Source organism: Geodermatophilus normandii, assembly GCF_003182485.1.
Taxonomy (GTDB): domain Bacteria; phylum Actinomycetota; class Actinomycetes; order Mycobacteriales; family Geodermatophilaceae; genus Geodermatophilus; species Geodermatophilus normandii.
Genome location: NZ_QGTX01000001.1, coordinates 279,249 through 390,589 on the forward strand (window position 1 = coordinate 279,249; position 111,341 = coordinate 390,589).

Sequence of the window (111,341 nt, forward strand, 5' to 3'; positions counted from 1 at the left end):
AGATCGCCTGGCGGACCCGCGGGTCGGCGAAGCGCTCGTCGTAGGTCGGGAAGCCGAGGTAGGTGATCTGCGAGGACTCGGTGCGGATGAAGCCCTCGCCGAACTCGCTCTCCGCCGACTCGATGACGTCGGGCGGGATGACGTCGATGATGTCGACGTTGCCGGCCTGCGCGTCGTTGTAGGCGGTGTTGACGTCGGCGTAGACGCGGAACTCGACCGAGTCGGCCTGGGCCTTGTCGTCGCCGGCGTAGTCGTCGTAGCGGGTCAGCGTGATGCCCTCACCCGGGACGAAGTCCTCCTCGGCCTGGAAGGGGCCGTTGCCGATCGGCCGGGTGCCGAAGGCCGCCGGGTCGTCGTAGAAGGACTCGGGCAGCGGGTAGAAGCTGTTGTAGCCGACGACGGCCGGGAACAGCGCGAACGGCTGCGACAGCTGGACCGTGAAGGTCGTGTCGTCGACGACGGCCAGGCCCGAGAGCTCGGTGGCCGCGCCGTCCTGCAGCTCCTGGAAGCCGGCGATGCGCGAGAGGTAGGAGCCCGCGTCCTGGGCGTTCTGCGGGTTGGCGGTGTAGTTCCAGGCCCGCACGAAGGACTCGGCGTTGACGGGGGTGCCGTCGTGGAACGTCCAGCCGTCCTTGAGGGTGATCGTCCAGTTCTGGTTGTCGTCGGACTCGATCGACTCCGCGACGCCGCTGAAGTCGACCTCGCCCTCCTCGGTGTACTTCACGAGGCCGGTCCACAGGGCGTTGACGACCTGGTCACCCTCGGACTCGGTGGTGTCACCGGGGACGAGCGGGTTCTCGGGCTCGCCGATGTACATGCTGAAGGTGCCGCCACCCTCGCCGCTGCCGCCGCCGGAACCCCCGGACCCGCTGTCGTCGCCGCCGCCACAGGCGGACAGCAGCAGCGCACCGGACAGGCCGGCCGCCAGGAGCGCCGACCGGCGCTTGCTCAACTTCACGTGCGATGCCTCCCTCGTCCCGCGTCTGCGGGGGGAACGGACTGGTCTGCGTGCCGGGACACTGCGCACCCGGGCGTGGTGGCCGGGCGCCGGCGTCCTCCGGGTGAACTCCACGGAACGGACCCGGTACGCCGTGGCGACACTAGGCACCCCTGGCGGAGACCGTCCACGTCCGCAACCGATTTGTGACCGAGGCTCAGGATCGCCGCTCCCGTGCCACAACAGCGACGGTCGACCGAGCCGCGGACCGCACGTGTTGCGGTCCGCAGTTCTCCACCCCGGAGGACTTCCGCCACGTGGGGGACCCGGGTGTAGGCACCCTACGCCCGGGTAACCGGCTGGGAGCCACGAGGGAGAGGAGCTCACCATGAGCGGCATCGACAAGCTGCAGAACAAGGCCCAGGAGCTGGCGGGCGAGGGCAAGGAGCGCGTCGGCGAGGCCACCGGTGACCGCGAGCTGCAGGCCGAGGGCGCCAACGACAAGGCCGCCGGCAACCTCAAGCAGGCCGGCGAGAAGGTCAAGGACGTCTTCAAGTAGAGGTCCTGCCCCGTCCCGCCACGGGCGCCGTCCCCTCCGGGAACGGCGCCCGTGGCGCGTCTAGGGCGCGAGCAGCGCCCGGACCGCGGGGAGCAGCGGACGGTCGGCCGCGATCCAGTCCAGGCCCTCGAGGTCGCCGGCGCACACCCACCGCAGCTCCCGGTGCTCGCGGGCCACCGGCTCACCGGCGGCCAGCCGCGCCGACCACACGCGCAGGGTCGAGGTCCCCGGCACGCCGCCGGCCACGGAGCCGTCCAGCAGGACCTCGCCGAGGAAGTCCTTCGGCGCGACGACGACCCCGAGCTCCTCGGCGCACTCGCGCACCAGCGCGCCGAGGTGGTCCTCCCCCGGCTCGACCTTGCCGCCGGGGAACTCCCACAGGCCGGCCAGCGGCCCGGACCCGCGCTGGGCGACCAGCACACGGTCCCCCCGGACGACGGCGGCCCCCACCACCTGGACGACGTCGAGGGCACGCACCGCTGCCGCTGCGGCGTAGCCGTCGAGGTGCCGGCACATGGCGCGCCGGACCCTCCGACGCAGGACCGTCCGGTCGACCAGGCGGCCGAGGACGCCCGGCAGCCCGGTCTCCCAGGCCACCTGCTCCTCGACGACGGTGCCGGCGCCGCTCGCCGTGAACCGCCGCTCGTGGGTCAGCCGCCGCCAGCCGCGGTGGGGTCCGGCGGCGTACAGGTCGCGCACCGGACGGACCGAGTCGACCTCCTCCAGCGGGAACGGCCAGGGGCGGCCGAGGGCCCGCGCGACGTCGAACGCCACGGTCAGCGGCGCCGCCACGACGGTGGTGAAGCGCAGCCGGTACACGGCGTCACCCTCGCAGACCGGGCAGGATGGGCCCCTGCAGGCCTCGGCAGTGGAGCCGGAGCAGGCCTCGGCAGTGGAGCCGGAGCAGGCCTCGGCACCGGAGCCCGGGTAGGCCTCGGCAGGAGGGATCACCGTGCGCATCACCGCCCGGGTCGACTACGCCGTCCGCGCGGCCGTGGAGCTGGCCGCGGCGGCGCCGGGTGCCCTGACCTGCGACCGCATCGCCACCAACCAGGGCCTGCCCTCGCGCTTCCTGCAGGGGATCCTCGGTGACCTGCAACACGCCCGGCTGGTCACCAGCCAGCGGGGCCGGGAGGGTGGTTACCGCCTCGCGCTGCCGCCGTCGGAGATCTCGATCGCCCGGGTCATGCGGGTGGAGCAGGGTTTCCTCGCCGAGGTGCACGGCCAGCGCCCCGAGGACGTGAGCTACCCCGGCGCCGCGGAGGAGCTGGCCAGCGTCTGGGTCGCCGCCCGTGCGGCGTACCGGCGCGTGCTCGAGGAGGTGACCCTCGCCGACGTCGTCGCCGGGAAGCTGCCGGGTCACGTCGCCGAGCTCGCCGCCGTCGAGGGCGCGTGGCGGTCCTTCGGCGACGAGCCCTCCTGAGCGCACACCGGCTCCCGCCCCGCGTGTGAGACCATCGGAGGCGTGACGGATCGCGGCAGCCTGCTCGTCGCGCGTCTGCACATCGACCTGGCCCTCGTCAGCAGCGCCGTCTGTCGCGCCGCGCGCTGACCACCAGTCCTCCCCCGCGGCCCCGGGCCGCGACCCGACCTGGCAGCGCCCTCCCGCCGGGTGTGCGAGCCCGGCGGGGACGGCGCAGGAAGTAGTGCACCGTGTCCGCTCCTCCCCGTTCCAGCCGGCCCGTCCGCGGCCAGGGCCAGTGGGCGCTCGGCTATCGGGAGCCGCTCAACCCGAACGAGCGGATGAAGAAGGACTCCGACGGGCTCGAGGTCCGTCAGCGCATCCTCGACATCTACTCGAAGACCGGCTTCGACGGCATCGACCCGGGTGACCTGCGCGGCCGCATGCGCTGGATGGGCCTCTACACCCAGCGCGCCCAGGGCATCCCCGGCGGCAAGACCGCCGTGCTGGAACCGGAGGAGCTCGAGGACTCCTTCTTCATGATGCGGGCCCGCATCGACGGCGGGCAGCTGACCAGCGAGGCCCTGCGGGTCCTCGGCGGCATCAGCACCGAGTTCGGCCGGGACGTCGCCGACGTCACCGACCGGCAGAACGTCCAGTACCACTGGATCCGCATCGAGGACGTGCCCGAGATCTGGCGGCGCCTGGAGTCGGTCGGCCTGAGCACGATGGAGGCGTGCGGTGACGTGCCGCGCGTGATGCTCGGCTGCCCGCTCGCCGGGGTCCTCGAGGACGAGGTCCTCGACGCCACCGACGTCATCGCCGAGACGGTCGAGAAGTACGTCGGCAACCCCGAGTTCAGCAACCTGCCGCGCAAGTGGAAGACGTCGATGTCCGGCTGCGTCGACCACTGCACCGAGCCGGAGATCGACGACGTCTCCTTCGTCGGTGTCGTGAACGAGGCGGGCGAGGCCGGCTACGACCTGTGGGTGGGCGGCGGCCTGTCGACCAACCCGATGTTCGCCCAGCGCATCGGCGTCTTCGTCCGGCCCGACCAGGTCACCGACGTGTGGGCGGCCTGCACCGCGATCTTCCGCGACTACGGCTACCGCCGGCAGCGCAACCGCGCCCGGATCAAGTTCCTCATGGCCGACTGGGGCCCGGAGAGGTTCCGGCAGGTCCTGCAGGACGAGTACCTGCACGAGGCGCTGCCCGACGGCCCGGCGCCCGCCCCGGCGAAGCACGACCAGCGCGACCACGTCGGCGTCGCGCGGCAGAAGGACGGGCGCAACGCCGTCGGCTTCGCGCTGCGCACCGGCCGGATCAGCGGCTCGCTGCTGACCACGATCGCCGACCTCGCCGACGAGTACGGCGAGGGGCGGATCCGGACCACGACCCAGCAGAAGCTGGTGATCCTCGACGTGCCGGACGAGAAGGTCGAGGACCTCGTCGCGGCCCTGGCCGAGCACGACCTCCAGGTCCGCCCGAGCGCGTTCCGCCGCGGGACCATGGCCTGCACCGGCCTGGAGTTCTGCAAGCTCGCGATCGTCGAGACCAAGCAGCACGCCCAGGACCTGTACGCCGAGCTGGAGAAGCGGCTGCCGGACTTCGACACCCCCATCGGCATCAACGTCAACGGCTGCCCGAACAGCTGCGCCCGGTTCCAGACCGCCGACATCGGCTTCAAGGGCTCGATGGTCCGCGACGACAACGGCGAGATGGTCGAGGGCTTCCAGGTGCACCTGGGCGGGCACCTCGGCGTGGAGGCCACCTTCGGCCGCAAGTTCCGCGGCCACAAGGTGACCAAGGCCGAGACCGCCGACTACTGCGAGCGGCTGCTGCGCGGGTTCCTCGAGCGGCGCACGCCCGGCGAGTCCTTCGCCCACTACGTCTCCCGTGCCGAGGAGGCATGGCTGCTGTGAGCGAGGAGCCGACGCCGGGAAGGACCCGGCAGCTGCCGGTGTTCCACTGCCCGTACTGCGGCGACGAGGAGCTCACCCCGCACGAGGAGGGGTGGCGCTGCGGCGCCTGCCTGCGGGCCTTCTCGGTCCGCCTGATCGCGACGGGGGTGCAGGAGTGACGGCCGTGGAGGAGATCAGGCCCATCGCGCCGACGCCGGAGCTCGCGGCCGACGCCGACGCCCGCTTCGAGGGCATCGCCGACCCCGTCGAGCAGGCGCTCGCCGTGCTGCGCTGGGCCGGCGAGACCTTCGGCGACGACTTCGCCGTCACCTCCTCGATGGCCGACGGGCTGCTCGCGCACCTCGCCTCGCGCGCGGTCCCCGGCGTCCACGTGGTCTTCCTCGACACCGGCTACCACTTCGCCGAGACGATCGGCACGCGCGACTGGATCACCAGCGTCCTGCCCATCACCCTCGTGAACGTGACGCCGCCGCGGACGGTCGCCGAGCAGGACGCCGAGCACGGCCCGGCGCTGCACGACCGCGACCCGGACCTGTGCTGCTCGCTGCGCAAGGTGCAGCCCCTGGCCGCCGCGCTGGCCGGCTACGCCGCCTGGGGCTCGGGCGTGCGCCGAGACGAGGCGGCCACGCGTGCGGGCACGCGGGTCGTCGACTGGGACGCCAAGCGCGGGATGGTCAAGGTCAACCCGCTGGCGGCCTGGACGCAGGACGACGTCGACGCCTACATCGCCGAGCACCAGGTGCCGGTCAACCCGCTGCAGGAGATCGGCTACGCCTCGATCGGCTGCGCGCCGTGCACCCGCCCGGTCGCGCCCGGCGAGGACCCGCGCGCGGGACGCTGGGCCGGCCGCGGCAAGACCGAGTGCGGCCTGCACCTCTAGGAGCGCCCGACGTGCCCCGGCCGCCGCGCCTGTCCCCCGGCGAGGTCGCGGCGGGCCTGCGCGCGCTGCCGCTGTGGTCCGGCGACGTGACGGGCCTGCACCGGACGGTCCAGCTGACCTCGTTCCGGGCCGCGGTGGCAGGCATCGTCGCGATCGCCGACGTCGCCGAGGAGATGGACCACCACCCCGACGTCGACCTGCGCTGGCGGACCCTGCACCTGACGCTGGTCAGCCACTCCGAGGGCGGCGTGAGCGCCCTCGACCTCGAGCTCGGCCGCCGGATCGACGAGCTCCTCCCCTAGTCCTCGACCGGCAGGACCAGCAGGCGGAGCAGGCGGTCGGCCTCGGCGTCGGGGTCCTCGGTGAGGCCGGTGTGCACCGGGCCGGGCTGCACGACCGTGCTGCGCGGCGCGGTGAGCCAGCGGAACCGCGAGCCCAGCGCCTCCCGCCCGGCGGCGCCGGCCGCGGGGTCGGCGGCGCACACGTCGGCGGCGGCCTGCAGGGCGCGGGCGATGGCGTCGGGGTCGGCGGTCGGGTCCAGCGCCCGCAGCCGGGCGACGTCGAGGTGCACGCGGCTGCCGAGGTAGTCGCGCTGCCGGCAGTAGACGAGGACGCCGGCGTTGAGCGCCTCGCCCCGCTCCACCCGCGGCACCACCCGCAGGACGGCGTACTCGAACGTCTCCCGGCTCACCGCTGGCGCACCCCCTCGGGCGGGGGCGGGCCGAGCCAGGCCGGCCGGTTCTCCCCGCGCGGCGCCCGGCGGCGGCCACCCCGGCGGCGGCCGCGGCCACCACGCCGGGCAGCCAGGCGTCGCGGGCGGCCAGGCGGGCCAGCAGCTGGGCGACGTAGCGCTCGCGGACGGCGGACGGCGGCTCGTGGGGCTCGGGTCCCTCGAGCCACGCGTCGGGCACCTGCGCCAGCACCCGCTCCAGCAGCGGCCGGGTGACCCGCGGCGCGAGGTCGGCGTCGGCGGCCCCCAGGTCGGGCCCGCACTCGAGCAGGGCGTGCTGCGCGGCGTCGTAGGGACGCGCGACGGCGGCCGGCGCACCGGGCCAGTGGTGGTGGAACGTCAGCGCGGCGCCGTGGTCGATGAGCTGCAGCCGGCCGTGCCAGAACAGCATGTTGGGGTTGCGCCAGGACCGGTCGACGTTGCCCACGAGCGCGTCGAACCACAGCACCCGGCCGGCCAGCTCCGCCTCGACCCCGCCCACGCCGGCCTCGAAGTCCAGCGCGCCGGGCAGGTAGTCCAGCCCGAGGTTGCGCCCCGCCGAGCGCTGCAGCAGCTCCTGCACCTCCGGGTCGGGCTCGCCGACGGCCAGCTCCGGCACGACGTCGACGGTGACCAGCGCGGGCACCGGCAGTGCGAGCGCCCGGGCCAGCTCGCCGCACACGACCTCGGCCACCAGCACCCGCACGCCCTGCCCGGCCGCCCGCCACTTGACCACGTAGGTCCCGAGGTCGTCGGCCTCCATGAGCCCCGGCAGCGAGCCGCCCTCGCGCAGCGGGGTGACGTAGCGGGTGGCGGTGACGGCGGGCAGCACAGTGCCGGACAACCTACGCCGGTCCAGACTGGACCCATGGGCCTGTTCCGGGCCGTGTCCCCCGCCGACCTGCGGAACACGCCGCTCACCTACGCCGAGGTCGGTGCCACGCGCGCCGCCGAGCTCCCGGCCGGCTACCTGCCCGGCGAGTGGACCGAGGTCGTCGGCAGCGGGCGGGAGACGTTCGAGCGCGTCGCCGCTGCCCTCCTCGCCTGGGCACCGCAGCGCGGCGTCGGCCTGCGCGTGCGGGCCACCGGACCGGCGGGCGAGGTCGGCACGGTCGTCGTCCTCACCGCCGGGCTGCCGCGGCTGGGCTACGACGTCCCCTGCCGCGTCGTGTGGGCGTCCACGACCGGCGACGAGCGCGGCTTCGCCTACGGCACGCTGCCCGGGCACCCGGAGAGCGGCGAGGAGTGCTTCACGGTGCGGCTCACCGACAGCGGCGACGTCGTCGTCACCATCCGGGTGTTCTCCCGGCTTGCCACGCCGGCCGCGCGTGCCGTGCCCCCGGTGAGCCGGGCCGTGCAGGGCCTGGCGACCCGCCGGTACCTGTCCGCGCTGCGCCGGGCCGCCCGCCACCGATGAACGCGGGCTCCCGCGCCGGTCGACAGGACGTGGGACTGGCCGAGGAGATCGAGCGGGTGGTGGCCGGCGCGGTGGCGGCCGGGGCGGTGCCGGGCGCCGCGTGGCTGGTGCGGCGCGGGGACGAGGTGGCCCGGGGCGCGGCGGGCACGCACACCCCCGGCGGCGGGGACCCGGTGCGGCCCGACACCGTCTTCCGCATCGCCTCGGTCACCAAGCCCGTGGTGGCCACGGCCGCGCTCACCCTCGTCGACGACGGCACGCTGGCCCTCGACGAGCCCGTGGACCGGCTGCTCCCCGAGCTGGCCGGACGCGTGGTGCTGGCCGACCCCGCCGACGCGGGCGCCGGGACCGTCCCCGCCCGGCGGCCGATCACCGTCCGCGACGTCCTCACGTTCCGGCTCGGGCTCGGCATCGACTTCACGGCGCCCTGGCCCACGCCGACCGTGAGGGCACTGGGCGAGACCGGGCTGCCCACCGGGCCGCCGCAACCGCAGGCCGCTCCCCCGCCCGACGAGTGGCTGCGCCGGGTGGCCGGCGTGCCGCTGGCGTACCAGCCCGGCGAGCGCTGGCTCTACCACCTGGGTGCCAGCGTGCTCGGCGTCCTCGTGGCCCGCGCCGCCGGCCGGCCGCTGCCCGAGGTGCTCGCCGAGCGGGTGCTCGTCCCGCTCGGGATGGCCGACACCGGCTTCGGCGTGCCCGCGGCCGCGCGCGACCGCCTCGGACCGCACTGGACACCGCCGGGAGAGGACGGCGCCCGCGACCTCTACGACGCCGCCGACGGCCAGTGGGCGACCCCGCCGGCCTTCCCCGACGGCGGGGACGGGCTGGTGTCCACCGTCGACGACCTCGCCGTCCTCGCGCGGGTGCTGCTGGCCGGCGGGGAGCCGGTGCTCCGCGAGGACACCGTCCGGGCGATGCTCGCCGAGCAGGCCGGCCCGGTCGACGACGAGGGCGGCGGGTGGGGCCTCGGCCTCGGCGTGCGCCGCACCGACGAGCCCGGGGGGCGGCACGCCGGCTCCTTCGGCTGGGACGGCGGCCTCGGCAGCACCTGGTGGACCGACCCGGTCACCGGCACCACCGCGGTGCTGCTCACCAACCAGATGTGGTCCTCCCCCGCACCGCCGGAGGTGTTCGACGCGTTCCGCGCGGCCGCCTTCGGCCCGCGCTAGCCGCGCCGGGCCGCGACCGCCGCGGCCACTCGCTCGACGAGGTCCTCGGGCACCGGGCGGCGGTAGGGCAGGTGGACGGCGTCCTTGCCCGAGCGGTGCGGCGCGACCTCGGCCTCCAGGTCCCCGTCGAACACGGGCACCGGGTAGAGCGCCGCGTGCCGCTTCCAGGCGGCGTAGTGCAGGCCGTAGCGGCTGCCGAGCATCGCGGCCGGCATGCCGTAGCGGATAGTCTCGGTGGCGCCGGGCATGCCGCGCAGGACGGCCGCGCGCACCTGCTCGAGCGCCGTCCGCGCCTCCTCGGGCAGGGCGGCGAGGTACTCCTCGACGGTGGTCGGGACGGGCATCGCGGGCTCCTCGGGGTCGGCGCCGGGGATGCTGCCCGATCGTCGGCGGCGCGGGCTAGACGTCGCGGCGCTCGAGCAGGCCGGCGCCGAGCGTCCAGGCGACGGCCGCCCAGGCCAGGGCCACCCCCAGCCCGACCGGCCAGGTGGTCGGGACGGCGAGGAAGGCGTCCTCACCCACCCGCAGCGCCGGGAGCGCCTGCGACAGCCGGGAGGCGGTCCCCCCACCGGCCAGCGCGAGCGCCGGCGGGCCGACGAACACCAGCCCGAGCCCGAGCCCGACGGCTCCGGCGGTCGAGCGCAGCACGGCGCCGAGCCCGGCGGCGAGCACCGTGACCAGCGCGGCCCCGGCCACCTGCAGCCCCGCGGCGCGCAGCACGGCGGGGTCGCCGGCCGGCACCCCGCCGGGCACCGCCACCAGCGTCCGGGCGGCCAGCACGCACACCGCCGCCAGCAGCGCGGTCAGCAGCGCCGCCCAGACCGTGACGACGGCCGTCTTGGCGACGAGCAGCCGCGTGCGCCGGGGCACGGCCGCCAGCGACGCCAGCGCCATCGGGCCGCCGAGGTCACCGGTCACCGCGAGCACGCCCAGCACGACGAGCACCACCTGGCCGAAGGCGAAGCCGATCAGGGCCACCCCGACGGCGGCCTCCGGACCCGGTGCCGACGGCGTCGTGGCGGCGGCCAGCCAGCCGAACGCGCCCACGACGAGCAGGTAGAGGGCGCTGCACCACCACGTCGAGCGCAGTGTCCGCAGCTTGGTCCACTCGCTGCGCAGCACCCCGCTCACGCCACGCCCGCCCGGTACTCGACGTCGTCCCCGGTCAGCTCCAGGTAGGCGGCCTCCAGGGAGGCGAGCACCGGGGACAGCTCGTGCACCGGCACCCCGGCGGCGAAGGCGACGTCGCCCACGGCGGCCGGGTCCAGCCCCTCGACCCGCAGCGCGCCGTCGGCCTCGAGCGACACCCCGGCCCCCGCCCGCTGCAGCGCGGCGCCCAGCAGCGGCAGCCGCGGGCTGCGCACCCGCACCGAGGCGTGCCGGCCGAGCAGGTCGGCCATCGCGACGTCGGCGAGCAGCCGGCCCCGGCCGAGCACCACCAGGTGGTCGGCGGTGTCCTCCATCTCGCTCATCAGGTGGCTCGACACCAGCACCGTGCGGCCCTCGTCGGCCAGGCCGCGCAGCAGCCCGCGCACCCACCGGATGCCCTCGGGGTCCAGGCCGTTGACCGGCTCGTCGAGCAGCAGCACCTCGGGGTCGCCGAGCAGCGCCACGGCGATCCCCAGCCGCTGGGCCATGCCGAGGGAGAAGCCGCGCACCCGCTCGTGCGCCACCGCGCCGAGGCCGACCAGATCGACCACCTCGTCGACCCGGTACGCGGGCAGCCGGTTGCTCTGCGCCAGCGCGGTGAGGTGGGCGTGCGCGGTGCGCCCGGGATGGCGTGCCCGCGGGTCGACCAGGGCACCGACCCGCCGCATCGGGACGTCGAGGTCGCGGTAGGGCACGCCGAGGACCGTCGCCGTCCCGGCGGTGGGCCGGGTCAGCCCGAGCACGCAGCGCATCGTCGTCGTCTTGCCCGAGCCGTTGGGACCGAGGAAGCCGGTCACCCGGCCCGGGTGGACGGTGAAGGATACGTCGTCGACGGCGACCCGTGTGCGGTAGTGCTTGGTCAGCCCGTCGACCCCGATCACGCCGACAGTGTGGCGAGGACGGCGCCGGTCGCCCGGCAGGCGGGCCGGGACGGGTCAGATCCCGGGCTCGTCCGTCGGCCGGTCGCTGCGTGCCCCGGGGTCGTGCCGCCGGTCGTCACCCACCGGCACGCCGGCCGCGGGCTCCTCCCGCTCGCGCTGGACGGTGTGCGGCGACTGGAGGACCCGTAGCAGCGTGACGAGCAGGACCCCGCCCACGATGTTCCCGGCCGCCGCCAGTCCCGCGGTCTGGGCCCACTCCAGGTACCCGAACGGCGCGCGGCCGGTGTGCAGCGCGGCGAACATCAGCAGCGAGTTGACGACGGCGTGGTTGAGCTGGGCGCCGGCGAGGAGGAAGCCGCCGGTGACCGCGGGGACCAGCCGCAGCCCCGCCGACTCGGTCGTGTGCTGCATCCAGGTCATCAGGGTGATGACGGTCCCGCCGAGGACGGCCAGGGAGAACGCGGTCACGCCCAGCCCGAGCTGCACGTAGTGGTGCCCCGCCTTGACGGCCGTGTCGGCGAACTGCGGGAACCCCTTCATGACCAGGTAGGTGAACAGCCAGCCGCCGACCAGGTTGGCGGCCAGCGTGCCCGCCCACAGCCGCAGCAGCATCCGGAACCGCGCCTGCCGGGCGATGACCGTGGTGACGGGGACGAGGAAGTCCTCGGTGAACAGCTCGCTGCGCGCCAGGCTCAGCGCGATGAAGCCGATGCTGAAGGCCAGGCCGGCGAGCACGACGCTGCCCGTCTCATGCTCGACGAACAGCAGGGCGAGCACACCGGTGCCGACGTCGATGCCCCCGAGCACGCCCGTGGCGAGCAGCGGCCAGGTCTTCCGCGAGATGCGGCGCCGTCCCTCGTCGATAGCCCGGGTGAGCGTCTCCTCGACGGGCTTCTCGGCCACCTCCGGGTCCCGGGCCGGGTCCGAGCCCACCCCGGGGCGGGTCCAGCCGTCGCCGTCCCCGTCATCCACCGGTGGCATGCGCGCCGCTTACCCGCACCCCGGTCCGTCAACCGAGCCGAGGTCGTCGCACGCGGCGTGGAGGATGGGCCCGTGACCCCGCAGCCTCTGGTGACCCTGCACCTGTGGGGCGTCCCCCGTCGCGCGGTGCCGCGGGCGGCGCTGCGGATGGCCTCGGTCCGCCCGGCGCTGGGCCGGCTGCCCGGGCTGCGGTTCGCCAAGCTGCTGGGCACCGGCGACGGGCGGACCTTCACCGTCCGCGACGCCGACCCGCGCCGCTGGGGCCTGCTCGCCGTCTGGGACGACGACGCCGCCGCGGACGCGCTCGACGGCTCCCCCGTCGCCGCGAGCTGGCGGCGCATCGCCGACGAGGAGTGGTCGGCGCGGCTGCGCCCGCTCGCCGCCCGCGGCCGGTGGTCGGGGCGCGAGCCGTTCGGCGCCCCGCGGCCGCAGCGCTGGGACGGGCCGGTGGCCGCGGTGACCCGGGCGCGGCTGGTGCTGCGGCGGGCGGCCCGGTTCTGGTCGGCGGTGCCGCCGGTGTCGGCCGACCTGCACGAGGCGCCGGGCCTGCGGATGGCCCTCGGCATCGGCGAGGCACCGCTGGGCCTGCAGGGGACCTTCAGCGTCTGGGACTCCTCGGCGTCGCTCAACGCCTTCGCCTACGACCGGGCGCCGCACGCCGCCGTCGTCACGCGGACCGCCCGGGAGGGCTGGTACGCCGAGGAGCTGTTCGCCCGCCTCGCGGTGCTCTCCAGCCGCGGCACGCTCGACGGGACCGACCCCGCCGCCGGCTGACTCAGAGCCGCACGAACAGGTGGACCTCCTCGCGGTCGTCCCCCGGGGCCACCCGGATGGCGCCGGGCATCCGTCCGAACTCCCGGTAGCCCAGGCCCGCGTAGAACCCCTCGAGGCCGTAGCCGCCGCGCACCGTGAGGTGCAGCATCTCCAGCCCGAGGTCCCGCGCGGCGTCGTGCACGCCGGTCATCAGCGCCCGGCCCAGGCCCTGCCCCTGCCGCGCGGGGTGGACCTGCACCCGCAACACCGTGGCCCAGTGCCGGCGCAGCGGGCTGACCGACAGCGACAGCACCGCCCAGCCGGCCAGCTCGCCGTCGACCCGGAGCACCACCACCCGCTCGCGGCCCTGCGCCACCCGCGTGAGCAGGGCGTCGAGCGCGGGGGCGACGTCGTCCGCGGTCACCGGCGGCACGAAGCCGACGGCGCCCCCGGCGTTGCTGACGTCGGTCCAGCAGGCCAGCAGCGCCGCGCGCAGCTCCGGGTCGACGTCCTCGAGCGCGGTCGCGACGGCGGACGGGACGGCAGACGTCATGACGTCGATTCTCGTCCGCGGCCCCGGTCCCGGACCGGGCGGCCCCCGGACTCCGGCGTCCGGGCCGGGGCTCAGCCCGAGGCGCCGCTGGGGCCGAAGCGCTCGACCCGGATGTCCGGCGCCGGCACGCCCAGGCCGACCAGCAGCTGGCTGGCGGCCTCGGCGAACGCCGTCGACCCGCAGACGAAGGCGGTCTGGCCCGGCTCCCACAGCGGCACCAGGTCCGCGGCGGTCAGCCGGCCCGCCGGGCGGATCCCCGAGCGCTCCCGCGTGGTCACCACCAGCGCGCCGGCGGCGCGGAGCTCGTCGGCGTAGGGCAGCTCGGCCGCCGTGCGCGTGGAGACGGCGACCCGCAGCAGGTCCTCGCGCCCCAGCTCGCGCGCCGTGCGGAGCATCGCCACGAACGGCACCACGCCGGTGCCCCCGCCGACCAGCAGCGCGGGCTCCTCGCCCTCCCACACGAACCAGCCGCCGATCGGCCCGCGCACCTCGAGGGTGTCGCCGGGCTCCACGACGTCGGCCAGGTAGCCCGACACCTCGCCGTCGTCGAGCCGCTCGACGAGCAGCTCGACGAGCGGGTCGCCCGGGGAGGAGGCCAGCGAGTAGGACCGCTGGGCGCGGTAGCCGTCCTCGGCGGTGAGCCGGACGACGTAGTGCTGCCCGGCCAGGTGGTCGACCCGGTCGGGCACCTCCAGCCGCAGCCGGACGGTGCGCGGGGTGGGCCGGTCGACCTCGCGGACCGTCGCCGTGCGCCAGCCCCCGGCCGGTGCCCGCCGCAGGCGCGGGCCCATCCCGGCCCGCGCGCCCGCCGGCTCAGTCACCCTGGTAGCGCTGCTCGCGCCACGGGTCGCCGCGGTCGTGGTAGCCGTTCTGCTCCCAGAACCCCTGCTGGTCGCGCTGCAGGAGCGTCAGGCGGGTGACCCACTTGGCGCTCTTCCAGAAGTAGAGGTGCGGTACGAGCAGCCGCACCGGGCCGCCGTGCTCGACGGGCAGCGGCTTGCCGTCGAACTCCCAGACGATCCACGCCTTGCCGCCGGTGACGTCCTCGAGCGGCAGGTTGGTGGTGTAGCCGGTCTTGGCCGTCGCCATGACGAAGTGCGCGTCGGCGGTGGGCCGGGCGGCCTCGAGCAGCGTGTCGACGCTGACGCCCGCGAAGTGGGTGTCGAACTTCGACCACGTCGTGACGCAGTGGATGTCGCCGCGGTAGTCCGAGGGCGGGAGCCGGTGGGCGTCGTCCCAGGTCCAGGTCGTCGGGTTCTCGACCCGGCCGTCGACGGTGATGCTCCAGGTCTCCGGCGTGATGCGCGGGGTGGGCTCGGCGGTCAGCACGGGCCAGTCGGCGCCGACGTCGTACTGGCCCGGTGGGAGGCGGGGGTCGCGCTCGCGCCTGCTGCGGCCGAGGAAACCCCGGGTCGGTCCTGCCACGCGTCCTCCTGGGTGGTGGGTGGTCTGTCGGCAGACTCCCATGACGCGGCCGGACAGCAACGTCCTGACCTGCGCTGAGGGTTCCCTTACATGAGGGGAGTCACTGCGTGTTCACATGGCCGACACGGGGTCGTGGAGCCTAACTTTGACGCCGTGGTGACGGTGACGAACTCGGGCCAGCGCAGGACCCCGAAGGTCGCGAAGACCAGCTCGGTCGCGAAGAAGGCCGTGATGGCGGTCAGCGGGATCATCCTGGTCCTGTACCTGATCGCGCACATGGTGGGGAACCTGAAGCTCTTCGCCGGCGCGGAGACCTTCAACGGCTACTCCGAGTGGATCCGCCGGATCGGCGAGCCGGCCGTCCCCGGCCAGACGGTGCTGTGGATCATCCGCGTCGTCCTCCTCGTCGCCGTGGTGGCGCACGCGTGGGCCGCGATCTCGCTGTGGCGACAGGCCAAGCGCGCCCGTCCCACCCAGTACGTGGCCCGCAAGGCGGTGGCCCAGAGCTACGCCTCCCGCACCATGCGCTGGGGCGGCGTGATCCTCGCGCTGTTCATCGTCTACCACATCCTCGACCTCACGCTCGGTGTGGCGAACCCCGAGGGGCCCGACTCGACGCCCTACGACCGGGCGATCGCCGGCTTCTCCAACCCGATCGTCACGGCGGTCTACGTGATCGCGCTGCTGGCGCTCGGGTTCCACCTGCGGCACGGCATCTGGAGCGCGACCCAGACCCTGGGGCAGAGCAACCGGACCCGTGAGCGCACGGTCAACGCCTTCGCCACGGTGTTCGCCGTGGTGCTGACCGCGGGCTTCCTGATCCCGCCGCTCAGCGTCCTCGTCGGCATCATCGAGTAGGAGCACGCGTCATGGCCCTCGAACTGTTCACCGTCGGCGAGCCGATCGCCGACACCAAGGCCCCGACCGACGTCCCGATCGGTGAGCGCTGGAGCGAGCGCCGCTTCCGGGCCAAGCTCGTCAACCCGGCCAACCGCCGCAAGCTGACGGTCATCGTCGTCGGCACCGGCCTGGCCGGCGGCGCGGCCGCCGCCACGCTGGGCGAGGCCGGCTACAAGGTCAAGTCGTTCTGGTACCAGGACAGCCCGCGCCGCGCCCACAGCGTGGCCGCGCAGGGCGGCATCAACGCCGCCAAGAACTACCGCAACGACGGCGACTCGGTGCACCGGCTGTTCTACGACACGGTCAAGGGCGGCGACTTCCGCGCCCGCGAGAACAACGTGCACCGGCTGGCCGAGGTCAGCACCGCGATCATCGACCAGTGCGTCGCCCAGGGCGTGCCCTTCGCCCGCGAGTACGGCGGCCTGCTCGACAACCGCTCCTTCGGTGGCACCCAGGTGTCGCGGACGTTCTACGCCCGCGGCCAGACGGGCCAGCAGCTGCTCTACGGCGCCTATCAGGCCCTCGAGCGGCAGATGGCGGCCGGCACGGTCGAGCAGCACGCGCGCACCGAGATGCTCGACCTGATCGTCGTCGACGGGAAGGCCCGCGGCATCGTCGCGCGGAACCTGATCACCGGCGAGATCAGCACGCACTTCGCCGACGCCGTCGTGCTGGCCACGGGTGGCTACAGCAACGTCTTCTACCTGTCCACGAACGCCAAGGGCTCCAACGCCACGGCGATCTGGCGGGCGCACAAGCGCGGCGCGCTGTTCGCCAACCCCTGCTACACGCAGATCCACCCGACCTGCATCCCGGTGCACGGCGAGTACCAGTCCAAGCTCACGCTGATGAGCGAGTCGCTGCGCAACGACGGCCGCGTGTGGGTCCCCAAGGAGCGCGGTGACACCCGCGACCCGCGGCAGATCCCCGAGGCCGAGCGCGACTACTACCTCGAGCGGATCTACCCCTCGTTCGGCAACCTGGTCCCCCGCGACATCGCCTCGCGGCAGGCCAAGAACGTCTGCGACGAGGGCCGCGGCGTGGGCCCCAACGGGCTGGGCGTGTACCTGGACTTCGCCGAGGCCATCGAGCGGCTGGGCCGCCCGGCCATCGAGGCGAAGTACGGCAACCTCTTCGACATGTACGCCCAGATCACGGGTGAGGACCCCTACGAGGTCCCCATGCGGATCTACCCGGCCGTCCACTACACGATGGGCGGGCTGTGGGTCGACTACGACCTGCAGTCGACCATCCCGGGCCTGTTCGTGATCGGTGAGGCCAACTTCTCCGACCACGGCGCCAACCGGCTCGGCGCCAGCGCCCTCATGCAGGGCCTGGCCGACGGCTACTTCGTGCTGCCGAACACGATCAACGACTACCTGGCCTCCGGCCCGTTCGACAAGGTCGACGACAGCAACCCGGCCGCGATCGAGGCGCTCGAGGGCGTCCGCGCGCAGACCGAGCGGCTGCTGTCGATCAACGGCAACCGGACCACCGCGTCGTTCCACCGCGAGCTGGGCCGGCTGATGTTCGACCTCTGCGGCATGGAGCGCTCGGAGGAGAGCCTGCGCAAGGCGCTCGACCGGATCCCCGAGATCCGGCAGGAGTTCTGGACGAACGTGCGCGTCCCCGGCGAGGCCGGGCGGTTCAACCAGAGCCTCGAGCACGCCGGCCGCGTCGCCGACTTCATCGAGCTCGCCGAGCTCATGTGCGTCGACGCCCTGCACCGCAACGAGAGCTGCGGTGGGCACTTCCGGGCCGAGAGCCAGACCCCCGACGGGGAGGCCCTGCGCGACGACGAGAACTTCGCCTACGTCGCGGCCTGGGAGTGGACGCCGGAAGGCGTCCCGCCGGTCCTGCACAAGGAAGACCTCGAGTTCGAGTACGTCCACCTCGCACAGCGGAGCTACAAGTAGATGAACCTCAAGCTGCGTGTCTGGCGTCAGCGGAGCGCGGCAGAGAAGGGGCAGATGGTGACCTACGAGGTCACCGACGTCTCCCCGGACATGTCGTTCCTCGAGATGCTCGACGTGCTCAACGAACAGCTCATCCTGAACGGCGAGGACCCGGTCTCCTTCGACCACGACTGCCGTGAGGGCATCTGCGGGTCGTGCGGCGTCATGATCAACGGCCGCGCGCACGGCAACGGGCTGTTCGACAGCCACCCGCAGACGGCGACCTGCCAGCTGCACATGCGCTCGTTCAAGGACGGCGACACGATCGACGTCGAGCCGTGGCGCGCGACGGCGTTCCCCCTGATCAAGGACCTCGCCGTCGACCGGTCGGCCCTCGACCGGATCATCCAGGCGGGCGGCTACATCAGCGCCCCGACCGGGACCGCCCCCGAGGCGCACTCGATCCTGGTGGCCAAGAAGGACTCCGACGCCGCGTTCGACGCCGCGACCTGCATCGGCTGCGGCGCCTGCGTGGCGGCCTGCCCGAACGCGTCGTCGATGCTGTTCACGTCCGCGAAGGTGGTGCACCTGGGCCTCATGCCGCAGGGCCAGCCCGAGCGCAACGACCGCGTGGTCAACATGATCCACCAGCAGGACCTCGAGGGCTTCGGCGGCTGCACCAACATCGGGGAGTGCTCCGTCAGCTGCCCGAAGGGCATCTCGATGGAGAACATCTCGCGGCTCAACCACGACCTCCTCGGCGCCCTGCGCGCCGGTGCGCGGCCGAAGAGCTGAGCTCCCGCACCACACCGCCGTCGGGCGGGGACCCCACCCGGGGCCCCCGCCCGTCGGCGTCTCAGAGGCGCTCGAACACGGTGGCGTCGGCCAGGCCGCCGGCCTCGCACATCGTCTGCAGGGCGTAGCGGGCGCCGCGGTCGTGCATCGCGTCGACCAGCGTCGTGGCGATGCGGGCGCCGCTGGCCCCGAGCGGGTGGCCGATGGAGATGCCACCGCCGTACACGTTGAGCTTCTCCGTAGGCACGCCGGTCTCGGCCTGCCAGGCGAGGACGACGGAGGCGAAGGCCTCGTTGACCTCGAACAGGTCGACGTCGTCGAGGGTCAGGCCGGCCCGCTGCAGCACGCGGGCGGTCGCCGGGACGACGGCGGTGAGCTTGAGCAGCGGGTCGTCACCGACGACCGTGGTGGTGTGGATGCGCACCCGGGGGGTGAGCCCCAGCTCGCGGGCCCGCTCGCTCGTGGTGACCAGCAGCGCCGCGGCGCCGTCGTTGAGCGGGCTGCTGTTGCCGGGGGTGACGCGCCAGTCGATCCCGGGGAACCGGGCGGCCATCGCGTCGTCGGCGAAGGCGGGGCGCAGCCGGGACAGCACGTCGACGTCGGTACCGGGCCGCACCGACTCGTCGGAGGTCACGAGCGCCACCGAGCCGTCGGCCTGCCGTGCCTCGACCGGGACCACCTGCCGGTCGAAGCGCCCGTCGGCCCAGGCCCGCGCGGCCCGCTGGTGGCTGAGGGCGGCGTACTCGTCGAGACGGGCGCGGGAGAGGTCCCAGCGGGCGGCGATGAGCTCGGCGCTGATGCCCTGGCCGACCATGCCCTCGGGATAGCGCGCGGCGAACCGCTCCCCCGCCGGGTCGGCACCCCGGACGCTCGAGCCCATGGGGACCCGGCTCATCGACTCCACGCCGGCGGCGACCACGAGGTCCTGGGCGCCGGAGAGGACCGCCTGAGCGGCGAACGAGAGCGCCTGCTGGCTGCTGCCGCACTGCCGGTCCACGGTCGTGCCGGGGACCGACTCCGGGAACCCGGCCGCGAGCGCCGCGGTGCGGGCCACGTTGGCCGCCTGCTCGCCGTTCTGGCTCACGCAGCCGGCGACGACGTCGTCGACGAGCGCCGCGTCGAGCCCGGCCCGCTCGACGAGGGTCTCCAGCGTGTGCGCGAGCAGGTCGACCGGGTGCACCCCGGACAGCGAGCCGCCCGGCTTCCCCTTGCCGACCGGCGTCCGGACGGCCTCCACGATGACGGCGTCGCGCACGACCCTGTCTCCTCGGTTGGGATGTCAAACCATGACCGACGGTAGCGCGGCGTCGGTTGGACGTGCAAACTGACTGGTGTGACCGCGCTCTACGACCTCGCCGACCTGCCCGGCCGCCCGTGCACCATCGCCGCCGCCCTGGAACTGGTCGGCGAGCGGTGGTCGCTGCTGGTGGTCCGGGAGGTCTCGCTGGGCAACCACCGCTTCAGCGACATCGCCCGCGGCACGGGCGCGCCCCGTGACCGGCTGACCGCGCGGCTGAACGCACTGGTCGCCGCCGGGGTGCTGGAGCGCCGGCAGTACAGCGACTCCCCGCCCCGCTCGGGTTACCACCTCACCGCGTCCGGCCGCGACCTGCTGCCGGTGCTGCAGGCGCTGCTGCAGTGGGGTGACCGCTGGGCCGCCGAGGAGCCGCCGGTGCGGCTCACGCACGCGCCCGGGGAGCACGAGGAGCACACCGTCGACGCCGAGTGGGTGTGCCGGACCTGCGGCGAGCCGGTCAACTCCTCGCGGGTCGAGCGCGTGCTCACCCCCGCCGGCCGGGCGCTGTCCGGGCTGCCCGCGGAGGAGCGGCGTGAGCACTGAGACCGACCCCGTGACCGACCCCGTGACCGGCCCACCCGCCGCCTGGGGCGAGCCGCGCTCCCGCACCGTCACCTGGTACGACCCGATGGTCACCGCGGCCGGCGGCCGGGAGCGCTCCGGGCTGGAGACGCTGCAGGCCGTGCGCGACGGCGTGCTGCCGCCGGCCCCGATCGGCGCGCTCGTGCAGATGGACGTCGTCGCCGTGGAGGAGGGCCGGGTCGAGTTCGGCTGCACGGTCGACGAGTCGGTCTACAACCCGATCGGCGTCGTGCACGGCGGGCTGGTGTGCACGCTGCTCGACACCGTCGCCGGGTGCGCGGTGCACACCACGCTGCCGCAGGGGGTCGGCTACACCTCGATCGAGCTGAAGGTGACCTACCTGCGGGCGGTCACCCAGGCCAGCGGGCGGCTGACCGCGGTCGGCACGGTGGTCAAGCCCGGCCGCCGGGTGGCCTTCGCCGAGGGGCAGGTCCTCGACGCCGCGGGCAAGGTCGTGGCGACGGCGTCGAGCTCGCTCCTGGTCTTCCCGCTGCCGGTCTGAGCATCAGCGGCGCCGGATCCGCACGTCGTCGGTGCAGGTCGCCGTCGAGCGGAGCCGCCGCCAGCCGACGCCGGCGTCCTCGAGCCACCGCAGCGCCGACAGCTCCCCGGCGGTGCACGCCTCGGCCTCCTCCCCCGGCCCGGCGTCGACGTGCACGACGACGCGGTGGCTGAACGCCGAGAGCGCGCCGTCGTAGGTGGTGCTGCCCTCCTCGGTGAAGGCGGAGGCGAACAGGTCGTGCGCGGCGGCACGGTCGCGCAGCCAGGCGCGCCGGTCGTCGTCGAGGCCGTCGAAGACGCCGCGCACGATGACGCGGTAGGTGCGGCGGGACACGGCGGGCGAGGCTAGCCGCGCCCCCGCCCCGCGGTCACCCGGTTTCGCCCGCGGAAGGAGTCGACGACGAGCTCGGGGACGACGTAGGGCTCCCCCGGCACCGCCTTCTCCGGGAAGTCGAAGACGGCGACCATCGACTGCACCGGGTAGTCGGGTACGACGGCCACCTCGCGCACGACCTCGCCGTCCACGGAGAACGCGGCGCCGTCGGGCCGCCAGTCGACGGCGTAGGTGTGCCACTCGGCGACGTCGATCCCGGGGCGGGCGCGGCGAAGTCGTCGACCAGCCGCGGGTCGCGGAAGGGGTGCACGCCCATGCCCAATGCCGCGCCCGCGACGGGGTCGACGGCGTCGCCGAACACCTCCACGACGCACAGCTCGCCGCAGCGCTCCGGGGAGTCCTCGAGCCCGACCAGCCACCAGGCGACCATCGACCGCGGCGTCACGGTCGCGCGGGCGCGCATCTCCAGCCGCCCGTAGCGCGGCGTCCAGCCCCAGTGCGCGGGCTGCTCCTCGCGGACGAGCGCCCCTGGGCGCACCGGCTGCTGGCCGACCGTGCTGCCGACCGGCCCGGAGAAGACGCCGGACTGGATGCCCGAGACCCGCAGGGGCGGGTGGTCGTCGGGGCACCACAGCGGCATCTCGTCGGGGAGGTACAGCCGCAGGCAGGAGTCGCGGACCTCGTAGCAGGCCGCCGTCGCCGCACGGGAGCTCCACTGCGGCAGGTAGTGCGGGACCCAGACGTCGCGGTCGAGGTCGGTCCCGTCGAAGTCGTCCGCGAAGTCGTCCGCGAAGTCGTCCGGGGGGTCGGCCGACCCCGTCATCGCGACTGCAGGGCGTCCAGCGCCACGGCCATCGACGCGGCCACGCGGAAGTCCAGGCGCGGGTCGGGCACGGAGACGTCGTAGCGGTCGCGGACCGACTTGCGCCGCTCGACGACGAGCACCGGCTGCCCGGTGGCGGTGTCGGTGAAGTCGAAGTGGAAGACGAAGGGCACCCAGATGTCGCCCAGGAACGGGATGAAGTCCCAGATCCGCCGCAGGACGGCGATGACCGGCCGCCGCTCGCGGCCCACGGCGGTCAGCCCCGGCACCGACAGGTCCCAGGTGGAGCGCAGGAGGCTCGCGCCGAAGCGCTTGCTGAACGAGCCGAGGACCCGGCCGTACACGTCGTACACGTCGTGCTCGGCGTGCACGTCGAGCCGCTGCCGGGCCCGGAAGGAGAAGACCGGCCGGGTGCGGCCCTCGTCGGCGGTGAAGACCACCTCCTCCTTGAGCTTGAGGCGCTTCTGCTGGGCCATCGCCAGCAGCTCCCCCTGGCTCCCGTCGGGCGCGACCGCGCGCACCTCGTAGCGGTTGACCATGACGGTGATCCGCTGGTGGACGGTGAAGCGCGGCACGACCATCGCGGCCGGCTGGTCGGCGTACGGCACGGTCACGGCAACACCTCCGGGTCGGGTCCGGCCTCCATCCTGGCGTGGTCGCCCGGAAGACGCGCAGTGCGCGACCGGGTTGCGAATCAGAATCTTGGTCTCATCCAGCGGGTGCACAACCGCTGTGCCAGGCTCGATCCCGGGAGGGGGACGAGCCCCCGGGTCCGCGGAGGTCGTTGTGGTGCAGGAGTCCCGTCGCGTCGGTGTCGCTGTGGTCGGGCTCGGGGGTGCGGTCGCGACGACCGCGGTCGCGGGCCTGGAGCTCCTGCGGGTGGGGGCCGCCGGCACCGACGGCCTCCCGCTGGCCGGGCTGCAGGTGGCCGGCGGCCCTGTCGAGGAGACGACCGGCCTGGTCGGCTACGACTCCCTCGTCGTCCGCGGCTGGGACCTCGACGGCACCGACCTGCGCAAGGCCGCCGAGCAGCACGGGGTCCTCGACGCCCACCAGCTCGAGCAGGCCGGCCCGGCGCTGTCGGCGCTGACTCCCTGGCCGGCGGCCGGCGACGCCGACTTCTGCCGCAACGTCACCGGCGGCAACGTGGTGCTGGCCGAGACCCGCCGCGCGCAGGTCGACGCCGTCCGCGCCGACCTGCGCCGCTTCCGCGAGGAGGAGTCCCTCGACGGCCTGGTGCTGGTGAACCTCGCCTCCACCGAGCGCTGGCCCGACCCGGCCGCGCCGGCGCTGCAGACGATCGAGGCCTTCGAGGCGGCCCTCGACGCCGACGACCGGGCCATCACCCCGGCGATGGTGTACGCGTACGCGGCGATCGCCGAGGGCGTGGGCTACGTCAACTTCACGCCGTCGTTGGCCGCCGACGTCCCGGCGCTGGTGGCCCTCGCCGAGCAGCGCGGCGTCCCGGTCGCCGGCAAGGACGGCAAGACCGGCCAGACGATGATGAAGACGGTGCTGGCGCCGGCCTTCCGCGCCCGCGCGCTGACCGTCGAGGGCTGGTACTCGACCAACATCCTGGGCAACCGCGACGGCCTGGCCCTCGACGACCCCGACTCGCTCAACAGCAAGCTGCAGACCAAGGGCAGCGTCCTGGACTCGATCCTCGGCTACCCGGTCGAGGACCACGTGGTCCGGATCGACTACTACCGGCCGCGCGGGGACCAGAAGGAGGCCTGGGACGCCATCGACCTGGTCGGCTTCCTCGGGCAGCGCATGCAGATCAAGGTCGACTTCCAGTGCCGCGACTCGATCCTGGCCGCACCGCTGGCCGTCGAGCTCGCCCGCCTCACCGACCTCGCTCAGCAGCGCGGCGAGGGCGGCGTGCAGCGGCACCTCGGCTGGTTCTTCAAGGCCCCCATGACCGCCGACGGCGGCGTCCCCGAGCACGCGTTCCACCGCCAGGAGACGACGCTGCTCGACTGGCTGGCCGCGGGCGCCACCTCGCGGTGACCGGGCTCGCCCCCTCCCCCGCCGGGACGCTGCACCCCTTCGCCCAGCTCCGCCCGCTGCTCGCCGAGATCGGCGACGCCAAGCGGATCCGCGTGGCCGGCGCGCCGGGGTCGCTGGCCGAGCAGGCCTTCGCGCGCACGTGGGCGCGGCTGGTCTCCGGTGAGGACGTCGCCGACGTGGCGTACTCCGAGACCGCGGCCGCGGTGGCCCGCGCCCGGCTGGCCGGCATCGACACCGGCGTGCTCACCACGGCCGGGCTCTCCGAGGGCGAGGCGCTCGGCGTGCTGCGCCGCGGCTTCGACGAGGTCGCCGGGCCGCTGGACGCGGAGCTGCGCGAGCGGCTGCGGGCCGCGCTCGGTCCGCTGCCCTCCGCCGCCGCTCCGCCGGCGCTCGCGGGGACGCTCAACGCCCAGCCGCGGGCGGGCGCGACCGCGCCGGGCAAGCCGCGGATCCTGGTCGAGCCGCCGGAGAGCCACGGCGACCACTGCCTGACCGTCGCCGTCTACGGCGTGCTGGTGGCGCCGGTGGTGGGTGCCGACCCGGTCGCGCCGTTCCTGCTCGGCGTGGCCCACCACCTGCACAACGCCGTCCTGCCCGACGCCGGGTTCGCCGGCGAGGTGCTGCTCGGCGACGCGCTGGAGCGGGTGATGGCCACGCTGGAGGAGCGCGAGCTCGCCGCACTGCCGGAGCCGCTGGCCGGCCGGGTGCGGGAGGTGCTGGCGCTGCGGCCGGCCGCCGAGGTCCCCGAGGCGCGGGCGTTCCACGCCGCCGACGTCCTCGACCGCGTGCTGCAGGTGCACCACCACGCTCGGGCGGCGGCGTTCACCTCGGCGCAGGCGCTCGACGACCTCGAGCTCGTGCACGCCGGGCCGGTGCAGGCCTACCACCTGGACGTCCTGGCGGCGGCCGGGCTGTGACGACGGTGGTCGAGGTCCCGGTCGTGGACGGGATCCCGTTCGCGCGGGCCGGCCGCGACGACCTGCGCGCGGAGGTGGCCGGGCTGCTGGCCGCCGGCGAGACCGACCGCGCCCGGGTGCTGCTGCTGGCCGACGCCGACGACTGGTGGACCGAGCCGCCGCCCCCGCCCGAGCAGCTGGCCCGCGTCCCGGCCGCGCGCACGCTGCGCGAGGCGATGGACTCCCTCGGCATGGGGCGGGTGGCCGACTACTTCGCGCACCGCTGGTCGGACCCCACGCACCTGGCCGGCCTGGCGCTGCTGCAGGCGCACTGGCCCGGCGACCGCCCGGTGGTCGACGTCGCCTGCGGCACCGGCGCGCACCTGCGCGAGCTGTCCCGCCGGGGCGTGCGCGACCTGCTGGGCGTCGACGTCGTCTGGGCCAAGCTGTGGCTGGCGCGGCGCTTCGTCTGCCCCGAGGCCCGCTACGTGTGCGCCGACCTCACCGCGGCCCCGGACCTCGCCGTCGACCGGCCGGCCTACGTCATGTGCCACGACGCCTTCTACTTCCTGCGCGACAAGCCGGCCGCCGCGGCGGCGATGCGCGCGCTGGCCGGGGACGGCGGGACCGTCGTGGTCGGGCACGCGCACGTGGCCGACCCGCACGGCGAGCCGCTGACGCCGGAGGGCTACGCCGAGGTGCTCGGCACCGGCCTGCTCTACGACGACGAGGAGCTGACCCGCTCGCTGCTCGAGGGCCGCCCGCCGCGACCGGCCGCCCCCGCCGGCCTGCGCGCCAGCGAGGCCGTGGCCCTCGTGGCCGGGGACCCGCGGGGGCCGGCGCCGGACGACCTCGGCGAGCCGCTGCCGCCGCTGGCCCCCAACCCGCTCTACCGCGACGGCGTGCTGACCTGGCCGAACGAGCGCTACGCCGCCGAGTACGGCCCGCGCTCGACGTACCTGCCGGAGCGCTGGCCGGACCCGCTGCCCGCCGACGCCGCCCGCCGCCGGCTGCTCGTCGACCTGCCGGAGGCGTGGTGACCGGGGCTCGGGGGCGCCGAGATCGCCGGTCTCGCACGGGTGGAGCGCCCGGAGCGTGCGAGACCGGCGATCTCGGCGGGAGGGGAGCCCGGTGACCGTCGGCTGGGGCATCGCCGGCTGCGGCTGGGTGGCCCGCGACCACGCGCTGCCCGCGCTGCTCGCCGTCGACGGCGCCCGGGTGGTGGCGCTGCACGACCTCGACCCGGCGGCGATGGCGCGCATGCCGGTCGAGGGAGCCGCCCGGACGACGGACCTGGCGGAGTTCCTGGCCACCCCCGGGCTCGACGCCGTCTACGTGGCGGTGCCCAACGCCGGGCACCGGCCGCTCGTGGAGGCGGCCGCCGCGGCTGGCCGCGCGGTGCTGTGCGAGAAGCCCCTGGCCGCCGACGCCGGCGACGCGCAGGCCCTGGTCGACGCGTGCGCCGACGCCGGCGTGCTGCTCGGCACCGCCTACGACCAGCGCTGGCACCCGGCCCACGCCCGGCTGCGCGAGCTGGTGCCCGAGCTCGGCACGGTCACCGCGGTGCGCATCGTCTACTGCTGCTGGCTGCCCGGGGACTGGACGCCCGACGGCCGCCCGCACGACAACTGGCGGGTCGACCCCGCCCGCGCCGGCGGCGGCGCCGCCATCGACCTCGCGCCGCACGGCCTGGACCTCACCGGCACGCTGCTCGGCGAGGACGTCACCGCGCTGTCGGCGCTGCTGCAGACCCGGGTGCACGACTACGGCGTCGACGACGGCGCGCTGCTCACCGGCACCACCGGCAGCGGCGTGCTGGTGAGCCTGCACGTCGCGTTCAACACCCCCGACGCGCTCCCCCGCCGTCGCCTGGAGGTGGTCGGCACGCGCGGCATGGCGGTCGCCGTCGACACCATGGGCCAGACGGCGGGAGGCTCGCTGACGCTGTACCGCCCCGATCCGGTGGACGTGCCGTTCGCCGACACCCCGCCGTTCGAGGCGCAGTTCGCCGCCTTCACCGACGCGGTCGCGGGCCGCGCACGGTGGCCGTACGACCCCGCCCGCGACCTCGCCCTGCACCGCCTGCTCCTCACCGCTCTCGACGGAGGGAACCCATGACCTCCCCATCCGTGGCCTCCCGGTCCGTGCCCACGGCCATCGACCGGGCCACCGACCCCGCCGCCGACGACGGCGCGCGGCACGGCGCCAGCCAGGTCGACACCAACCCCTACCGCGGCCTGCTGCCCGACCTGCCCGCCTTCGCCTGCACCAACTGCGGGCACTGGCAGCGCTGGCCCGCGCCCGGGCCGCAGGTCTGCCCGGTCTGCGCCGACGTCCGCAACGCGCTGCCCGAGCACGGCTTCGAGTTCGTGACCGACAAGCAGGCCGACGAGCTGGTCACCGGCTTCTGGCGGCCGGCCCCGGTCGACGGCGTCACCGAGTTCGGCACCGAGCCGCGCTTCGGCCTCGACAGCCGCGGCTGGGTGATCGAGTCCGACATCGGCCTGGTCGGCTTCGAGTGCGCGCCCTGGTACACCGCCGAGATGCTCGCCGAGCTGCGCCGCATGGCCGCCGAGTCGGGCGGCTTCCCGGTGCTGGCGTCGAGCCACGTGCACGGCTACGGCGCGCTGTGGCAGCTGCAGCAGGAGCTCGAGCCGCGGGTGGTGTGCGTCAACGTGCACGACCTCGTGTGGACCAAGGCCTTCCGCGTCACCTGGCCGGCCGACGACGTCCTCGAGCTCGCGCCGGGCCTGACGCTGCACCGCACCGGAGGCCACTTCGCCGGGCACTCGGTGCTGCACGACTCCCGCCGCGGGGTCCTCTTCTGCGGCGACTCGCTCAAGGTCGACCTCTCCCCCGACGGCGAGCCGGTGGCGCTGAGCGCGCACAAGGCGTTCCACGCGCAGATCCCGCTGTCGCACGGGGAGCTGCGCGAGATGCTCGCCGTCGTCGCGGAGCTGGACTTCGGCGCCGTCGCCACGCCGTTCGAGATGGTCCCCGGCGTCACCACCGACCACGTCGTCCACCTGGTGCAGCGGCTGCTGTCCGGGCCGCCGGACGCCGCTCCCGTCGCCCTGGCCGAGCTGTGACCGCCGTCGGGACGACGCCGTCGCAGCGGTACCGCGACTCCTTCCCCGTCCCGGTCGAGGACTTCGCGATCGAGGGCATCGACGTCCTCGAGGTGCCGCTGCACTCCGCCGTCCTGCCGCCCTCGGAGCTGCACCCGGGCGGCAGCGGGCTCGGCTACGGCGCCACCCGCGAGGAGGCCCGCACCGGCGCGATGGGCGAGATGGCCGAGATGGCGCTGTCGCTGCGCGCGCACCAGGGCGTCTCCCGCGAGGAGGGGTCCTACGCCGAGATGACCCGGCGGCACGGCCGCGACCGGGTGGCCGACCCGCGCGAGCTGTGCCTGGAGGCGGGCAGCGCGTACGACGACGACCGGCCGCTGCAGTGGCTGCCGATGACCCGGCTGCGCGACGGCGAGCGGGTGCTGGTGCCCGCCGAGCTCGTGGCGAGCGCGCCCGACGACCTGCCCGGCGCCCCGCCGCCCGGCGGCTGGCTGACCACGGTCATCACCAACGGCCAGGGCGCGGCCTTCGACGCCGACCGCGCGGTCACCCACGCGCTGCTGGAGGTGCTGCAGCGCGACGGCAACGCGACGGCGTTCCGCGCGATGGACCGCGGCGTGGTCGTCGACCTCGACGGGCTCACCGACCCCGACGCGCTGGCGCTGCTCGGCCGGCTCGACGCCGCGGGGATCGACGTCGTGGTGAAGCTGGCCTCGACGGAGTTCGGCGTCGTCGACGTGTACGCCGTCGGCTGCTCCCGGGACGGCTCGGAGCCGGTGCCGGTGATGGCCACCGCCTGTGGCGAGGCGGCGCACCCCGACCGCGAGACCGCGATCCGCAAGGCGCTGCACGAGTTCGCCTCGGCCCGCGCGCGGAAGGCGTTCATGCACGGGCCCTTCGACGTCGTCCTGCCGTCGACGCCGCCGGGCTACCTGGAGCACTGGCGCGGCGGGCACCCGCCGGAGCGGCTGGTCGAGGAGGACCGCGCGCTGCAGGCCATGCTCGCGTGGACGCGGATGGGCACCCCTGCGCTGGTCGACCTGCTGCAGGACACCGTGCTGTCCCGCCGGTCGTCGGTGGCGCTGGCCGACCTGCCGGCGTGGTCCGGGGACGACCTGCACGCGCACGTCACCGGCGCGGTGCAGGCCGCCGGGCACGACGTGCTGGTGGAGCTGCAGCCCTCGGTCGGCGACGCGGTGGCCGCCAAGGTGCTGGTGACCGGCCTGGAGGTGGAGACGATGAGCTACGGCCGGATCGGCGAGCGCGGCGTGCGCCGGCTGGTCTCGCGCTCCGACGGGACCCACCCTCCCCTGGCCGCGGTGGGCGCCGACCCCGGCGGCTGGGCCCGGGTGCACCTCACCGCCGCGGCCGAGGAGCGCCTGGGTGGTCCGGCGTGGTTCGACCGCGCGGGCGCCGACCGGCGGGTGGGCGCGCTGTACGCGCTGTACCGGGAGCCGGGCCGGCACGTGGTGGCGGAGGTCCTCGACCAGTGACGGCGCTGCGCTACGCCTACAACACCAACGGGCTGACCTCGCACCGGCTGTCCGACGCGCTGGCCTTCCTCGCCGACTGCGGCTACGCGGGGGTGGCGCTCACCCTCGACGTCGTCCACCTCGACCCGTTCGCGCCGGACGCGCGCCGGCAGGCCGAGGCGGTGCGGGCGCGCTGCGACGAGCTCGGCCTCGGCGTGGTCGTGGAGACCGGCGCGCGGTTCCTGCTCGACCCGCGGGCCAAGCACGAGCCGACGTTCGTGAGCGCCTCCGCCGAGGGCCGGGCGCGCCGGCTGGCCTACCTGCGGCTGGCCTGCGACCTCGCCGAGGTGCTCGGTGCCGAGGCGGTCAGCTTCTGGGCCGGGGTGCCGAAGCCGGGCGTCGACCGGGACGCCGCGTGGGGCTGGTTCGTCGACGGCGTCCGCGCGCTGGTCGACAGCCACGGTGGGCGCTCCTACGCCCTCGCCGTCGAGCCGGAGCCCGGGATGCTGGTCGAGGACGCCGACGGCTGGGCGCGGCTGGCCGCCGAGGCGCCGGGCATCGCCCTGGCGCTCGACACCGGGCACTGCGTCGTGGCCGGGGCGTACGAGCCGGAGGAGGCGGTGACCCGGTTCGCGCCGCACCTGGGCACGGTCGCCGTCGAGGGGATGCGCCGCGGCGTGCACGACCACCTGCCGCTCGACGAGGGCGACGTCGACCTGCCGGCGGTGCTGCGGGCGCTGCGGGACGTCGCCTACGACCGGCTGGTCACGCTGGAGCTCTCCCGCGACGGGCACCGCGCGCACGAGATGGTGCCGCGCTCGATCGAGGTCCTGAGGAAGGCCGAGTCGCAGGGGACGGCGGCGTGAGGATCTGCTTCGTCAGCCGCCGCTACTGGCCCGCGGTCAGCGGCATGAGCGTCTACGCGGAGAACCTGCTGCGCGAGCTCGCCGCTCTCGGCCACGAGGTGGTGCTGGTCAGCCAGTACCGCGACGACGAGGCCGGCACCCGCGTGTACGGCGGCGGCCCGCCCCCGGCCGACCGGGTGCCGGCCGGCGTCGAGGTGCGCGCGCTGCCCAGCCGCGGCGAGACCGTCGTCCCCGCCGACTGGGAGGGCGACCTCGACGAGATCGTGCGCACCGTCCTGGACCTGCACGCCCGGCGCCCCTTCGACGTGCTGCACGCCCAGTACGGCTATCCGCCGGGCCTGGCGGTGCTGGCGGCCGCGCGGGAGACCGGGTTGCCGGCGGTGGTGAGCATCCAGGGCGGTGACGGGCACTGGGTGGGCACCTGCTGCGACACGCACGCGCACGCGATGCGCACCGTCGTCGACGCGTCGTCGGCCGTGCTCATCGGCAGCGCCAGCTTCCGCGACGAGGTGGTGGGCAACCTCGGTTCGGACCCGGAGCGGTTCACGATCGTCCCGGGCGCCACGGACACACGCCGGTTCACCCCCGCCGAGCGGCCACCGGGCTCGCTGCAGGACCCTCCGGTGCTGCTGTTCCACGGCCGCGTCGACCGCCGCAAGGGCGTCCTCGACCTGCTGGAGGCGCTGCCCGACGGCGTGCGGCTCGTGGTCTCGGGCATCGGCCCCGACCTCGACGAGGCGAGGGCCCGCGCCGACGACCGCACCACCTTCCTCGGCTACGTCCCGCCCGACGAGGCACCGGCGGTCTACCGCGCGGCCGACGTCTTCGTGAGCCCCACGTACAGCGAGGGGTTCAGCAACACGCTGCTCGAGGCGATGGCCAGCGGGCTGCCCACGGTGAGCACCGACAGCGTCGGCGTCGTCGACTGCCTGCGCGACGGGGAGAACGGCCTGCTGCACACGCCGGGTGACGTCGCCGGCCTGCGGGCCGCGCTCGACCGGCTGCTGGCCGACGGCGACCTGCGCACCCGGCTGGCGACGACGGCGCTGGAGGAGGTGCGCCGGCTGTACTCGTGGCCGGTGCTGGCCCGCTCGATCGACGACGTCTACCGGTCCGTGGCGGGCTCGACGCCTCCCGCCCACTGGACGATGCCGCCGACGGTCGACCTCTCCTGCCGGTTCCGGTCGGCGGCGCACCTGCTGTGAGGGGAGCGCCGTGAGGGTGGTGGCGGTCAGCCCGCACCTCGACGACGCCGCGTTCTCCGTGGGCGGCACGCTGGCCGCACTCGCCGACGCCGGGCACGAGGTCACCGTGGTCACCTGCTTCACCGCGAGCGTGGCCGACCCGGCCGGCTTCGCGCTGGCCTGCCAGCTGGACAAGGGACTGGCCGCCGACGTCGACTACATGGCCCTGCGCCGTGCCGAGGACGCCGCGGCGATGGCCGTGCTCGGCGCCGGGTCGGTGCACCTGGACCTGCCCGAGGCGCCGCACCGCGGGTACACCAGCGCACCGGACCTGTTCGCCGGGGTCCACGTCGGCGACGACGTGTGGCGGCCGGTGCGTGCCGCGCTGGCCGACGTCCCGGGCGACCTCTGGCTGGCGCCGCAGGCACTGGGCGCGCACGTGGACCACCTGCAGGTGCTGCGGGCGGTGGCCGCGCTGGACCGGCCGGTGCTGTGGTGGCGGGACTCCCCGTACGTGCTGCGCGAGCCGGACGCCGTGCCGGGACCGGATCTGCCCGCCGGGCTGGCACCCCTCGACCTGCCGCAGGACCTCTCCCGGCGGGCCGACGCCTGCGCCTGCTACGCCACCCAGCTCGGCTTCCAGTTCGGCGGGCCGGAGCGGATGCGCGCGGCGCTGGCCGGCCTGCCGGAGGTGCTGCTCGCCGACGGGCGGGCCCGGGAGCTGGCAGCCTCCGCGGTGTCCCCGGCCCGCTAGTGCTCTGCCCCCCATCGGGGGCAGAGCACGAGCTCGGGCGAGGGAGGTCAGAGCGGCTGCAGCGCCCGCCAGGCGGTCCACGCGCTGGCGATCATCTCCCGCAGGTCGCGGGTGGCGCGGAAGCCGAGGTCGCGGGCGATCCGGTCGACGGCGGCGACCACGCGCGCCGGGTCCCCGGGACGCCGGCCGGCCACCTCCGGCGTCGTGTCCCCGCCGGTGACCTCGGCGACCACGCGCAGCACCTCCCGCACGCTGCTGCCCTCGCCGCGGCCGACGTTGTACGTGCCCCCGGGCCGGCCGGCGACCAGCGCGCGGGCGGCGGCCACGTGCGCGTCCGCGACGTCGGAGACGTGCACGAAGTCGCGCACCGGGCTGCCGTCGGCCGTGGGGTGGTCGTCACCGAAGAGCACCGGCCGGCGCGCGGCGTCGAGGGCCTCGAAGACCAGCGGCACGAGGTTGGCCGCGCCCCGGTCGCCGAGCTCGGGCGCCGCGGCACCGGCCACGTTGAAGTAGCGCAGGCTCGTGGCGGCCAGGCCCCAGGCGGCGCAGTCGCGCAGCAGGTCCTCCCCGGCGAGCTTGGTGCGGCCGTAGGGCGACAGCGGGCGGCAGGGCGTGTCCTCGTCCACCCGGTCGGCGTCGGGCATGCCGTAGACCGAGGCGCTGGAGGAGAACACGAACCGGGTGACGCCCTTGGCGCGGCAGCCCTCGAGCAGCCCCACCAGGCCCTCGACGTTCTCCGCCCAGTAGAGCAGCGGGTCGGCCACCGACTCGGCCACCTGCTTCTTCCCGGCCAGGTGCACGACGCCGGTGACGCCGTTCTCCCGGAGCACCCGCCGGACCATGCCGCGGTCGCGCACCGAGCCGACCTCCACCGGCACCTGCGGCAGCCCGGCGAGGCGGTCCCCGTCGCCGGTGGACAGGTCGTCGAGGACGACGACGTCCTCCCCTGCCGCCACCATCGCGTGCACGACGTGCGCCCCGACGTACCCGGCGCCCCCGGTGACCAGCCAGCTCACCGGCCCAGCCTGCCGTGCCCGCCGCCGGCCCGCGCGTCAGGACAGGCGCTGCCGCAGGTGGACGGCGACCTCCTGACCGGCCGCGTCCTTGCCGATCGCCGTGCAGATCGCCTTGCGCAGCGGGAGCCAGTGCGGTCCCTCGCCGGACGGCATGCAGGTGGCGGTGAAGTCGTGGCCGTCGACGGTGCCGGTCACCTTCACCGCCCGGCGGGTGCCGAACAGCGCGGCGGAGTCCGGCACGGTCAGGTAGGTGGGGAAGGCACCGTCCTTCTCGATGGGGGCGGTGAACGAGGCGTCGACGTCCTGGGGGGTCATGCTGGGCAGACTGCACGAGCGCGCAGGACTCATCGGCCGCGGCGCGCGTTGCCTCCTGGCCGCTCCCCTGGGACGGTGACCGCAGCGGGGAACGACCGACGTCGTGGGATCGGAGCCGTCCATGACCGATGAGCCCGTCACCGTCTACGTGAAGCCCGGCTGCCCCTTCTCCGCGAAGCTGCGCGCGACGATGACGCTCGCGCGCGTCCCCCACCGGGCGGTGCGCTTCTCCGACGACCCGGAGGGCGCGGCCGCGGTCCGTGCGCACCACCCCGAGGGCTGGGAGGTCTCCCCCACCGTCGTCGTCGGCGGGCGGTACCTGACCAACCCGAGCCTGCGCGAGGTCCGCGCGGCGATCGCCGCGCGCTGACCTCCGGGAACGGTCCCCCGGGCGGTCCTACGCTGCCGGGCACCCCGACCCCGGTGGGAGGAGCCCGGCACGGCCTCGGCGGGTGAGCGGTCAGCCCCGCGAGCCGGCGGCCAGCCGGTCGGCGGCCGCGCCGCTCAGCCGCCCCGCGGGCTGGCGACGGCCGCAGACGGCGAGCAGCAGGTCCTGGGCGCGGCCCTCGACCACCTCGCCCTCGCCGTAGGACCACTCGGCGTCGGTCGCCCGCAGCCGCACGCCGGTGAGGTCGACCCCGAAGGCGCGCAGCTGCTTGGGGCGCAGCCCGGACAGCACCAGGGCGCACCGCTGCGGCGAGGCGTGGCGGTCGTCGAGGCCGAGGGCGGCCGAGACGTCGAGGCCGTGGATGACGTCGTGGGAGAGCGCACCGAGTGGCCCACCGCCGGGCGGGGACCACGCGAAGTCGACGTTGTCCCGCAGCGACGTCAGCAGCTCGGCCGGCGACAGCGCGGCGGCGTCGCGGTGTGCGGCCCGGTCGGCGAACCGGTCGAAGCTGCCCCGGGCCCGCAGGATGCCCCGCAGCACCGCCCCGGTGGAGTAGCGGAAGGGCATCGTCGTGTGGGCCAGCACCTCCTTCACCCGCCAGCCGGAGCACAGGCTCGGCGCGTTCCACTGCTCGTCGGTCAGCGACCCGTACAGCGCCGCCTGCTCGCGCCGCTCCGCCGCCGTCGCCGCGCGGATCTCCTCGTCCGTCGTCACGTCGTCCCCTTCGTGCTCGTGGTCCCGTCGCACTGCAGACCGGACCGGGGCCCGGGACTCATCGGTGCCGCTACGGTCCGCAGCGTGCGCGGCGGGGCGGGCAGGACGACCGGCAGCGACCGGTCTCCCGGGGCGACCCCGGGGCAGCAGGTCATCGCCACCATCGGCACCACCCGCCGGACGGCGCGCTCCGCGCACGCACCGGCGACTCCCACGCGGAGTGGCTGCCCGTCCCGCCGCGCACCCCGGTGACGGCCTCCCGCCGGACGGCGGCGACCGCGTCCGGTGTCGCCACCGCGCTGCTGGCCGGTCCGTGGCGACGGCGGGACGCGGTGCGCCGGGTCGCCGTCGCCCTCGGGTACGCGCGGGCACCGCGCTGGGTCGGCACCCTGGTCGGGGAGGTGCTGCTGACCTACCGCGAGGCCCCGGCCGACCGGCCGCGCGAGCTGGCCGCCTTCCTCACCACGACGGCCGGCTGGGAGCGCGGCTGGTCGGCCGGGGAGGTCCGGCCGCGGGTGCACCGCCGCGAGCCGGTCCCCACCCGGGTCGTCCGGCGGCGCCCCGGTGTCCGGGAGGTGTCCGACCTCGCTGCCCTGGCCCGGCTGCTCGACGTCGACCAGGGCGAGCTGGCCTGGTTCGCCGACGTCCGCGGCCTGGAGCGGACCGCGCCGGACGAGGCGCTGCGGCACTACCGCTGGCGGGTCCTCGAGCGTCCCGGCGGCGTGCGCCTGGTGGCCGCGCCCAAGCCCCGGCTGCGCGAGGCCCAACGGCGGCTGCTGCGGCACCTGCTCGCCCCGCTGCCGGTGCACGACGCCGCGCACGGCTGCGTGCCGGGGCGGTCGGTGCGCACCGCCGCGGCGCCGCACGCCGGAGCCGCCGTCGTCCTGTCCATGGACCTCGAGTCCTTCTTCGCCGGCGTGCCGGCCGGCCGGGTCTGGGGCGTGCTGCAGGGCGTCGCCGGGCTGACCGAGCCGGTGGCGCACGCCGTCACCGGCCTGGCGACGACGGTCGTCCCCGCCGCCGTGTGGCGCCGCGTGCCGGTCGGCACCGACCCCGACCGGCACGCCCGGCTGGGCCGCCGGCTCGCCGCGCCGCACCTGCCGGTCGGGGCGCCGACCTCCCCCGCGCTGGCCAACCTGGTCTGCGCGCGGCTGGACCGCCGCCTGGCCGGGCTCGCGGCGTCGGCGGGCGCGGTCTACACCCGCTACGTCGACGACCTGACCTTCAGCGGCGGTCCCGGCCTGCGCCGCGACCGGTTCGCCGCGCGGGTCGCCGCCGTCGCCGCCGACGAGGGGCTGCGCGTCAACCCCGCCAAGACCCGCACCATGGGCACCGGCCACCGCCAGCAGGTGTTGGGCGCCGTCGTCAACGTGCGGCCCACGCTCCCGCGCCCCGAGCGGGACGCGCTGCGCGCCCTGCTGCACAACTGCGCGGTGCACGGCTGGCGCTCCCAGGTCCGGGACCGCGACCCGGCGACCTTCCGCGACCACGTCCTCGGCCGGGTGGCGTGGGCCGCATCGGTCGACCCGGTGCTCGGTGCCCGGCTGCGGGAGCTCGCCGCGAGGATCGACTGGGACGTCCCCGGGACGGCATGATCACAGGCATCCCCCGCTGACCTCCGAGAGGGGAACCATGCCCCCACCTCCCCCCGGGCCGGCCCGGAACGCGCTCGACGGCAGGGTCGCCGTCGTCACCGGCGCCAGCAGCGGCATCGGCGCCGCGACGGCGCGGTCGCTGGTCGCCGCCGGCTGCTGCGTCGCGCTGCTGGGCCGCCGCGGCGACCGCCTGCAGGCCGTCGCCGACGCCACCGCCGACCCCGACCGAACGCTCGTCGTCGCCACCGACGTCTCCGACGGGCTCGACCTCGCCGACGCCCTCGACGCCCTGCACGACCGGTTCGGCCCCGCCGACCTCGTGGTGGCCGGCGCCGGCGTGCTGACCGGCGCGCCGTTCGAGGACGGCGTGCCCGCCGAGTGGATCGAGATGATCGACGTGAACCTGGGCGGCATCCTGCGCACGGCGCAGACCTTCGCCCGCGACCTGCTGGCCACCGCCGAGACCGGCCGCGCCGCCGACCTGTTCCTCATCGGCGCGCTGGCCGGCCAGGTGCGCTTCCCCGGCTACGCCGTCTACTCGGCGGTCGAGGCGGCCGTGGCCCAGCTGGCCCGGGCGCTGCGCGCCGAGTACGGCCGGCGCGGCGTGCGGGTGCACGTCGTCGCCCCCGGCCTGACCGACACCGACCTCGGGTCGGAGATCAGCCACGACGGCACCGCGCGCGGCTGGGCCGAGCACCGCGACGCCGTCGTCCCGATGGACCCCGACGACGTCGCGCGGACCGTGCTGTTCGGCGCCGGCCTGCCGCCGGGGGCCAACCTCGCCGAGCTGATCGTGCTGCCGACCCGCCAGGACCTCTACCTGCCCTCGCGGCGCGGGACGGGGGTCCGGTGAGGGGCACCGCGCGCGCCGAGGAGACGCGGCCCTCGGCGCTGGGCCGCCTGGTCCGGCTGGCCGACTCCGACGCCGCCGCGGCCGGCGTGCTGCTGGCCGCCACGCTGGTGGCGCTGGTGTGGGCGAACGTGCCGGGCTCGACCTACGAGGCCACCTGGCACACGCCCTTCGCCGTGCGCCTCGGCGACGCCGTCCTCGAGATGGACCTGCGCCACTGGGTCAACGACGCCCTCATGGCGGTGTTCTTCTGCCTGATCAGCCTGGAGGTCAAGCGGGACCTGGTGCTCGGCGAGTTCCGCGACACCCGGCGCATCCGCATCCCGGTGGTGGCCGCGCTGGCCGGGCTGGCCGTGCCCGCACTCGTGTTCCTCGCGGTGACCGGGCTCAGCGACCAGCCCGGGGAGGCGCGGGCGGCCTGGGGCGTGGTGATCTCCACCGACACCGCGTTCGTGCTCGGCCTGCTGGCGGTGGTCGGCCGGTCGGTGCCGGTGAACCTGCGCGCGTTCGTGCTGGCGCTGTCGGTGGTCGACGACGTCGGCGCGCTCGCCGTCATCGCCGTGGCCTACACCGACGACCTCACGCTGCTGCCGCTGGCGGTCGCCGTCGTCGGGCTGGTCGCCGTCCTCGCGCTGCGCCGGTTGCGGGTGTGGCGCGGCTGGGCCTACCTGCTGCTCGCGGTGCCCATCTGGCTGGGCGTGCTGGCCTCCGGCGTGCACCCCACGGTGGCCGGCGTCGCCATCGGCCTGCTGCTGCCGGTGAACCCGTTCAGCGCCGAGGAGGTCGACGCCGCCGAGGCCGCGGCCCGCGCCTACGGGCGCACGCCGACCTCCAGCGGGGCGCACCGGGCGGTGCTGAGCCTGACCCGGTCGGTGTCGGTCAACGAGCGCGGGCAGCGGCTGTTCCGGCCGTGGGTCAACCTGGCCGTCGTCCCGGTGTTCGCGCTGGCCAACGCCGGGGTCGTGCTCAGCGGCGAGACGCTGGCCGCGGCGGCGACGTCCGGCCTCACCTGGGCGATCGTGGCCGGGCTCGTCGTCGGCAAGGTGGTGGGCGTGACCAGCGCGTCGCTGGCCGCCGTCCGCCTCGGACTGGGCCGGCTGCCGTCCGGGCTCTTCCCGCGGCACGTGATCGCCGCCGGGGTGCTCAGCGGGATCGGGTTCACGATCTCGCTGTTCATCATCGACCTGGCCCTCGACGACCCCGTCCTGGCGGCCGAGGCGCGCATCGGCGTGCTGGCCGCCTCGGTGGTCGCCGCGCTGCTGGCGCTGGCCGCCGTCGCCGTCGTCCGGGCGGTCGACCGGTCGCGGCTGCCGGGGCGTCAGCGGCTGGCCCGGCCGGTGCGCGCCGACCGGGACCACGTCCGCGGCCGCGTCGGCGCGCCGATGGAGCTGGTCGTCTACGCCTCGTTCGTGTTCACCAACGCCGGGCGCACCGCCGAGGTGGTCGACGAGCTGCGGCAGGTCCTCGGCGAGGACCTGGTCTTCGTCTACCGCCACCTGCTCACCGACGACCCGGCGTCGGCGCGCGCCGCCGAGGCGGCCGAGGCCGCGCACGCCCAGTCCCGCTTCTGGCCGATGCACGACGCGATGGCCGCCCGCGCCGGCCGGCTCGACGACCGGACGATCCGGCGCTGCGCCGTCGACGCCGGGCTCAACCTGGCCCGGGTCGACGACGCGCTGGCCTCCGGCGCGCACGCCGACCGGGTCCGCGAGGACGACGACGACGCCCGCGCGATGGCCCTCGACGAGCCGCCGCGCTTCTTCGTCAACGGCCAGCTCTACGACGGCCCGTTCGACGTGGGCGCGATGCGGACGGCGCTGGAGCAGACGGCCGGGCGGTCGAGGAGCAGGGCGGTCCCGGCCGCGGCGCCCGCCGACGCCCCGGCCGAGGACGCGCTGCCGGTGCGCGCGCCGGCCGCCCGCGAGCCGGTCGACCCGGAGCCGGTCGCGTGACGGCGCCGGAGGGGGCCCGGCCGGTCGCCGGGCGGCGGGCGGTGGTGATCGGGCTGCCGCTGCTGGCCGACGCGGTGGTGGCCGAGCTGACCGCGGCCGAGGCGCTGGTCGAGCAGATCGGCTCCGCCCGCGAGGTCATCGACGCCGCCGACGGCGTCCGCGAGCGGCTGGGCGGCGTCGACCTGGTCGTGGCCGTGCTCGGCGGCGTCGGCGGCGGTCCGTTCGGGCTGTCCCCGGCGGAGCGGTGGGCGGAGATCATCGAGCAGGGTGCCGGGGACGCCGTGCTGGCCGCGCGGGCGTTCCTCGACGACCTGCTGACCGCGGCGGCCAACGACTCCGCGGCCGACCTCGTGCTCGTCGGGTCGGCGGCGGCGTCGGAGCTGGTGCCGGCGTTCGCGGTGCACGCCGCGACGGCCGCCGGCGCCGCCCAGCTCGCCCGCACGCTGCGGCTGGAGCTGGGCGGCACGCAGGTGCGGGTGCGGCACGTCGCCGTCGGCTGGGTCTCCCCCCGGGCCGCGGCCGGGGACAGGGACGCGCTGACCCCCGAGGACGTCGCGCGGACGGTGGTGTTCACCCTGACGCTGCCGCCCACCACGAACGTCGCCGAGATCTCGCTGCTGAGCACCCGCAGCGGCTGAGCGTGTGCGCACGGGCGTGCTGGGGTGGTGTGCGCCGGCGGCGTGTTCTCGTCGGGGATCGCACCGTCAGCGCACGTCGCCGGAGCCCGGGTCTGTCGGATCGATGAGTTCGGTCAGCTCCACGGGTCCCACCGACGACACCGACGCGAGGAGGCAGACGTGGACGAGCGGTCCAGGCGTGGTCGGGCCCGCCCCGGTGCAGGTGCAGCTCGGGGGGACGGCGTGGTGAGTGCCGTGTCCCCGCTCCGGGTGGTCGCGGCGGCCGGGTCGGCGTTCGTCGCCAGCTCCGCCTGGTACGCCGCCTTCGGCTCCCGGCTGGCCCGGCTCGACGAGGCCTACGCCGGTCCCGCGCCGTCGCCGGCGGTGGTCGCGCCGGTGGAGGTGGTGCGCACCGGGGTGCTGGCCACCGGGGTGTCCCTGCTCGCCGACCGGCTGCCGGTCCGCGGTCCGCGTGGGGCGCTCGCCCTCGGGGCCGGCCTGTGGGTCACCTTCCCCGTGGTGCTGCTGACCGGCTCGGTCTTCCACGAGAAGGTGCCCTGGCAGCAGGCCGCCATCCACGCCGGCGACTGGCTGCTCAAGCTGGTGCTGGTCAGCGCCGTCGTCACGGTCCGCCGTCCGGCCTGAGCGCGGCCTGCTCCCGCCACCCGCTCGGGCTCGTCCCGTACTCGGCCCGGAACCGGCGGGCGAAGTGGGAGGCGTCGGAGAAGCCCCAGTGCCGCGCCACCGCGGCGACCGGCCGGCCGCCGGCCCGCGCGAGCTCCGCGCGGGCCCCGGCCAGCCGCCGGGTGATGACCTCCTGCTCGAGGCTCGCCCCGGCCGCGGCGAACAGCCGGTACAGGTGGCGGACGGAGACGGCGTGCGCGCGGGCGATCCGCTCCGCGTCGAGGTCCGGCTCGGTCAGGTGCTGCCCGACGTAGACCCGCACCCGCGTCAGCAGCGTCTCGCCCAGGACGTCGGCGGCCGGCCGCCCGGGACCGACGGCGGAGGCGAGCAGCGCCCGGGCGAGGTCGACGGTCGCGGCGGCGACCGCGTGCGCCTGCGGCTCGCGGGACAGCCGCCCGGCGTCCCGGGTCAGCGCGAGGACGTGCGCGCGGACCAGGTCGTGCAGCGGGCCGGCGTGCAGCCCGGGCGCCGCGCGGCGCACCGTGTCGGCGGGCAGGCCGAGCCGGGCGGCCGGGATGCGCAGGGCCCGGCACACCCCGCGCCCCGACCACCGGTACTCGTAGGGCGCCGAGACGTCGGTGGCCGTCAGCTGCCCGCCGGTGACCACCCGCCGGGCGTCGAACTGCTCCTGCCGCGCGGTGCCCACCTCCTGCACGGTGAGGGACACGACCGGCTCGGGATCCGCGCGGGCGTGCCGGGCGGTCCGCAGCAGCGCGACGTCGCCGGTGAGGTCCAGTCGCATCACCGAGATCCCGCCGAGCTCCCACCCGTCGAGCCGCACCCGCGGCGGCGCGGTGGGGTCCCGGAAGCGGATCCGCGAGGACATCGTGGCCTCGAGCAGGTCGGCCACCCGCCCGGGCCGCCGGTCACCGGCGTCCAGTGCGGCGGTGTCGACGACGGTGACCACGGGGCCTCCAGGGTCGGCGGGCGGATCGGCGTCGTCGCCTCGCCCGATCCTGGCGGCCCCACCCGGCCCGGGGAACCCCTGCCCGCGGCGGTCCGCACGCCGGGACGGCGAGGTCGGCAGGCAGGGTCCGGAGCCGGGCAGCCAGGGCACGGTCGCGCGCCGCGTGCGCCCCTAGCGTTCCGGGCGCCCGCGGCCCGCCCTGGGCCGCCGTCCCTCCCGGAGGCCCGCCGTGCCCGCTGCCGCCCCCGTCCCCGTCGTCTTCGTGCACGGCCTGTGGCTGCACGCCACCAGCTGGGCGCCCTGGGTCGACCTGTTCGCCGCCCGCGGCTTCGCCCCCGTGGCACCGGGGTGGCCCGGCGAGCCGCCCACCGCGGCCGAGGCCCGGGCGCACCCCGAGGCGGTCGCCGGCCTCGGCATCGGCGACGTCACCGACTCCTACGCGGAGGTGATCGCCGGCCTGCCCTCGGCGCCGGTCGTGGTCGGCCACTCCTTCGGCGGGCTCGTGGCGCAGAAGCTGCACGGGATGGGCCTGACCCGGGCCTGCGTGGCGCTGTCGCCGGCGCAGTTCCGCGGGAACCTCGTGCTCCCGCCGGTGCAGCTGCGCACGGCCTGGCCGGTGCTGTCCCGGCCCGGCCTGCGCACGGGCACGTGGGCGCACTCGCCCGACAGCTTCGCCCGGGGCTTCGCCAGCGCCGTCCCGCGGGAGGAGTCCGACCGGCTGTACGAGGCGTACGCCATCCCCTCCCCCGCGCGGCCGCTGTTCCAGGCCGGGCTGGCCGCGTTCACGCCGCGCAGCGAGGCCGCCGTGACCACCCGCCGCGAGCGGGGGCCGGTGCTGCTCGTGGCCGCCGGCCGCGACCGGACGGTGCCCGCCGCGTCGGTCCGCGCCGCTGCCCGCATCCAGCGGCGGCACGGCACCGGCGTCACCGAGCTGGTGACCTTCCCCGACCGCGGCCACTCCCTCGGCGCCGACGCCGGCTGGCAGGAGGTGGCCGCCACCGCGCTGGACTTCCTCGCCCGCCACGGCGTCGGCGTCCCCGCCGCGAGCCCCGCGGCCGAGGGAGTGCGCTGAGGCCGCGTCCCGGTAGCCCGGGGTGCGGCGTCGGCGCACGTGCCCGACCGCCGGTGACGGCGCCCGACCGCCGGTCCACGAACCGGGCGGGGTGGCCGTGGGCCTCCTGTTCGGGCAGGTTGGGGGTCACGACGACCGGGGTAGGGGCGCCCGGTCGGCAGCGGCCGGGCCATCCGGGTCCGGCCCCGGAGGTGTGGGGAGACGACCATGGCACTGCCCGATCGGGACTCGGTACGGGACTGGGTGGGCAAGACGGTGGTCGACCGGCACGGCGCGGACATCGGCACGGTCACCCACCTGCTCGCCGACGAGGAGACCGGCGCGCCGGAGTGGCTCTACGCCGACATGGCCGGCACGACCGTCGTCGTCCCGCTGTTCGACGCCACCGAGGCGGGCGACCGGGTGCAGGTGGTCGTCGACCGCGGCCTGGTCGACGGCGCCCCGCGGTACGGCGAGAGCCGCGAGCTGACCACCGACCAGGAGGCAGCGCTCTACCGGCACTACGGCATCGAGACCTCCACCGAGACGTCCGAGAGCCTGCTGCCGGCGCCCGACGCCGAGGTGCCCGCGACGACGGCGGTGGCCACGCCCGACGGGGTGTCCGCGCCCCCGCCGGTGAGCACGCCCGCGCCGGCCACCGAGGAGGTCGAGCAGCTCCCGCCCCCGCCGCCGGTGGCGCAGCCCGGCGACCGCGACTTCGGCCGCGCTGAGGCGTCCGGCGGCGGGCGCTCGACCGCCGGGATCGCCGGCGCGGTCGCCGCGGTGCTGGCCCTCGGTGGCGTGGTGTTCTCGCTGGTGCGCCGGCGGCAGCAGCCGAAGGCCCGGGTCTCCCGCGGGGCGCGCCGGACGGGGCGCAAGGCGGCCAAGGCGTCCCGCGGTGTGCGCCGGACCGGTCGCCGGGCCGCCCGGCGGGCGCAGGCCGTCCCGGCGACCGGTCGCGCGCGGGTCGAGCACCTGGTGGCCGCGGCCGCACCGGCGGTGGCCAACGCCGCCCAGTCGGTGCGCGAGGCGGCCCTGACCAGCGCCGCCGCCGCCGGACCGGCGGTGGCGAAGACGGCGCAGACGGTGCGCGAGGCGGCGCTCAGCGGCGCGACCGCGGCCGGTCCTGCCGTGGCCGACGTGGCCCACCGCCTCGGCGAGGTGACCCGCTCGGGTGCCTCGGCGGCCGGGCCGCTGCTGGCGACCACCGGGCACGCGCTGCAGACCGGTGCGAACGCCGGGGCCGACCTCACCCGGCAGGTCGTGGAGGTCGGCAGCGAGCTGGCCGCCGCCGCGCTGTCCCGGGTGGCCGAGGCGGGCGCCGAGATCGGCTCGACCGGCCTGCGCGCGGCCATGAAGGTGGGCGGCGCCATCGAGTCGGTGCCCGAGGAGGTCGCCGAGGCCGGCCACCGGATCCGGAAGACCGGCAAGCGGGCCGCCCGGCTCACCTCGCTCGGCGTCGGCGCGGGCGCCGGCTACGTCGTCGGCGCCCGCTACGGCGACTACGGGCAGATCCAGCAGGCCGCCGCGCGCCTCACCGGCCGGGGCTGACCCCGGCCTCGACGGGTCACCGCCCGGGCACGCCCTGCGTGCCCGGGCGGTGACCGTGGGTACCGGCCCGCTCGGCCACCGGACGACGGCGCCGCCGCGCCCGGGCCGCGCCGCCGCGACGGTCCACCATCGGTCCTCCCCACACGCACCGCGGGAGGAACCGTGCACGCCAGGCGCACGCTCGTCGTCATCGCCGGGACCGTCGGTCTCGCCCTCCTCGCCCCCGGCACGGCGTCAGCGGCACCGGGAGGCTGCCAGGCCTTCGGTGAGAACGTGGCCGGACTCGCGACCTCCCTCGGGGCCCGGTTCGGCGCGAACGCATCCGGTGCGGCCCGCCTGTTCCCCGGTGCCTTCCCGGCGATCGTCGTGCACCCGGAGCAGGAGCGCTTCTGTCCCTGACCGACCTCGTTGTGCTGCCGATCACACGGCCCTAGCCTCCGGGACGGTCCCGCTCGCCCTCCCGAGGTCAGGTGCACACGATGAAGAAGCTCATCAACGACCCCGCCGACGTCGTCTCCGACGCGCTGCGCGGGATGGCCCTGGCGCACCCGGAGCTCCGGGTCGACCACGAGAACCGGGTGGTGTTCCGCGGCGACGCGCCGGTCCGCGGCAAGGTCGGCATCGTCTCCGGGGGCGGCTCGGGGCACGAGCCGATGCACGGCGGCTTCGTCGGCCGCGGCATGCTCGACGCCGCCTGCGCCGGCGAGGTGTTCACCTCCCCGGTGCCCGACCAGATGCAGGCCGCGACCGCGGGCGTCGACGGCGGCGCCGGCGTCCTGCACATCGTGAAGAACTACACCGGCGACATCATGAACTTCGAGATGGCCGCCGAGCTGGTCGCCGCCGAGAGCGGGATCGAGGTGGCCACCGTCGTCGTCGACGACGACGTCGCGGTCACCGACAGCCTCTACACCGCCGGCCGACGCGGCGTGGGCACCACGGTGCTGCTGGAGAAGATCGTCGGCGCGGCCGCCGAGGAGGGCCGCCCGCTCGCCGAGGTCGCCGACCTGGCCAAGCGGGTCGACGACGCCGGCCGCAGCATGGGCATGGCGCTCACCTCGTGCACGGTGCCCGCCGCCGGGACGCCGACCTTCGAGCTCGCCGACGACGAGATGGAGATCGGCATCGGCATCCACGGCGAGCCCGGCCGGCGCCGGGTGGAGGTGGCCCCGGCACGCGAGGTGGCCGAGATGCTGCTGGAGCCGATCCTGTCCGACCGCAGCTTCACCGACGGAGTCATCTGCTTCGTCAACGGCATGGGCGGCACCCCGCTGATCGAGCTCTACGTCGTCTACGCCGAGGTCGCCGCGATCCTGGAGCGGTCGGGCATCGGCGTCGCCCGGTCCCTGGTCGGGCCGTACATGACCAGCCTGGAGATGGCCGGCTGCTCGGTCACGCTCCTGCAGGCCGACGACGAGCTGCTACGGCTGTGGGACGCGCCCGTCGTCACCCCGGGCCTGCGGTGGGGGGCCTGAGCGTGGCGGTCGGCGTCGACGACCTGACGGCCTGGCTGCGCCGCTTCGCCGCGGTGGTGCACGAGCGCCGCGACGAGCTGACCGCGCTCGACGCCGCCATCGGCGACGCCGACCACGGCTCGAACCTCGACCGCGGCATGGCCGCCGTCGTCGCCGTGCTGGACGACGCCCCGCCCGCCGACGTCGCCGGGCTGCTGAAGAAGACCGGCGCCACCCTGGTCAGCAAGGTCGGGGGCGCCAGCGGCCCGCTGTACGGCACCCTCTTCCTGCGGATGGCCGGCGCGGCCGGCGACGGTGACCTCGACGACGCCGCCGTGGCCCGGGCGCTGCGGGCGGGACTCGACGGCGTGGTCGCGCGCGGCAAGGCCGAGCCCGGCGACAAGACGATGGTCGACGCGCTCGGCCCCGCCTGCGACGCGCTCGACGCCGCGGTGGAGGCCGGGGAGCCCCTCTCCGGCGCGCTGGCCGCGGCGGCGGAGGCCGCGGCGGAGGGCCGCGACGCGACCGTCCCGATGGTCGCCCGCAAGGGGCGCGCCAGCTACCTCGGCGAGCGCAGCGCCGGGCACGCCGACCCCGGCGCGACGTCGGTGACGCTGCTGGTCGAGGCGGCCGCGGCCACCCTGGGGCGGTCGTGACCGTCGGGATCGTCGTCGTCTCGCACAGCCGGGCGCTGGCCGACGCCGCGGTGGAGCTGGCCCGGCAGATGCTGCCCGGCCGCGAGCTCGCCGTCGCGGTCGCCGCGGGCACGGAGGACGGCGGGCTGGGCACCGACGCCGCCGCGGTGGCCGACGCCATCGGGCAGGCCGACTCCGGCGACGGCGTCGTCGTGCTCATGGACCTCGGCAGCGCGGTGCTCTCGGCCGAGACCGCGCTGGAGTTCCTCGACGACGACGTCCGGTCGCGGGTGACGCTGTCCGCGGCTCCGCTGGTGGAGGGGCTCGTCGGCGCGGTGGTGGTGGCCGCGTCCGGGATGTCCCGCGCCCAGGTGGCCGCGGAGGCCGAGCGCGGGCTGGCGCCGAAGCAGGCGCACCTGTCGTGACTGCTGTGACGGAGGGGACGACGGCGTTCCCGCGGGAACGCCGTCCGCCGATGAGCGGGGCATGCGCGCCAGCCACGTCGCCACCGCCCTCGCCGCCTTCACCGCCGGCCTGACCGCCGCGTCCGCGCTGCACCGCCGCGCCGGCCGCCCGGTCGCCGCTCCTGCGCCCGCCGTCGTCCCCGTTCCCGAGGCCGCCGCGGCCGAGGACGTCGACGCCGTCGTCCTCCCGTTCGTCCGTCCAGCGGTCGAGCAGCCGGCCGTGCAGCCGTCGGCTCAGCCGGCCGGGCCCGCGCGCTGCGGTGACAGCGGCGGCCTCACGAAGGCCGGTGCCCCGTGCGGCGCCCGGGCCACCAGCGGCGGCCGCTGCCACCACCACCCGCTGGCGGCCTGAGCCCGCGGCGGCTCAGCGCCGCTGCACCGAGTTGTCGATGACGTTGACGTAGTACTGCCTCCCGATGGGCCGGGTGCAGAGGAAGGCGTCGCCGTTCCGGTTGACCGCGGCGAAGGCGCCGGCCGCGTTGCCGGCCGCCTCCTCCGGTGACAGGCCCGGGTCCGCGTCGGCGAGGACGTCGGTGAGCTCCTGCAGGTCGACCATCACGAACGCGGGTGGGCAGTCGCCGGGCTTCGACGCGGCCGCGGCGGGGCCGGTGGTGCCAGCGACGGCGAGCACGCCGACGGTGACGACGGCACAGCGGATGGACGTGCGCACGAGGACCTCCGTGGTGTTCGACCTGGTGTGAGCCAGGTCACTCCTCCTGGGGCGCCGGACGGTACGGCAGCGGGCGGGTGATCGGGAGGTTCGCCGTCGTCCCCGTCCGGTAGACAGCGTGCGTGGGCCGGGGTGCGGGAGCCGTCGTCCTGGACCGGCGTGCGCTCAACCGCGCCACGCTGGCCCGGCAGCTGCTGCTGCGGCGCGACCCGCGGGGCGCCCTCGCCACGGTGCGGCACCTGGCCGGGCTGCAGGCGCAGGAGCCGCAGGAGCCGCACGTGGGGCTGTGGTCGCGGCTGGCCGCGTTCCGGCCCGGCGAGCTCGACGACCTGCTGGTGTCCCGGCGCGTCGTCCGCACCCAGCTGATGCGCCGGACCCTGCACCTCGTCACCGCCGAGGACTGCCTGCGGCTGCGGTCGGTCCACCAGGCGATTCTGGTCGCCCGGGCCACCGGCACGCTCGGGCGGCGGCTGCCCGGGGTGGACCTCGCCGCGCTCGCCGCCGCGGCCGAGCCGCTGTTCGCCGCGGAGCCCCGCACGCTGCCCGACGTCGGCCGCGCCCTGGCCGGCCGGTGGCCCGGAGCCGCCGCCCGCGACCTCGGCGACGTCCTGTCCAGCCTCCTGCCGCTGGTGCAGACGACGCCGCGCGGGCTGTGGCGGCAGCAGGCGCCGGCCCGGAACACCACGGTGCGCGCCTGGCTGGGGCGCGACCTCGCCGGGGAGTCGCCCGACGACGTCCTCGACGACCTGGTGCTGCGCTACCTGCGCGCGTACGGGCCCGCCGCCGGCGCCGACCTGCGGGCGTGGAGCGGGCTCAGCGGCCTGCCCGCGGTGGTCGCCCGGCTCCGGCCGCGGCTGCGGGCCTTCCGCGACGAGCGCGGCCGCGAACTGCTCGACGTCCCCGACGCCCCGATCCCCGACCGCGACGAGCCCGCCCCGGTGCGCTTCCTGCCCGCGTGCGACAACGCCGTCCTCGGCTACGACGACCGGTCGCGCATCGTCGCCGACGAGCACCGCGGACTCAGCGTGACCGGCGCCCGGCTGGTGCTGGTCGACGGCTCCGTGGCCGCCACCTGGACCGGCCGCGAGCGCGAGGACGGCGGGGTCGCGGTGACCGTGCAGCCGCTGCGGCCGCTCACCCCGGCCGAGCGCGGCGAGGTCGGGGCCGAGGCCGCCGACCTCGCCGCGTTCCTCGGGGACGGCGCCCCCGGGACGGTCGAGGGGATCCGACCGGCGGGCTAGCGCTGGCTGCCGCCGCCGACCATCGGGTCGTCGCCGTCCCCGCGGACGCCGCGCTCGACGCCCTCGGTGGAGGAACCGGCGGTGTAGCCCTCGGGGTCGGACTCGTCCACCAGGACGTCGTCGCGGACGATCGCGTCCGGCGGGGGCTGCTCGACGACGGTGACCTCCTGCGACTGGACGACGCCCTGCGGGGTCTCCGTACCGGGCTGCCGGACGGGCGTCTCCGTCTCCTGCGGCGTGCCGGCCGACGAGCCCGACGTCGCCGCCGCGACACCGGCCGCCGCGACACCGGCCACCGCGGCGACCCCGGCCGCGACGGCCGCGCCGGACACCCCGGCCTTGCCGCTGTCGCCGCGCGAGCGGTAGGCGGTGTCGGCCGTGGGCGTCCCGACGTCGAGCCCCTCGTTGACCGAGCCGCGCCAGGCCCCCGTGGCGTACCCCTGGCTCTCGACCAGCGCCTTGAACCGCTCGAGGTCGGACCGGACCTGCCGGTCGACGATGCCGAGCTTGTCGCCGACCTGCTCCACGACTCCCTCGGGCTCGTACTCCAGCTCGAGGTACACGATCGTCGAGCCGGCACCGGCGGGCTCGAAGCGGACCGCGCCGGCGTTCGTCGCGCCGCTGGTGGCGGCCCACGCGACCTTGCGGTCGGGCTCCTGCTCGAGGACGGCGGCCTCCCACTCGCGCCGGACGCCCGCGATCTCGGCGACCCAGTGCAGGCGCCGGTCGTCGAGCTGCCGGACCTCCTTCACGCCGCCCATGAAGTGCGGGAAGTCCTCGAACTGGGTCCACTGGTCGTAGGCCGTGCGGACCGGTACGTCGACCTGGATCGACTTCTCCACCTTGGTGGTCATCGCCATCCTCCTCCGTCGCAGGACACTGCCCGACGGGATGTGACCGCCACCACTCCGTCGCAAACAAGCAGGTCACTCACGCGTCACGGCGGCGCAGCGCCCACCACGCGAGGGCGACGGCGACCGCCGCCCACAGCGCCAGGATGCCCAGCCCCGCCACCGGCCCGAAGACGTCGGCCGGCCGGCCGTGCCGCCGCACCGCGACGGCTCCGGCGCGGTCGGGCAGGAAGACGGCGGCCCGCTGCAGCACGGGGACGAGCTCCAGCAGCGGCGAGAGGAGGGAGAAGAACGGCACCAGGAGGCCGAGCGCCCCGGCCCGGTCGCGCAGCAGCATCCCCACGGCCATGCAGACGACGGCGAGCAGGGTGAGCCACGTCGACCGCAGCGTCGTCGCCTCGTCCGGGGACTTCCCCCGTCGCAGCGGGGGCGCCATCGTGTGCGGATGACCTCGGGACTGCAGCTGACGACGACCCTCGAGCCCCGCGGACCCGCGGCGGCGATCGTCCTCACCGACGAGCAGGTGGCCGAGATCGGCGGCGGCGTCCGGGCCTTCCCGGTGCGGATCACCATCGGGTCGGTGACCGTCGAGGGGCGGGTCGCCCGGATGGGCGGCGAGAACCTGGTCGGGCTGAGCAGGGAGCGCCGGACCGCCCTCGGCGTCGAGATCGGCGACACCGTCGAGGTGGTCGTCGCGTTCGACGGCGGCCAGCGCACCGTGGAGGTGCCGCCGGACCTCGCCGAGGCGCTGGCCGCGGCCGGCGTGCGCGAGGCCTTCGACGCACTCGCCCTCAGCCACCGCAAGGAGCACGTGCGGTCGGTGACGGACGCGAAGAAGGCCGAGACCCGCGCCCGCCGGGTGTCCGCCGTCGTCACCGCCCTGTCGGACTGAGTGCCGGGCCCGGCCGCCGGGGCGGCCGGGCCGCGAACGCTCAGGCGCGGCGCGCGGTGAGCAGCAGGTACTCCCAGTCGAGCACCGTCGTCCCGTTGCCGCGGTCGTAGCGCGCGGCGAGCGCGGCCAGGTCGCGGTCGAGCGCCGCCACGCGCTCGGGGTCGCCGGCGATGGCGCGGTAGGTGGCGATGGTCGGCCCGTAGACGGTCTTCCAGTGGTCCCGCCACGCGTCCGGCGACGTCCAGCCCCCGGTGGTCACGGTCTGCCGGCGGGCGACGACGTCGGTGACCCGGTCGCCGAGCAGCCCGCGCACGTGCTGCTCGTCGCCCCACAGCGGCGGCGGCTGCGCGCCGGGCGGCGGCGGGGGCGCGTAGGGCTTCATCGTCCGGAACATCTCGCCGACGAAGCCCTCGGGCGTCCAGCTGACCAGCCCGATCCGCCCGCCGGGGCGGCACACCCGCACCAGCTCGTCGGCGGCCTGCTGGTGATGCGGCGCGAACATCACGCCGACGCAGGACAGGACGACGTCGAAGGTCGCGTCCGGGTACGGCAGCGCCTCGGCGTCCCCCTCCTCCCAGGTGAGCTGCGCGCCCTCGCGGGCGGCGAACTCGCGGCCGGCCGGGAACAGCTCCGGGGTGAGGTCGGAGGCCACCACCTCGGCCCCGGTCAGCGCGGCGGGGACGGCGGCATTGCCGGTCCCGGCCGCGACGTCGAGGACCCGCTCACCGCGGCGCACCCCGGCGGCGGCGACCAGGACCCGCCCCAGCTCGGGGATGAGGTCGCGGGCCACGGACGGGTAGTCGCCCAGTCCCCACATCGCCCGGTGCTTGGCCTTGAGGGCGCGGTCGGCGGTGATCGCGTCCATGGTGTCGGTCATCTGGATGCTCCTGTCGTCGTGCGGGTCCTCCCCGCGATGCGACGACGGTGGCCCCGCCGCGTTGCAGCCCTGCTGCAGCGCGGCTGCACCGGTCATGCAGGCACGGCCGGCGAGGCGACCCGGCCCAGCGCGGCGCGGGCGTGCGCGACCGCACCGGCCTCCGCGGCGCGGGGGTCGCCGCGGGCCGCGTCCCCGTGGCCCGGGCCGAGCGGCGAGGGCTTGCCGGCCGCCACCAGGCAGGCGTGCAGGGCCGCGGCGTCGTCCTCGGCGCCGACCCGCTGCAGCAGCCGGACGGCGTAGCGCAGGTTGAGCCACTGCTGCGTGGAGTCGCCGACCCGGTCCCAGTGGTCGAGGACGGCGACCAGCGCGCGGGCCGCCTCCGCGGGGTCGCCGTGCACCGCGCGGGTCGCGGCCGCCTCCATCTGCGCGATGCCGTGCCACCAGAAGTTGTGCACCGACGCGGCCAGCCGGCCGGCCTCGTCGAAGAGCGCGAGCGCCCGGTGGGGGTCGGACTTCTTCAGCACCAGCCCGAGCGCGTAACGGGCCATCGAGCGCGCCGTCGGGTTGGCCGTCGCCTCCGCCACCGCGAGGCTCTCCTGCGCGGCGGCCAGCCCGAGCTCCGGCCGGCGGCGCACCGCCTCGCAGACCGCGACGTAGTACAGCGTCCACACCAGCCGGATGCGGTCGCCGTCGCCCCGGGCCCGCTCCGCCTCGGCCGTGTAGTGCCGCAGCGCGGCGTCGACGTCGCCCTCGTAGAGCGCCACGTCGGCGAGGACGTCGCCGGGGTGGGCGATGCGCGCGGTCCCGGCCGGCGGCGGGCGGTCGGGGGCGCGGAGCGCGGTCGCCCGGGCGCAGGCGAAGTCGCCGCGGTTCCACGCCCCGCGGGCGGCGGCGCCGACGGCGGCCGGGTACCTCGGGTGGCCGGGGTCGACCACGGGCAGCAGCGACTCGGCCCAGGCGTAGGCCTCGTAGCCGACCCGCAGGTGCACCAGCTCGGGCACGGCCGCGACCAGCCGCACGGCGAGGTCCCAGTCACGGTCGGCGGCGGCGCGGGTGAACGCCGTGCGCAGGTCGTCGTAGACGCCGAGGGCCTCCTCGGCCCACGCCCGCTCGTCGGGTCCCTGCAGTCCCGCGCCGGCCCGCTCGGCGTAGTCGACGTGGTGGCCGACGTGCCGCCGCGCCAGGTCGGCGGTCTCCCCCGCGTCCTCGGCCTGTGCCCGGCCGTAGGCGCGCAGCGTCTCCAGCAGCCGGTAGCGGCTGTGCACGCCGCTGCGCACGACCACCATCGACCGGTCGACGAGCCGGGTCAGCCGGTCGAGGACGTCGTCCTCGCTCGCCGCGGGGTCGGCGACGCGGTGCACGGCGCGCAGGTCGGCGCCGCCGGCGAACACCGACATGCCGCGGAAGAGCCGCTGCTCGGCCTCGGGCAGCAGCCGGTAGGACCACTCGATCGCCGCCACCAGGCTCTGGTGCCGGGCGACCGGCCCGCGTCCACCGCCGAGCAGCGGGGTGTCCTCCAGCCGGGCGGCGACCTCCGCCGGGCTCATGACGCGCATCCGGGCCGCGGCCAGCTCGATGCCCAGCGGCAGCCCGTCGAGGCGGCTGCAGATGGCGGCGACGGCGTCGGCGGCGGCGCGGTCGAGGCGGAAGTCCGGGGTGGCGGCGCGGGCCCGCTGGACGAACAGCGCGGTGGCGTCCTCCAGCGGCAGCGGCGGCACCGGCCACACCTGCTCCCCCTCCACGGCGAGCGGCTCGCGGCTGGTCGCGAGCACCACCACCCGCGGGCACCGGCGCACGACCTCGGCGACCAGGCCGGCCGCGCGCGGCAGCACGTGCTCGCAGTTGTCCACGAGCAGCAGCAGCGCCCGCCCGCGCAGGTACTCCAGCACGCTGTCCTCGACCGACAGCCCCGAGCGCTGCCGGATGCCCAGTGCCGCGGAGACGGCGTCCCCGACCGGGCTGCCGTCGGGGAGGGCGGCGAGCTCGCACAGCCACACGCCGTCGGGGAAGCGGTCCCGGTCCCTCGCGGCGACCTCGACGGCGAGCCGGGACTTCCCCGCGCCCCCGACGCCGGTCAGCGTCACCAGCGGGCCGGCCCGCAGGGCGGCGAGGACCCGCGCGACCTCCCGGTCCCGCCCCACGAAGCCGCTGGCCCGCCGCGGGAGGTTGCCCGGCGGCGGCGCCGCGGCGAGCGCCGGGTCGTGCACGAGGATCCGCCGGTACAGCTCCCGCGCGGGGGCCGCCGGCTCGACGCCCAGCTCGTCGTCGAGCCGGGTCCGGAGCTCGTGGAAGGCGGCGAGCGCGTCGGCCTGGTGCCCGGTCGCGTACCGCGCCCGCATGAGCGTCACGGCCGGCCGCTCCCACGTGGGACTGCGGCGCACCAGGGCCTCGAGCTCGGGCACCGCCTCGGCCGCCCGTCCCAGCTCCACCAGGGCCTCGGCGCGGTCCGCGGCGGCGCCGGCGCGCAGCTCGGTGAGGCGGGCGGCCTCGGCGGTGGCGAAGTCCTCGTCGGCGAACTCGGCCAGCGCGTCGCCGCGCCACAGGGCGAGTGCGGCGTCGAGGTCGGCCAGCGCCCGCGAGTGGTCCCCCGCCGCCGCGGCCGCCCGGGCGGTGCGCACCCGCTGCTCGAACTCGTCGGCGTCCAGCGTCGCGTCCGCCAGCGCCAGGCAGTACCCGGGCGGGCGGTGCCGCAACGGCGCGGCGTCCCCGAGGACGCCGCGCAGCCGGGAGACGTAGGCGCGCAGCGCGGTCGGGGCGCCGTCGGGCGGGGCGTCCCCCCACACCGCGGCCAGCAGCCGGTCGGCGGGCACCACCTCGCCGTGCGCGACCAGGAGCGCGGCGAGCAGCGTGCGCGGCTTGTGCCCGCCGACGGCGACCGGGCCCGACCCGTCCTCGACCTGCAGCGGTCCCAGGACGCGGAAGTGCACCTGCCTCGTGCCGGTCATCGCCGCCTCGCCTGCGAGGGGACTCCAAGGGGTGCGGCCGACCCTAGCGACGACCCGGGGTGGTGCACAGGCTCCGCCGGCACGCGGACGGTCACCACCGGGACGGCGAGGACCGCGGAGCCGACGACCACCGGCCCGTCGGCGCGGACGCGGCCGTGCCGCCGTCGCCGCGCGGGCGCCGGAGCCCGGCCGACCCGGTCGTGCACCCGCGCCTCCTCGTTCCCCGGTCGCCGCACCGTGGCGGGCGGCGGAGCCGGCGGCGAGGAGCGGATTGGCGCACCACCCGGCGGGTAGCTGGAGATCACGGAGGGCCCGGTCCGGCGGTCGCCGGGCTCGGGGACGGTACGGACAGACGGAGGAGAGCCATGGGCAAGGTGACGTTGGGACTCGGCTTCGGTGTCGGGTACGTGCTCGGTGCGCGCGCCGGCAAGGACCGGTACCAGCAGATCGTGCAGACCGTGCAGGGCTTCCTGGGCCGGCCGGAGGTGCAGCAGACCATCGAGAAGGCCCGGGACGCCGCCCCGGCTCCCCTGCAGGGCAGCATCGACAAGCTGACCGAGGCCGCGTCGGGCGGCCAGAGCGGCGGTCAGGGCAGCAGCGGGACCTCCGGCACCGGGACCTCCGGCACCGGGACCTCCGGCACCGGGACCTCCGGCACCGGGACAGCCGCCGGGGTGGCCGGCGTCGGCACCGGGATCCCCGACACCGAGGCGCTCGTCGCCGAGGCGGCCGTCATCGAGGAGCTCGACGTCGTCGTGACCCCGCCGACGCCGGCCTCGGGCACGGGCGGCGCCGCCGGGGCGAACGGCGCGGTGCCCGACCCGCTGATCCCGCCCGCCAAGTCGGGCGAGTAGCCGTCGCGGCGCGCGACCGCCCTCGCCGGGCGGTCGCGCGCCACCTCGGGCCTGTCACACCCCGCCGGTGGCCGGTGTCTCCATGTCGGACACACCGCACCCCTGGAGGAGACATGGCCGGCAGCACCCGGGTCCCCGCGATCGAGATCACCGGCGTCTACGGGACCCTCGTCAAGACGATCAGCCGCAGGGTGTTCGGCCAGGTGCCGGAGGGCGCCGGGGTGATGTGGCACCACCCGGCCGTCCTCAGGGACTCGATGGCCTTCGGCCGCAGGGTCGACTCGTGGAACCGGCTGGACCCCGGCCTGGCGACGTTCGCCGCGATGGCCTCGGCCGCCGCGATCGGCTGCAGCTTCTGCCTGGACCTGCACTACTTCATGACGCGGCACCGCGGCCTCGACGAGGCCAAGGCGCGCGAGGTGCCGCGGTGGCGTGAGTCGACGGCGTTCACCCCGCTGGAGCGACGGGTGATGGAGTACGCCGAGGCGATGAGCCAGACCCCGCCGGCCGTGACCGACGAGATGTCGGCCGCGCTGCTCGACGAGCTGGGGGCTCCCGCGCTGGTGGAGCTGACCGCCAGGATCGGGATGATGAACATGACCGCGCGGGGCAACGTCGCGCTCGGCATCCGGTCGCAGGAGTTCTCGGCGTCCTGCGGCCTGCCGCCGCTGACGGCCCCGTCGTCGGCCGGCGCCGCCTCCGCATGACCGACGACCCGTTCCTCGCCCACCGCGGCCTGCTGTTCACCGTCGCCTACGAGATGCTCGGCTCGGCCGCCGACGCCGACGACGTGGTGCAGGAGACCTGGCTGCGGTGGGCGGACGCGGACCGGGCCGCGGTGCGCGACCCACGGGCCTACCTGGTGCGGATCGTCACCCGCCAGGCGCTCAACCGGCTGCGCACCGTGGCTCGCCGGCGGGAGGACTACGTCGGGGAGTGGCTGCCCGAGCCACTGCTGACCAGCCCCGACGTGGCCGACGACGTCGAACTGGCGGAGAGCGTGTCGATCGCGGTGCTCACCGTGCTCGAGACGCTGGGGCCGACCGAGCGCGCGGTCCTCGTGCTGCACGAGGTGTTCGACGTGCCCTTCGACGAGATCGCCGAGGCGGTGGGCAAGTCGAGTGCCGCGGTGCGGCAGATCGCGCACCGGGCGCGCGAGCACGTGGCCGCGCGCCGCCCGCGGATGGAGGTGAGCCGCGCCGAGCAGCAGCGCGTCGTCGACCGGTTCCTCGCCGCGGTGACCGCCGGCGACGTGCAGGGCCTGATGGACGTGCTCGCGCCCGACGTGGTCGTGGTCGCCGACAGCGGCGGCCTCGCGCCGGCCGCGCTCCGCCCGGTGACCGGTCAGCTGCGGGTGGCCCGGGCGCTGGCGCGCTTCGCCGATCTCGCGCCCGGCGTGGGGATCGCGACGCCGCTGATCAACGGCACGGTCGCGGCGCATGTCGACGCGGGTGGCCCGTTCGACACGGCGATCACCTTCGTCGTCGAGGACGGCCGGATCACCCGGGTGTACGCGATGCGCAACCCGCACAAGCTCGGCCGCCTCGGCGAGGTGACCGACCTCCGGCGGTGACGACCGCAGGCCGGGTCACCGCCGCACGGCGGCCACTGCGTCCACGATCCCCTCGCCGTAGAAGCTGTTGACGTCCGTCGTGCCCTCGCACACCGCGTTCCACTCGGGGGGTCGCCCCTCGTCGGTGTAGTCCTCGACACCGCCCGCGGGACAGGCGTGGTCCTCCGCGGAGGCGGCCAGCACGGCGGCGACGACCGCCGGGTCGAGGGCACGGCCACCGTGACCGGTCGGCCGTCCCCTCTCCCCGATGACGAGGGCTGCGACCCCCGCGACGTGGGGCGCCGCCATGGACGTGCCCTGGAGGTACGTGTAGAAACCGCACCTGCCCCGGTCGTCGCAGTAGTTGATCGAGAACTCGTCGACCGGCTGGCCCGTCGGGTCGGCCAGCCCCTCCGCGATCGCCACGTGCAGCGGGTAGGACGACAGGACGAGGTTCCCCGGCGTCTGGAACCGGGGGGTGCCGACGAAGTCGCGGAACCAGCCACCCGGGGCGGCGATCTCGATGTCGCCCAGCCCGTAGTTGGAGTAGTCCGCCTTGGTGGTCGACGGGCCGACGGCCGACACCGAGATCACCTGCGGTGCCTCGTTGGGCAGGTTCAGGCACGTGTCGGCCACGACGCGCGGCCGGGCGGTGTCCGGGGGGTAGTCCGGGCTCGTCTCGTCCGTCCGGGTCGGCGCGGCGAGGTCCGTCGCCTCGTTGCCGGCGGACCCGACCAGCGTGACCCCGCGCTCGTGGGCGTAGGCCACCGCACCCAGCACCAACTCACGGACGAGCCGCTGCTGGGCGAGCTCCTCGTCGGTCACCGTGCCCTCGATGTACTCCTCCCGCGAGGAGCAGTTGAACAGCCACGGGTCGGTGTAGAAGCTCATGTTGACGACGTCGAGGCCGATGTCACCCGAGTACACCAGCGCCCGGACCGTCTCGTACAGGAAGAAGTAGCCGGAGTCCTGCCCGGCGCGCACGTTGACCAGCGTCGCGTCCGGGGCGACGCCGCCGATGCCGAAGCGGTTGTCGTCGGCGGCGACGATGCCGGCGACGTGGGTGCCGTGCCCACCGTCGTCCACGTCCGCCGGGTCGACGCAGCTCTCGACCTCGCACGGGCCGTCGATGTCGGGGATGTCGGTGACGAAGTTCCGGGACCGCTCACCGTCGAAGTTCGGGGCGAGGTCGGGGTGACTCGCGTCGATCCCCGTGTCGATGATGCCGACGTCCACACCCCTGCCCGTGGCGGTGCGCTGGGCGGCGTCGGGCGTGGCACCGATCATCTCCATGTCCCACTGGAGGTCCGCCAGCGGCTCGGCGCGTTGCCCGTTCCGCGACGGGTCGTGGCCGTGGCCAGCAGAACCCCCCCTTGGTCGCTCCACGGCGTAGCGGTGGGGCATGCCGGGGACCGTGGTGCCGACCGCGTGGTTGCGTGCCGCGCCGCGGATCTCGCTGCGCGCGCGCACGTCGTCCATGAACGCCCCGTCGGTGGAGGTGACCAGCGCGATGCCGACCTGCTCGGTCACGTCCTCGACCGTGCCGCCGGCGGCCTCTATCTGGGCGACAGCCGTCTCCGGGGCGCCGCTGAAGGAGACGACGTACTCCTCACTGACGCCGGAGGGTGGCTGTGGCGCCGGCTCCTCCGCCGGCGCGCCGGTCGCGGCCGTCGCCGACGCCACCACGGTCGTGAAGGCGGCGGTGAGGACGCCCAGCGTCCTGAGGCCGCGGCCTGCTCCAGAGTGTCGGAACCACATGGGCACCACTTCCCGGTCACCGCCCTGGGTCGGTGGAGAGCCTCGTCACGGCCCGGACTGCCTGTGTGAGTAAAGCCACTCGGACGGTGCCTGTCGACTGGAGCGCGGATCCCACGGCACGCGAGCCGGTCCCCTCCGGTGTCCGCCGGCGCGGACGATGCGTCAGCCCAGCCCGCGGCGCAGCTCGTCGGGGCTGACGTTGATCTGGAAGTGCATCGCGTCCTTGACCGACCTCCACCGCCCGCCCCAGGCGATGGCCTGCAGGCCGTCCACCGTCGTGATGGCCTCGACGGCGCGGACCTGCTCGGGTGTGAACGCCGTGTCGGCGAGGCGCGCCTCCACCTCGGCGCACCGCTGCTCCTGGGTCGGTCCCGCCGAGAAGCGGACCGCGGGCTGGTCCGGTGTCAGGCGGTAGGGGTTGCAGGGCGGGTCGATGTCGGTGGCGATGCCGTAGGCGTGCAGCGAGGGCGCGGATCCGCCGGTGATGGGCCGGTTGTTGTAGTTCCACACGCTGCGCGGCCGGTACCCGGTCGCGGTGAGCGCGCGCTCCAGCGCGCGCCAGGCGTCGACGGTGTACGGGTGCACCGGCGTCGGCCGCAGACCGAACAGCCGGAGGTCGACCATCGGGACGGTCTTGCCCCCGAGGTGCTCGGCCCAGGCCCGGCGCAGCCAGGTGGTGGAGCGGGCGACCGGGACGACGGCGGGCGGCCCGGCCGACCCGGGCGAGTACGACCTGCGCAGTGCCGGGCGCACGAGGGTGTCCCGGATGCGTCTCCACTCCTGCGCCAGGGACCGCTCGTGGGAGGCGATCGGCCTCCCCCTCCGCTCGGGGTGCGCCGCGGAGAAGACCAGGTCGGTGAGGGCGTTCTCGTCGCGCGTGCCCAGGGCGATCGCGGTGGCGATCGCCTGCGGCCAGCGCCGCTCCGCCAGGGCGGTGCGCAGCTGCTGGTCCGGGCCCGGGGCGGGGCCTTGGCGCTCCCGCTCCTCCTGGGCCGCCTCCCAGGCAGCGTCCGCCTCGGGGGACACGGCCGGCGCCGGGAGCGGTGGCACCGCGCCCCGGCCGCCCTCCCCCAGCCGGACGTGGGGAGGACCGGCCTCGCCGTAGAAGAAGCGCCTCCCGACGCGCCGGCGCCCCAGCCGGCCGTCGGGCCCGCGCACCACTCGCGCGAGGTGGTAGTGCGGGCGCGGGCGGGGATCGTGGACGACGGTCCACCCGGGGCCGAGGGCCCGGGCCCGCTGTACCGCCCGGGCCCGCGCGTCGGCTCGGGCGGCGTACCAGTGGTCCCGCCGGCCCGGCACCCCCGCCGTCCCGGCGCTCCCGCCGCCGCGCGGGGCGGTCCCTTCCTCTGTCAGTGACTGCTGGCGCACGGGACTCTCCCCCGCCTACCCGAGTGCCAGGTCACGCCGCCGGCCGGGCCGCACCGGGGTCACCGGCCGGGGCCGGCGGTCGTGGACCGGCAGGGCGGTGACCTGCGGGGCCGCCCGGTCGGCGACCACGCCGATGGCCTGGGCGCTGGTCAGCCACTCCTCGGAGTCCTCCGCGACCTGCAGCAGCAGCGCCTCGAACTCGGTCCGGCCGCTCTGCAGGACGTGCGGCTGGGCCAGCCAGCGCAGGATCTCGCGGCCGGTGACCGCCATCCGCTGCCGCGGCGAGGTCATCAGCGGCTCGTGGAAGTAGCGCGTGAGGACCTCCTCGACGACGTCCCAGGCGTTGTCGGCCCCGAAGACCCGCTTCACGTCATCGGCGTCGAGGATGCGGAAGGCCTCCTCGAGCAGTTGCATGACCTCGACACGGAGGACGTTGATGTTGCCGTAGGACACGAACTTCAGGTTGTTCCGCAGGTCGAGGCCGGCCCGCCGGACGACGGCGATGCTGCCGAACGTCGGGTCGTTGGCCCGGTCGCGGATGACGTCCGAGATGCGCTTGTCCCGCCAGTACTGGGCGACGTGCCGGTTGAACAGCGTGAACAGCGGGTGGAACTCCCGGTTCGGGCGGGCGTCGCCCTGGGGCGTCTTGACCCCGTAGCCGAACGCCCGCCGGTAGGCGGCGGCCCGCTCGTAGCGGGTCCCACGCAGGACCTCGCGGCGGTCGAACTGGTAGAGCCCGTAGGCGCCCGGTCCCGACGACAGCCGGACGGCGCCGTTGCGGAACAGCTCCCGCAGCTTGCGCACGACGCGGAACACCCCGACGCGTTCGTGCTGGTAGATGTAGTAGAGGTCGCCGATCGCGATGATGCGCTCGGACGTGACCGTCTCGTCGTAGCCCTCGACACCGTGCGGGATGCGCGTCTGCCCGAACTGCCGCGCTGCCTCGGGGCCGAGCCCGACCAGCTGGGCCAGGCCGCTGTCCGGCGGGACCGGAGCGGCCTTGTCGGCCTCCTCCGCCTGCTGCATGTAGTCGTCGATCTGGCCGACGAGCGCGTCGGCCAGCCGAGGGGTGTCCAGCAGGTCCACCCCGAGCTGGTCGATCGCCTCCTGCCGCAGCTGGGCGAACCGGTCGAGGAGAGCCTGGTACTGCGCTTCCGTGGCCATCAGAAGACCTCCACCCCGACGGCGTTGTCAGGATCGATCGCCGAGCGCTCAGCGTCGAACGCCACGACATATCGCCCCGGATGGGCGATCGGCTGCGTGAACGGGCTCTTCGCCTTCCGGGGGTAGAACCTGTTGCCGGCCAGACGATGAACGCGGACGTGCAACTGCTCTCCCGCCTCCAGGCGCAGGGGCTCACTCCGGTAGGCGGACCCGCTCTCCTCGAAGAGCGCGAGCGTGGAGATCTGGTTGTCCTTGTCGTCCACTCGCTGGACCGTGAGACCTTCAGCCGGCGCGCCGCTCGACTCGTGGACGATGTCGAACAGCTGCTCCTCGAGTGCGTTGAGCGCCAGCAGGACCGCCGGCGAGGAGAACCTCAGCCCGTTGCCGCCTCCGCTCAGGACGGCGGCCGCCTCCGTGAGACGGCGTAGCTCACGGGCTCCCGCCGGCAGGGCTTCGTCGAGGGCGACCCGGCCGCCGTCCTTGACCAGCCGTGGGCCTTCCTGGGTCGCGAAGTCCTCGGTCCAGTCGATCAGGTCCTCCAGGAAGATCCCCTCACCGGACGTCGCGCCGGCGGGATAGGGGATCCGGAAGGTACGGCGTTCGTCCGCGTCGAGCAGCACGGAGTCGAGGGCCGAGCGGAGTTCGCCGACCGAGCCGGAGACCACGGCGAGACGACGTTCCAGGACGACGAGGCGCATGCCGAGGAAGCGAGCCTCGTCGGCACCGCCGAAGAACTTCTGATCGCGGTCCCAACTGGCACGCAGTGACACGAGGTCGTCGACGACGATGCGGAAGCTGGTGAGCTGCTGCTCCTCCGCGGCGTTGATCACCGTCCTGTCCGAGCCGGCCTGGGACAGGCCGAGCTCCGTCCTGAGCTCCCCCAGTTGGCCACCGACGCAGTCGGGGTCACCGCCGCTGACGACGACCGGGCCCAGCAGCACGCGCCACAACTGGTTGACCCGGTGGACACGCGGGCCGCCGAGACGGCCCAGCTCCTCGACCAGCTCCCGGGCCTCCGTCTCGATGATGCTCTTGAGCGCTGCTGCGACGTCGTCGTCCGCCGTCTCCTTGAGTGCCCTCAGGTCCTGCAGGAGGGGCAACGACCGGTTGACCGCCTCCTTCGCACGGACGTGGAGGCTCGCCTGCGCACCGACGACCCCGCCCTCGAGTTCGCTGTGGAAGCTGGCGATGTTGGGCTTGTGGCGGTAGAGCGTCCGCCCGTGCTCCTCGTACGGCTCGAACGCCTGCTCGAGCGCCGAGACGACGCCCTCGATCTTCGGTGGGCGGCGTCGCCAGCCCAGGACGTTGCCGATCGCCTGGTCGACGGACTCCTTCAGGTCACCGGCGCGGCGGTCGTCCCGGTCACGCGGAGGCGCCGTGGGAACGGTCCGTACCGGGTAGGCGAGCAGCTCGCGCAGGGCCTTGACCAGGTCCTGGTTACCGCCCCCGCCACCGCCACCCACGTTTGGCTGGTTCATGCCGTCCTCCCCGGCGTGTGTACGTAGACCGGCCCCACCGGAGCGCGGTCGGCGAGCTCCTGCCAGCACCGGCACTGCGCCTCCTGGACCGCGGCGACCCGCGGCCGGCACCGGTCGATCCCCTGCCGCACCACCCGCACCCAGGCCGACCACTCGCCCCCGCGGTTCCGCAGCGCGACGACCGGTTCCATCGCCTCGTAGGAGACGACGTCGTCCCGGAAACGGTCGGCGAGCACGGTCAGCGCCGTCTGCGCGGCGGCGAGCTGGCGCTGGGCACTGACCAGGTCGAGCCGCTCCGCGGCCTCGGCGGCGAGCAGCGTGCTGTGGTACGCCTCCTCGGCGCGCCCGTCCAGGTCGTCGACGGCGCGGCCGAGCCGGTCGACGACCGACAGGTCCGCCGGCGCGTCCTCGCCCAGGGTCAGGCCCAGCGAGCGGAGCTCGGCCCGGAGGTGCTGGCAGCCCTCGCTGAGCTCGGCGAGCGCGGTCGGGACCGTCATCGCGCTCACCGCCGGGCGAGGTCGCGGTAGAAGTGGCGGGTGACGACCTCGGGTGAGGCCAGCCGGCGGTCGAAGGCCAGCCGGGCCGCACCGATCAGGAACCGCTCGGGGAGGATGCCCGGGTCGATCCCCCGGGCCAGGCGCCCCGCCGCCTCCTCGATCATCTGCTGCTCCTTCGGAGCGAACCGGATCACCTGCGCCAGCGACCGGCGTCCGAGCGTCTCGTACGGCCGGAAGCACATGGTGTCGACGACGAGGCGCACGGCGTCGTCCGCCGACTCCAGCATCGCCTTCGGATAGGGGGCCGCGGGACGTCCGTACGCGCGCCGCCACGCCCGCCGGGATCCCTCGGCCTCCTCGGGGAACCCCATCCGCGACAGCAGCTCGGCACTGATGAACAGCCGCAGCCACGGCGTCGGGTGCACCGCCGTCGGGTTGTAGGTCCACACGCTGGCCGGCGCCCGGGCGAGGATGTCCATCAGCGAGGCGACGACGGCGGGGCCGCCCAGCAGCAGGCCGCACAGGTCGGCGAAGGTCTCCCGGTTCCACCGGCGCCACACCAGGGCGACCTCGGGCGGGTGCCCCGCCTCCACCAGCCTGCGTTCGAGCGTCTCGGGGACGACGCGGGCGAGGCCCAGCTCGTTCTGCAGGTTGTGGCTGACCTCGTGGAGGACCGCCCCGAGCGTCCAGGGGTTCACCAGCCGGTGGTACGGCAGCTGGATCTGCGGGAACGGGTTGCGCTGGAAGCCCAGCCGCCGCAGGCGGACGTCCCTGCGGAAGGTGGCCGGGGTGGGGCCGGCCTCCATGCAGCTCATCGGCGCCGGCTGCGGGACCGACCTGGCGGTGCCGAGCCCCAGGAAGGCGTCCTGGTAGCAGTCGAGGGCGATCCGGTCGCAGCCGAGGAGCCACTCGCCGAACCTCCCCTGCCGCTGACCGAAGAACCCCATGTAGAAGTCCCACACCCGCTCCACGGCCCGGACGTGCTCGTGCGCGACCTCCCCGGCCGTGACCAGTTGCCGCAGCCGGGCGGGGCTCGGGTCGGCCTGCGCCCCGGCGGCGATGGCGGCGACCCGCCGGTTGAGCGTCAGGAGCGGCTCGCGCAGCCGGGTGATGAGCGCGTTGACCGCCTCCACGTGCCCCTGGGTGGGTGCGGCGTGTCCCGTGCCGAACTCCTCACGGGTGAACGGGCGCAGGGCCAGGGCGTGGCGTTCGAGGTTGCGGGCCTGCGCACTGGTCCACCGTGCGAGGACGGCCGGTGGCCGCGGCGGCGACGTGCGGGCGTCACCACCCGGCCCGCGCTTCGTCGCCGCTGCGGCTGGCGCGCTCATGACCACGCTCCCTGACTGGACCCGGTGGGGTGCGTCTCAGCACCGGCACCAGCGCTGTCCGTTGACCACGATCGAGCGGCCCGGGACGGCCGCCGGGCGACCCGGCCCTCCGCGACCGGCCTGCTGGGCCCGCCGCCGCGCCTCGGCGATCCACGCCTGGTCGGCCTGCCGGGCCCGCTGGACCACACGGCGGCGCCGGCGCGGGTCGCGCAGCGCCTGGGAGGCGTGGTGCGCGAAGCGGCGCGTCACGAGGTCCAGGGAGACCGGAGCCCCGCGGGAGTACCGCCCCGCCACGTCGGCCGTCGTGCGGCGGACGACGTGCGGGAGCGCCTGGACGTACGGCCTGGCCGCCGGGCTGTTCCACAGCTGCCGGCCGACCTGCACCGCACGCTTCGTCAGCTCGGGGACCCACCGGGCCGCCGCGGGGGCGAGCCTGGCCGCGAGTGCGGGCAGGGCGCCGAGGAAGGCCTCCGCCTCCGACTCGGACTCCGTCTGCGCGGCCATGGCCGCCAGGTGCTCCATGAGCCGGATCTCGGCCGCCGGGGACGACGCCGACTCGAACTCGGGATCGCCGAAGTACTCGTCCTCGGGGTCGCCGTAGAACTCCAGCTCCCCGTCGGCCGGCAGGAGGTCCTCCATCATGATCGACATGGCTGCGTCTCCTCGGACGGCTGGTCAGCCGGTCAGGGCGCCACGGCGGGCGCGCGGGGGCTGGGTCACGCGGCGGACGGCCCGCTGGTTGCGCTGTGCGGCGCGGGCGGCCACCGCCGGCTGGGTCAGGGCACGGCGGGTCTGCGTCTGGACGACGCGGCCGACGGTGCTCCTGGTCACCGGCTGCCCGCGACGGGCGCGGCGCACCAGCGGCCGGACGGTCGCGCGGGTCACCGCCGTGGGCAGGATCGTGACGATCGGCTGGGTCCCCTGCCGGCGGCGCGCCATGCGGGTGAGGATGCTGTTGACCTGCACCAGCTTGGGCACGATGTCGGGGACCAGCCGCTGCAGGACGGCCTGCTCACGCGGGGTGATCATCATGACCGTCGCTGCCCCGATCAGCGCCTCCGCCTCGTGGGTGGAGGGGGTACGGGCGGCCGCCGCGGCCATCGTCTGGGCGATCGCCTCGTTCTTCGTCATGGGCGCGGCCGGGGACTCGTCCTCGTACTCCAGCTCGTACTCGAGCTCGTCCTCGTACTCCCCCTCGTACTCCCCCTCGCGGCGGCGGACCCGCCGGCGGCGGCGGCCGAACAGGCCGCTGATGGCGCTCATGGCGCCCGGCAGGAACTTGGCCGCCAGGGGGAGCGCCTTGGCCGCGAGCGGCGCCGCCGCCGCGAGCAGCGGCAGGAACTGCTCGTCCTCGAACTCGCCCTGAGCCGCGGGGACCCCGCCGAGGACCTCGTCCTCGAACTCGTCCTCCCCCTCGAACTCGTCCTCGAACTCACCGTCGCCCATGCCGAGCGCACCACCGAGGCCCTTGAGCAGTCCTCCGAGGAAGTCCTCGCCCTCGTCCTCGAACTCGTCCTCGTACTCCCCCAGCGGGCTCTCCGTCGACGGCTCACCGAAGAACTCGTCCTCGAACTCGTCCTCGGGCTCGCCCGCCAGTTCCGGATCCAGTGACTCGAAACCGACCGCGCCGTCCTGCGAAACGCTCATGAGGCCCTCCCCCATCGTGCATTCCTGGCTGCCCGAGACTAGGGAGGACCCGCGCATCAACCCATTCACACGTTCTCGGGTCGCGCGTTCCCGTGTCACTCGGACACGGGATGCCGGTCGCCGTCGGCGAAGAGCCGGGCGACCATGGCAGCTCGGGAGTTCACGTCCAACTTGGTGAAGACACGGCGGAGATGGGTCCCGACCGTCCACTCGCTGATGTCGAGGACCGACGCGATCATCCGGTTCGTGCACCCGCGGGCGACCATGCGGACGATCTCCGCCTCGCGCGGGCTGAGCGACACGCCTGCACGCTCGACGGGCTGGTCCTGCACGACGACCCTGCAGCTCAGGCCGTCGACGTCGAACTGGACCAGGACACCGCCCTCGCTGCCGGACCCGAGGTGCAGCAGCCCGCGGACGACGCGGCGCAACTCCTGCACGGCCGCGGCCGTCGGGTCCTCGGCCCCGGGGTACCCCTCCGGCGCCTCCGCCGGTCCGGTCCCGACCGCGACCTGGGCGTTGCGGGACCCGGCTGTCCGGCTGGCTTCTGCGGTCGCTCGCACCCCGGCCTCCGCTCACCTCGGGTCCGGTCGAACGGCGCCGACGGTATCCCGCGGGTAATGCGATCTCGCGTCACACGTATTCGGGACTCGCGCGGGTCCAGATCCCTCGCGACCATTCCGACTGCTCGTTCTCAGGACACGCAGGAAAGGGCGCAGCGCAATCCGGGGAACGGTGGGGATGCAGCCCCCTGCGGCCGGATCCACACGGACGACCCGGCGACGCCGGGCCCCTGCGACCGCCCGCTCGGACAGGTTGCGCCCCGGCCGTCACCGGACCGTCACCACGTGACCACGACCTCCCGCAGGCCGCGGGCCCGCCGTCACGACCCTCGCGCTCCGCCGATGTCGTACGGCAGGGCAGGTGCCGCCGTGCACTCCACGGACCGGGCCTTCCCGGAGCCGCCGGCGCACTGCGGGAGCAGATCGCCGCCTGTCACCCGGTGCCGCTGCCCGCTGCCGGACCAGGAGGCCGTGCCTGCTTCGGCACGCCGGCCGGACCCGTCGTCCCACAGCCGCCATGCGCTCTGCTCCCGGGCCGCCACATCCGTCGTTCCCGACGAGGACGGCGCGGGGTGGGAGCGGCGTCCGTCGAGCGGACGAACGGTCGAGGCTGTGGTCACGACGCCGTCCAGCCCCGTCATCGGCGATGGCACCGGACCGACCCGCGCCCGGGGCGCACCGTGACGAGCCGTGACCAGCGCCGAGGTGAGCCGGAGCAGAGGTGGAACGGGTCCGTTGACCGGCCGTCGCTGGACCGACCGGGTCCGGCGCCTGTGTCCCGGTGATCCCTCGAACCGGCCCCAGGGCGGCAGTGCCGATGGTTCCTTGCTGCCTGCGGTGGCGGCTCGCCACCATGGCCTTCCACTCGGCTGCCGCGGAAGGGGTATCGCCATGAGCCGCGCCGTACGCCTCGATGAGGTCCCCACGCAGCAGACGGCCCCCATCCCGCCGGCCGAGGGCTCGGGGAGGGTTCGGACCCGGCGCGGCCGCTGGCTCACGGCGGGCCTTGCGACACTGGCTGCCGCGCTGTTGCCGGCGACGCCGGCAGCAGCTGATCCGCCTGGCATCACGACGGAGTTCGATCTCGCCATCCCGTTCAGCTGTCCGGGCAGCGACGATGCGATCGTGGCCTATCTGCACTTCGAGCGGTCGGTCCGAGTCCTCCCTGATGCCACGGAGCACTACTTCCTGGACGTCCGAGGAACCCTCGTCAACGAGGACACCGGGACGACCGCCACCGTGCACGTGGTCAGGCGCTTCACCGACGACATCGCTGCCGACACCACACAGTTCTCCGGCTTGCAGAACAAGGTCTCGGCACCGGGCGAGGGCGTACTGCACCTCAACGCCGGCCGCATGCTCACCGGTTACACCGATCCGTTTGCCATCGTCGCCCAGCACGGTCGCTGGGACGGCTACGGCGCTGAGCTGTCACCCGAGGTCTGCCGCTACATGACCGGTTGACCGGTCACGCCCACGCGGGCACCATCCGCCGTTCGGCGACCGTCTGCCGCATCGCCTCGACCATGCCCGGTCCACCCGGCCAGCCGTGGCGCTCGCACCGATCCAGCCCCGCTCGGGTCCGCAGCCGCCCGGCCTGCTGCACCGCCACCGGGACAGTGCCTCCGGTCGTCCGGGTGACCCTCTCGATCACGGACGTGGACGGGTCCTGCCCGTCGACCGTGGAGCAGGTCCAGCGACTCCGGGGAGCGGTCCCGCGCGCGACCGCGCGATGGTGGCCGCCCAGGCCGGTCGAGGGCTGCGGATCGGCGAGTCGCCGGCGCTCGGCGTCGAGGACGTCGCTCCCCCGGGCCCGGCCTGCGGTCGTGGAGGGTCACACGTTGAAGCGGAACTCCACGACGTCGCCGTCGGCCATGACGTAGTCCTTGCCCTCGATGCGCACCCAGCCGCGGGACTTCGCCTCGGCCATCGAGCCGGCCTCCATGAGCTGGTCATAGGACACGACCTCGGCCTTGATGAAGCCGCGCTGGAAGTCCGTGTGGATGACGCCGGCGGCCTGCGGGGCGGTGGCGCCGACCGGGATGGTCCAGGCGCGCGCCTCCTTGGGGCCGGCGGTGAGGTAGGTCTGCAGACCCAGCGTCCGGAACCCCACGCGAGCCAGCTGGTCGAGGCCCGGCTCGTTCTGCCCGATCGAGGCGAGCAGCTCGGCGGCCTCCTCGGCGGGCAGCTCGGCCAGCTCGGCCTCCGTCTTGGCGTCGAGCAGGATCGCCTCGGCGGGCGCGACCAGCTCGCGGAGCTCGGTGACCAGCGACTCGTTGGCCAGCTCGTCGGCGTCGACGTTGAAGACGTAGAGGAACGGCTTGGTGGTCAGCAGCGTCAGCTCGCGCAGCGGCGCCGGGTCCACGCCGGCGGCGAACAGCGTCTTCCCCGTGTCGAGGACGTCCCGCGCGGCGGTGGCCGCTGCCAGCAGCGCCGCGCGCTCCTTGTCCTTCCGCGACTCCTTCTCCAGCCGCGGGATGGCCTTCTCCAGCGTCTGCAGGTCGGCGAGGACGAGCTCGGTGTTGATCGTCTCGATGTCGTCGGCCGGGTCGACCTTGCCCTCGACGTGCACCACGTCGGGGTCGCTGAACACCCGGATCACCTGGCAGATCGCGTCGCTCTCGCGGATGTTGGCGAGGAACTTGTTGCCCAGGCCCTGCCCCTCGCTGGCGCCGCGGACGATGCCGGCGATGTCCACGAACGACACCGTCGCGGGCACCACCTTCTGCGACGCGAACAGCTCGGCGAGCCTCCCCAGCCGCTCGTCGGGCACCCCGACGACGCCGACGTTCGGCTCGATCGTGGCGAAGGGGTAGTTCGCCGCCAGGACGTCGTTCTTGGTCAGCGCGTTGAACAGCGTCGACTTGCCGACGTTGGGCAGCCCGACGATCCCGATGGTGAGACTCACGGGAGTCCAGCCTACGGGGCGCCCGCGGGGGCGGACGGCGAGCGGCGGGTGCCTGCCGGTGCGGAGCGGGTCCGTGCGACGCTCGTCACACCATCGAGACCTGGAGGTTCCCGTGACCCTGACGACGACGTCGCGGCACGCCACCGCCACCGGCCCGCTCCCCGCGCACGTCCGCGTGGCGATCGTGGGCAGCGGCTTCTCCGGCATCGGCGCCGCCGTCGCCCTGCAGCGGGCCGGGATCGACGACTTCGTCGTCCTCGAGCGGGCCGACAGCCTCGGCGGGACCTGGCGGGACAACAGCTACCCGGGCGCGGCCGTCGACGTCCCGAGCCACCTCTACTCCTTCTCCTTCGCGCCCAAGAAGGACTGGTCGCACGTCTACTCGCGGCAGCCGGAGATCCAGGAGTACCTGGAGCAGGTCGCCACCGACTCCGGCGTGCTGCCGCACCTGCACTGCGGCACCGACGTCGTCTCCGGCCGGTGGGACGACGACGCGCTGGTCTGGCACCTGGAGACCTCGCGCGGCAGCCTCACCGCCGACGTCGTGGTGAGCGGCGCCGGCGGGCTGGTCGAGCCGCACCTGCCGGAGGTGCCCGGCATCGAGACGTTCCGGGGCCCGTCGTTCCACTCCGCCCGGTGGGACCACTCGGTCGACCTCACCGGGAAGCGGGTCGCCGTCGTGGGCACCGGCGCCTCGGCCGCGCAGTTCGTGCCGGAGCTGCAGGAGGTGGCGGCGAAGGTCGTCGTCTTCCAGCGGACGCCGCCGTGGGTGATCCCGCGCCAGGACCGCGCCTACACCGAGCGGGAGCACCGGCGGATGGCGCGCGTGCCGGGCTTCCTGAAGCTCGCCCGGGGCGGCCAGTACCTGAGCCGCGAGGCCCGGCTGCGGGCGTTCATCGGCGGCGGCCGGCTGCGCGGCCTGTTCGAGGAGCAGGCGCTCGCCTTCCTCGAGCACCAGGTGCCCGACCCGGAGCTGCGCGCGAAGCTCACCCCCGGCTACGCCATCGGCTGCAAGCGGGTGATCGTCAGCGACGACTACCTGCGCTCCCTGACGCAGCCGAACGTCGAGGTGGTCGCCTCGCCGGTGGCCGAGGTCCGGCCGCACTCGGTGGTCGACGCCGACGGGACCGAGCACGAGGTCGACGTCGTCGTCTACGGCACCGGCTTCCGGGTCATGGACATCCCGCTCGGCCACCGGCTCACCGGCCGCGAGGGACGCACGCTGCACGCGGAGTGGGTCCGCGACGGCATCCAGGCCCACCGCGGCACCACCGTGGCGGGCTTCCCCAACCTGTTCCTGCTGCTCGGGCCGAACACGGTGCTCGGCCACACCTCCGTCGTGATCATGATCGAGGCGCAGATCCGCTACGTCGTCGCGGCGCTGGAGCGGATGCAGGAGACCGGCGCCGGCGCACTGGAGGTCCGCCGCTCCGCCCAGGACGCCTGGAACGCCCGGATGCAGGCCGAGCTCACCGGCACCGTGTGGAACGCCGGCGGCTGCCGGTCCTGGTACCGCGACGAGCAGGGCCGCAACTTCACGCTGTGGCCGACGCACACCTTCACCTTCATCCGGGAGCTCCGGCGGTTCGACGCCTCCGCGTACGAGCTGCGCTCAGCCCCCGAGTCCCCGTCCCCGCCTGATCCCCCCTCGCTGATCCCCTCCCCGCCCTGGAGTCCCCTCCCCATGCGCACCCGTTCGCTCGCCGCCGCCGGTGCCGTCGCCGTCGCGGCCGGTGCCGTCGCCGTCCGCCGCCGGGCCGCCGGCCGCACGACGACCCCGGCCCCGCAGCCGGCTCCCCTGCCGCAGGGCCGTGTCCGCACGGTGACCACCGAGGACGGCATCGACCTGCACGTCGAGGAGTTCGGCGCGGAGCAGCCCACCGCGACCGTCGTCCTCGCCCACGGCTACGTGCAGTCCTCGCGGCTGTGGGCCGGTCAGGTCCGCGACCTGGTGGAGGCCCGGCCCGACCTGGCGGTGGTCACCTACGACCACCGCGGGCACGGCGCCTCCGGCCCGACGCCGCGGGACCGGGCCACCATCGAGCAGCTCGGCCGCGACCTGGCCCGGGTGCTCGACGCGGTGGCCCCCGACGGGCCGGTGGTCCTCGGCGGCCACTCGATGGGCGGCATGACGCTCATGGCCCTGGCCGAGCAGCGCCCCGAGCTCTTCGGCGACCGCGTGGTCGGCGTGGCCTTCGTGGGCACCAGCTCCGGAGGGCTCGACGCCGTCACCTACGGGATGCCGGCGCCGCTGGCCCGCGTGGTCAAGAAGCTGCTGCCGGTGCTCAACGAGCGGGCCGTGAAGGCCGAACTGGCCGGCAGGGCGCGCGCGGTCGGCACGGCCGCCATGTGGCTGATCTTCAGCGGGGCCGCCGACCCGGCGGACGTGCAGGCGGCGATCGAGGTGCACCGCGGCACCACGGCCGAGACGGTGGCCGCCTTCCTACCCACCTTCTCCGACCACGACCGGCTCCAGGCACTCGAGGCGCTGACCGAGGTGCCGGTGCTGATCGCCGTCGGCGACGCCGACCGGCTCTGCCCCGTCGAGCACAGCCGCGCGCTCGCCGACGCGCTGCCCACGGCCGAGCTCGCCGTCTACCCCGGCGCCGGGCACATGGTGCAGATGGAGCGCCGTCCCGAGGTCAGCCGGCGGCTGCTCGCGCTCGTCGACCGGGCACTCGCCTCCGCTCCCGCGGCCCGGGTGCGGACCGCCTGACTCAGCGCGCCCGGTCGTAGCCGAAGAAGCCGCGCTTCCGGATCAGCGCGGAGACCTCCGGCGGCACCATCGACTCCCAGCCCGTGTCCTCGGTCGGGATCCGCCGGAGCACGTCCCGGCTGAGGATCGGCAGGTACTCGGGCCGGTGGTCGAGCCCGACGAAGCTGCCCCGCCGGTTCAGGTAGTCGAACAGCGGCCGCAGCTGCTCGGCCACCTCGACGGTGTCGACGCCGACCACCTGACCGTCGCGCAGCATCGGGTAGACGAACAGCCGCAGGTCGTTCTTGAACAGGCGGCCGAAGCTCTCCAGGATGCCGCCGGGCAGCTCGGCGTGCTTGGCCTCGTCGAACAGCTCGAGGAGGCTGGGCAGTCCCATGACCATCCCGATCCGCCCGTCGGTGCGCCAGGCCAGGTAGGCCGCCAGCCGGTGGTAGGCCAGGAAGTCCGAGATCAGCACGGGCAGGCCGCAGGCGGCCAGCAGGTCGGCCCGGGCGAGGAAGTCCCGCCGGTCGACGACGTCCCCGCCGGCGCGCAGGTTGGCCATCGTCAGCTCGGTGAGCGCGACGACCTCGCGCCCCTCGACCGCCGGGTCCCGCTCGAACGCGGCCCGGGCCGCCTCGAGCATGTCGATGTTGACGACCGTGGGCGGCCGGAAGCTGCCGCGCTCCACCAGGATCGCCTTCTTGCGCAGCGCCTCGCTGGGCTGCAGCACCCGCCGGTCCGGGCCGAACATCGCCGCGCCGGAGAGCCCGACCTGCACGAGCTTGAGCGCCATCACCCGGTTGTCGACCATCCGGAACTCGATGCCGCTCATCTCGATCAGGTCGATCTCGATCCGACCGGTGGTCAGCCGGTCGAGCAGGCTCTCCACGAGGCGCTCGGGTTCGTGGTGCTGGAAGAAGGCGCCGTGCAGCAGGTTGACGCCGACCACACCGAGTGCCTCCTGCTGCTGCGGCGCCTCGTCGTCGAGCATCCGCACGTGGACCACGACCTGGCTGGGTTCGTCGCGCGGGTGCGCCTGGAACTTCACGCCCATCCAGCCGTGGCACTCGTTGCCCCCGCGGTAGCTGCGGGCCACGACCGTGTCGGCGAAGGCGAAGAAGGACGTCTCGTCGCCGCGCTGGTCACCGAGCCGGTCGACGTCGAGCTGGAACTCGCGGTCGAGCATCGCCTGCAGGCGGCCCTTCGACACGTAGCGGTCGGACTTGCCGTAGACGGCGTCGCTGACCGCCATGTCGTAGGCCGACATCGACTTGGCCACGGTGCCCGCCGCGCCGCCCGCGCGGAAGAACCAGCGGGCGACCTCCTGCCCGGCCCCGATCTCCGCGATGGTCCCGTACCAGCGCGGGTCCAGGTTGATCTGCAGCGCCTTCTGCAGCGTGTCGACGCCGGCGTCCATGGCGCCCCCTCCCGTCCGGCCGGGTGTCAGGCGAGCGTAGCCAGGTGTGACCCGCGTCACCGCCCGGCGGACCTCACGTGGTCCGGGCCGGGTCGTCCGCCCGGTGGGCCGCCCGGCGCAACCCCGGCGCCAGCACCAGGGACACCGCCAGCGACCCCGTCGCGAGCACCGTCACCGCGCCCCCCGGCGTCAGCGCGTCGCCCAGCGCCCCGGCCAGCACCGCGAAGACCCCCTGCCCGGTCATCCGCGCCGCCGACTCGAACCCCAGCACCTGCCCGCGCAGCCCGGCCGGCGTCAGCGCGACCAGCCACTCCTGTTGCGCCAGCCCCGCCGCGTACCCGGCCGACGCGAGCGCCACCAGGACGGCGGCCACCGGCACCGACGGCCCCAGCGCGAACAGGACGAGCGGCGCGGCCAGCAGCAGCCGCAGCACCGTGTTCGACCGCCGCCGCTGCGCCGGGGTCAGGAACCGCCCGACCACGAGGTCGCCGGTCAGCATCCCGACCGCCCCGGCCGCGAGCAGCCAGCCGCCGCGCTCCCCCGCGTACGGCACGAACAGCGCCTCGCACCCGACCACCAGCCCGTTCGGGACGCAGAGCGCCACCAGCAGCGTGCGCGTCTCCCGCCGGGACAGCAGCAGCCGGTTGCCGCGCAGCGTCTCGGCCACCCCGGCCCGCCCGCTGCGCCGCGGCGGCCGCTCGGCCAGCCCGAACCGCAGCACGCCCACCGCGACGGCGGACACCGCGGCGGCCAGCGCGAACACCTGCGTCGTGGTCAGGACGGTCAGCAGCAGGCCGCCGGCCGCGAACCCTGCCACCTGGAACGCGCCGTTGGCCGCGTTCACCGTCGACCGGGCCAGCGGGTACGCCCCGGGCGGCACGAGCTCCGACAGCAGCCCCCACCGCACCCCGGACCCGACCGCCACGACGTACGCGGTGCCGACGACGAGCAGCAGCCGCGGCGCGGGGCCGAGGCCGGGCAGCACCTGCAGGGCCAGCGCCGCCGTGGACACCGCCCCGACGAGCACGAGCGTGCGCCGCGGCGGGCTCGCGTCGGCGGCCGACATCAGCGTGACGGCGCCGAGGGCCTGTGCGATCGAGGGGCCGGACATCGCCACCGCCGTGAGCAGCGCCGAGCCGGTCTGCCGGTGCACGAGCGTGGCCAGGGCCAGCGACGACGTCGTCGAGGCCACCGTGGTGAGCGCACTGCCGGTCCACAGCGCGCGGAACGCGGGGAGGGCGAACAGCGCCCGGTAGGTGAGCACGTGCCGACCGTCCGTCGCGGCGGCCCCGGCACCCACCGTTTCGTCTGCCGTCGAAAGGTGGGCGAGTTCGTCGTCGACGCCGACGTGATGGCACGCGCCCGCTTCGGCACCTCGCAGCTGACCGAGACGCTGGCCGGGCTCCGGATGCTCCTCTCCGCCCAGGTCCCGCCGTGGCACCGCCCGTGGCGCGACGCGCACGCCGCGGCGCTGCGGGAGCGCCTCGACACCGACCCCGTCGGCGCCGCGCTGCTCCGCGCCGCCTTCGGCCGCACGTGGACCGCCGACTTCCTGACCGTCCCGCCCACGGCGCCCGACCTGACGCTCGACGAGGAGCTGACCTACCTGGAGTCCCTCGACGACGACGCCGTCCGCGCCGACCTCGAGGTGGCCACCGGACCGCTCCCGGCCGAGCTGTCGGCCACCGGCCTCGCCCGCACGGCCGCCGGCCTGCTGCGCTGGACCTGGGCGCACACCATCCGCGACGAGTGGCCGCGCCGGCGCCGCGTGCTGCGCGCCGACGTCGTCGCCCGCACCGCCCGGCTCAGCAGCGAGGGCTGGTCCGGCGCGATCGACGGCCTCGCCTCCGGGGTCCGCTGGCTGGCGAACGGCCGGCTGCAGGTGAACCCGCACCCGTACCCGCCGCGCGACATCCGCGGCCGCGACCTGCTGTTCATCGCCGCGCACAGCCGCGGCAGCTGGGTGAGCTGGCGGCTGCCGCACACCTTCGCCGTCGTCTACCCGGTCACCGGCGCGCTCCTGGCCGACCCGGCCCCCCTGCCGGAGCCGCTGGTGCGCCTCCTCGGCCGCGCCCGGGCCCGCGTGCTCGCCGCGCTCGACGCCCCGCGCAGCACCACCGCGCTGGTCGCCGGCACCGGCCTGCCGCTGGGCAGCGTCGGCGGGCACCTGCGGGTGCTGCTCGACGCCGGCCTGCTCGAGCGCCGCCGGTCGGGGCGCGAGGTCCTCTACTGGCGCAGCGACGCCGGCCAGGCCCTCCTCGACGCCGCCGGGTGACGAGCCGACAGCACTACAGGGGCGCACCGGGCGAGGGGTGCGTGAGCGGACAGCGCTACGAGGGCTCAGCGGGTGCCGGGGCCGGGGAGCAGGCCGCGCTCGACGGCGACCATCACCGCGCGCGTGCGGTCGTCGACGCCGAGCTTGGCGAACACCCGCAGCAGGTGGGTCTTCACGGTGGCCTCGCCGATGAACAGCTCGCGGCCGATCTCGGCGTTGGTCAGCCCGCGCGCCACCCCGCCGAGCACCTCCAGCTCCCGCGCCGTCGGCTCCTCGGCCGCCGGCGCCCGCATGCGCGAGACGAGCCGGGCGGCCACCGGCGGCGCGAGCACGGTCTCCCCGCGCGCGGCGGCGCGCACGGCGTCGGCGAGCTGCGGCAGCGGGGCGTCCTTGAGCAGGTAGCCCGTCGCCCCGGCCGCGACGGCGCGCACGATGTCGGCGTCGGTGTCGTAGGTGGTCAGCACCAGCACCCGGACGGCGGGGTGCGAGACGGCCAGCCGCTCGATCGCCGTCACGCCGTCCATCCGCGGCATCCGCAGGTCCATGAGGACGACGTCGGGCCGCGTCGCGGCGACCAGCGCCAGCGCCTCCTGGCCGTCGCCGGCCTCGCCCACCACCTCGAGGTCCTCCTGCGCGGCCAGCCAGCCGACCAGCCCCCCGCGCACCACCGGGTGGTCGTCGACCACCAGCACCCGCGTCACGGGCCCGGCACCCGCACGGTCACCCGGGTGCCCGCCCCCGGCGCCGAGGCGACGTCGACCTCGCCGCCGACCTGGGCCACCCGCCCGCGCAGCCCCTCGAGGCCCGCGCCGCGCACCGCCGCGGGGTCGAAGCCCACGCCGTCGTCCTCCACGTGCACCGACACCTGCCCGCCCACCCGCGCCAGCCGCAGCACCACCGCCGACGCGCCCGCGTGCCGGCGGACGTTGGTCAGCGCCTCCTGCGCCCCGCGCAGCAGCACGACCTCCTCGTCGGTGCGCAGGCCCGGCGCGCCGTCGAGGGCCATGCCGTCGAGTGCTGCGGTGTCCACCCGCACCTCCAGCCCGGTCTCGCGGGCGAACCGCCCGGCCAGCTGCCGCAGCGCCTCCACCAGCGTCGAGCCGTCCAGCGCCACCGGCCGGAACGCCGCCACCACCGCCCGCGCCTCGGCCAGGTTGTCGCGCGCGACCTCCTCGATGACCGCCAGCTTCTCCCGCGCGGCACCGGGGTCGGCGGCGACCAGCGCCGCGGCGGTCTGCGACAGCACGACGATCGACGTGTAGCCCTGCGCCAGGGTGTCGTGCACCTCCTGCGCCAGCCGCTCCCGCTCGGCCAGGACGCCGCGCTCGTGCTCGGCGGCGGCGAGCTCCGAGCGCGTCGCCTCCAGCTGTGCGATCAGCGACGCCCGCTGCGCGCTCTCGTGCAGCACCCGGCTGACCCAGACTCCCAGCGCCAGGCTGAACCCGATCCCGATGCCCGTCTCCAGCAGCACGTCGCCGGGGTCGCGGGAGGAGGCGGCGCTGAGCACCGGGCCCGCGGCGCTGGCGAGCCCGAGCAGCAGCGTCCAGGAGATGCCGGTGAGCGTTCCCTGCACGGCGAACCACACGTGCGGATAGGCGAGGAAGAGCAGGAACAGCAGGCCGGGTGCCAGCCAGCCCAGCAGCGCGAACGACGTGACCAGCACCAGCAGGTACGGCACGGCCCGCCGGGGGGCGCCCGACCGGATCGCCGGCACGCCGAGGACGGCGTAGGCGACGGCGAGCGCGCCCAGGACCAGCAGCGCGGACGCCCGCCGGCCGGCGTCCACGGCGTCCCCGACCAGCGTCGACAGCACCGCGAGGCCCCAGACGGCGGCGGAGACCAGGTGCATCCCGACGACCGTCGCGTTCCACCCGCGCTCGGGCAGCGGATCGCCGCCGTCGTCCCCGGGAGGGACGACGACGGCGACCAGCCGGCGCGTCAGGCTCATGCGGCCCGGCGCCAGCGGAAGGTCCTGGCGCACACCACGGCGCCGATGATCACCCATGCGGCCAGCACCAGGGCAGTGGTCCCGTGCTCCCATCTGCCGGCCTGCTCGGCCACGGCGGCCGAGTCGGGCAGGAACACCGAGCGCATGCCCTGCACCATCCACTTCAGCGGGAAGAGCGCCGCGACCTGGTCCATCCACCGGGGCAGGTCCGAGTCGATGAAGAACACCCCGGAGAGGAACTGCAGGACGACGGCGAACGCGGGGATCCCGGCCGACGCCGAGCGGGCGCTGCCGATCACCGACGCGACCGCCAGGCCGAGGACCGTGCCGGCCAGGATGCCCAGGACCACGACCCAGGCGAAGGTCAGCCAGCGCGAGGCCTCGGTGGGCAGCGGCACGTCGTAGGCGTACGCGGCCACGGCCAGCAGGACGGCGAGCTGGGCGACCGTCGTGACCACGACCTGCCCCGCCTTCCCGATCCCGTAGGCCAGCGCGGGGGTCCCCAGCGTCTGCAGCCGGGCGAGGTCACCGCGGTCGCGCTCCTCGGTCACCGCGGTGCCCACCGCCTGGAAGCTGGTGAGCATGACGCCGGTGGCGGCGATCCCGGCGAGGAAGTACTGCCGGAAGCCGACGCCGGGGACGACCTCCTCGTCGCCGAAGACCGAGCCGAAGATCACCAGCATGATCACCGGGTAGGCGAAGGAGAACGCGACCTGGCCGGGATCGCGGGCGAACAGCCGCAGCTCCAGGCCGATGCGGGCCAGCCCGATGGACAGCGCCGACGGCGGCGCGGGGAGCGTGGCGGGGACGGCGGGGACGACGGTGGCGGTCATCGGGGGTCCTCCTGCGCGGTGGCGACCAGGCGGAGGTAGACGTCCTCCAGGCCGGGGCGGGTGACGGTCAGTCCGGGGACCTCCCCGGCGGGGTGCGCGGCGAGCAGGTCGCGCAGGACGGCGGCCGGCTCGGCGGTGGCCACCGACCGCGGCGCGCCGTCCTCGGTCCAGGCCACCGTCGCCTCGGCGCGCAGGGCGCCGCCCAGCTCGGCCGGCGGAGCGACGTCCACCAGCCGCCCGGCGCTGATGACGCCGACCCGGTCGGCCAGGTGCGCGGCCTCGTCGAGGTAATGGGTGGTGAGCAGCACGGTCGTGCCGCGGTCGCGCAGCCCCTCGACCAGGGCCCAGAACTGCCGGCGGGCCACCGGGTCCATGCCGGTGGTCGGCTCGTCGAGGAACAGCAGCTCGGGCCGGCCCTGCACGCCGAGCGCCACCTCCAGCCGCCGGCGCTGCCCGCCCGACAGCGCGGTCACCCGCTGCCGCGCGGCGTCGGCCAGCCCGACGTCGGCCAGCAGCTCCCCGGTCGGCAGCGGCGCCGCGTGGTAGCGGGCGAAGTGGTCGAGGGTCTCGCGCACGGTGAGCGCGTTGCCCGCCCCGGTGGACTGGCCGACCACGCCGATGCGGTCGCGCCAGGCCCGTCCCGCGTGCGCCGGGTCCGCGCCGAGGACGGCGACGTCCCCGCCGTCGCGCCGGCGCACGCCCTCCAGGATCTCGACGGTCGTCGTCTTCCCGGCGCCGTTGGGCCCGAGCAGCGCGAACACCTCGCCCCGCCGGACGTCGAGGTCGACGCCGTCGACCACCGCGCGGCCGCCGTACCGCTTGACCAGCCCGCGCACGCGGACCGCGTCGTCGTGCTGGAGCGCCGGGGGGACCGGCGCCGTCTGAGTCGCTGTCATGCCCCGAGCCTGTCGGCGCGCTCCCCCGGCCGGGACGGCCGCGCGGTGGGTCCGCCGTCCACCGGTCGGTGGACGGCCTCCCTCAGTCGCCCGGGTCGAGGACCCGCCGGCCGGCCAGGGCGCTGACCACCTCGACGGCGTCGTCCCAGTAGCGCGCGTAGTGGTCGGGGTCGGCGTTGCGCTGGGTGCGGTGCGCGGCGATCGTCGGCGGCAGCGCCTGCCAGCCGGGGACCTCCTGCAGCGCCAGGAAGAAGTTGGTGGCGCTGGTGGTCGGGTCCATCCGGTCGGCGTAGGAGCCCCACGCGCCGTTGTCCCGCTGCTGGAACAGCCCGCGGGAGTCGGGGCCGGCGGCGTCGCCGCGGTCGAGGACGAGCAGCGAGGACTCCCCCATCGCCGTCATCACGCCGACCACCTGGGCACACGTGTCCATCCCGAGCGCCTCGGCCGCGTTGACGATCGCCGCGGCGTTGGCCAGCTGCTCACCGGAGTACCCGGCGACCGGACCGTCCGGCACGGCGGCCGGGTCGATCCGCACGGCGGGCTCCGCGGCCGCGCACTCCGCCGACCGCGGCGGGTCCGCGGTCACCTGGCGCACCACCAGGAACGCGGCGAGGACCACGAGGAGGACGGCCGCGAGCGCGACGACCTGCCGGCGGGGCGGGGCGAGCTCGGGTGCCTGCACACCCCGTCCAACGGACGGCGCACCGCAGGGGTCCCCGCTACTGGACGGACGCGTCCGGCGGCGGGAGCGAGACGCGCAGCTGCTCGTCGACCGAGGTGACGCCCGGGACGGCCAGCAGCGACGGGCGGGCGTCGGCCGGCGCCTGGCCGGTGATGACACCGAGCGCGCCGAGGACCCGCTCGACCTCCATGCCCGAGTCGCGCAGCGCGGAGGCGACCGAGTCCAGCTCGGCCAGGTGGCCGTCGTCGACGGTCACGCTGAAGCGCGACAGCGGGGACCCCATGGCCGGAGGCTACGCGCGTCGCACGCTCCCGGTGCCCTCCTGCGGCGCGAGCACCAGGCCGCTGCCGACGTCGACCGACGGCTCGGTCAGCCGCCGGCCGGCCTGGGTGAGCGTGGCCCACAGCTCGTAGCCCCGGCGGCCGGTGGCCTCCGCCCAGAGCGCGGCGAGGCCGGCCACGTGCGGGGTGGCCATGCTGGTGCCGCTGATCGTGTGGTAGCGCTCGGGCATCGGCCAGGCCGACAGCACGTCGACGCCCGGGGCGGCCACGTCCACCTCCCCGCCGGGCACCGGCAGGCTGCGGGCGGAGAACCAGGCGGTGGTCAGCCGGGGGTCCAGCGCGCCCACGGCCAGGACCTCGACGCTGTTGGCCGGCGCGCCGACGAAGCCGAACTCGCCGTTCTCCCGGTCGGCGTTGTTGCCGGCCGCGGCCACGATCAGCGACCCCTGCTCCAGCGCCCGGCGGCCGGCCGCGGAGTAGGGCGGGTGCGCCTCGGCAACGTCGGCGCCCAGCGACATCGAGATCACCGCGCAGCCGTTGGCCACCGCCCAGTCGATGCCGGCCAGGATGCCGCCGTCGTCGCCGCTGCCCTCGTCGCTGAGCACCTTCCCGACGAAGACCTCCGCGTCCGACGCGACGCCGTAGCGCGGCCCGGCCGGGGGCACCCGCGGACCGCAGGCGGTGCCGGTGCAGTGGGTGCCGTGGCCGTGCCCGTCCTGCGCGCTGTCCACCCCGGTCACGAACGACTCCGCGGTCACCGCCCGGCCGGCGAAGTCGGGGTGCTGCAGGTCCAGCCCGGTGTCGAGGACCGCGACCCGGATCCCCAGCCCGGTGAACGGCGACGTCGTCGCCTGCACCGCCTGGATCCCCCAGGTGGCCGCCGCGGTGTCCTCGAACGCGGGCGGCGGCGGGGGCTCCTCCCCCGGCACCGGCGCGCCGGCCAGGCGGGCGGCGAGGTCGGCGACGCCGTCGCGGTAGCCCCGGACGTAGGCCGACGGGTCCTCGGGCAGCACGTGGTGGACCAGCTCCGGCGACACGGACAGCACCGGCCGGCGCGCGCCGCGCAGGGCCGCCACCCGGTCGGGGGCCGCGGCGACGACCGCGATGCCGAGCCGGGCGAACAGGGTGGCTCCGGCGTCGCGCATCGCCTGGGCGGGGACCCGGCCGGAGGCGAAGTCACGGGAGTCGGCGACGTCGGAGATCCCGGCCGCCGACCAGTCCACCGGCTCGTCGGCCGCGTCGGCGAACACGACCACCTGCCGGCCGGTGGTCTGCGCCCCCCGGAGGCGGGGCGGTCGGGCGGCGGCTGGCGGATCGATCACGGTGTCCCCCTGGACGACGGCCGGAGCGGCTCCCGGCGGTGGCGGCAGTCTGTAGCGCGGCGGTGACGGACGCGAACCAGAGGGCTCCACGGAGGCGTCCGGAAACCGCCAGTCGGGACCCGCGGGCGGTGCCATGCTCGGGGCGTGCTCTCCTCGCTCGACGCCGGACGCTGCTACCGCGCGGTCGCCAGCCGCGACGCCCGCTTCGACGGCTGGTTCTTCACCGCGGTGCGCACGACCGGCATCTACTGCCGCCCCTCGTGCCCGGCCCGGACGCCGGCCGCCGGCAACGTGTCCTTCTTCGGCAGCGCCGCCGGCGCCCAGGCCGCGGGCTACCGGGCCTGCCGCCGCTGCCGGCCCGACGCCGTCCCGGGATCCCCGGAGTGGGACGTGCGCGCCGACGTCGTCGCCCGCGCCATGCGCCTCATCGCCGACGGCGAGGTCGAGCGCTCGGGCGTCCCCGGGCTGGCCGCGCGGCTGGGCTACTCCGAGCGGCAGGTGCACCGCCTGCTCGTCGGCGAACTCGGCGTCGGCCCGCTCGCCGTGGCCCGCGCCCAGCGCGCGCAGACCGCCCGGGTGCTGGTCGAGACCACGGACCTGCCGATGGCCGACGTCGCCTTCGCCGCCGGGTTCGCCAGCATCCGGCAGTTCAACGACACCGTCCGCGAGGTGTTCGCCTGCACGCCGTCGGAGCTGCGCCGCCGCCGGCCGGGCGGCGACGGCGGCACGCCGGGCTGGCTGACCCTGCGGCTGGCCGCCCGCGCCCCGTTCGACGCCGCCGAGGTGCTGCACTTCCTCGGCGCGCACGCCGTGCCCGGCCTCGAGGAGTGGGACGGGACGACGTTCTCGCGGGTGCTCGACCTGCCCGCCGGGCCCGGCGTCGTCCGCCTCTCCCCCGCGCCCGACGGCGGACCCGCGGTCACCGCCCGGCTGCTGCTGACCGACCTGCGCGACCTGCGCGCCGCCGTCCCCCGCTGCCGGCGGCTGCTCGACCTCGACGCCGACCCCGCCGCCGTCGACGACGTCCTCGGTGCCGACCCCGCGCTGGCGCCCCTGGTGGCCGGCGCGCCCGGCCGCCGCGTGCCCGCCTCGCCCGACGGCCCCGAGTCGGCGGTGCGCGCGGTGCTCGGCCAGCAGGTGTCGGTGGCCGGCGCCCGCACCCTGACCTCGCGGCTCCTCCCGTTGGCAGGGACGCCGCTGGCCGAGCCGGTCGGCACCCTCACGCACGCCTTCCCGCGGCCGGAGGCGCTCGCCGGCGCCGACCTGTCCGCCGTCGGGCTGACCGGCGCCCGCCGCCGCACGCTGGGCGGCCTGGCCACCGCCCTGGCCGAGGGCCGCGTGGTGCTCGACCCGGGGTGCGACCGGGAGGCCGCCGCGCGCGACCTGCTGGCCCTGCCCGGCATCGGCCCGTGGACGGCGTCGCTGGTGGTCATGCGCGGCCTCGGCGACCCCGACGTGTGGCTGCCCGGTGACCTGGCGCTGCGCCGCGCGCTGGCGTCGCTGGGCAGCTCCGACGCCGAGGCCGCCACCCGCTGGCGCCCGTGGCGCTCGTACGCCGCGATGCACCTCTGGGCGCTGGCCGCGCCTGCGCTCTTCACCCGCCCGACCCACCCCTCCACCCGCTCCCCCGCAGATCGGAGTGCGTCATGACCCCGTCCGCCCGCTTCGCCACGGTCGCCACGCCCCCCGGCCCGTTCACCGTCGTCGTCACCCCCGGACCCGACGGCGGCGACGTCGTCCTGGCCGCGGGGTGGACCGACGACGTCGCCGAGCTGCTGCCCGTCGTGCACCGCGCGCTGCGGCCCACGTGGGTCGAGCGCGCGGAGCACCTGCCGGTCCTCGACGTCGTCGAGGCCCACGCCGCCGGCGACCTCGGCGCCATCGACGCCGTCCCCGTGCGGCAGCGCTCCGGGCCGTTCCTCGAGGACGCCTGGGAGGTGCTGCGGACCGTCCCCGCCGGGCAGCCCGACACCTACGCCGAGTTCGCGGCCCGCTGCGGGCGGCCGTCGGCGGTGCGCGCGGCGGCCAACGCCTGCGCCCGCAACGCCGCCGCGCTGTTCGTCCCCTGCCACCGGGTGCTCGGCTCCGACGGCGGGCTGGGCGGGTTCCGCTGGGGCACGCCGGTCAAGCGCTGGCTGCTCGACCACGAGGCCGAGCACGCCCCGGTCCCCGCCTAGGGAGCCTCCGCGGCGCTGTGGGCCGCACCTCCCGGGAGTTGTCGGTGCCGTGCTGCACCCTGCTCTGGTGGACGCCGCCTCCCTCCTGCTCGGCCTGCTCCTCGGGGTGCTGCTGGGGGCGGCGGTGACGCTCGGGGTGGTGGCGCTGCTGGCCCGGCGCCGCCCGACCGACGAGGGCCTCGAGCCGCTGCACGAGTCGCTGGACCACCTGCACCGGCTGCTGGCCGGCATCGAGCGCGACCGCGCCACCGCCCACGGCGAGCTGCGCGAGCAGATGGGCACCGTCGGGCAGACCAGCGCGCTGCTGCGCCAGGAGACCGCGGCGCTGGTCACCGCGCTGCGCACGCCGCACGTGCGCGGCCGCTGGGGCGAGGTCCAGCTGCGCCGGGTGGTCGAGGTGGCCGGCCTGCTCGAGCACTGCGACTTCGTCGAGCAGCCGTCCTCCACCAACGACGAGGGCGCCGGCGTGCGGCCCGACCTCGTGGTCACCCTCTCCGACGGCCGGCAGGTCGTCGTCGACGCCAAGGTGCCCTTCACCGGGTACATCGAGGCGGTGCAGGCCACCGACCAGGCCGTCCGGGACCAGCGGGTCGCCGCGCACGCCCGGCAGCTGCGCACCCACGTCGACCAGCTGGCCGCCCGCCGCTACCCCACCGCGTTCCGGCCGGCGGCGCCGTTCACCGTCCTGTTCGTCCCGTCCGACGGCTTCCTCACCACCGCGCTGGAGGCCGAGCCGGCGCTGCTGGAGTACGGCTTCGGCCGCGACGTCGTCATCGCCACGCCCAGCACGCTGCTCGCCCTCCTGCGCACCGTCGCGCACTCCTGGCGGCAGGAGCGGCTGGCCCGCGACGCCGACCAGGTCATCGAGGTCGGCCGGCGGCTGCACGCGCGCCTGACCACGCTGTCGGGCCACCTCACCCGCCTCGGCTCCGCCCTGGGCTCCACGCTGACCCGCTACAACGAGACGGTCGGCTCCTACGAGCGCTCGGTGCTCGCCGCCGCCCGCCGCTTCGACGACCTCGGGGTCGGCGAGACGCCGGTGCCCACCCCCGAGCCGGTCGAGGCGGTGGTCCGGCAGCTGCGGCCGGCCGGCGAGGAGCCGCCGCCGCTCCCGGACGACGACGACGCGCCGCTGCGCTGGCGGCTCACCGACGGCGGCTGAGGCGGGCCGGAGGGCGGATCCCACCCGGCGCGCCGGGCACGTCCGTCCCACCCGCCCCGCGGCTCACCGAGAGTTGCCAAATCGACACGGCGACCTGTCGCGAGTCGGAACCGCGAAGTCACCCGCAGGAGACACCTCCGTCGCTACCGTGAGGACGACAGCGGCCCGGACCGGGCCGGAGGGTCCGGACGGGGAGGTACGCCATGGGCTCGGCGAGCACAGCCGACACCTGGCGGGACAGCGGAGTGGGCGGCCAGCGCTCCTACGCCGTCCCGCGGGCGGCGCGGCCCGACGCCACCGGCCCGGACCGCTCGATGCGCATGGGCCTCCCGCCCGTGCCGCCGCCCTCGCCACGCGGCCGGCCCGGCGGAGGCAGCCCCGGCCGCAGCGCCGGTCACGGCTCCGGCTACGGCTCCGGCTACGGGACCGGCAGCGCCTACGGCCGTCCCGCCGCCGAGGCCCGCCCCTCGGCGCGTCCCGCCCAGCAGCGCACCCCCCACCCCGCCGTCCACCCGCTCGGGAACCGCGCGGAGGCCGCCGCACCTGCGCGTCCCCGCGGCGGACGGCCGGCCGGCCGCGCGGCCGAGCGGGCCGCCGCAGAGCCCGCCGCCGGCAGCCGGCTGCGCGGCGTGCTCGCCGTCCTCGGCGTCTTCGTCATCACGCTCGCCGGCGGCGCGATCGACTCGTTCCTCGGCGTGGGGCTGGGCACGCTGACCCTCGTCACGCTCGTCGCGGCCACCGCCGTCGCCACGCTGCTGGTCCGCCGCCGCGACCTGCTGACGGTCGTCGTCGCGCCGCCGCTGGTGTTCGTGGCGGTCGCGCTGGTCAACATCGGCCTCGCGCCGTCGGCCTCGTTCACGCTGCCGACCCTCGCCACGATCCTCGTCCGCGGCTTCCCCACGATGGCCGTCGCCACCGGCGTGGCGCTGGTGCTGGCGATCGTCCGCTGGGCCGCCCGGCGCTGATCCCCCGCAGACGCGGACGAGCCCCCCTCCCGGCCGGGAGGGGGGCTCGTCCCGTTGCCGTGACCGTCAGCGGGCGGCGCGACCGGGGCGCAGCTCGTGCGGGAGCGCGAACACCAGGCGCTCCTCGGCGGCCTTCACCGTCCCGACGTCGGGGTAGCCGCGCTCGGCCAGCCAGTCGAGCACCTCGCTGACCAGGATCTCGGGAACCGACGCCCCGCTGGTGACGCCGACGGTGCCCACGCCCTCCAGCCACGACGGGTCGATCTCGGCGGCGTAGTCCACCAGGTGCGCGGCGCGGGCGCCGGCCTCCAGGGCCACCTCCACCAGCCGCACCGAGTTCGACGAGTTGGTCGACCCGACGACGATCACCAGGTCGCACTCGTCGGCCATCTGCTTGACCGCCTGCTGCCGGTTCTGCGTGGCGTAGCAGATGTCGTCGCTGGGCGGGGACTGCAGGCCGGGGAAGCGGGTCCGCAGCGCGTCGACCGTGGCCAGCGTCTCGTCGACCGACAGCGTCGTCTGCGACAGCCAGACCACCCGCTCGGGGTCGCGGACCTGCACGTTCGCGACGTCGTCGGCGCCGTCGACGAGCTGGATGTGCTCCGGCGCCTCGCCGGAGGTGCCCTCGACCTCCTCGTGCCCGCGGTGACCGATGAGGAGGATGTCGTAGTCGTCCTTGGCGAACCGCTTGGCCTCCTGGTGCACCTTGCTCACCAGCGGGCAGGTCGCGTCGATGGTCCGCAGCGAGCGCGCGCGGGCCTCCTCGTGCACCGCCGGCGACACGCCGTGGGCGCTGAAGACGACGACCGCACCCTCGGGCACCTCGTCGGTCTCGTCGACGAACACCGCGCCGCGCCGCTCGAGGGTGGCGACGACGTGCTTGTTGTGGACGATCTGCTTGCGGACGTAGACGGGCGCACCGTGGATCTCCAGCGCCCGCTCGACGGCGACCACCGCCCGGTCCACACCGGCGCAGTAGCCCCGGGGATCGGCCAGCAGGACCCGTCCGCGCTGATCAGCCATGCACCCATCGTAGGTGGCGCGCCGTCGGGTGCCGGTCTCCCGACGAGACGCTCGACACGCCGTCGGCGGGAAGGGCCGCCCGACCGGGTGGCAGCCGCCGGGGCCACGATGCCGTTCCGCGCGCCCTGCGGCAGGCTGGACCCATGTCCCGTGAGATCCCCGAGCCGATCCGCGCCGCCGCCGGCCTGGCCGCCACCGTCCTGGACGAGGCCCGCCGGCTGCCCTCGACGCTGCCGGGTCTCCCCGTGCGCCTGATCGGGCTGGCCCTGCAGACGGCGATGAAGTGGCAGCAGCAGTGGTCGGGACTGGTCGCGCGCGGCGACGAGGTCCTCACCGGGCTGCGCGGCGACCGCGAGCCCGGCCTGGCCACCTTCGACGACGACGAGGACGAGGACGCCGGTGGCGCCCCCCTCGTCGCGCAGCCGATCGACGTGCTGCACAACTCCGCGTTCGACCGCGCCCCCGACGTCGACACCGTCGGCGACGGCCTGTCCGACGACGTCTCCGACGCCGAGGTCGCCACCCTCCCCGCCGACCCGGCCGCCGACGCGGTCGTGGCCGCGGTCGAGGACACCGCCGGCGTACTGGAGAGCGGGGTCGAGGGGATCGCGGCCGCCGAGGTCGACGTCATGGAGATCGACGTCGACACCGACGCCGCCGGCCTGGTCGACGACGAGCTCGCCGGGCTGCCGCAGGACCCGTCGCCGGCCTCGGTCGTCGCGGCGGTCGAGGACGTCACCGACCTGGTCCAGGGCGCCGAGGAGGCGGAGTCCGCGCTGGACGCCGCCGACTCTGCGCTGACCGCCGAGGACGCGCTGGAGAGCGCGCTGCTGGAGGCCGAGGGCACCGACGCCCCCGCCCCGCCACCGACACCCCTGCCGCCGACACCCCCGCCGCGAGCGACCCCGGCGGCTCCCCGGTCGGCGAGCTGGCCGGTGCGCCCGACGTGGGCAGCGACGACACGACGGTCCCCGACGCCGCCGACTCCGGCGTCGCCGACACCGACATCGGCCTGGCCACCGACACCGACACCGACACCGACACCGACACCGACGACGCCGGCGGCGCCCCGGACGCGGGCGTGCTCGGCGAGGACGCGGAGTCCGCCGCGGCGCCGGCCGAGGACGCCTCCACCGAGGTCGACGTCGTCACGCCGGACGGCCAGGTGACCACGGTCGAGGGCACCGTCACCGACGAGGGCGTCGTCGCCCCGAGGGCGGTCGCGCGGACGCGACCGGGACCGCCGAGGCCCCGCCGAGGGGTCGGCGACGGGCGAGGGCAGCGACGTCGTCACCGAGGAGCACGCGCGCGTCGACGAGGAGATGGGCGCCGAGCCCGGCCCCGGCGAGGACAGCGGCGCGGCGACCGACGCCGTCGAGCCGGAGCCGGACACGGCCACCGACACCGCCGCGGAGGCCACCGACGAGGGCGGCACGCCCGTGGCGGCGGCCACCGGGGTGCGCACGGACGTCGGCGACGCCGACACCGCCGAGGAGGACGCGGCGGGAGGCGAGGGTGCCGCCGGGGAGGCCGCCGCGGCACCGATCGACGGCTACGACTCCTTCACGATCGCCCAGCTGCGGGGCCGGCTGCGCGGCTACCAGCTGGCCACGGTCGCCGATCTGCTCGCCTACGAGGAGGCCACCCGGGCCCGGGCGCCGTTCCTCACCATGCTGCGCAACCGGCTGGAGAAGCTCGAGCAGCAGGCGGCCGACAGCAGCCCGCTGCAGCCCCGCGGCTGACGCGCGTTCCCCAGCGGCCGGGTCCCCGTCGGGGGCCCGGCCGCTGTCGTCGGTGCTGCCTGGCAGGCTCGGGCGCATGACCGCCCCCTCCTCCCCCGAGGCGCCGTGGCCGGTGCGCACGGTGGCCCGCAAGGTCGCCGAGTGGATCGGCCGGCTCGGCGAGGTGTGGGTCGAGGGCCAGGTGGCCCAGCTCTCCCGGCGCGGCGCCGCGACGGTGTTCCTCACCCTGCGCGACCCCGCCGCCGACCTCTCCGTGCCGGTCACCTGCGCCCGCGACGTCGCCGACCGGCCCGGCCTCGAGCTCACCGAGGGCGCCCGCGTCATCGTGCGGGCGCGGCCGGACTACTACGTCGCCCGCGGGTCCTTCTCGCTGCGCGCCACCGAGATCCGCGCCGTCGGGCTCGGGGAGCTGCTCGCCCGCATCGAGCGGATCCGCCGGCTGCTGGGCGCCGAGGGGCTCTTCGACGCCGCCCGCAAGCGCCCGCTGCCCTTCGCCCCCGCCGTCGTCGGCCTGGTCACCGGCAAGGACTCCGCCGCCGAGCGGGACGTCCTGGTCACCGCCCGGCGGCGCTGGCCGGCGGTGCGCTTCGCCGTGCACCACAGCCTCGTGCAGGGCGTGAACGCCGCCGCGTCGGTCATCGACGGCCTGCAGCGGCTCGACCGCGACCCCGAGGTCGAGGTGATCGTGCTCGCCCGCGGCGGCGGCTCGGTCGAGGACCTGCTGCCGTTCTCCGACGAGGGCCTGGTGCGCGCCATCGCCGCGTGCCGCACCCCCGTGGTCACCGCCGTCGGCCACGAGACCGACACCACCCTGGTCGACCACGTCGCCGACGTCCGGGCGGCGACGCCCACCGACGCCGCCCACCGCGTGGTGCCCGAGATCGGCGAGCAGCGCCGGCTGGTCGACGGGCTGCGCGCCCGCGCCCGGCACCTGCTCACCACGCGGATCGAGCAGTCCGAGCGGTGGCTGGAGGGCGTCCGCAGCCGGCCGGTGCTCGCCGACCCCGAGCGGCTGCTGCACGGCCGGGCCGACGACGTCGTCGCCCTGCGCGACCGCGCCCGCCGCACGCTCACCCACCGCGTCGAGACCGCCGAGCGCGACCTCGACCACGCCCGCGCGCGGGTCACCGCGCTCTCCCCGCAGGCGACGCTGCAGCGGGGCTACGCGCTGGTGCAGCGGGCCGACGGCGCCCTGGTGCGCGACCCCGGTGAGGTCGCCGACGACGAGCGGCTGTCGGTGCGGGTCGCGGGCGGCCGGCTGCCGGTGCGCGTCGCCAGGCAGGATGGGGACCCGTGAGCAGCGACGCACCGGAGCAGCCGACGCAGACCTACGAGCAGGCCCGCGAGGAGCTGGCCGACGTGGTCCGCCGGCTCGAGGCCGGGGGGCTCACCCTCGAGGAGTCCCTCGCCCTCTGGGAGCGCGGTGAGCAGCTGGCCCAGCTCTGCCAGCACTGGCTCGACCGTGCCCGCGAGCGCCTGGCCGCGGCCTCGCCGGGCGACCGGGAGGGCTGAGGCTCAGCTCGGCTCGGACACGGGGGCGACGGCGGCGGCGACGGTCCGCAGCTCGCCGTCGTCGGCCGAGCCGGTGACCAGGGTGGTGACGTCGCCGTCCTCGCGGGTGAGGACCGTCTCGCCCCGCTCGCTGGTGAGCCGCGTCCAGGTGCGCCCGCCGAGGTCGACGCTGCCGTCGTCCTGCGCACCGTCGAGCACGGAGGTGAGGCGCTCGGCGGCGGCGTCGTCGGTGATCAGGAACCCCGCGTACTCGTCCGACGGGGTGACGTAGCCGATCTCCAGGGTGACCGGGGCCCCGTCGGCGGCGTCCGGCGCGTCGGTGCGGGCGCTGGTGGGCCGGTAGCCGTCGGGCAGCCCCGCGGGCACCTCCACCGGGTAGGACGCCCGCTCGGTGGCCAGCCGGACGCTGCTGCTGGGGTCGATGGGGCGCACCGGGTCGCTGCCGCTCTGCCGGAAGGCGACCCAGCCGGCGACGAGCAGGCAGATGACCACGAGCGGCAGCAGCGAGCGGATCATGTTCGCCGCGCTCATCCGGTTGGCCCGCTCGACGGCGGTCGGGGCCGGCGGCGGCTGCTCCTCGGGGGCCTGCTGGCCCGACGGGCCCGAAGTGGTCATGCCCCTAGGATCACACCACCGATCCAGAACCCCGCTGCCCCGCATCCGCGACCCCCGCACGCCCGACCGGCTCGGGGGACCGGAACGGCGGACGGTGGCCACCGGCAACGGTGCCGATGTTGGAGGTCCCGTGACGCTTCCCGTGCCCGACGGCCCCGTGCCCCCGATCCCCCGCGCGAGCACCTTCCGCACCGACCGCCCGGCTCCGGACCGCAACCTGGCCCTCGAGCTGGTCCGGGTCACCGAGGCCGCCGCGATGGCCGCGGGCCGCTGGGTCGGCCGCGGGGACAAGAACGGCGGCGACGGCGCCGCGGTCGACGCCATGCGGGCGCTGATCGGCACGGTGAGCATGCGCGGCGTCGTCGTCATCGGCGAGGGCGAGAAGGACCAGGCGCCGATGCTCTACAACGGCGAGCAGGTCGGCGACGGCTACGGCCCCGAGTGCGACGTCGCCGTCGACCCCATCGACGGCACCACGCTGATGGCCAAGGGCATGCCCAACGCGATCGCGGTCATGGCCGTGGCCGACCGCGGCGCCATGTACGACCCGTCGGCCGTCTTCTACATGGAGAAGATCGCCACCGGCCCGGCCGCCGCCGACGTCGTCGACATCACCGCCCCGGTGGCCGAGAACATCCGCCGGGTGGCCAAGGCCAAGCACAGCCGGGTGGAGGACGTCACCGTCTGCATCCTCGACCGCCCACGCCACGAGCAGCTGGTGCACGAGGTCCGCGAGGCCGGCGCGCGCATCCGGTTCATCTCCGACGGCGACGTCGCCGGCGCGATCGCCGCGGCCCGCGAGGGCACCGGCGTCGACCTGCTGCTGGGCATCGGCGGCACCCCGGAGGGGATCATCGCCGCCTGCGCGCTCAAGTGCATGGGCGGTGCGCTGCAGGGCCGGCTGTGGCCCAAGGACGACGAGGAGCGGCAGAAGGCGATCGACGCCGGCCACGACCTCGACCGCGTCCTCTCCATCGACGACCTCGTCCGCGGCGACGTCTTCTTCGTCGCCACCGGCATCACCGACGGCGAGCTGCTGCGCGGGGTGCAGTACCGCGCCGGCGGCTGCACGACGCAGTCGCTGGTCATGCGCTCGCGGTCGGGGACGATCCGCTCGATCGACAGCCTGCACTCGCTGGAGAAGCTGCGAGCCTACTCCGCGGTGCCCTTCGACCGCTCCGACGACGAGCGGTGACGTAGGCACCTCAGGCACAGGACGGCCCCGGGGCGATCGCCCCGGGGCCGTCCTGCGTCCGCGGTGCCGGCGTCAGCCGAGCCGGCCCTCGCAGTTGGCCACCTCGTAGGGCACCCGGCCGGCGCAGGTGCCGGCGTACTGCTCCCACTCCGAGCCCGACGGCGAGGTGCCCCACAGGTCGTCGCAGGCGGCGAAGTCGCCGGCGAAGCAGCGGTCGGCCAGCGGCTGGTACTCCCCGTCCGGGTCCTCACCGAGGCCCTGCGGCGGCACCGGGTCGGCCGCGGGCGTCGGGGTGCCCTGGCCGAGCCGCGCCTCGCAGGTGCCGGCCTGGTACTCGACCCGTCCGCCGCAGGTGCCGGCGTACTCCTCGTAGTCCGACCCGGACGGCGTGATGGGCCACAGGTCGTCGCAGGCGGCGAAGTCGCCGGCGAAGCAGCGGTCGGCCAGCGGCTGGAACTCGCCGTCGGGGTCCTCGCCGAGGCCCTGCGGGGGCACCGGCGCCGATGGAGCCCCGGCACCGCCTCCGCCTCCGCCTCCGGACGACGTGCTGGAGGAGGGCGAGGAACTGCTCGACGAGCTCGACGAGGACGGGCTCGAGGACGACGACGGGCTCGCCGAGGACGACGACGAGGTGCTGGTGCGCGTCGGGTCGGCGATCGGCGTGCTGTCGTCGTCGCGCAGCAGGAAGAACAGCCCCACGGCCGCGGCCGCGAGCAGCAGCACACCGGCGATCACCGAGGCGATGACGACGTTCTTCCTGGTGCCCTTCCGGGGCGGCTGGCCGTAGCCGGGCTGCCCGTACGCCTGCTGGCCGTACTGCTGCCCGTACTGCTGGTTCGGGTCGTAACCGGGCTGCCCGTACGCCTGCTGGCCGTACTGCTGCCCGTACTGCTGCGTCGGGTCGTGGCCCTGCTGGCCGTACTGCTGGCCGGGCTGGGTGATCGGCGAGGTCTGGTCCCGGTCCGCCGGCTGGCCGTACCGGCCCGGCTGGAACTGCGCGGTCGGCGGGGCCGGCTGGCCGAGCTGCTGCGTCGGGTCGTCGGACTGCCCCCAGCCCTGCTGCGCGGGCTGCTCGCCCTGCGGGTCGTTGCCGCCCTGCGGCGGCGGATACGGCGGCTGGGACATGGTGCGGGCTCCTCGGTCCAGGTGTCTGCGCTGGTCAGGCTAGGTCGGGCGGGAGACGACGACCAGCACCGGCCGGTCGCGCGGGACGGCTCCGGTCCGCCCCACCTCCGGTGTCGCTCCCGTGGTCGGATGCGCCCACCGTGCCCGGGTGACTGCACCCCGGCTCGGTCGCGGCTGGTACGTGGGCGCACGCGGTGCCGCTAGTCGAGGTCGGTGCAGTACGGCACCGTCCAGGCCTTCACGCGGCCGCCGCAGGTGCTGGCGTACTCCTCGTAGGGCGACAGCGGCGGCGACTCCACGAACAGGTCGTCGCAGGACTGCAGGTCGCCGTCGAAGCAGCCCTGCGCGTAGGCGTCGAGGACGGGGTCGGGCCCGAGGTCGGCCGGTGGCACCGGCTCGGACTGCTCGACCGGCCCCAGGACGCCCCCGCTCCCGTGGTACTCCGTGGCAGCGCCGCCGTAGAGGGCCTCCCCCATCGACTGCCCCATCGACTCCCCCATCGCCGCGCCGGCCGCGCGGCCGACGTCGTCGGCGGCACCGCGGAGCACGAGCGAGCCGACGACGGCGGCGACCGACAGGCCCACGACGACGCCGCCGGCCAGCAGCGCGGCGGGCAGCACCCGCGACGGCGCGGGAGCGGGCACGGGCGGGACGGGGACGGCGGCCGGGCGGCCGGCGGCGGGGTCCCAGGTCCCCCACGGCGTCCAGCCGCCCACGGGCACGGTGCCGGGCACGGTGCCGTGGGCGTCGGGGTGGGTCACGGGGCCTCCTCGGGCCGGGGCGTCGCCGCACCGTAGAGCCCGCGGGGCCGGTGGCGGGGCGCCGCGACCGGTCCTGCGGCGGGAGCCCGTCCCACCGGGTCCTAGGGTCACGCGTGCAGCACCGATCCCACCGACACCACACGGGAGCCAGCGTGGCCACCGAGCAGGACCATCGCATCGAGCACGACTCCATGGGGGAGGTCCGCGTTCCCGCCTGGGCCAAGTGGCGGGCCCAGACCCAGCGCGCCGTCGAGAACTTCCCCATCTCCGGCACCCCCATCGAGCGCGAGCTCATCGCCGCCCTGGCCGCCATCAAGGGCGCCGCGGCGCGCGTCAACGCCGACCTCGGCGTCCTGGACGGCGGCGTCGCGCAGGCCATCGCCGACGCCGCCGCCGACGTCGCCTCCGGCGCGTGGGACGAGCACTTCCCGATCGACGTCTTCCAGACCGGCTCCGGGACGTCGAGCAACATGAACACCAACGAGGTCATCGCCACCCTCGCCACCGAGGCGTCGGGCACGCCGGTGCACCCGAACGACCACGTCAACGCCTCGCAGTCGTCCAACGACGTCTTCCCCTCGGCCATCCACGTGGCGGCCACCCGCGCCATCGTGCGCGACCTGGTCCCGGCGCTGCAGCACCTGGAGGCCTCGCTGTCGCGCAAGGCCACCGAGTTCGCCGAGGTCGTCAAGAGCGGCCGCACCCACCTCATGGACGCCACCCCGGTGACGCTGGGCCAGGAGTTCGGCGGCTACGCGGCCGCCGTGCGCTACGGCGTCGAGCGGCTGCAGGCCTCGCTGCCGCGCATCGGCGAACTCCCGCTGGGCGGCACCGCCGTGGGCACCGGCATCAACACCCCGCCCGGCTTCGCCGCGGCGATCATCGAGAAGCTCGCCACCGAGCTGGACCTGCCGCTGACCGAGGCGCGCGACCACTTCGAGGCGCAGAGCTCCCGGGACGGCCTGGTCGAGGCATCCGGCCAGCTGAAGACCATCGCCGTCGGCCTGGTGAAGATCGCCAACGACCTGCGCTGGATGGGCTCGGGCCCGCGCACCGGCCTGGGCGAGATCCAGCTCCCCGACCTGCAGCCGGGCAGCTCGATCATGCCGGGCAAGGTGAACCCGGTGATCCCGGAGGCGACCATCCAGGTGGCCGCACAGGTCATCGGCAACGACGCGGCGGTCACGTACGCCGGCACCACCGGCGTCTTCGAGCTCAACGTGACCCTGCCGCTCATGGCCCGGAACGTGCTGGAGTCGATCCGGCTGCTGGCCAACGTCAGCCGGATCCTGGCCGACCGCTGCGTCGACGGCATCGTGGCCAACGTCGAGCAGTGCCGGACCTACGCGGAGTCCTCGCCGTCGATCGTCACGCCGCTGAACAAGTACATCGGCTACGAGGAGGCCGCGAAGGTCGCCAAGCAGTCGCTGGCCGAGCAGAAGACCATCCGCCAGGTCGTGCTCGAGCGGGGCTACGTCGACCAGGGCAAGCTGACCGAGGCCCAGCTCGACGAGGCCCTCGACGTCCTCTCCATGACCCACCCGTGAGCGGTGCGGGGTGGGCCGGGAGTCCGGTCCACCCCGCACCGCGACGGTCCCTGTCGTCGTGATCGCCCGACGCCAGTAGCGTCGGGGTCACCATGACCGAGACAGCCACCACCCCCGAGGTATCCCTCCGCCACCCGGGGGGTGAGCTCCCGCTGCGCACGGTCCCGTCGACGGAGGGATCCTCCGGGCTCGACGTCTCCAAGCTCCTGGCGACGACGGGGCAGGTCGCCCTCGACGTCGGTTTCGTGAACACCGCCTCGTGCGCCTCGACGATCACCTACATCGACGGTGACGCCGGGATCCTGCGCTACCGCGGCTACCCGATCGACCAGCTCGCGGGGAAGGCCAGCTTCCTCGAGGTCACCTACCTGCTCATCTACGGCGAGCTGCCCACCGCCGACGAGCTGGCCGCCTTCGACGACAGGCTCCGCCGGCACACCCTGCTGCACGAGGACCTCAAGCAGTTCTTCCAGGGCTTCCCGCGCGACGCGCACCCGATGCCGGTGCTGTCCTCGGCGGTCAGCGCGCTGTCGACCTTCTACCAGGACTCGCTGGACCCCTTCGACCCGCAGCAGGTGGAGATCTCCACCGTCCGGTTGCTGGCCAAGCTGCCCACGATCGCGGCGTACGCGTACAAGAAGTCGGTCGGCCAGCCCTTCCTGTACCCGGACAACTCCCTGGGCCTGGTCGAGAACTTCCTGCGGATGACCTTCGGCCTGCCCGCCGAGCCCTACGAGCTCGACCCCGAGCTCGCCTCCGCGCTCGACATGCTCTTCGTCCTGCACGCCGACCACGAGCAGAACTGCTCGACGTCGACGGTCCGGCTGGTCGGCTCCTCGCACGCGAACCTGTTCGCCTCGGTCTCGGCCGGCATCAACGCGCTGTTCGGCCCGCTGCACGGCGGGGCCAACCAGGCCGTGCTGGAGATGCTCGAGTCGATCCAGCGCGACGGCGGCGACATCGGCCGGTTCGTCGAGCGGGTCAAGAACAAGGAGCCCGGCGTCAAGCTCATGGGCTTCGGCCACCGGGTCTACAAGAACTACGACCCGCGCGCGGCGATCGTCAAGCAGACGGCCGACACGGTGCTCGACAAGCTCGGCGGGGACAACCAGCTGCTCGACCTCGCCCGCCAGCTCGAGGAGATCGCGCTGTCCGACGACTACTTCGTCGAGCGCCGGCTCTACCCGAACGTCGACTTCTACACCGGGCTGATCTACCGGGCGATGGGCTTCCCGGTCCGGATGTTCACCGTGCTGTTCGCCCTGGGCCGGCTGCCCGGGTGGATCGCACAGTGGCGCGAGATGATCGCCGACCCCACGACGAAGATCGGCCGGCCGCGGCAGGTCTACACCGGCGAGACCGAGCGGGCCTTCGTCCCGCTCGCCGAGCGCTGACCCGGGCGGCCATGGGCAGCGAGCCGCCCGGCGAGGACCTGCTGGTCCTGCCCCCGATCCCGCTGGCCACCGGGCGGCTGCTGCGCGACGACGACGACCGGCCGGTGCCGATCACCGCCGTCGAGCTGGTCGTGTCCACCGAGGACGGCGTCGAGCACCGCATCCCGCTGGTGGCGCGCCACGGCGCCTGGTGGCCACCCGACCGCTGACCCGGGCACGCGTCCACCCGGTCCCCCGGGTGGGCGCACCTCCTCCCCCGCAGGGGTGAGGCCCGCTCCCCCGTCCCTCCTCCGGGTCCCCGGACGGTCGATCTCACGGCGAGCGCTCCCCGACGGAGCGCGGCCACGCCGTTCGAGACCGCCCGGGGGACCCACCGTGCCTGCACCGCGCACGTCCGCACCCCGCGGCGGGAGCTCACCGCCCGCGAGGCCCAGGCGCTGCGCGCCCTGCTCGCCGCCCGCGCCGGCGCCGCGGGTCCACCACGCCCGGCCGGCGCGAAGCCGGCCCCCGCAGGAAGCCGACGAAGCGGGCGAAGCCCGCCGCCCGCCGGCCCGCCGTCCGCGTGCCGCGCGAGCGCGGCCCGTGGCGGCCCGGCTGCTCGTCGTCGGCCTGGCCACGCTGCTCGTGCCCGTCCTCACCGTCCTGCTCGCCCCGGCCACCTCGGCCCCCGGCTCGGCCACGGTGGCGGCCGACCCGGCGAGCCTGGCCCTGGCCGCGCGCAGCACGCTGCTGCAGGACGCCGACGCCTACCGCCGGCTGCAGGCGGAGGTCACCGCGCGGCAGGCCGAGCTGCAGGCGGCGGTCGAGGGCGAGCAGGCCGCGCGGGCCGCCGTCGTCGCCGAGCAGGTCACCGTGGGCTCTGCCGCGGCCGACCTCTACCGGGCCTCCGCCGTCGGCCGGATGCCGGTCCTCGGCCTGGAGGCCGGCACGCCGACGACCACGCCGGACGTGCTGTACGCGCAGGCCCTGGCCGACCGGGCCGCCGGCGCGCGGGAGGCGGCCGTGGTGCGCGCCGAGCGCGCCGAGGCCGCCGCCCGGGCCGCCGCCGAGCGGGTGACTCTCGCGCGCGACGCCGTCGAGGCCGCGACCGCGCAGGCCCGCACCGTGCTGGCCGGCGTCCGCGACACCGTGGACGCGCTCGGCCCCGCCGTCGCCGCGCAGCTGGCCGCGCTGGACACCGTCCCGGCCGCCGGCGCGCAGCAGGAGCGCAACACCGCCGCGCTGCAGCGCTGGCAGGCCTTCCTCGCCGAGCTCGCCTCCGCCGGGATCGAGCCGCCGCCGGCCGCCGCGCTGGCCGACCCGACGTCGTTGCCCGAGGGCTTCTCCCCCGCGCTCGACGCCGCCGGTCAGCCGGTGCCGGGCGTGGCGTGGGCCGTCGTCGGCAACCGGCCGGTGACCGTGCTGCCCGCCGAGACGGTCGCCGCGGTGAGCAGCGCGCTGTCGCGGCTGGGCCGCCCCTACTCCGCCGGCGCCACCGGCCCGGACGCCTTCGACTGCGGCGGGCTGACCGCCTCCGCGTGGCTGCTCGCCGGCTACGACCTGCCCGTCACCGCGGCGGGGCAGTGGGCCGCGGCCGCGGTCGTGCCCGACTCGCAGCTGCAGGTCGGTGACCTGGTCGTCTCCGGCGGCGGTGCCGACGTCGCCCTGTACCTGGGCGAGGGCGAGGTCGTGGGCGCCTCGGCGGCGACGTACCAGGTCGGCGTGCGCGCACTGCCCGGCGATGCCCGCGGGGTGCGGGTGACCCTGCCCGCCCCCGCGACGCCGAACGCGCCGCTGCCGCCGTCGGCGTCGGGTCTCGGCGCCTGCGGTGCCCTCCCGGCGCCGGCCGGCCCGGTCAGCCCCGCGTGGGGTGGGTGGTCCAACGGCCGCATCCCGGCCGAGGCGCTGTGCCCGATCGCCCGCGGCCACGCGCTGCGCTGCGACGCCGCGGCCGGCTACGCCGCGCTCGGCCGCGCCTACGAGGCGGCGTTCGGCAGCCCGCTGTGCATCACCGACTCCTACCGGTCGATGGCCGCGCAGGTCGACGCGTTCCGCCGGAAGCCCGTGCTGGCCGCGGTGCCGGGGACGTCGAACCACGGCTGGGCGCTGGCGGTGGACCTCTGCGGCGGGATCAACGTCGCGGGAACACCGCAGTGGACGTGGATGACCGGGCACGCCGGGCAGTTCGGCTTCGTCAACCCCGACTGGGCCCGGCCCGGCGGCGAGAAGCCCGAGCCGTGGCACTGGGAGTTCGGCCGCCTCCTCTGAGGCCGGGAGCGCTCCCCACGTCCTGGCGCCCGCGACGTGGGTGTCGCTCCCGGTGCCCCTACAGCCAGCGGAGGGCGGGCAGGGCGGCCCAGGGCAGCCGGACGCAGGCCTCGCCGGTCTCGCCGAGCCGGGCGGACACGGCCGCCGAGGCGCACGCCAGCGGCCGCAGCGGCGTGACGACGACGTGCGGCTCGCTCAGCCGCAGCCCCGCCTCGGCGATCCGGCCGAGCAGCCGCTCGGGCGCGGCCAGCGCGGCGGAGGCGAGCATCGGCGCGCCGGGGTGCGACCACAGCGCGACCGGCCCCTCGACCCGCAGCACTCCCCCGGCCTCGGCGGCCCGGGCGGTCGCGGCGGTGCGGGTGCGGGTCACGACGGCGGCGTCGGCCAGGTCCGAGGGCGTCCAGGCGACCGTGCGGTCCCCGCGCCGGACGACGACCCGCCAGCCGACCGCGGTCCGCGCCGGGCAGGTCCAGTCCAGGACGGCGACCCCGGTCCCGGCCGCGGCGGCGTCGCTGACCGGGCGCGCCGCGACGAAGGCGGTGAGCGCGGCGGCCACGCCGTCCCCGGTGGGGACCACGCCGGCGTCGGTCATGTCCTCGGCGAGGTCGTGCAGGGGTACCCGCACGCGGCGCTCGTCCTCGGCGAGGACCAGCACCGGCCCGCGGGCGGGGTCGGCGAGCACGGCGGCGCGCAGCCGGCCCGTGGCCAGGGCGGGGAGCACGGCGTCGGCGGCGGCGCGGACGTCGTCGACGGCGACCGGCGCCGGGCGGAGCCGGTGCAGGAGGCCGGACGAGGGGCGACCGCGCGTCACGGGCGGCGACCGCCCAGGGTCGCGCGCAGGGCGGCCGGCAGGCCGGCGAGGCCGAGGACGCTGTCGAGCTCCGCGGCTGACAGCCGCACCGGCAGGACGTCGTCGGCCCAGCCGGTCACCCGGCGCACGCGGGCGGCGGGAGCCGGCCACACCGCGTCACGGGCCGCGGCGACGTGCAGCTCGGTCAGGACGTCGGCGAGGTGGACGGCGGCGACCGGGTGCACGCCGGGCTCCTCCACGGCGGCGCGGACGACGACGGCCAGCAGGGCGCGGTCCTCCTCCGACAACCAGTGCGGGAGCAGGACGGCGGCGTCCGGTCCCCCGGCGGGCACGACGCTCACCGCACACCTCCCCCCGTCGGCACGGCCGGTCCCGGCTGCCCGGCGCCGGGAGCGGCGGGGCGGGGACTCGCGGTCACGCCCTCCCTATCGGCAGGTCCGCGCCCGGATGGACCCGTCGGGACGGCACTGCTGCGTTCCGTTTACCGGGACGTCACTCGGACAACTCGGCGAGCCGGTCCTTCAGCGCCCGCTCGACCCGGTCGGCGTGCACGTTCATGTTGCGCACCGACGTGCCGAGGTCGGCCGAGACCTGCGTCTTGGTCTGCCCGCCCCAGGTGGTCAGGTACCAGGTCGCCCAGCCCAGGACGTTGGGCTGCGCCGCCCGCTGGCCGCGCGCGGCGGTCGGGTCCGAGGCGCAGGCGGCGGTCAGCGCGTGCGAGAGCAGCGTCTGGTCCGCCTCGTCCATGATCTGGTCGGGTGCCTCGTGCGAGTCCGGCAGCAGCACCTCGGTCGCGTCCGGGCCGCCGTCGAGCGACTGCAGGTTGCGCAGCCCGTTGAGGGTGGCGACGGTCTGCGAGTTGCGCCGCAGCGTGGCCACGCTCTGCCCCATGTAGGCGGCCAGCTCGCGCTCGGTGGGCCGGCGCTGGTGCTCGGCCTGGAAGGCGGCGATCGCCTTCTGCTGCCGGTTCTCGGTGTCGGCGGCGGTGCGGCCGTGGGCGTTGCGCCCGAGGTCGTGCACCCACTTGGACAGCTGAGTGGCGAGGAAGGCGCCGAACGGGACGCCCTTGGTCTCGTCGTACTGGCCGACCGCCTTGAGGATCCACTCGGCGACCTGCTGGTGCAGGTCGTCCGGGTCCGGCACGTGCAGCCGCACGGTGCTCGCATTGCGCTGCAGCCGCTTGAGGCTCAGTGGGTGGTAGTGCCGGCACAGGTCATCGAGGAAGGCCGGCGGCAGGTCGCGCGGGGCGCGCCGGCGGACGCCGGCCTCCGCGCGCAGGCCCACGGTGGTGCAGTCGTGGCCGGCGCACCAGGCGCGGATCCAGTCGGCGAGCACCTGGCCCTGGCCGCACGGCCCGTCGACCCGGTAGAGGCCCTCCCCCTCGTCGTGGCTGACGGTCACGCCGTCGGGCAGGTCCGCCCGGAACTCGGCCAGCGGGAGGTCGCGGTCGACGCGGAAGTGCACCCGGTCGCGTGCGGTGATCGGGACCCGCGCGAAGCCCTCGGCCTCGGGGACGCCACCGAACACCAGCGGCGCGCGGGTGCCGGCCTCGGCCGGCTGGTCGGGGAGGGAGGAGGACGGCGCTGCGGAGGTCACGGGTGCTCCTGGTCGATCGCGGGGAAGGCGACGGCGAGGGCGGTCGGCCCTGGGACCGCTACGCCAGGGCGAGGAGCTCCGGGGCGGCGGCGACGTCGACGTCGTCGCCGGCCAGCAGGAGGACCTCGGCGGCCGCGCGCTCGGCCGCGGCGGGCTCGGCGGTGTAGACCGGCATGTGGTCGTACAGGACCGTGAAGAGGTCACTGACGAAGCTGTAGGCGGCCTGCGCCTGCGGGGAGAAGCGGGCGATCGCCTCGCGCGGCCCCAGCTCGACGCCGACGGTGACGCGGACGACGCGCTCGTCCTTGCCCAGGCCGGTGACGGAGAAGGCGACCGCCGGGTGCGCGGCGGCCAGCGCGGCCAGCTCGGCCAGGCAGCGCCGGGTCGAGCCGCGCCGCGGCCGCAGCTGGACGTGGACGACGACGGTCTCGTCGGCCTGCTGGGTCTGTGCCGTGTCGCTGTGCTGCATCCTCATCGCCCCCTGTGTCGTGCTCGGGGGCAACTCTGGCGCATGAGCGGACGGTGACGGGCACACAACTCGCCGTGCCCTGCGCAATCTGAGCGGCGACCTTCGTCAGGTTCTGCCCGGAAGACGGGCCGCCCAGGTCGGGCGGGCCCGCGCATCGGCGAGTGTTGCCGAGCCGCGGACCCGCCGTCGGTGGCGTGTCGTCAGCGCGCCGGCGCCTCCGGCGAGGCGGACCGCTCGCGGGCCGCCGAGGCCCGGGGGCGGGGGCTCCCGGGGCGGGGGTCCCCGGGGTGTCCGCCTGCGGCGCGAACGCGGCGAGGGCGCCGAGGGTGTCGGCGGTGACCTGGGCGGCGAGCAGGTTCGCCTCGGCGATCTGCCGGTAGACCTCCTCGCGGTGGATGGTCACCTCGCGGGGGGCCTTGAAGCCCAGCCGGACGGTGCCGCCGCGGACCTCGACGACGTGCACCTCGATGTCGTCGCCGATGCGGATGGTCTCGCCGACGCTGCGGGTCAGTGTGAGCACGGGTACCCCTCCATGGGTGTGTGACGGCCTCCTGGCACCCCCGCCCGGCGGGGCGGGGTGTCGAGCGGTCGGACCGCTCCCCCCCTCTATCGGCGCAGGGGACGCCGGATCGGATGACGGCCGTCGGGGAGCACGACCTGGGTGGCCCGCCAGGTCGCCGGGTTGAGCACGACGGGGGCGCGCAGGTTCGCCGTCGCCGCCGCCGGGCCCTCGGCCGGCACGGTGACCAGGCAGAACAGCGAGGCGTCGGCCGGGTCGGCCAGGTCCAGGTCGGCCAGCACCTGGGCCGGCAGCACGGGCGCGTAGTCCGGGAAGTACCGGGCCGAGGGGATAGCCAGGAATCGCGGACCGTCGGCGTCCAGGGACTGGAGCCAGAACAGCAGCCCGTCCCCGTCGGCCGTGACGAGCACGTAGTCACGGAAGTCGGGGAAGCCGGGCAGCGGGGACACCATGCCCAGGAGTGGCAGGGTGACGACGGGGGCGAGGGTCACCGCAGGAAGTCCACGAGCGAGGGCTGGATGACCTTCGCGGTCGCCGACAGCGCTGCCTGGTAGCCGGTCTGCTGCATGTTCAGCTGCATGATCGTCTTGGGCAGGTCGACGTCCTCCACGGCGGCCAGCTGCCTGGTGAGCTGCAGCTGGCGGTCGGTGTTGACCTGAGCGGCCGTCTCGACACGAGCGGAGCGGGCCCCGACGGCGGCGGTCGCCGTGAGCAGCCGATCCATCACCCGGTCGAGCGAGTCCAGATGCCCGGACAGCGCGTCCGGATTGCGCTCCACGTCACCGGCAATCGTCTTCACCAGGGCGAACAGGTCCCCGTCCGCAGGGTCGCCGAAGGCCTCCGGCCCGGTGATGTCGACACGCACCTCCTCGTTGTTGGAGATGCGGCGCCTCTGCTCCACCGCCGGGATGGCTGCCGTTCCGCCGACCCCGACGTAGGTGCCGTCCGCCAGGTATGCCTGCGTGCCGGTGGTCACCCCGCCGAACAGCGGCTGGCCGTCGATCGAGGTGTTGGCCAGCCCGATCAGGCTCTCCCGGAGGGCGTCGAGCTCGGTGGCGATCGCGGTCCGGCTGCTCGGGGACATCGCCCCCTCGTTGGCCGCCCGCAAGGTCAGGGTCTGCACGCGCCGGACCTGCTCCAGGACCGTCGTCAGCACGGAGTCGGTGGAGTTGAGCCGGCCCTGCGCGTCGGAGATGTTGCGCGCCTGCTGCGTGGCCGCCGCCTGGTCCTGCCGGATCTGCATGGACCGGTTGACTCCGGCGGGCGAGTCGGAGGGCCTGCTGACGAGCTTGCCCGACGTGAGCTGCTGCTGCAGCTTGCCGACCTCGGCCAGATTGCGGTTGAGACCCTGGAGCGCCGTTTGGGTGACTGCGCGTTGCGTGATGCGCACTCAGGTCACCGCCCCACGACGCCGGTGCGGTTGATCAGGGTGTCCAGCGCCTCGTCGATCGCGCTTACCATGCGTGCGGCGGCGTTGTAGGCGTGCTGGAAGGAGAGCATGTTGGTCATCTCCTCGTCGAGGTTGACCCCGGAGACCGACTCACGGGCGGCGTCCACCTGAGCGGACACCACCTGCTGGACCTCGAGGTCGCGGGTGGCCACCGAGGACTGGACCCCGAGGGACGCCACGAGCTTGCGGTAGGTGGCGTCGAGACCCGAGGTGTCCAGGCTGAGCTTGAACATGAGGTCGGCGTTCTTGCCGTCGGAGGAAGCGACGTTGCCGATCGTCGCAGGGTCCGTGCCCGAGGCGGCGAAGTTCGAGGGGTCGGTCAGACGCAGGTTCAGGTTCGCGGCGGTGATGTCGGTGCCGCCTCGACCGTCGTCGAAGAGCGTTCCGCCACGCACTCCCGTGCTGTCGAAGCCGGCGGCGTGCGCGGTGTTCATCGTCGTCGCGATGGAGCGAGCGAAGGCGTCGATCTGGTCACGGTAGGCCGGCACGATCGTCGTCAGAGCGTTCAGCTGGCCGGCGGCGGTGCCGCCGACCCGTAGCGCCGCGCCGCCGGGGACGGTCTCCAGGTGCGGCGGGGCGTCGCGGACGTCGTCTGGGGTGCTGGTGCCGCTCAGTCGGACGGCGATCGACTTGTCGCCCGCCACAACAGACGTACCGCCGATGGCCACGTCGACGACGCCGTCCGACCCTGGAACGGCGGTGGCGCCGACCGCCTCCGACAGCTTCACCACCAGTGCGTCCCGCCTGTCGGCGAGCTCGTTGGTCGGTAGGCCGGAGAGCGTCGCCTGCCGGATCGCCACGTTGAGCTCGGCCACGGAGGCGGCGGAGGTGTTCACCTCGGTGACGAGCGCGGCGAGGCCGTCGCGGGTTTGGTCCCACTGCTGGTCTAGCGCCGCGCGGGTGGTGCGGATGCCGTCGGCAAGGGTGTCGAGACGCTCGAGGACCTGACTGCGAGAGGCGAGCGTCTTCGGGCTGTTGGCCAGCTCCGAGAAGCCGGACCACACGTCGGCGAGCATGCTCTGGATGCCACTGTCGCCCGGTTCCCGGAAGGCATCCTCGACACCCGAGAGCGCGGCACTCTCGGCCGCCAACCGCGCGGTCTTGGACGTCTCGAGGTGGCCGCGGGCCTCGAGCAGCGCGTCCCGGACCCGGCGCACGCTGTCGGCGTCGACGCCGCCGTCCACCGCGGTGCTGACCGAGTGGATCGCTGGGACGGCGGTGCCGCCCATGGCGGTCTGGTCCACCCGCTGGCGGGAGTAGCCGGCGGTGTTGACGTTGGCGATGTTCTGGCCGGTGACGTCGAGGCCGCGCTGGGCGGCCCACAGCGCCGTCGACGCCGCGTTGAGGCCGGAGAACGTGCTCACTGCAGCTCCTCGCTGGCGCTCGGCGCCGTCGTTCGCAGTGCTGCTGTGCTAATCGGTGAGCTCATGAGCTCGCTCACAGGGCACCGTCCAGGGTGACCGCGCGGGAGGACCCGTGCTCGGAGCGGCCGGTGGCGCCGTAGGTGCCGGCCGTGGGCTGGCGCACCGACAGCAGCGCGTCGCCGATGGCGGCGAGGCCGCCCTCGATGAGCTCCCGGTTGGCGTCGGACAGGCTGCGCAGGTCGGTGACGAGGACCAGCAGCGCCTCGTGGTGCTTGGCGAGCAGGTCGTTCCACGGGGGCGGCGCGGCGTCGGCCAGCTGCCGCAGCGACGGGTTGACCCCGGTGCCCAGCCGGACGGCGAGCGCCTCGGTCGCGGCGGCCCGCTCGACCTCGAGGACGCGCAGCTGGTCGAGGACCACCTCGATCTCGTGCGCAATCCGGGCCAGCCAGCGGGTCTTGCCCGACAGGATCAGGTACTGCTTCTCCTCCGCCTTGAACAGCAGCAGGTCGAGCAGCTCCTGCTCGCGCCACAGCAGCGTCGACAGGTGCTGGAAGTCCACGTCCGCCACCGCCTCCCTCGTGTCCCGGCGGGCATCCCGTCGTCCGCGCCATCGCGGTCGGTGCCACCGCGGTCAGACGGTCGGCACCGGGCAAGCGGCCCTCAAGCCGAGTTCCCAGGATTGGCAGGAGTTGTGCGTCCCGGACGCCGAGGTCCCTGCCGAGAGAGGGACCGTGCCAGCAGCCCGCTCCCCGGTGACCGAGCGCCCGGTCCCCGCGCGCCCCGCTCCCCCGCAGCCGCCCGCCGCCGTGCGGCCGGAGGCCGTGCGCTCCGTGGCGGAGGTCGAGGCGATCGTCACCGAGCACCTCCCGCTCTGCTCGTTCGCGGTCAACGCGGTGGCCTCGCGGATCTCCCTGCCCGGCCACGTCAGCCGCGAGGACCTCCTGTCCTGCGCCAAGCTGGCGCTGGTCGAGGTGGCCCGCCGGTTCGACCCGTCGGCGGGCGCCACCTTCGCCACATACGCCCTCCCCCGCCTGCAGGGCGCCGTCCTCGACGAGCTGCGCTCGGGCGACTGGGCCAGCCGCTCGGTGCGCGCGGCCGCCCGCCGCACCGACGCCGCGGCCGACGCGCTGACCATCCGGCTGGGCCGTCCGCCGACGCGCGAGGAGCTCGCCGAGAGCCTCGGCGTGCGCCGGGAGGAGCTCGACGCGCTGCAGGTCGACGTCCACCGCGCCGTCATGGTGAGCATCGACGCCGAGGTCGGCGGCGAGGGCGGCACGCTGGACCTGCCCGACCCCGGCGAGTCCCCGGAGCGGGCGGTGCTGCGGGGTGAGCGGGCGCGGCACCTGCAGGACGCCATCCGCGCGCTGCCCGACCGGCTCGACGAGGTCGTGGAGCGCAACTTCTTTGGCGGGGAGTCGCTCACCGACATCGCCGCCGACCTCGGCGTCACGCTGTCGCGCGTCTCGCAGATGCGCGCCCGCGCCCTGACCCTGCTGCACGCGGCGATGAGCGAGGTGTGGGAGGGCCGGGCGGTGCCGGCCGACGGCGGGGTCCGCGCCCGCAACCAGCAGCGGCTCTACGTCGAGCGGGTCGCCGGCCGCGCCCCGGCCGACCGTGCCATGCCGCCTCTCCCCCGTCCCCGCACCGGCTGGCAGGCAGCCTATGGAGCTGCTCGGCCCGCTTAAGTCCTGTCGGCTGGAGCGCTCGGCTCAAGAGCAGTGCAAGTCCAGCCGTAACACCACTTGCACGGCCCGCAGCACGGATGCAGCGGGACACCACCCCAAGGCCCGATTCCAAGGAGGAACACCATGGGTCTGAGCGTCAACACCAACATCGCGGCGATGAACGCCTACCGCAACCTGTCGGTCACCGACGGGCAGATGGCCAAGTCGCTGGAGAAGCTGTCCTCCGGCTTCCGCATCAACCGCGCCGCCGACGACGCGGCCGGTCTGGCCATCTCCGAGGGCCTGCGCTCCCAGATCGGTGGCCTGAAGGTCGCCGCCCGCAACGCGCAGGACGGCATCTCCGTGGTCCAGACCGCGGAGGGCGCCCTCACCGAGGTCACCTCGATGCTGCAGCGGATGAACGACCTGACGGTCCAGTACAACAACGGAACCCAGAACGCCGACTCCAAGGCCGCCATCAAGAGCGAGTACGACCAGCTCAAGACCGAGATCGGCCGGATCCAGACCAACACCAAGTTCAACGGTGTGAACCTGTTCGGCAACACCACGGCCGCCAACGCCACCCTCGGCACGGCTGCGGGCGAAGTGTCCTTTCAGGTGGGCTTCGACAGCGGCGACCGGATCAACGTCGACCTGAGCAAGAAGGTCGTCCTCGACGGGTCCATGACGGACGCCGGCGGCGCAACCCTCGCCGCGCTGAACATCGAGACCGCCACGAGCACCGACGTCCAGAAGTACATCACCGCGACGTCGAGCATCCGCGCGAACCTGGGTGCGCTGCAGAACCGGTTCGAGCACACCATCAACAACCTGAACACCTCGGTGGAGAACCTCTCCGCCGCGGAGTCCCGGATCCGCGACACCGACATGGCCCAGGAGATGACCAACTTCTCCCGGACCCAGATCCTCAGCCAGGCCGGCACCGCCATGCTCGCGCAGGCCAACCAGTCCTCGCAGGGCATCCTCAAGCTGCTCGGCTGAGCACCGCGCACCACCTGAACACCCGGTGAGGGGGGAGGCCATCCGGCCTCCCCCCTCACCGCGTTCCCGGGTCGAGAAGAAGATCCGCGCTTGGGGTCAAGGAACCCGTATCGGTGGCCGACATCAGTAGGGCACGGCCCGCAGCACGGATGCAGCGGGACACCACCCCAAGGCCCGATTCCAAGGAGGAACACCATGGGTCTGAGCGTCAACACCAACATCGCGGCGATGAACGCCTACCGCAACCTGTCGGTCACCGACGGGCAGATGGCCAAGTCGCTGGAGAAGCTGTCCTCCGGCTTCCGCATCAACCGCGCCGCCGACGACGCGGCCGGTCTGGCCATCTCCGAGGGCCTGCGCTCCCAGATCGGTGGCCTGAAGGTCGCCGCCCGCAACGCGCAGGACGGCATCTCCGTGGTCCAGACCGCGGAGGGCGCCCTCACCGAGGTCACCTCGATGCTGCAGCGGATGAACGACCTGACGGTCCAGTACAACAACGGAACCCAGAACGCCGACTCCAAGGCCGCCATCAAGAGCGAGTACGACCAGCTCAAGACCGAGATCGGCCGGATCCAGACCAACACCAAGTTCAACGGTGTGAACCTGTTCGGCAACACCACGGCCGCCAACGCCACCCTCGGCACGGCTGCGGGCGAAGTGTCCTTTCAGGTGGGCTTCGACAGCGGCGACCGGATCAACGTCGACCTGAGCAAGAAGGTCGTCCTCGACGGGTCCATGACGGACGCCGGCGGCGCAACCCTCGCCGCGCTGAACATCGAGACCGCCACGAGCACCGACGTCCAGAAGTACATCACCGCGACGTCGAGCATCCGCGCGAACCTGGGTGCGCTGCAGAACCGGTTCGAGCACACCATCAACAACCTGAACACCTCGGTGGAGAACCTCTCCGCCGCGGAGTCCCGGATCCGCGACACCGACATGGCCCAGGAGATGACCAACTTCTCCCGGACCCAGATCCTCAGCCAGGCCGGCACCGCCATGCTCGCGCAGGCCAACCAGTCCTCGCAGGGCATCCTCAAGCTGCTCGGCTGAGCACCGCGCACCACCTGAACACCCGGTGAGGGGGGAGGCCATCCGGCCTCCCCCCTCACCGCGTTCCCGGGTCGAGAAGAAGATCCGCGCTTGGGGTCAAGGAACCCGTATCGGTGGCCGACATCAGTAGGGCACGGCCCGCAGCACGGATGCAGCGGGACACCACCCCAAGGCCCGATTCCAAGGAGGAACACCATGGGTCTGAGCGTCAACACCAACATCGCGGCGATGAACGCCTACCGCAACCTGTCGGTCACCGACGGGCAGATGGCCAAGTCGCTGGAGAAGCTGTCCTCCGGCTTCCGCATCAACCGCGCCGCCGACGACGCGGCCGGTCTGGCCATCTCCGAGGGCCTGCGCTCCCAGATCGGTGGCCTGAAGGTCGCCGCCCGCAACGCGCAGGACGGCATCTCCGTGGTGCAGACCGCGGAGGGCGCCCTTGGCGAGGTCACCTCGATGCTGCAGCGGATGAACGACCTGACGGTCCAGTACAACAACGGAACCCAGAACGCCGACTCCCAGGCGGCGCTGAGCGCCGAGTACGAGCAGCTCAAGACCGAGATCGGCCGGATCCAGGACAACACCAAGTTCAACGGTGTCCCCCTGTTCATGCCGTCGGCCGCGGCCCAGGATGACGGTGCCCCGGCCAGCACAGTCGTCTCGTTCCAGGTCGGCTTCGCCAGCGCCGACAAGATCGACGTGAACCTGACCGGGCGGATCGACGTGACGGGCCTCACCATCGCGGGCTCTACGAGCAATGACGTCCAGGGCAAGATCAAGGACACGTCGACGCTTCGGGCCACGCTCGGTGCGCTGCAGAACCGGTTCGAGCACACCATCAACAACCTGAACACCTCGGTGGAGAACCTCTCCGCCGCGGAGTCCCGGATCCGCGACACCGACATGGCCCAGGAGATGACCAACTTCTCCCGGACCCAGATCCTCAGCCAGGCCGGCACCGCCATGCTCGCGCAGGCCAACCAGTCCTCGCAGGGCATCCTCAAGCTGCTCGGCTGAGCACCGCGCACCACCTGAACACCCGGTGAGGGGGGAGGCCATCCGGCCTCCCCCCTCACCGCACCACCACCCAACCTCCCGGGACAGGAGAGACCGACTTGGCCGGCATGAGCGTGACGACGGGCCTGATCTCGGGCATCGACTACGACGCAATGATCACGCAGCTGATGCAGGTGGAAGCAAACCCGCAGACACTGCTGAAGCAGAAGCTCGCCGCCTCCCAGGACGACGCCGACGCCTACCGCGCTGTGAACACCAAGTTCGACGCACTGCGCAGCGCCGCGGAGGCACTGACCAAGACGGCCACCTGGGCCTCGGCCAAGGCGACGAGCACGAGCACCGACGTCGTCGCGACCGCCGCCACGAACGCACCCGCCGGCACCAGCGTGACCTTCGCGGTGACCAAGCTGGCTCAGACCCACAGCATGATGACCGCTGGCGAGTGGAGCAACGCGACAGCGTCCGCGGCCAGCGGCGGCCCCAGCTGGCCGCTGACCATCAAGGACGGCGCCGGGAAGACAGCCACCATTGAGCTTCCCGCGAGCGGGACCCTCGCCGACGCCGCCGCTGCGATCAACGCGGCGGGCCTGGGCGTCAAGGCGAGCGTGGTCCAGCTGGCCGGAGACCGGTTTCGCCTGCAGTTCACCGCCACGACCGGCGGCGGCGCCGGCGTCTTCAGCGTCACCGACGCCACCGGCGTCACCGGCGCCGGACTCGTCACCACGACGCAGGGCCAGAACGCCACGCTCGACCTGGGCAACGGGATCATGGCCACCTCACCGACGAACACCTTTGCCGACCTGGTCCCCGGCGTCACGATCACCGTGACCAAGGCCGACCCCGGCAGTCGGACGACCGTCGCAGTGTCCAGCGACCCGGAGGCGGTAGCCACCGCGGTTCAGGCGTTGGTCACCGCGACGAATGCAGTGCTGTCGAGCATCAAGGGCCACACCCGCACCACCACGGGCAGCGACGCAGTGCTCAAGGGAGACAGCACGCTGCGCTCGCTGACCGGCCGGGTCCTCGAGGCCATTTCCACAGCGATCGGCGGCACAAGCTCGGCCGCCACGGCTGGACTCCAGTTGAACCGCTACGGCGAGGTGACCTTCGACAAGACGAAGTTCCTCGCCACACTGCAATCCGACCCGAAGCTCGCGCAGCGGCTGGTCAACGGGACTGTCGCCACGACGGGCGCTGACCAGGTCGCCGGCACCACCGACGACACAGCGGCCGTCCAGGGGGTGGCACAGCGGCTCCTCGAGCTGTCGCAGCGCGTCACGGACACGGTCTCGGGCATCCTGACCCAGAAGGTCAAAAGCGAGGACGACGAGGCTGCCGACCTCCAGGTCCGGATCGAGGACTGGGACCGTCGCCTGGAGCTTAGGAAGGCCACCTTGACCGCCCAGTTCACCGCCATGGAAACCATGCTCGGCACCCTGCAGAGCCAATCGAGCTGGCTGTCCTCTCAGATCAGCTCGCTCCCGCGCTGGTCCTCGTCCGACTCCTGATCCCGCTCTCCCGGAGGAACTTCCAATGAGTGCCGCAGCTCTACGCGCCCGGTACATGGGTGACTCTGTCGCCACCGCCTCCCCGCAGCAGCTGCTCGTGATGCTCTACGACCGGCTGGCCCTGGACCTTGAGCGCGCCGGGACCGCCCTGGCCGCCGGCGACCGCGAGA

117 protein-coding genes and 2 pseudogenes (2 of these 119 cut by a window edge) are annotated in these 111,341 nt (G+C 75.3%); 63 read left to right on the forward strand and 56 right to left on the reverse strand.

Annotated elements, in window-relative coordinates; translation table 11 throughout:
• Positions 1-958: the 5' portion of a peptide ABC transporter substrate-binding protein gene (locus tag JD79_RS01470; RefSeq protein ID WP_211307817.1), read on the reverse strand. It extends 671 nt beyond the left edge of the window; only the first 958 of its 1,629 coding nucleotides appear in the window; the start codon lies at positions 956-958; its stop codon lies beyond the left edge, outside the window.
• 367 nt (positions 959-1,325) lie between these two features.
• Between JD79_RS01470 and JD79_RS01475 the strand changes: the two genes are divergently transcribed.
• The gene (locus JD79_RS01475; protein ID WP_110004103.1) at positions 1,326-1,496 is read left to right on the forward strand and encodes a CsbD family protein; all 171 of its coding nucleotides are present in this window, start codon (positions 1,326-1,328) and stop codon (positions 1,494-1,496) included.
• Positions 1,497-1,556: 60 nt separating this feature from the next.
• Here the strand turns inward: JD79_RS01475 and JD79_RS01480 are convergent, their stop codons facing one another.
• Positions 1,557-2,315, reverse strand: coding sequence for a (deoxy)nucleoside triphosphate pyrophosphohydrolase (locus tag JD79_RS01480; RefSeq protein ID WP_110004104.1), 759 nt, complete (start codon positions 2,313-2,315; stop codon positions 1,557-1,559).
• 133 nt (positions 2,316-2,448) lie between these two features.
• Here JD79_RS01480 and JD79_RS01490 point away from each other — a divergent pair, with 133 nt between their 5' ends.
• The 5 genes from JD79_RS01490 to JD79_RS01510 all read left to right on the forward strand — a co-directional run bounded on the left by JD79_RS01490 (position 2,449) and on the right by JD79_RS01510 (position 6,002).
• Entirely contained in the window at positions 2,449-2,919 is a 471-nt protein-coding gene (locus JD79_RS01490) for an RrF2 family transcriptional regulator (RefSeq protein ID WP_110004105.1), read from the forward strand.
• A gap of 230 nt (positions 2,920-3,149) precedes the next feature.
• The gene (locus JD79_RS01495; RefSeq protein WP_110004106.1) at positions 3,150-4,820 is read left to right on the forward strand and encodes a nitrite/sulfite reductase; all 1,671 of its coding nucleotides are present in this window, start codon (positions 3,150-3,152) and stop codon (positions 4,818-4,820) included.
• On the forward strand, positions 4,808-4,978 hold the full coding sequence (locus tag JD79_RS01500) for an Insertion element protein (RefSeq protein WP_170149071.1): 171 nt from the start codon (positions 4,808-4,810) through the stop codon (positions 4,976-4,978). The genes JD79_RS01495 and JD79_RS01500 overlap by 13 nt, the downstream gene beginning before the upstream one ends.
• Positions 4,979-4,983: 5 nt before the next feature.
• A complete protein-coding gene (locus tag JD79_RS01505; RefSeq protein ID WP_245899514.1) occupies positions 4,984-5,700 on the forward strand; it encodes a phosphoadenylyl-sulfate reductase in 717 nt (238 codons plus the stop codon).
• Between the two features lie 11 nt (positions 5,701-5,711).
• Positions 5,712-6,002, forward strand: coding sequence for a 4a-hydroxytetrahydrobiopterin dehydratase (locus JD79_RS01510; RefSeq protein WP_110004108.1), 291 nt, complete (start codon positions 5,712-5,714; stop codon positions 6,000-6,002).
• Here the strand turns inward: JD79_RS01510 and JD79_RS01515 are convergent.
• Positions 5,999-6,391: a DUF3037 domain-containing protein gene (locus JD79_RS01515; RefSeq protein ID WP_110004109.1), complete on the reverse strand. Its 393-nt coding sequence runs from the start codon at positions 6,389-6,391 to the stop codon at positions 5,999-6,001. The genes JD79_RS01510 and JD79_RS01515 overlap by 4 nt on opposite strands.
• Before the next feature lie 172 nt (positions 6,392-6,563).
• A pseudogene (locus JD79_RS24375) lies at positions 6,564-7,172 on the reverse strand (HipA family kinase); the annotation flags it as partial.
• A gap of 105 nt (positions 7,173-7,277) precedes the next feature.
• Here JD79_RS24375 and JD79_RS01525 point away from each other — a divergent pair.
• Together JD79_RS01525 and JD79_RS01530 are read left to right on the forward strand one after the other, a co-directional pair.
• Positions 7,278-7,826, forward strand: coding sequence for a DUF1990 domain-containing protein (locus JD79_RS01525; protein ID WP_110004110.1), 549 nt, complete (start codon positions 7,278-7,280; stop codon positions 7,824-7,826).
• Between the two features lie 29 nt (positions 7,827-7,855).
• Complete coding sequence (locus JD79_RS01530; RefSeq protein ID WP_211307818.1) at positions 7,856-8,995, forward strand: serine hydrolase domain-containing protein; 1,140 nt, start codon at positions 7,856-7,858, stop codon at positions 8,993-8,995.
• On the opposite strand, the gene JD79_RS01535 is transcribed toward JD79_RS01530, so the two are convergent.
• From JD79_RS01535 to JD79_RS01550, 4 genes are read right to left on the reverse strand one after another with little or no spacing between them, the layout of a single operon-like run.
• Positions 8,992-9,339, reverse strand: a complete 348-nt coding sequence (locus JD79_RS01535) for an iron chaperone (RefSeq protein ID WP_110004112.1) — start codon at positions 9,337-9,339, stop codon at positions 8,992-8,994. The two genes, JD79_RS01530 and JD79_RS01535, sit on opposite strands and share 4 nt — an antisense overlap.
• Before the next feature lie 55 nt (positions 9,340-9,394).
• The gene (locus tag JD79_RS01540) at positions 9,395-10,117 is read right to left on the reverse strand and encodes an ABC transporter permease (protein ID WP_146220359.1); all 723 of its coding nucleotides are present in this window, start codon (positions 10,115-10,117) and stop codon (positions 9,395-9,397) included.
• A 5-nt stretch (positions 10,118-10,122) separates the two neighbouring features.
• Positions 10,123-11,025 (reverse strand): ATP-binding cassette domain-containing protein, encoded by a 903-nt coding sequence (locus JD79_RS01545; RefSeq protein WP_110004114.1) that lies wholly within the window; start codon positions 11,023-11,025, stop codon positions 10,123-10,125.
• Between the two features lie 54 nt (positions 11,026-11,079).
• The gene (locus tag JD79_RS01550; protein WP_110004115.1) at positions 11,080-12,006 is read right to left on the reverse strand and encodes a formate/nitrite transporter family protein; all 927 of its coding nucleotides are present in this window, start codon (positions 12,004-12,006) and stop codon (positions 11,080-11,082) included.
• A 72-nt stretch (positions 12,007-12,078) separates the two neighbouring features.
• On the opposite strand from JD79_RS01550, the gene JD79_RS01555 reads away from it, so the two are divergent.
• Positions 12,079-12,780, forward strand: coding sequence for a monooxygenase (locus tag JD79_RS01555; protein ID WP_110004116.1), 702 nt, complete (start codon positions 12,079-12,081; stop codon positions 12,778-12,780).
• Position 12,781: 1 nt separating this feature from the next.
• Here JD79_RS01555 and JD79_RS01560 read toward each other — a convergent pair whose 3' ends face one another.
• The 3 genes from JD79_RS01560 to JD79_RS01570 form a co-directional block, all read right to left on the reverse strand.
• A complete protein-coding gene (locus JD79_RS01560) occupies positions 12,782-13,312 on the reverse strand; it encodes a GNAT family N-acetyltransferase (RefSeq protein WP_110004117.1) in 531 nt (176 codons plus the stop codon).
• Between the two features lie 71 nt (positions 13,313-13,383).
• Positions 13,384-14,133 (reverse strand): FAD-binding oxidoreductase, encoded by a 750-nt coding sequence (locus JD79_RS01565; RefSeq protein ID WP_245899516.1) that lies wholly within the window; start codon positions 14,131-14,133, stop codon positions 13,384-13,386.
• Entirely contained in the window at positions 14,126-14,737 is a 612-nt protein-coding gene (locus tag JD79_RS01570) for a sulfite oxidase-like oxidoreductase (RefSeq protein WP_110004119.1), read from the reverse strand. Before JD79_RS01570 ends, JD79_RS01565 begins: the two co-directional genes overlap by 8 nt.
• Before the next feature lie 153 nt (positions 14,738-14,890).
• On the opposite strand from JD79_RS01570, the gene JD79_RS01575 reads away from it, so the two are divergent.
• Genes JD79_RS01575 through JD79_RS01585 form a run of 3 tightly spaced genes read left to right on the forward strand, consistent with a single transcriptional unit; the run spans position 14,891 to position 18,327 of the window.
• The gene (locus JD79_RS01575) at positions 14,891-15,595 is read left to right on the forward strand and encodes a succinate dehydrogenase cytochrome b subunit (protein ID WP_245899518.1); all 705 of its coding nucleotides are present in this window, start codon (positions 14,891-14,893) and stop codon (positions 15,593-15,595) included.
• 11 nt (positions 15,596-15,606) lie between these two features.
• Positions 15,607-17,553 carry a fumarate reductase/succinate dehydrogenase flavoprotein subunit gene (locus JD79_RS01580; RefSeq protein WP_110004121.1) on the forward strand — a complete coding sequence of 649 codons (1,947 nt, stop codon included), beginning with the start codon at positions 15,607-15,609 and terminating at the stop codon, positions 17,551-17,553.
• Positions 17,554-18,327, forward strand: a complete 774-nt coding sequence (locus tag JD79_RS01585) for a succinate dehydrogenase/fumarate reductase iron-sulfur subunit (protein ID WP_110004122.1) — start codon at positions 17,554-17,556, stop codon at positions 18,325-18,327. It begins immediately after the preceding gene.
• A gap of 61 nt (positions 18,328-18,388) precedes the next feature.
• Here the strand turns inward: JD79_RS01585 and JD79_RS01590 are convergent, their stop codons facing one another.
• Complete coding sequence (locus JD79_RS01590; protein ID WP_110004123.1) at positions 18,389-19,582, reverse strand: thiolase family protein; 1,194 nt, start codon at positions 19,580-19,582, stop codon at positions 18,389-18,391.
• 78 nt (positions 19,583-19,660) lie between these two features.
• Here JD79_RS01590 and JD79_RS01595 point away from each other — a divergent pair, with 78 nt between their 5' ends.
• The gene (locus JD79_RS01595) at positions 19,661-20,167 is read left to right on the forward strand and encodes a winged helix-turn-helix transcriptional regulator (RefSeq protein WP_110004124.1); all 507 of its coding nucleotides are present in this window, start codon (positions 19,661-19,663) and stop codon (positions 20,165-20,167) included.
• Positions 20,157-20,708 carry a PaaI family thioesterase gene (locus tag JD79_RS01600; RefSeq protein ID WP_245899520.1) on the forward strand — a complete coding sequence of 184 codons (552 nt, stop codon included), beginning with the start codon at positions 20,157-20,159 and terminating at the stop codon, positions 20,706-20,708. The genes JD79_RS01595 and JD79_RS01600 overlap by 11 nt, the downstream gene beginning before the upstream one ends.
• 3 nt (positions 20,709-20,711) lie before the next feature.
• Here JD79_RS01600 and JD79_RS01605 read toward each other — a convergent pair whose 3' ends face one another.
• The 3 genes from JD79_RS01605 to JD79_RS01615 all read right to left on the reverse strand — a co-directional run bounded on the left by JD79_RS01605 (position 20,712) and on the right by JD79_RS01615 (position 22,478).
• Complete coding sequence (locus JD79_RS01605; RefSeq protein WP_110004125.1) at positions 20,712-21,041, reverse strand: DUF6204 family protein; 330 nt, start codon at positions 21,039-21,041, stop codon at positions 20,712-20,714.
• 11 nt (positions 21,042-21,052) lie between these two features.
• Positions 21,053-21,757 (reverse strand): family 16 glycosylhydrolase, encoded by a 705-nt coding sequence (locus JD79_RS23275; protein WP_425454163.1) that lies wholly within the window; start codon positions 21,755-21,757, stop codon positions 21,053-21,055.
• Positions 21,758-21,860: 103 nt separating this feature from the next.
• The gene (locus JD79_RS01615; protein ID WP_245899523.1) at positions 21,861-22,478 is read right to left on the reverse strand and encodes an LURP-one-related family protein; all 618 of its coding nucleotides are present in this window, start codon (positions 22,476-22,478) and stop codon (positions 21,861-21,863) included.
• Between the two features lie 205 nt (positions 22,479-22,683).
• On the opposite strand from JD79_RS01615, the gene JD79_RS01620 reads away from it, so the two are divergent.
• From JD79_RS01620 to JD79_RS01660, 9 genes are all read left to right on the forward strand, one after another.
• Positions 22,684-23,874: an inositol-3-phosphate synthase gene (locus JD79_RS01620; RefSeq protein ID WP_245899525.1), complete on the forward strand. Its 1,191-nt coding sequence runs from the start codon at positions 22,684-22,686 to the stop codon at positions 23,872-23,874.
• Positions 23,871-24,791: a hypothetical protein gene (locus JD79_RS01625; protein WP_170149073.1), complete on the forward strand. Its 921-nt coding sequence runs from the start codon at positions 23,871-23,873 to the stop codon at positions 24,789-24,791. Before JD79_RS01620 ends, JD79_RS01625 begins: the two co-directional genes overlap by 4 nt.
• 23 nt (positions 24,792-24,814) lie before the next feature.
• Positions 24,815-25,810, forward strand: a complete 996-nt coding sequence (locus tag JD79_RS01630; protein WP_245899527.1) for a class I SAM-dependent methyltransferase — start codon at positions 24,815-24,817, stop codon at positions 25,808-25,810.
• 91 nt (positions 25,811-25,901) lie between these two features.
• Complete coding sequence (locus JD79_RS01635; RefSeq protein WP_110004127.1) at positions 25,902-26,888, forward strand: Gfo/Idh/MocA family protein; 987 nt, start codon at positions 25,902-25,904, stop codon at positions 26,886-26,888.
• Entirely contained in the window at positions 26,885-27,859 is a 975-nt protein-coding gene (locus JD79_RS01640; RefSeq protein WP_245899529.1) for an MBL fold metallo-hydrolase, read from the forward strand. Before JD79_RS01635 ends, JD79_RS01640 begins: the two co-directional genes overlap by 4 nt.
• Positions 27,856-29,331 (forward strand): YcaO-like family protein, encoded by a 1,476-nt coding sequence (locus JD79_RS01645; RefSeq protein ID WP_110004128.1) that lies wholly within the window; start codon positions 27,856-27,858, stop codon positions 29,329-29,331. Before JD79_RS01640 ends, JD79_RS01645 begins: the two co-directional genes overlap by 4 nt.
• Positions 29,328-30,176 (forward strand): sugar phosphate isomerase/epimerase family protein, encoded by an 849-nt coding sequence (locus JD79_RS01650; protein WP_245899531.1) that lies wholly within the window; start codon positions 29,328-29,330, stop codon positions 30,174-30,176. Before JD79_RS01645 ends, JD79_RS01650 begins: the two co-directional genes overlap by 4 nt.
• A complete protein-coding gene (locus JD79_RS01655; RefSeq protein ID WP_110004129.1) occupies positions 30,173-31,381 on the forward strand; it encodes a glycosyltransferase family 4 protein in 1,209 nt (402 codons plus the stop codon). The genes JD79_RS01650 and JD79_RS01655 overlap by 4 nt, the downstream gene beginning before the upstream one ends.
• 10 nt (positions 31,382-31,391) lie before the next feature.
• On the forward strand, positions 31,392-32,114 hold the full coding sequence (locus tag JD79_RS01660; protein ID WP_211307821.1) for a PIG-L deacetylase family protein: 723 nt from the start codon (positions 31,392-31,394) through the stop codon (positions 32,112-32,114).
• A 47-nt stretch (positions 32,115-32,161) separates the two neighbouring features.
• Here JD79_RS01660 and galE read toward each other — a convergent pair whose 3' ends face one another.
• The gene (gene galE, locus JD79_RS01665; RefSeq protein WP_110004130.1) at positions 32,162-33,130 is read right to left on the reverse strand and encodes a UDP-glucose 4-epimerase GalE; all 969 of its coding nucleotides are present in this window, start codon (positions 33,128-33,130) and stop codon (positions 32,162-32,164) included.
• 36 nt (positions 33,131-33,166) lie between these two features.
• Complete coding sequence (locus tag JD79_RS01670; protein WP_211307822.1) at positions 33,167-33,445, reverse strand: DUF1905 domain-containing protein; 279 nt, start codon at positions 33,443-33,445, stop codon at positions 33,167-33,169.
• 121 nt (positions 33,446-33,566) lie between these two features.
• Between JD79_RS01670 and JD79_RS01675 the strand changes: the two genes are divergently transcribed.
• Positions 33,567-33,815, forward strand: coding sequence for a glutaredoxin family protein (locus tag JD79_RS01675; protein WP_146220360.1), 249 nt, complete (start codon positions 33,567-33,569; stop codon positions 33,813-33,815).
• 90 nt (positions 33,816-33,905) lie between these two features.
• Here the strand turns inward: JD79_RS01675 and JD79_RS01680 are convergent, their stop codons facing one another.
• A complete protein-coding gene (locus JD79_RS01680) occupies positions 33,906-34,547 on the reverse strand; it encodes a maleylpyruvate isomerase family mycothiol-dependent enzyme (protein ID WP_110004133.1) in 642 nt (213 codons plus the stop codon).
• Positions 34,548-34,795: 248 nt separating this feature from the next.
• Between JD79_RS01680 and JD79_RS01685 the strand changes: the two genes are divergently transcribed.
• The 5 genes from JD79_RS01685 to JD79_RS01705 all read left to right on the forward strand — a co-directional run bounded on the left by JD79_RS01685 (position 34,796) and on the right by JD79_RS01705 (position 40,206).
• Complete coding sequence (locus JD79_RS01685; RefSeq protein ID WP_211307823.1) at positions 34,796-36,142, forward strand: reverse transcriptase family protein; 1,347 nt, start codon at positions 34,796-34,798, stop codon at positions 36,140-36,142.
• 37 nt (positions 36,143-36,179) lie between these two features.
• Positions 36,180-36,995: an SDR family oxidoreductase gene (locus JD79_RS01690; protein WP_110004134.1), complete on the forward strand. Its 816-nt coding sequence runs from the start codon at positions 36,180-36,182 to the stop codon at positions 36,993-36,995.
• Complete coding sequence (nhaA, locus tag JD79_RS01695) at positions 36,992-38,944, forward strand: Na+/H+ antiporter NhaA (protein ID WP_110004135.1); 1,953 nt, start codon at positions 36,992-36,994, stop codon at positions 38,942-38,944. Before JD79_RS01690 ends, nhaA begins: the two co-directional genes overlap by 4 nt.
• Entirely contained in the window at positions 38,941-39,582 is a 642-nt protein-coding gene (locus tag JD79_RS01700) for an SDR family NAD(P)-dependent oxidoreductase (RefSeq protein WP_110004136.1), read from the forward strand. The genes nhaA and JD79_RS01700 overlap by 4 nt, the downstream gene beginning before the upstream one ends.
• A gap of 234 nt (positions 39,583-39,816) precedes the next feature.
• Positions 39,817-40,206: a DUF1761 domain-containing protein gene (locus JD79_RS01705; RefSeq protein WP_170149074.1), complete on the forward strand. Its 390-nt coding sequence runs from the start codon at positions 39,817-39,819 to the stop codon at positions 40,204-40,206.
• Here the strand turns inward: JD79_RS01705 and JD79_RS01710 are convergent.
• Entirely contained in the window at positions 40,184-41,152 is a 969-nt protein-coding gene (locus JD79_RS01710; RefSeq protein WP_110004138.1) for a helix-turn-helix domain-containing protein, read from the reverse strand. The two genes, JD79_RS01705 and JD79_RS01710, sit on opposite strands and share 23 nt — an antisense overlap.
• A 229-nt stretch (positions 41,153-41,381) precedes the next feature.
• Here JD79_RS01710 and JD79_RS01715 point away from each other — a divergent pair, with 229 nt between their 5' ends.
• From JD79_RS01715 to JD79_RS01745, 7 genes are all read left to right on the forward strand, one after another.
• Positions 41,382-42,224, forward strand: coding sequence for an alpha/beta hydrolase (locus JD79_RS01715; RefSeq protein ID WP_110004139.1), 843 nt, complete (start codon positions 41,382-41,384; stop codon positions 42,222-42,224).
• A gap of 207 nt (positions 42,225-42,431) precedes the next feature.
• Complete coding sequence (locus JD79_RS01720) at positions 42,432-43,754, forward strand: PRC-barrel domain-containing protein (RefSeq protein ID WP_110004140.1); 1,323 nt, start codon at positions 42,432-42,434, stop codon at positions 43,752-43,754.
• A 162-nt stretch (positions 43,755-43,916) separates the two neighbouring features.
• The gene (locus JD79_RS01725; protein WP_110004141.1) at positions 43,917-44,153 is read left to right on the forward strand and encodes a hypothetical protein; all 237 of its coding nucleotides are present in this window, start codon (positions 43,917-43,919) and stop codon (positions 44,151-44,153) included.
• A gap of 80 nt (positions 44,154-44,233) precedes the next feature.
• Complete coding sequence (gene dhaK, locus JD79_RS01730) at positions 44,234-45,229, forward strand: dihydroxyacetone kinase subunit DhaK (RefSeq protein WP_110007318.1); 996 nt, start codon at positions 44,234-44,236, stop codon at positions 45,227-45,229.
• On the forward strand, positions 45,217-45,864 hold the full coding sequence (gene dhaL, locus JD79_RS01735; RefSeq protein WP_245899533.1) for a dihydroxyacetone kinase subunit DhaL: 648 nt from the start codon (positions 45,217-45,219) through the stop codon (positions 45,862-45,864). The genes dhaK and dhaL overlap by 13 nt, the downstream gene beginning before the upstream one ends.
• Positions 45,861-46,268 (forward strand): dihydroxyacetone kinase phosphoryl donor subunit DhaM, encoded by a 408-nt coding sequence (dhaM, locus tag JD79_RS01740; RefSeq protein WP_110004142.1) that lies wholly within the window; start codon positions 45,861-45,863, stop codon positions 46,266-46,268. Before dhaL ends, dhaM begins: the two co-directional genes overlap by 4 nt.
• Positions 46,269-46,329: 61 nt before the next feature.
• Positions 46,330-46,659, forward strand: coding sequence for a hypothetical protein (locus tag JD79_RS01745; RefSeq protein ID WP_110004143.1), 330 nt, complete (start codon positions 46,330-46,332; stop codon positions 46,657-46,659).
• Positions 46,660-46,671: 12 nt separating this feature from the next.
• On the opposite strand, the gene JD79_RS01750 is transcribed toward JD79_RS01745, so the two are convergent.
• A complete protein-coding gene (locus JD79_RS01750; RefSeq protein WP_110004144.1) occupies positions 46,672-46,977 on the reverse strand; it encodes a hypothetical protein in 306 nt (101 codons plus the stop codon).
• Positions 46,978-47,099: 122 nt separating this feature from the next.
• Here JD79_RS01750 and JD79_RS01755 point away from each other — a divergent pair, with 122 nt between their 5' ends.
• Positions 47,100-48,218: a winged helix DNA-binding domain-containing protein gene (locus JD79_RS01755; RefSeq protein ID WP_110004145.1), complete on the forward strand. Its 1,119-nt coding sequence runs from the start codon at positions 47,100-47,102 to the stop codon at positions 48,216-48,218.
• Here JD79_RS01755 and JD79_RS01760 read toward each other — a convergent pair.
• Both JD79_RS01760 and JD79_RS01765 read right to left on the reverse strand, forming a co-directional pair.
• On the reverse strand, positions 48,215-49,072 hold the full coding sequence (locus tag JD79_RS01760; protein ID WP_110004146.1) for an SRPBCC family protein: 858 nt from the start codon (positions 49,070-49,072) through the stop codon (positions 48,215-48,217). The two genes, JD79_RS01755 and JD79_RS01760, sit on opposite strands and share 4 nt — an antisense overlap.
• A gap of 76 nt (positions 49,073-49,148) precedes the next feature.
• The gene (locus JD79_RS01765) at positions 49,149-49,505 is read right to left on the reverse strand and encodes a hypothetical protein (RefSeq protein ID WP_110004147.1); all 357 of its coding nucleotides are present in this window, start codon (positions 49,503-49,505) and stop codon (positions 49,149-49,151) included.
• A 9-nt stretch (positions 49,506-49,514) separates the two neighbouring features.
• Here JD79_RS01765 and JD79_RS01770 point away from each other — a divergent pair, with 9 nt between their 5' ends.
• Positions 49,515-49,961, forward strand: a complete 447-nt coding sequence (locus tag JD79_RS01770; RefSeq protein WP_110007320.1) for a YdeI/OmpD-associated family protein — start codon at positions 49,515-49,517, stop codon at positions 49,959-49,961.
• Positions 49,962-50,001: 40 nt separating this feature from the next.
• Here the strand turns inward: JD79_RS01770 and JD79_RS01775 are convergent, their stop codons facing one another.
• Both JD79_RS01775 and JD79_RS01780 read right to left on the reverse strand, forming a co-directional pair.
• Positions 50,002-50,934: a class I SAM-dependent methyltransferase gene (locus tag JD79_RS01775; protein ID WP_245899535.1), complete on the reverse strand. Its 933-nt coding sequence runs from the start codon at positions 50,932-50,934 to the stop codon at positions 50,002-50,004.
• Positions 50,931-53,783 carry an AfsR/SARP family transcriptional regulator gene (locus JD79_RS01780; protein ID WP_245899537.1) on the reverse strand — a complete coding sequence of 951 codons (2,853 nt, stop codon included), beginning with the start codon at positions 53,781-53,783 and terminating at the stop codon, positions 50,931-50,933. The genes JD79_RS01775 and JD79_RS01780 overlap by 4 nt, the downstream gene beginning before the upstream one ends.
• A 365-nt stretch (positions 53,784-54,148) precedes the next feature.
• On the opposite strand from JD79_RS01780, the gene JD79_RS01785 reads away from it, so the two are divergent.
• The 3 genes from JD79_RS01785 to JD79_RS01795 all read left to right on the forward strand — a co-directional run bounded on the left by JD79_RS01785 (position 54,149) and on the right by JD79_RS01795 (position 56,210).
• Positions 54,149-54,637 carry a hypothetical protein gene (locus JD79_RS01785; protein WP_110004149.1) on the forward strand — a complete coding sequence of 163 codons (489 nt, stop codon included), beginning with the start codon at positions 54,149-54,151 and terminating at the stop codon, positions 54,635-54,637.
• Positions 54,638-54,750: 113 nt separating this feature from the next.
• Complete coding sequence (locus JD79_RS01790) at positions 54,751-55,344, forward strand: carboxymuconolactone decarboxylase family protein (RefSeq protein WP_110004150.1); 594 nt, start codon at positions 54,751-54,753, stop codon at positions 55,342-55,344.
• Positions 55,341-56,210, forward strand: a complete 870-nt coding sequence (locus JD79_RS01795) for an RNA polymerase sigma-70 factor (RefSeq protein WP_110004151.1) — start codon at positions 55,341-55,343, stop codon at positions 56,208-56,210. Before JD79_RS01790 ends, JD79_RS01795 begins: the two co-directional genes overlap by 4 nt.
• Positions 56,211-56,225: 15 nt before the next feature.
• Here the strand turns inward: JD79_RS01795 and JD79_RS01800 are convergent, their stop codons facing one another.
• From JD79_RS01800 to JD79_RS01840, 9 genes are all read right to left on the reverse strand, one after another.
• Entirely contained in the window at positions 56,226-57,947 is a 1,722-nt protein-coding gene (locus JD79_RS01800; RefSeq protein ID WP_110007324.1) for a S8 family peptidase, read from the reverse strand.
• A gap of 162 nt (positions 57,948-58,109) precedes the next feature.
• Positions 58,110-59,315 carry a M15 family metallopeptidase gene (locus JD79_RS24115; RefSeq protein WP_146220361.1) on the reverse strand — a complete coding sequence of 402 codons (1,206 nt, stop codon included), beginning with the start codon at positions 59,313-59,315 and terminating at the stop codon, positions 58,110-58,112.
• A 15-nt stretch (positions 59,316-59,330) separates the two neighbouring features.
• Positions 59,331-60,479 carry a hypothetical protein gene (locus JD79_RS01810; protein ID WP_110004153.1) on the reverse strand — a complete coding sequence of 383 codons (1,149 nt, stop codon included), beginning with the start codon at positions 60,477-60,479 and terminating at the stop codon, positions 59,331-59,333.
• On the reverse strand, positions 60,479-61,957 hold the full coding sequence (locus JD79_RS01815; protein WP_146220362.1) for a hypothetical protein: 1,479 nt from the start codon (positions 61,955-61,957) through the stop codon (positions 60,479-60,481). The genes JD79_RS01810 and JD79_RS01815 overlap by 1 nt, the downstream gene beginning before the upstream one ends.
• Entirely contained in the window at positions 61,954-62,454 is a 501-nt protein-coding gene (locus JD79_RS01820) for a hypothetical protein (protein ID WP_110004155.1), read from the reverse strand. Before JD79_RS01820 ends, JD79_RS01815 begins: the two co-directional genes overlap by 4 nt.
• 5 nt (positions 62,455-62,459) lie before the next feature.
• Positions 62,460-63,782 carry a hypothetical protein gene (locus JD79_RS01825; RefSeq protein ID WP_110004156.1) on the reverse strand — a complete coding sequence of 441 codons (1,323 nt, stop codon included), beginning with the start codon at positions 63,780-63,782 and terminating at the stop codon, positions 62,460-62,462.
• A 36-nt stretch (positions 63,783-63,818) separates the two neighbouring features.
• Complete coding sequence (locus JD79_RS01830; RefSeq protein WP_110004157.1) at positions 63,819-64,433, reverse strand: hypothetical protein; 615 nt, start codon at positions 64,431-64,433, stop codon at positions 63,819-63,821.
• Between the two features lie 24 nt (positions 64,434-64,457).
• Entirely contained in the window at positions 64,458-65,429 is a 972-nt protein-coding gene (locus tag JD79_RS01835) for a hypothetical protein (RefSeq protein ID WP_110004158.1), read from the reverse strand.
• Between the two features lie 95 nt (positions 65,430-65,524).
• The gene (locus JD79_RS01840) at positions 65,525-65,992 is read right to left on the reverse strand and encodes a helix-turn-helix domain-containing protein (protein WP_211307824.1); all 468 of its coding nucleotides are present in this window, start codon (positions 65,990-65,992) and stop codon (positions 65,525-65,527) included.
• 891 nt (positions 65,993-66,883) lie between these two features.
• Here JD79_RS01840 and JD79_RS01845 point away from each other — a divergent pair.
• Positions 66,884-67,456, forward strand: a complete 573-nt coding sequence (locus JD79_RS01845; protein ID WP_110004159.1) for a hypothetical protein — start codon at positions 66,884-66,886, stop codon at positions 67,454-67,456.
• Between the two features lie 370 nt (positions 67,457-67,826).
• Here the strand turns inward: JD79_RS01845 and ychF are convergent, their stop codons facing one another.
• Complete coding sequence (gene ychF / locus JD79_RS01855; protein ID WP_110004161.1) at positions 67,827-68,900, reverse strand: redox-regulated ATPase YchF; 1,074 nt, start codon at positions 68,898-68,900, stop codon at positions 67,827-67,829.
• A 112-nt stretch (positions 68,901-69,012) separates the two neighbouring features.
• Between ychF and JD79_RS01860 the strand changes: the two genes are divergently transcribed.
• Positions 69,013-71,616, forward strand: a complete 2,604-nt coding sequence (locus tag JD79_RS01860; protein WP_245899539.1) for an alpha/beta fold hydrolase — start codon at positions 69,013-69,015, stop codon at positions 71,614-71,616.
• 1 nt (position 71,617) lies between these two features.
• Here JD79_RS01860 and JD79_RS01865 read toward each other — a convergent pair whose 3' ends face one another.
• Both JD79_RS01865 and JD79_RS01870 read right to left on the reverse strand, forming a co-directional pair.
• Positions 71,618-73,015, reverse strand: coding sequence for a nicotinate-nucleotide adenylyltransferase (locus JD79_RS01865; RefSeq protein WP_110004163.1), 1,398 nt, complete (start codon positions 73,013-73,015; stop codon positions 71,618-71,620).
• A 73-nt stretch (positions 73,016-73,088) separates the two neighbouring features.
• Complete coding sequence (locus tag JD79_RS01870) at positions 73,089-74,279, reverse strand: MFS transporter (protein ID WP_146220363.1); 1,191 nt, start codon at positions 74,277-74,279, stop codon at positions 73,089-73,091.
• A gap of 57 nt (positions 74,280-74,336) precedes the next feature.
• Here JD79_RS01870 and JD79_RS01875 point away from each other — a divergent pair, with 57 nt between their 5' ends.
• Positions 74,337-75,290, forward strand: coding sequence for an ArsR/SmtB family transcription factor (locus JD79_RS01875; RefSeq protein WP_110004165.1), 954 nt, complete (start codon positions 74,337-74,339; stop codon positions 75,288-75,290).
• A 65-nt stretch (positions 75,291-75,355) separates the two neighbouring features.
• Here JD79_RS01875 and JD79_RS01880 read toward each other — a convergent pair whose 3' ends face one another.
• From JD79_RS01880 to JD79_RS01910, 7 genes are all read right to left on the reverse strand, one after another.
• Positions 75,356-75,991, reverse strand: coding sequence for a response regulator (locus JD79_RS01880; protein WP_110004166.1), 636 nt, complete (start codon positions 75,989-75,991; stop codon positions 75,356-75,358).
• On the reverse strand, positions 75,988-77,238 hold the full coding sequence (locus JD79_RS01885; RefSeq protein ID WP_110007326.1) for a sensor histidine kinase: 1,251 nt from the start codon (positions 77,236-77,238) through the stop codon (positions 75,988-75,990). Before JD79_RS01885 ends, JD79_RS01880 begins: the two co-directional genes overlap by 4 nt.
• Positions 77,235-78,071 (reverse strand): ABC transporter permease, encoded by an 837-nt coding sequence (locus JD79_RS01890; protein ID WP_110004167.1) that lies wholly within the window; start codon positions 78,069-78,071, stop codon positions 77,235-77,237. Before JD79_RS01890 ends, JD79_RS01885 begins: the two co-directional genes overlap by 4 nt.
• A complete protein-coding gene (locus tag JD79_RS01895; protein ID WP_110004168.1) occupies positions 78,068-78,967 on the reverse strand; it encodes an ABC transporter ATP-binding protein in 900 nt (299 codons plus the stop codon). The genes JD79_RS01890 and JD79_RS01895 overlap by 4 nt, the downstream gene beginning before the upstream one ends.
• A gap of 82 nt (positions 78,968-79,049) precedes the next feature.
• On the reverse strand, positions 79,050-79,649 hold the full coding sequence (locus JD79_RS22935) for a hypothetical protein (RefSeq protein ID WP_211307825.1): 600 nt from the start codon (positions 79,647-79,649) through the stop codon (positions 79,050-79,052).
• Positions 79,650-79,686: 37 nt separating this feature from the next.
• On the reverse strand, positions 79,687-79,932 hold the full coding sequence (locus JD79_RS01905) for a hypothetical protein (RefSeq protein ID WP_110004169.1): 246 nt from the start codon (positions 79,930-79,932) through the stop codon (positions 79,687-79,689).
• A gap of 9 nt (positions 79,933-79,941) precedes the next feature.
• Positions 79,942-81,252, reverse strand: coding sequence for a S8 family serine peptidase (locus tag JD79_RS01910; protein WP_245899541.1), 1,311 nt, complete (start codon positions 81,250-81,252; stop codon positions 79,942-79,944).
• Between the two features lie 144 nt (positions 81,253-81,396).
• Here JD79_RS01910 and JD79_RS01915 point away from each other — a divergent pair, with 144 nt between their 5' ends.
• The 4 genes from JD79_RS01915 to JD79_RS22380 all read left to right on the forward strand — a co-directional run bounded on the left by JD79_RS01915 (position 81,397) and on the right by JD79_RS22380 (position 85,556).
• On the forward strand, positions 81,397-82,902 hold the full coding sequence (locus JD79_RS01915) for an AlkA N-terminal domain-containing protein (protein WP_110004171.1): 1,506 nt from the start codon (positions 81,397-81,399) through the stop codon (positions 82,900-82,902).
• Positions 82,899-83,429 carry a methylated-DNA--[protein]-cysteine S-methyltransferase gene (locus tag JD79_RS01920; protein ID WP_110004172.1) on the forward strand — a complete coding sequence of 177 codons (531 nt, stop codon included), beginning with the start codon at positions 82,899-82,901 and terminating at the stop codon, positions 83,427-83,429. The genes JD79_RS01915 and JD79_RS01920 overlap by 4 nt, the downstream gene beginning before the upstream one ends.
• A gap of 67 nt (positions 83,430-83,496) precedes the next feature.
• Positions 83,497-84,591: a DNA recombination protein RmuC gene (locus JD79_RS01925; protein ID WP_110004173.1), complete on the forward strand. Its 1,095-nt coding sequence runs from the start codon at positions 83,497-83,499 to the stop codon at positions 84,589-84,591.
• A 203-nt stretch (positions 84,592-84,794) separates the two neighbouring features.
• Positions 84,795-85,556, forward strand: a complete 762-nt coding sequence (locus JD79_RS22380) for a DUF6542 domain-containing protein (protein WP_170149075.1) — start codon at positions 84,795-84,797, stop codon at positions 85,554-85,556.
• A 66-nt stretch (positions 85,557-85,622) separates the two neighbouring features.
• Here the strand turns inward: JD79_RS22380 and JD79_RS01940 are convergent, their stop codons facing one another.
• Entirely contained in the window at positions 85,623-86,579 is a 957-nt protein-coding gene (locus JD79_RS01940; protein ID WP_110004176.1) for a 4-hydroxy-3-methylbut-2-enyl diphosphate reductase, read from the reverse strand.
• Between the two features lie 143 nt (positions 86,580-86,722).
• Between JD79_RS01940 and JD79_RS01945 the strand changes: the two genes are divergently transcribed.
• The 4 genes from JD79_RS01945 (at position 86,723) to JD79_RS01960 (ending at position 89,833) form a co-directional block, all read left to right on the forward strand.
• Positions 86,723-87,748: a hypothetical protein gene (locus tag JD79_RS01945; protein ID WP_110004177.1), complete on the forward strand. Its 1,026-nt coding sequence runs from the start codon at positions 86,723-86,725 to the stop codon at positions 87,746-87,748.
• A gap of 153 nt (positions 87,749-87,901) precedes the next feature.
• The gene (locus tag JD79_RS22385) at positions 87,902-88,321 is read left to right on the forward strand and encodes a hypothetical protein (RefSeq protein WP_170149076.1); all 420 of its coding nucleotides are present in this window, start codon (positions 87,902-87,904) and stop codon (positions 88,319-88,321) included.
• A 76-nt stretch (positions 88,322-88,397) separates the two neighbouring features.
• On the forward strand, positions 88,398-89,618 hold the full coding sequence (gene xseA / locus JD79_RS01955; protein WP_110004178.1) for an exodeoxyribonuclease VII large subunit: 1,221 nt from the start codon (positions 88,398-88,400) through the stop codon (positions 89,616-89,618).
• Positions 89,615-89,833: an exodeoxyribonuclease VII small subunit gene (locus JD79_RS01960; RefSeq protein WP_110004179.1), complete on the forward strand. Its 219-nt coding sequence runs from the start codon at positions 89,615-89,617 to the stop codon at positions 89,831-89,833. The genes xseA and JD79_RS01960 overlap by 4 nt, the downstream gene beginning before the upstream one ends.
• A gap of 3 nt (positions 89,834-89,836) precedes the next feature.
• Here JD79_RS01960 and JD79_RS01965 read toward each other — a convergent pair whose 3' ends face one another.
• Positions 89,837-90,448, reverse strand: a complete 612-nt coding sequence (locus JD79_RS01965; RefSeq protein ID WP_110004180.1) for a DUF4245 domain-containing protein — start codon at positions 90,446-90,448, stop codon at positions 89,837-89,839.
• A 130-nt stretch (positions 90,449-90,578) separates the two neighbouring features.
• Between JD79_RS01965 and glpX the strand changes: the two genes are divergently transcribed.
• Positions 90,579-91,643 (forward strand): class II fructose-bisphosphatase, encoded by a 1,065-nt coding sequence (gene glpX, locus JD79_RS01970; protein ID WP_211307826.1) that lies wholly within the window; start codon positions 90,579-90,581, stop codon positions 91,641-91,643.
• A gap of 72 nt (positions 91,644-91,715) precedes the next feature.
• On the opposite strand, the gene JD79_RS22390 is transcribed toward glpX, so the two are convergent.
• Positions 91,716-92,768 (reverse strand): hypothetical protein, encoded by a 1,053-nt coding sequence (locus JD79_RS22390; protein ID WP_110004181.1) that lies wholly within the window; start codon positions 92,766-92,768, stop codon positions 91,716-91,718.
• 200 nt (positions 92,769-92,968) lie between these two features.
• The gene (locus JD79_RS01980) at positions 92,969-93,529 is read right to left on the reverse strand and encodes a hypothetical protein (RefSeq protein WP_110004182.1); all 561 of its coding nucleotides are present in this window, start codon (positions 93,527-93,529) and stop codon (positions 92,969-92,971) included.
• Positions 93,530-93,681: 152 nt separating this feature from the next.
• Between JD79_RS01980 and JD79_RS01985 the strand changes: the two genes are divergently transcribed.
• The 4 genes from JD79_RS01985 (at position 93,682) to JD79_RS02000 (ending at position 98,717) form a co-directional block, all read left to right on the forward strand.
• Complete coding sequence (locus JD79_RS01985) at positions 93,682-95,076, forward strand: class II fumarate hydratase (RefSeq protein WP_110004183.1); 1,395 nt, start codon at positions 93,682-93,684, stop codon at positions 95,074-95,076.
• A gap of 92 nt (positions 95,077-95,168) precedes the next feature.
• Positions 95,169-96,470 carry a citrate synthase gene (locus JD79_RS01990; protein ID WP_110004184.1) on the forward strand — a complete coding sequence of 434 codons (1,302 nt, stop codon included), beginning with the start codon at positions 95,169-95,171 and terminating at the stop codon, positions 96,468-96,470.
• Between the two features lie 11 nt (positions 96,471-96,481).
• Positions 96,482-96,679: a hypothetical protein gene (locus tag JD79_RS01995; protein ID WP_093579616.1), complete on the forward strand. Its 198-nt coding sequence runs from the start codon at positions 96,482-96,484 to the stop codon at positions 96,677-96,679.
• A 373-nt stretch (positions 96,680-97,052) separates the two neighbouring features.
• Entirely contained in the window at positions 97,053-98,717 is a 1,665-nt protein-coding gene (locus JD79_RS02000; protein ID WP_245899544.1) for an NlpC/P60 family protein, read from the forward strand.
• A gap of 58 nt (positions 98,718-98,775) precedes the next feature.
• Here JD79_RS02000 and JD79_RS02005 read toward each other — a convergent pair whose 3' ends face one another.
• The 9 genes and pseudogenes from JD79_RS02005 to JD79_RS02045 form a co-directional block, all read right to left on the reverse strand.
• Complete coding sequence (locus JD79_RS02005) at positions 98,776-99,528, reverse strand: hypothetical protein (protein WP_110004185.1); 753 nt, start codon at positions 99,526-99,528, stop codon at positions 98,776-98,778.
• Positions 99,525-99,869 carry a hypothetical protein gene (locus tag JD79_RS02010; protein WP_110004186.1) on the reverse strand — a complete coding sequence of 115 codons (345 nt, stop codon included), beginning with the start codon at positions 99,867-99,869 and terminating at the stop codon, positions 99,525-99,527. The genes JD79_RS02005 and JD79_RS02010 overlap by 4 nt, the downstream gene beginning before the upstream one ends.
• A gap of 151 nt (positions 99,870-100,020) precedes the next feature.
• On the reverse strand, positions 100,021-101,124 hold the full coding sequence (locus JD79_RS02015; protein ID WP_110004187.1) for a sigma-70 family RNA polymerase sigma factor: 1,104 nt from the start codon (positions 101,122-101,124) through the stop codon (positions 100,021-100,023).
• 58 nt (positions 101,125-101,182) lie between these two features.
• Positions 101,183-101,599: a hypothetical protein gene (locus JD79_RS24380; protein WP_245899546.1), complete on the reverse strand. Its 417-nt coding sequence runs from the start codon at positions 101,597-101,599 to the stop codon at positions 101,183-101,185.
• Between the two features lie 346 nt (positions 101,600-101,945).
• Positions 101,946-102,113: pseudogene (gene csrA / locus JD79_RS24385) on the reverse strand (carbon storage regulator CsrA); the annotation flags it as partial.
• An 86-nt stretch (positions 102,114-102,199) separates the two neighbouring features.
• Complete coding sequence (fliW, locus tag JD79_RS02030) at positions 102,200-102,604, reverse strand: flagellar assembly protein FliW (protein ID WP_110004188.1); 405 nt, start codon at positions 102,602-102,604, stop codon at positions 102,200-102,202.
• Complete coding sequence (flgL, locus tag JD79_RS02035) at positions 102,601-103,503, reverse strand: flagellar hook-associated protein FlgL (RefSeq protein WP_110004189.1); 903 nt, start codon at positions 103,501-103,503, stop codon at positions 102,601-102,603. The genes fliW and flgL overlap by 4 nt, the downstream gene beginning before the upstream one ends.
• Positions 103,504-103,508: 5 nt before the next feature.
• The gene (flgK, locus tag JD79_RS02040) at positions 103,509-104,927 is read right to left on the reverse strand and encodes a flagellar hook-associated protein FlgK (protein WP_110004190.1); all 1,419 of its coding nucleotides are present in this window, start codon (positions 104,925-104,927) and stop codon (positions 103,509-103,511) included.
• A 73-nt stretch (positions 104,928-105,000) separates the two neighbouring features.
• Complete coding sequence (locus JD79_RS02045; protein ID WP_245899548.1) at positions 105,001-105,495, reverse strand: flagellar protein FlgN; 495 nt, start codon at positions 105,493-105,495, stop codon at positions 105,001-105,003.
• Positions 105,496-105,679: 184 nt separating this feature from the next.
• Here JD79_RS02045 and JD79_RS02050 point away from each other — a divergent pair, with 184 nt between their 5' ends.
• The 6 genes from JD79_RS02050 to fliS form a co-directional block, all read left to right on the forward strand.
• On the forward strand, positions 105,680-106,612 hold the full coding sequence (locus tag JD79_RS02050) for a sigma-70 family RNA polymerase sigma factor (RefSeq protein ID WP_245899550.1): 933 nt from the start codon (positions 105,680-105,682) through the stop codon (positions 106,610-106,612).
• Between the two features lie 123 nt (positions 106,613-106,735).
• Complete coding sequence (locus JD79_RS02055; protein ID WP_110004192.1) at positions 106,736-107,593, forward strand: flagellin N-terminal helical domain-containing protein; 858 nt, start codon at positions 106,736-106,738, stop codon at positions 107,591-107,593.
• A 195-nt stretch (positions 107,594-107,788) separates the two neighbouring features.
• Complete coding sequence (locus JD79_RS02060) at positions 107,789-108,646, forward strand: flagellin N-terminal helical domain-containing protein (protein ID WP_110004192.1); 858 nt, start codon at positions 107,789-107,791, stop codon at positions 108,644-108,646.
• A 195-nt stretch (positions 108,647-108,841) separates the two neighbouring features.
• Positions 108,842-109,663, forward strand: coding sequence for a flagellin N-terminal helical domain-containing protein (locus JD79_RS02065; RefSeq protein WP_110004193.1), 822 nt, complete (start codon positions 108,842-108,844; stop codon positions 109,661-109,663).
• A gap of 107 nt (positions 109,664-109,770) precedes the next feature.
• Positions 109,771-111,171: a flagellar filament capping protein FliD gene (gene fliD, locus JD79_RS02070; RefSeq protein WP_110004194.1), complete on the forward strand. Its 1,401-nt coding sequence runs from the start codon at positions 109,771-109,773 to the stop codon at positions 111,169-111,171.
• Positions 111,172-111,226: 55 nt separating this feature from the next.
• Positions 111,227-111,341: the beginning of a flagellar export chaperone FliS gene (fliS, locus tag JD79_RS02075; RefSeq protein ID WP_245899552.1), read on the forward strand. The gene runs 242 nt beyond the window's last position; only the first 115 of its 357 coding nucleotides appear in the window; its start codon is at positions 111,227-111,229; its stop codon lies beyond the right edge, outside the window.

Coding starts and splice junctions, on each gene's coding strand:
- JD79_RS01475 (WP_110004103.1), top strand. CDS start 1,326: ATGAGCGGCATCGACAAGCTGCAGAACAAGGCCCAGGAGCTGGCGGGC.
- JD79_RS01500 (WP_170149071.1), top strand. CDS start 4,808: ATGGCTGCTGTGAGCGAGGAGCCGACGCCGGGAAGGACCCGGCAGCTG.
- JD79_RS01525 (WP_110004110.1), top strand. CDS start 7,278: ATGGGCCTGTTCCGGGCCGTGTCCCCCGCCGACCTGCGGAACACGCCG.
- JD79_RS01535 (WP_110004112.1), bottom strand. CDS start 9,339: ATGCCCGTCCCGACCACCGTCGAGGAGTACCTCGCCGCCCTGCCCGAG.
- JD79_RS01550 (WP_110004115.1), bottom strand. CDS start 12,006: ATGCCACCGGTGGATGACGGGGACGGCGACGGCTGGACCCGCCCCGGG.
- JD79_RS01560 (WP_110004117.1), bottom strand. CDS start 13,312: ATGACGTCTGCCGTCCCGTCCGCCGTCGCGACCGCGCTCGAGGACGTC.
- JD79_RS01580 (WP_110004121.1), top strand. CDS start 15,607: ATGGCCCTCGAACTGTTCACCGTCGGCGAGCCGATCGCCGACACCAAG.
- JD79_RS01585 (WP_110004122.1), top strand. CDS start 17,554: ATGAACCTCAAGCTGCGTGTCTGGCGTCAGCGGAGCGCGGCAGAGAAG.
- JD79_RS01640 (WP_245899529.1), top strand. CDS start 26,885: ATGACCTCCCCATCCGTGGCCTCCCGGTCCGTGCCCACGGCCATCGAC.
- JD79_RS01670 (WP_211307822.1), bottom strand. CDS start 33,445: ATGACCCCCCAGGACGTCGACGCCTCGTTCACCGCCCCCATCGAGAAG.
- JD79_RS01675 (WP_146220360.1), top strand. CDS start 33,567: ATGACCGATGAGCCCGTCACCGTCTACGTGAAGCCCGGCTGCCCCTTC.
- JD79_RS01690 (WP_110004134.1), top strand. CDS start 36,180: ATGCCCCCACCTCCCCCCGGGCCGGCCCGGAACGCGCTCGACGGCAGG.
- JD79_RS01720 (WP_110004140.1), top strand. CDS start 42,432: ATGGCACTGCCCGATCGGGACTCGGTACGGGACTGGGTGGGCAAGACG.
- dhaK (WP_110007318.1), top strand. CDS start 44,234: ATGAAGAAGCTCATCAACGACCCCGCCGACGTCGTCTCCGACGCGCTG.
- JD79_RS01745 (WP_110004143.1), top strand. CDS start 46,330: ATGCGCGCCAGCCACGTCGCCACCGCCCTCGCCGCCTTCACCGCCGGC.
- JD79_RS01760 (WP_110004146.1), bottom strand. CDS start 49,072: ATGACCACCAAGGTGGAGAAGTCGATCCAGGTCGACGTACCGGTCCGC.
- JD79_RS01765 (WP_110004147.1), bottom strand. CDS start 49,505: ATGGCGCCCCCGCTGCGACGGGGGAAGTCCCCGGACGAGGCGACGACG.
- JD79_RS01770 (WP_110007320.1), top strand. CDS start 49,515: ATGACCTCGGGACTGCAGCTGACGACGACCCTCGAGCCCCGCGGACCC.
- JD79_RS01775 (WP_245899535.1), bottom strand. CDS start 50,934: ATGACCGGTGCAGCCGCGCTGCAGCAGGGCTGCAACGCGGCGGGGCCA.
- JD79_RS01780 (WP_245899537.1), bottom strand. CDS start 53,783: ATGACCGGCACGAGGCAGGTGCACTTCCGCGTCCTGGGACCGCTGCAG.
- JD79_RS01785 (WP_110004149.1), top strand. CDS start 54,149: ATGGGCAAGGTGACGTTGGGACTCGGCTTCGGTGTCGGGTACGTGCTC.
- JD79_RS01790 (WP_110004150.1), top strand. CDS start 54,751: ATGGCCGGCAGCACCCGGGTCCCCGCGATCGAGATCACCGGCGTCTAC.
- JD79_RS01795 (WP_110004151.1), top strand. CDS start 55,341: ATGACCGACGACCCGTTCCTCGCCCACCGCGGCCTGCTGTTCACCGTC.
- JD79_RS01800 (WP_110007324.1), bottom strand. CDS start 57,947: ATGTGGTTCCGACACTCTGGAGCAGGCCGCGGCCTCAGGACGCTGGGC.
- JD79_RS01810 (WP_110004153.1), bottom strand. CDS start 60,479: ATGGCCACGGAAGCGCAGTACCAGGCTCTCCTCGACCGGTTCGCCCAG.
- JD79_RS01815 (WP_146220362.1), bottom strand. CDS start 61,957: ATGAACCAGCCAAACGTGGGTGGCGGTGGCGGGGGCGGTAACCAGGAC.
- JD79_RS01820 (WP_110004155.1), bottom strand. CDS start 62,454: ATGACGGTCCCGACCGCGCTCGCCGAGCTCAGCGAGGGCTGCCAGCAC.
- JD79_RS01825 (WP_110004156.1), bottom strand. CDS start 63,782: ATGAGCGCGCCAGCCGCAGCGGCGACGAAGCGCGGGCCGGGTGGTGAC.
- JD79_RS01830 (WP_110004157.1), bottom strand. CDS start 64,433: ATGTCGATCATGATGGAGGACCTCCTGCCGGCCGACGGGGAGCTGGAG.
- JD79_RS01835 (WP_110004158.1), bottom strand. CDS start 65,429: ATGAGCGTTTCGCAGGACGGCGCGGTCGGTTTCGAGTCACTGGATCCG.
- JD79_RS01845 (WP_110004159.1), top strand. CDS start 66,884: ATGAGCCGCGCCGTACGCCTCGATGAGGTCCCCACGCAGCAGACGGCC.
- JD79_RS01865 (WP_110004163.1), bottom strand. CDS start 73,015: ATGGACGCCGGCGTCGACACGCTGCAGAAGGCGCTGCAGATCAACCTG.
- JD79_RS01885 (WP_110007326.1), bottom strand. CDS start 77,238: ATGAGCCTGACGCGCCGGCTGGTCGCCGTCGTCGTCCCTCCCGGGGAC.
- JD79_RS01890 (WP_110004167.1), bottom strand. CDS start 78,071: ATGACCGCCACCGTCGTCCCCGCCGTCCCCGCCACGCTCCCCGCGCCG.
- JD79_RS01895 (WP_110004168.1), bottom strand. CDS start 78,967: ATGACAGCGACTCAGACGGCGCCGGTCCCCCCGGCGCTCCAGCACGAC.
- JD79_RS01905 (WP_110004169.1), bottom strand. CDS start 79,932: ATGGGGTCCCCGCTGTCGCGCTTCAGCGTGACCGTCGACGACGGCCAC.
- JD79_RS01920 (WP_110004172.1), top strand. CDS start 82,899: ATGACCCCGTCCGCCCGCTTCGCCACGGTCGCCACGCCCCCCGGCCCG.
- JD79_RS22380 (WP_170149075.1), top strand. CDS start 84,795: ATGGGCTCGGCGAGCACAGCCGACACCTGGCGGGACAGCGGAGTGGGC.
- JD79_RS01940 (WP_110004176.1), bottom strand. CDS start 86,579: ATGGCTGATCAGCGCGGACGGGTCCTGCTGGCCGATCCCCGGGGCTAC.
- JD79_RS01945 (WP_110004177.1), top strand. CDS start 86,723: ATGTCCCGTGAGATCCCCGAGCCGATCCGCGCCGCCGCCGGCCTGGCC.
- JD79_RS22385 (WP_170149076.1), top strand. CDS start 87,902: ATGGGCGCCGAGCCCGGCCCCGGCGAGGACAGCGGCGCGGCGACCGAC.
- xseA (WP_110004178.1), top strand. CDS start 88,398: ATGACCGCCCCCTCCTCCCCCGAGGCGCCGTGGCCGGTGCGCACGGTG.
- JD79_RS01965 (WP_110004180.1), bottom strand. CDS start 90,448: ATGACCACTTCGGGCCCGTCGGGCCAGCAGGCCCCCGAGGAGCAGCCG.
- JD79_RS22390 (WP_110004181.1), bottom strand. CDS start 92,768: ATGTCCCAGCCGCCGTATCCGCCGCCGCAGGGCGGCAACGACCCGCAG.
- JD79_RS01990 (WP_110004184.1), top strand. CDS start 95,169: ATGACCGAGACAGCCACCACCCCCGAGGTATCCCTCCGCCACCCGGGG.
- JD79_RS01995 (WP_093579616.1), top strand. CDS start 96,482: ATGGGCAGCGAGCCGCCCGGCGAGGACCTGCTGGTCCTGCCCCCGATC.
- JD79_RS24380 (WP_245899546.1), bottom strand. CDS start 101,599: ATGAGGATGCAGCACAGCGACACGGCACAGACCCAGCAGGCCGACGAG.
- JD79_RS02055 (WP_110004192.1), top strand. CDS start 106,736: ATGGGTCTGAGCGTCAACACCAACATCGCGGCGATGAACGCCTACCGC.
- JD79_RS02060 (WP_110004192.1), top strand. CDS start 107,789: ATGGGTCTGAGCGTCAACACCAACATCGCGGCGATGAACGCCTACCGC.
- JD79_RS02065 (WP_110004193.1), top strand. CDS start 108,842: ATGGGTCTGAGCGTCAACACCAACATCGCGGCGATGAACGCCTACCGC.
- fliD (WP_110004194.1), top strand. CDS start 109,771: ATGAGCGTGACGACGGGCCTGATCTCGGGCATCGACTACGACGCAATG.